This window comes from Streptomyces sp. NPDC002676, from assembly GCF_053592455.1.
This window is the reverse complement of record NZ_JBSFVT010000013.1, coordinates 1-114534: the sequence shown is the minus strand read 5'-3', so window position 1 is coordinate 114534 and position 114534 is coordinate 1. Positions and strand designations below refer to the sequence as shown.

Annotated in this window: 96 protein-coding genes, 1 tRNA gene and 1 rRNA gene (1 of these 98 only partly in view); 36 read left to right on the top strand and 62 right to left on the bottom strand. The window is 71.3% G+C overall.

Features of this window, described 5'->3' with window-relative positions; translation table 11 throughout:
* Together ACWD3E_RS29690 and ACWD3E_RS29685 are read right to left on the bottom strand one after the other, a co-directional pair.
* Positions 1 to 830, bottom strand: partial view of a CobW family GTP-binding protein gene (locus tag ACWD3E_RS29690; protein ID WP_451390651.1) — the 5' portion only. Its footprint begins 238 nt before the window's first position; the window shows 830 of its 1068 coding nt (coding positions 1–830); the start codon lies at positions 828 to 830; its stop codon lies off the left edge, out of view.
* Between the two features lie 64 nt (positions 831 to 894).
* Positions 895 to 2061: a citrate synthase gene (locus ACWD3E_RS29685; RefSeq protein WP_451390650.1), complete on the bottom strand. Its 1167-nt coding sequence runs from the start codon at positions 2059 to 2061 to the stop codon at positions 895 to 897.
* 121 nt (positions 2062 to 2182) lie between these two features.
* Between ACWD3E_RS29685 and ACWD3E_RS29680 the strand changes: the two genes are divergently transcribed.
* From ACWD3E_RS29680 to ACWD3E_RS29665, 4 genes are all read left to right on the top strand, one after another.
* Entirely contained in the window at positions 2183 to 3439 is a 1257-nt protein-coding gene (locus tag ACWD3E_RS29680) for a citrate synthase (protein WP_451390649.1), read from the top strand.
* Positions 3440 to 3535: 96 nt separating this feature from the next.
* On the top strand, positions 3536 to 4483 hold the full coding sequence (locus ACWD3E_RS29675; protein WP_451390648.1) for a sucrase ferredoxin: 948 nt from the start codon (positions 3536 to 3538) through the stop codon (positions 4481 to 4483).
* Positions 4484 to 4576: 93 nt separating this feature from the next.
* Positions 4577 to 6262: an ATP-binding protein gene (locus ACWD3E_RS29670; protein WP_451390647.1), complete on the top strand. Its 1686-nt coding sequence runs from the start codon at positions 4577 to 4579 to the stop codon at positions 6260 to 6262.
* Positions 6259 to 6939, top strand: coding sequence for a response regulator (locus ACWD3E_RS29665; RefSeq protein WP_451390646.1), 681 nt, complete (start codon positions 6259 to 6261; stop codon positions 6937 to 6939). The genes ACWD3E_RS29670 and ACWD3E_RS29665 overlap by 4 nt, the downstream gene beginning before the upstream one ends.
* Positions 6940 to 6957: 18 nt before the next feature.
* On the opposite strand, the gene ACWD3E_RS29660 is transcribed toward ACWD3E_RS29665, so the two are convergent.
* The 3 genes from ACWD3E_RS29660 to ACWD3E_RS29650 form a co-directional block, all read right to left on the bottom strand.
* Entirely contained in the window at positions 6958 to 8019 is a 1062-nt protein-coding gene (locus tag ACWD3E_RS29660; RefSeq protein WP_451390645.1) for an ABC transporter substrate-binding protein, read from the bottom strand.
* A gap of 76 nt (positions 8020 to 8095) precedes the next feature.
* Positions 8096 to 8974: an ABC transporter permease gene (locus ACWD3E_RS29655; RefSeq protein WP_451390644.1), complete on the bottom strand. Its 879-nt coding sequence runs from the start codon at positions 8972 to 8974 to the stop codon at positions 8096 to 8098.
* On the bottom strand, positions 8964 to 9779 hold the full coding sequence (locus tag ACWD3E_RS29650; protein ID WP_451390643.1) for an ABC transporter ATP-binding protein: 816 nt from the start codon (positions 9777 to 9779) through the stop codon (positions 8964 to 8966). Before ACWD3E_RS29650 ends, ACWD3E_RS29655 begins: the two co-directional genes overlap by 11 nt.
* Positions 9780 to 9938: 159 nt before the next feature.
* Between ACWD3E_RS29650 and ACWD3E_RS29645 the strand changes: the two genes are divergently transcribed.
* Positions 9939 to 10631, top strand: coding sequence for a response regulator (locus tag ACWD3E_RS29645; protein WP_451390642.1), 693 nt, complete (start codon positions 9939 to 9941; stop codon positions 10629 to 10631).
* Between the two features lie 41 nt (positions 10632 to 10672).
* Here ACWD3E_RS29645 and ACWD3E_RS29640 read toward each other — a convergent pair whose 3' ends face one another.
* The 6 genes from ACWD3E_RS29640 to ACWD3E_RS29615 all read right to left on the bottom strand — a co-directional run bounded on the left by ACWD3E_RS29640 (position 10673) and on the right by ACWD3E_RS29615 (position 17556).
* Complete coding sequence (locus ACWD3E_RS29640) at positions 10673 to 12265, bottom strand: solute symporter family protein (RefSeq protein WP_451390641.1); 1593 nt, start codon at positions 12263 to 12265, stop codon at positions 10673 to 10675.
* Positions 12262 to 12810: a DUF485 domain-containing protein gene (locus ACWD3E_RS29635; protein WP_451390640.1), complete on the bottom strand. Its 549-nt coding sequence runs from the start codon at positions 12808 to 12810 to the stop codon at positions 12262 to 12264. The genes ACWD3E_RS29640 and ACWD3E_RS29635 overlap by 4 nt, the downstream gene beginning before the upstream one ends.
* Before the next feature lie 69 nt (positions 12811 to 12879).
* Complete coding sequence (locus ACWD3E_RS29630; RefSeq protein WP_451390639.1) at positions 12880 to 13563, bottom strand: response regulator transcription factor; 684 nt, start codon at positions 13561 to 13563, stop codon at positions 12880 to 12882.
* The gene (locus ACWD3E_RS29625) at positions 13560 to 14711 is read right to left on the bottom strand and encodes a sensor histidine kinase (RefSeq protein ID WP_451390638.1); all 1152 of its coding nucleotides are present in this window, start codon (positions 14709 to 14711) and stop codon (positions 13560 to 13562) included. The genes ACWD3E_RS29630 and ACWD3E_RS29625 overlap by 4 nt, the downstream gene beginning before the upstream one ends.
* On the bottom strand, positions 14708 to 15229 hold the full coding sequence (locus ACWD3E_RS29620; protein WP_451390637.1) for a DUF1453 domain-containing protein: 522 nt from the start codon (positions 15227 to 15229) through the stop codon (positions 14708 to 14710). The genes ACWD3E_RS29625 and ACWD3E_RS29620 overlap by 4 nt, the downstream gene beginning before the upstream one ends.
* A 203-nt stretch (positions 15230 to 15432) precedes the next feature.
* Positions 15433 to 17556, bottom strand: coding sequence for a DNA gyrase/topoisomerase IV subunit B (locus ACWD3E_RS29615; RefSeq protein WP_451390636.1), 2124 nt, complete (start codon positions 17554 to 17556; stop codon positions 15433 to 15435).
* Positions 17557 to 17996: 440 nt separating this feature from the next.
* On the opposite strand from ACWD3E_RS29615, the gene ACWD3E_RS29610 reads away from it, so the two are divergent.
* Positions 17997 to 18227 carry a DUF7455 domain-containing protein gene (locus ACWD3E_RS29610; RefSeq protein WP_451390635.1) on the top strand — a complete coding sequence of 77 codons (231 nt, stop codon included), beginning with the start codon at positions 17997 to 17999 and terminating at the stop codon, positions 18225 to 18227.
* Positions 18228 to 18347: 120 nt separating this feature from the next.
* Here ACWD3E_RS29610 and ACWD3E_RS29605 read toward each other — a convergent pair whose 3' ends face one another.
* The 8 genes from ACWD3E_RS29605 to ACWD3E_RS29570 all read right to left on the bottom strand — a co-directional run bounded on the left by ACWD3E_RS29605 (position 18348) and on the right by ACWD3E_RS29570 (position 29672).
* Entirely contained in the window at positions 18348 to 19208 is an 861-nt protein-coding gene (locus ACWD3E_RS29605; protein WP_451390634.1) for a serine protease, read from the bottom strand.
* A gap of 121 nt (positions 19209 to 19329) precedes the next feature.
* The gene (locus tag ACWD3E_RS29600) at positions 19330 to 20871 is read right to left on the bottom strand and encodes an RNA polymerase sigma factor (protein ID WP_451390633.1); all 1542 of its coding nucleotides are present in this window, start codon (positions 20869 to 20871) and stop codon (positions 19330 to 19332) included.
* A gap of 425 nt (positions 20872 to 21296) precedes the next feature.
* Complete coding sequence (locus ACWD3E_RS29595) at positions 21297 to 22184, bottom strand: FadR/GntR family transcriptional regulator (protein WP_451390632.1); 888 nt, start codon at positions 22182 to 22184, stop codon at positions 21297 to 21299.
* Between the two features lie 162 nt (positions 22185 to 22346).
* Positions 22347 to 24749, bottom strand: a complete 2403-nt coding sequence (locus ACWD3E_RS29590) for an ATP-binding cassette domain-containing protein (RefSeq protein ID WP_451390631.1) — start codon at positions 24747 to 24749, stop codon at positions 22347 to 22349.
* Positions 24750 to 24815: 66 nt separating this feature from the next.
* Positions 24816 to 25574, bottom strand: a complete 759-nt coding sequence (locus tag ACWD3E_RS29585) for an NUDIX hydrolase (RefSeq protein ID WP_451349233.1) — start codon at positions 25572 to 25574, stop codon at positions 24816 to 24818.
* A 154-nt stretch (positions 25575 to 25728) separates the two neighbouring features.
* Positions 25729 to 27132: a DUF4192 domain-containing protein gene (locus tag ACWD3E_RS29580; RefSeq protein ID WP_451390630.1), complete on the bottom strand. Its 1404-nt coding sequence runs from the start codon at positions 27130 to 27132 to the stop codon at positions 25729 to 25731.
* Positions 27129 to 27323, bottom strand: coding sequence for a hypothetical protein (locus tag ACWD3E_RS29575; RefSeq protein WP_451390629.1), 195 nt, complete (start codon positions 27321 to 27323; stop codon positions 27129 to 27131). The genes ACWD3E_RS29580 and ACWD3E_RS29575 overlap by 4 nt, the downstream gene beginning before the upstream one ends.
* 189 nt (positions 27324 to 27512) lie before the next feature.
* Positions 27513 to 29672 carry a RecQ family ATP-dependent DNA helicase gene (locus ACWD3E_RS29570; protein WP_451390628.1) on the bottom strand — a complete coding sequence of 720 codons (2160 nt, stop codon included), beginning with the start codon at positions 29670 to 29672 and terminating at the stop codon, positions 27513 to 27515.
* A 298-nt stretch (positions 29673 to 29970) separates the two neighbouring features.
* Between ACWD3E_RS29570 and ACWD3E_RS29565 the strand changes: the two genes are divergently transcribed.
* The gene (locus ACWD3E_RS29565; RefSeq protein WP_451390627.1) at positions 29971 to 30591 is read left to right on the top strand and encodes a hypothetical protein; all 621 of its coding nucleotides are present in this window, start codon (positions 29971 to 29973) and stop codon (positions 30589 to 30591) included.
* 182 nt (positions 30592 to 30773) lie between these two features.
* Here the strand turns inward: ACWD3E_RS29565 and ACWD3E_RS29560 are convergent, their stop codons facing one another.
* From ACWD3E_RS29560 to ACWD3E_RS29540, 5 genes are all read right to left on the bottom strand, one after another.
* A complete protein-coding gene (locus ACWD3E_RS29560) occupies positions 30774 to 31397 on the bottom strand; it encodes a hypothetical protein (protein WP_451390626.1) in 624 nt (207 codons plus the stop codon).
* Between the two features lie 68 nt (positions 31398 to 31465).
* Positions 31466 to 32167, bottom strand: a complete 702-nt coding sequence (locus tag ACWD3E_RS29555) for a ribonuclease HII (protein ID WP_451390625.1) — start codon at positions 32165 to 32167, stop codon at positions 31466 to 31468.
* Between the two features lie 129 nt (positions 32168 to 32296).
* Entirely contained in the window at positions 32297 to 33202 is a 906-nt protein-coding gene (locus ACWD3E_RS29550) for an ADP-ribosylglycohydrolase family protein (RefSeq protein WP_451390624.1), read from the bottom strand.
* Between the two features lie 24 nt (positions 33203 to 33226).
* Positions 33227 to 33874: a histidine phosphatase family protein gene (locus ACWD3E_RS29545; RefSeq protein ID WP_451390623.1), complete on the bottom strand. Its 648-nt coding sequence runs from the start codon at positions 33872 to 33874 to the stop codon at positions 33227 to 33229.
* A gap of 80 nt (positions 33875 to 33954) precedes the next feature.
* The gene (locus ACWD3E_RS29540) at positions 33955 to 34560 is read right to left on the bottom strand and encodes a YdbC family protein (protein WP_451390622.1); all 606 of its coding nucleotides are present in this window, start codon (positions 34558 to 34560) and stop codon (positions 33955 to 33957) included.
* 106 nt (positions 34561 to 34666) lie between these two features.
* Between ACWD3E_RS29540 and ACWD3E_RS29535 the strand changes: the two genes are divergently transcribed.
* On the top strand, positions 34667 to 35251 hold the full coding sequence (locus ACWD3E_RS29535) for a TerD family protein (RefSeq protein ID WP_451390730.1): 585 nt from the start codon (positions 34667 to 34669) through the stop codon (positions 35249 to 35251).
* Positions 35252 to 35319: 68 nt separating this feature from the next.
* Here ACWD3E_RS29535 and ACWD3E_RS29530 read toward each other — a convergent pair whose 3' ends face one another.
* Complete coding sequence (locus tag ACWD3E_RS29530; protein WP_451390621.1) at positions 35320 to 38220, bottom strand: vitamin B12-dependent ribonucleotide reductase; 2901 nt, start codon at positions 38218 to 38220, stop codon at positions 35320 to 35322.
* A 164-nt stretch (positions 38221 to 38384) separates the two neighbouring features.
* The gene (gene nrdR, locus ACWD3E_RS29525; protein WP_451390620.1) at positions 38385 to 38936 is read right to left on the bottom strand and encodes a transcriptional regulator NrdR; all 552 of its coding nucleotides are present in this window, start codon (positions 38934 to 38936) and stop codon (positions 38385 to 38387) included.
* 552 nt (positions 38937 to 39488) lie between these two features.
* Here nrdR and lexA point away from each other — a divergent pair.
* On the top strand, positions 39489 to 40268 hold the full coding sequence (gene lexA / locus ACWD3E_RS29520) for a transcriptional repressor LexA (protein WP_451349244.1): 780 nt from the start codon (positions 39489 to 39491) through the stop codon (positions 40266 to 40268).
* 91 nt (positions 40269 to 40359) lie between these two features.
* Here lexA and ACWD3E_RS29515 read toward each other — a convergent pair whose 3' ends face one another.
* The 4 genes from ACWD3E_RS29515 to ACWD3E_RS29500 all read right to left on the bottom strand — a co-directional run bounded on the left by ACWD3E_RS29515 (position 40360) and on the right by ACWD3E_RS29500 (position 46885).
* Positions 40360 to 42336, bottom strand: coding sequence for an ATP-dependent DNA helicase (locus ACWD3E_RS29515; protein ID WP_451390619.1), 1977 nt, complete (start codon positions 42334 to 42336; stop codon positions 40360 to 40362).
* Positions 42337 to 42529: 193 nt separating this feature from the next.
* On the bottom strand, positions 42530 to 43240 hold the full coding sequence (locus ACWD3E_RS29510; protein WP_451390618.1) for a GNAT family N-acetyltransferase: 711 nt from the start codon (positions 43238 to 43240) through the stop codon (positions 42530 to 42532).
* A gap of 63 nt (positions 43241 to 43303) precedes the next feature.
* Positions 43304 to 45250 carry an IucA/IucC family protein gene (locus ACWD3E_RS29505; RefSeq protein ID WP_451390617.1) on the bottom strand — a complete coding sequence of 649 codons (1947 nt, stop codon included), beginning with the start codon at positions 45248 to 45250 and terminating at the stop codon, positions 43304 to 43306.
* A 147-nt stretch (positions 45251 to 45397) separates the two neighbouring features.
* Entirely contained in the window at positions 45398 to 46885 is a 1488-nt protein-coding gene (locus ACWD3E_RS29500; protein ID WP_451390616.1) for a diaminobutyrate--2-oxoglutarate transaminase family protein, read from the bottom strand.
* A 182-nt stretch (positions 46886 to 47067) separates the two neighbouring features.
* Between ACWD3E_RS29500 and ACWD3E_RS29495 the strand changes: the two genes are divergently transcribed.
* Both ACWD3E_RS29495 and ACWD3E_RS29490 read left to right on the top strand, forming a co-directional pair.
* The gene (locus ACWD3E_RS29495) at positions 47068 to 47226 is read left to right on the top strand and encodes a hypothetical protein (protein WP_451390615.1); all 159 of its coding nucleotides are present in this window, start codon (positions 47068 to 47070) and stop codon (positions 47224 to 47226) included.
* Between the two features lie 177 nt (positions 47227 to 47403).
* Positions 47404 to 48630, top strand: a complete 1227-nt coding sequence (locus tag ACWD3E_RS29490; protein ID WP_451390614.1) for a trypsin-like serine peptidase — start codon at positions 47404 to 47406, stop codon at positions 48628 to 48630.
* Between the two features lie 71 nt (positions 48631 to 48701).
* On the opposite strand, the gene hflX is transcribed toward ACWD3E_RS29490, so the two are convergent.
* The 6 genes from hflX to miaA form a co-directional block, all read right to left on the bottom strand.
* Positions 48702 to 50195 (bottom strand): GTPase HflX, encoded by a 1494-nt coding sequence (hflX, locus tag ACWD3E_RS29485; protein ID WP_451390613.1) that lies wholly within the window; start codon positions 50193 to 50195, stop codon positions 48702 to 48704.
* Between the two features lie 159 nt (positions 50196 to 50354).
* Positions 50355 to 51836, bottom strand: a complete 1482-nt coding sequence (locus tag ACWD3E_RS29480; RefSeq protein WP_451390612.1) for a M1 family metallopeptidase — start codon at positions 51834 to 51836, stop codon at positions 50355 to 50357.
* Between the two features lie 124 nt (positions 51837 to 51960).
* Complete coding sequence (locus tag ACWD3E_RS29475) at positions 51961 to 54186, bottom strand: RelA/SpoT family protein (RefSeq protein ID WP_451390611.1); 2226 nt, start codon at positions 54184 to 54186, stop codon at positions 51961 to 51963.
* Between the two features lie 260 nt (positions 54187 to 54446).
* Positions 54447 to 55316 carry a diaminopimelate epimerase gene (gene dapF, locus ACWD3E_RS29470; protein ID WP_451390610.1) on the bottom strand — a complete coding sequence of 290 codons (870 nt, stop codon included), beginning with the start codon at positions 55314 to 55316 and terminating at the stop codon, positions 54447 to 54449.
* A 78-nt stretch (positions 55317 to 55394) separates the two neighbouring features.
* A complete protein-coding gene (locus tag ACWD3E_RS29465; RefSeq protein ID WP_451390729.1) occupies positions 55395 to 55967 on the bottom strand; it encodes a hypothetical protein in 573 nt (190 codons plus the stop codon).
* Between the two features lie 108 nt (positions 55968 to 56075).
* Entirely contained in the window at positions 56076 to 57014 is a 939-nt protein-coding gene (gene miaA, locus ACWD3E_RS29460; protein ID WP_451390609.1) for a tRNA (adenosine(37)-N6)-dimethylallyltransferase MiaA, read from the bottom strand.
* A gap of 183 nt (positions 57015 to 57197) precedes the next feature.
* On the opposite strand from miaA, the gene ACWD3E_RS29455 reads away from it, so the two are divergent.
* On the top strand, positions 57198 to 57509 hold the full coding sequence (locus ACWD3E_RS29455) for a hypothetical protein (RefSeq protein ID WP_451390608.1): 312 nt from the start codon (positions 57198 to 57200) through the stop codon (positions 57507 to 57509).
* A gap of 24 nt (positions 57510 to 57533) precedes the next feature.
* The gene (locus ACWD3E_RS29450) at positions 57534 to 57815 is read left to right on the top strand and encodes an antitoxin (protein WP_451390607.1); all 282 of its coding nucleotides are present in this window, start codon (positions 57534 to 57536) and stop codon (positions 57813 to 57815) included.
* 138 nt (positions 57816 to 57953) lie between these two features.
* Here the strand turns inward: ACWD3E_RS29450 and ACWD3E_RS29445 are convergent, their stop codons facing one another.
* Positions 57954 to 58667, bottom strand: a complete 714-nt coding sequence (locus tag ACWD3E_RS29445) for a class III extradiol dioxygenase subunit B-like domain-containing protein (protein WP_451390606.1) — start codon at positions 58665 to 58667, stop codon at positions 57954 to 57956.
* Positions 58668 to 58771: 104 nt separating this feature from the next.
* Entirely contained in the window at positions 58772 to 60298 is a 1527-nt protein-coding gene (gene miaB, locus ACWD3E_RS29440) for a tRNA (N6-isopentenyl adenosine(37)-C2)-methylthiotransferase MiaB (protein WP_451390605.1), read from the bottom strand.
* A gap of 208 nt (positions 60299 to 60506) precedes the next feature.
* Here miaB and ACWD3E_RS29435 point away from each other — a divergent pair, with 208 nt between their 5' ends.
* Positions 60507 to 60935, top strand: coding sequence for an SRPBCC family protein (locus tag ACWD3E_RS29435; RefSeq protein ID WP_451390604.1), 429 nt, complete (start codon positions 60507 to 60509; stop codon positions 60933 to 60935).
* A gap of 5 nt (positions 60936 to 60940) precedes the next feature.
* Here the strand turns inward: ACWD3E_RS29435 and ACWD3E_RS29430 are convergent, their stop codons facing one another.
* Positions 60941 to 61219, bottom strand: coding sequence for a hypothetical protein (locus ACWD3E_RS29430; protein WP_451390603.1), 279 nt, complete (start codon positions 61217 to 61219; stop codon positions 60941 to 60943).
* Positions 61220 to 61273: 54 nt separating this feature from the next.
* On the opposite strand from ACWD3E_RS29430, the gene ACWD3E_RS29425 reads away from it, so the two are divergent.
* Positions 61274 to 61936, top strand: coding sequence for a protein-L-isoaspartate O-methyltransferase family protein (locus ACWD3E_RS29425; protein WP_451390602.1), 663 nt, complete (start codon positions 61274 to 61276; stop codon positions 61934 to 61936).
* 11 nt (positions 61937 to 61947) lie between these two features.
* On the opposite strand, the gene ACWD3E_RS29420 is transcribed toward ACWD3E_RS29425, so the two are convergent.
* Together ACWD3E_RS29420 and ACWD3E_RS29415 are read right to left on the bottom strand one after the other, a co-directional pair.
* Positions 61948 to 62694, bottom strand: coding sequence for a PP2C family protein-serine/threonine phosphatase (locus ACWD3E_RS29420; protein WP_451390601.1), 747 nt, complete (start codon positions 62692 to 62694; stop codon positions 61948 to 61950).
* A gap of 115 nt (positions 62695 to 62809) precedes the next feature.
* On the bottom strand, positions 62810 to 63277 hold the full coding sequence (locus ACWD3E_RS29415) for a hypothetical protein (protein WP_451390600.1): 468 nt from the start codon (positions 63275 to 63277) through the stop codon (positions 62810 to 62812).
* A 232-nt stretch (positions 63278 to 63509) separates the two neighbouring features.
* Here ACWD3E_RS29415 and ACWD3E_RS29410 point away from each other — a divergent pair, with 232 nt between their 5' ends.
* The 6 genes from ACWD3E_RS29410 to ACWD3E_RS29385 all read left to right on the top strand — a co-directional run bounded on the left by ACWD3E_RS29410 (position 63510) and on the right by ACWD3E_RS29385 (position 69560).
* Positions 63510 to 65549, top strand: a complete 2040-nt coding sequence (locus ACWD3E_RS29410; protein ID WP_451390599.1) for a protein kinase domain-containing protein — start codon at positions 63510 to 63512, stop codon at positions 65547 to 65549.
* A gap of 108 nt (positions 65550 to 65657) precedes the next feature.
* Positions 65658 to 66314 (top strand): dienelactone hydrolase family protein, encoded by a 657-nt coding sequence (locus ACWD3E_RS29405; RefSeq protein WP_451390598.1) that lies wholly within the window; start codon positions 65658 to 65660, stop codon positions 66312 to 66314.
* Between the two features lie 67 nt (positions 66315 to 66381).
* Positions 66382 to 68130, top strand: coding sequence for a DNA polymerase/3'-5' exonuclease PolX (gene polX, locus ACWD3E_RS29400; protein ID WP_451390597.1), 1749 nt, complete (start codon positions 66382 to 66384; stop codon positions 68128 to 68130).
* A gap of 45 nt (positions 68131 to 68175) precedes the next feature.
* The gene (locus ACWD3E_RS29395; RefSeq protein WP_451390596.1) at positions 68176 to 68628 is read left to right on the top strand and encodes a YbhB/YbcL family Raf kinase inhibitor-like protein; all 453 of its coding nucleotides are present in this window, start codon (positions 68176 to 68178) and stop codon (positions 68626 to 68628) included.
* A gap of 76 nt (positions 68629 to 68704) precedes the next feature.
* On the top strand, positions 68705 to 69064 hold the full coding sequence (locus ACWD3E_RS29390) for a DUF6204 family protein (RefSeq protein WP_451390595.1): 360 nt from the start codon (positions 68705 to 68707) through the stop codon (positions 69062 to 69064).
* A 61-nt stretch (positions 69065 to 69125) separates the two neighbouring features.
* The gene (locus ACWD3E_RS29385; protein ID WP_451390594.1) at positions 69126 to 69560 is read left to right on the top strand and encodes a MarR family winged helix-turn-helix transcriptional regulator; all 435 of its coding nucleotides are present in this window, start codon (positions 69126 to 69128) and stop codon (positions 69558 to 69560) included.
* A gap of 285 nt (positions 69561 to 69845) precedes the next feature.
* On the opposite strand, the gene ACWD3E_RS29380 is transcribed toward ACWD3E_RS29385, so the two are convergent.
* A complete protein-coding gene (locus ACWD3E_RS29380) occupies positions 69846 to 70277 on the bottom strand; it encodes a pyrophosphohydrolase domain-containing protein (RefSeq protein ID WP_451390593.1) in 432 nt (143 codons plus the stop codon).
* 154 nt (positions 70278 to 70431) lie between these two features.
* Here ACWD3E_RS29380 and ACWD3E_RS29375 point away from each other — a divergent pair, with 154 nt between their 5' ends.
* Entirely contained in the window at positions 70432 to 71430 is a 999-nt protein-coding gene (locus ACWD3E_RS29375) for a TAXI family TRAP transporter solute-binding subunit (protein ID WP_451390592.1), read from the top strand.
* Here the strand turns inward: ACWD3E_RS29375 and ACWD3E_RS29370 are convergent.
* Positions 71409 to 72848, bottom strand: a complete 1440-nt coding sequence (locus ACWD3E_RS29370; protein ID WP_451390591.1) for an ATP-binding protein — start codon at positions 72846 to 72848, stop codon at positions 71409 to 71411. The two genes, ACWD3E_RS29375 and ACWD3E_RS29370, sit on opposite strands and share 22 nt — an antisense overlap.
* A 9-nt stretch (positions 72849 to 72857) precedes the next feature.
* Positions 72858 to 73544: a response regulator transcription factor gene (locus ACWD3E_RS29365; protein WP_451390590.1), complete on the bottom strand. Its 687-nt coding sequence runs from the start codon at positions 73542 to 73544 to the stop codon at positions 72858 to 72860.
* A gap of 294 nt (positions 73545 to 73838) precedes the next feature.
* On the opposite strand from ACWD3E_RS29365, the gene ACWD3E_RS29360 reads away from it, so the two are divergent.
* The 8 genes from ACWD3E_RS29360 to ACWD3E_RS29325 all read left to right on the top strand — a co-directional run bounded on the left by ACWD3E_RS29360 (position 73839) and on the right by ACWD3E_RS29325 (position 80250).
* The gene (locus tag ACWD3E_RS29360; protein WP_451390589.1) at positions 73839 to 74615 is read left to right on the top strand and encodes an amino acid ABC transporter ATP-binding protein; all 777 of its coding nucleotides are present in this window, start codon (positions 73839 to 73841) and stop codon (positions 74613 to 74615) included.
* A gap of 84 nt (positions 74616 to 74699) precedes the next feature.
* A complete protein-coding gene (locus tag ACWD3E_RS29355) occupies positions 74700 to 75533 on the top strand; it encodes a glutamate ABC transporter substrate-binding protein (protein WP_451390588.1) in 834 nt (277 codons plus the stop codon).
* A 125-nt stretch (positions 75534 to 75658) separates the two neighbouring features.
* Positions 75659 to 76324, top strand: a complete 666-nt coding sequence (locus tag ACWD3E_RS29350) for an amino acid ABC transporter permease (protein ID WP_451390587.1) — start codon at positions 75659 to 75661, stop codon at positions 76322 to 76324.
* A complete protein-coding gene (locus ACWD3E_RS29345) occupies positions 76321 to 77268 on the top strand; it encodes an amino acid ABC transporter permease (RefSeq protein ID WP_451390586.1) in 948 nt (315 codons plus the stop codon). The genes ACWD3E_RS29350 and ACWD3E_RS29345 overlap by 4 nt, the downstream gene beginning before the upstream one ends.
* 176 nt (positions 77269 to 77444) lie before the next feature.
* Positions 77445 to 79061 (top strand): FAD-dependent monooxygenase, encoded by a 1617-nt coding sequence (locus ACWD3E_RS29340; RefSeq protein ID WP_451390585.1) that lies wholly within the window; start codon positions 77445 to 77447, stop codon positions 79059 to 79061.
* Positions 79062 to 79138: 77 nt separating this feature from the next.
* Positions 79139 to 79225 carry a putative leader peptide gene (locus ACWD3E_RS29335; RefSeq protein WP_313960178.1) on the top strand — a complete coding sequence of 29 codons (87 nt, stop codon included), beginning with the start codon at positions 79139 to 79141 and terminating at the stop codon, positions 79223 to 79225.
* Between the two features lie 69 nt (positions 79226 to 79294).
* Positions 79295 to 79843 carry a cysteine dioxygenase gene (locus tag ACWD3E_RS29330; RefSeq protein ID WP_451390584.1) on the top strand — a complete coding sequence of 183 codons (549 nt, stop codon included), beginning with the start codon at positions 79295 to 79297 and terminating at the stop codon, positions 79841 to 79843.
* Positions 79840 to 80250, top strand: coding sequence for a rhodanese-like domain-containing protein (locus tag ACWD3E_RS29325; protein ID WP_451390583.1), 411 nt, complete (start codon positions 79840 to 79842; stop codon positions 80248 to 80250). Before ACWD3E_RS29330 ends, ACWD3E_RS29325 begins: the two co-directional genes overlap by 4 nt.
* 31 nt (positions 80251 to 80281) lie before the next feature.
* On the opposite strand, the gene ACWD3E_RS29320 is transcribed toward ACWD3E_RS29325, so the two are convergent.
* The 3 genes from ACWD3E_RS29320 to recA form a co-directional block, all read right to left on the bottom strand.
* Complete coding sequence (locus ACWD3E_RS29320; protein WP_451390582.1) at positions 80282 to 82810, bottom strand: FtsX-like permease family protein; 2529 nt, start codon at positions 82808 to 82810, stop codon at positions 80282 to 80284.
* Between the two features lie 189 nt (positions 82811 to 82999).
* Positions 83000 to 83911, bottom strand: a complete 912-nt coding sequence (recX, locus tag ACWD3E_RS29315; protein WP_451390581.1) for a recombination regulator RecX — start codon at positions 83909 to 83911, stop codon at positions 83000 to 83002.
* A gap of 3 nt (positions 83912 to 83914) precedes the next feature.
* On the bottom strand, positions 83915 to 85039 hold the full coding sequence (recA, locus tag ACWD3E_RS29310; RefSeq protein ID WP_451390580.1) for a recombinase RecA: 1125 nt from the start codon (positions 85037 to 85039) through the stop codon (positions 83915 to 83917).
* A 326-nt stretch (positions 85040 to 85365) separates the two neighbouring features.
* Between recA and ACWD3E_RS29305 the strand changes: the two genes are divergently transcribed.
* Positions 85366 to 86109 carry a hypothetical protein gene (locus ACWD3E_RS29305; protein ID WP_451390579.1) on the top strand — a complete coding sequence of 248 codons (744 nt, stop codon included), beginning with the start codon at positions 85366 to 85368 and terminating at the stop codon, positions 86107 to 86109.
* A gap of 27 nt (positions 86110 to 86136) precedes the next feature.
* On the opposite strand, the gene ACWD3E_RS29300 is transcribed toward ACWD3E_RS29305, so the two are convergent.
* Together ACWD3E_RS29300 and ACWD3E_RS29295 are read right to left on the bottom strand one after the other, a co-directional pair.
* Positions 86137 to 87273: an AI-2E family transporter gene (locus ACWD3E_RS29300; RefSeq protein WP_451390728.1), complete on the bottom strand. Its 1137-nt coding sequence runs from the start codon at positions 87271 to 87273 to the stop codon at positions 86137 to 86139.
* A gap of 107 nt (positions 87274 to 87380) precedes the next feature.
* Positions 87381 to 87575 (bottom strand): DUF3046 domain-containing protein, encoded by a 195-nt coding sequence (locus tag ACWD3E_RS29295; RefSeq protein ID WP_451390578.1) that lies wholly within the window; start codon positions 87573 to 87575, stop codon positions 87381 to 87383.
* Between the two features lie 80 nt (positions 87576 to 87655).
* On the opposite strand from ACWD3E_RS29295, the gene ACWD3E_RS29290 reads away from it, so the two are divergent.
* The 4 genes from ACWD3E_RS29290 (at position 87656) to ACWD3E_RS29275 (ending at position 95421) form a co-directional block, all read left to right on the top strand.
* Entirely contained in the window at positions 87656 to 88636 is a 981-nt protein-coding gene (locus ACWD3E_RS29290) for a hypothetical protein (protein ID WP_451390577.1), read from the top strand.
* An 81-nt stretch (positions 88637 to 88717) separates the two neighbouring features.
* On the top strand, positions 88718 to 93691 hold the full coding sequence (locus tag ACWD3E_RS29285) for an ATP-dependent helicase (protein WP_451390576.1): 4974 nt from the start codon (positions 88718 to 88720) through the stop codon (positions 93689 to 93691).
* Positions 93692 to 93763: 72 nt separating this feature from the next.
* Positions 93764 to 94609: an Fpg/Nei family DNA glycosylase gene (locus ACWD3E_RS29280; protein ID WP_451390575.1), complete on the top strand. Its 846-nt coding sequence runs from the start codon at positions 93764 to 93766 to the stop codon at positions 94607 to 94609.
* A gap of 47 nt (positions 94610 to 94656) precedes the next feature.
* On the top strand, positions 94657 to 95421 hold the full coding sequence (locus tag ACWD3E_RS29275; protein WP_451390574.1) for an SDR family NAD(P)-dependent oxidoreductase: 765 nt from the start codon (positions 94657 to 94659) through the stop codon (positions 95419 to 95421).
* Here the strand turns inward: ACWD3E_RS29275 and ACWD3E_RS29270 are convergent.
* From ACWD3E_RS29270 to ACWD3E_RS29225, 10 genes are all read right to left on the bottom strand, one after another.
* Positions 95369 to 95647, bottom strand: a complete 279-nt coding sequence (locus tag ACWD3E_RS29270; protein ID WP_451390573.1) for a hypothetical protein — start codon at positions 95645 to 95647, stop codon at positions 95369 to 95371. The two genes, ACWD3E_RS29275 and ACWD3E_RS29270, sit on opposite strands and share 53 nt — an antisense overlap.
* A 103-nt stretch (positions 95648 to 95750) precedes the next feature.
* Positions 95751 to 96221, bottom strand: coding sequence for a Dps family protein (locus ACWD3E_RS29265; RefSeq protein ID WP_451349288.1), 471 nt, complete (start codon positions 96219 to 96221; stop codon positions 95751 to 95753).
* A 203-nt stretch (positions 96222 to 96424) separates the two neighbouring features.
* On the bottom strand, positions 96425 to 96799 hold the full coding sequence (locus ACWD3E_RS29260) for a helix-turn-helix domain-containing protein (RefSeq protein WP_451349289.1): 375 nt from the start codon (positions 96797 to 96799) through the stop codon (positions 96425 to 96427).
* A 109-nt stretch (positions 96800 to 96908) separates the two neighbouring features.
* Positions 96909 to 97454, bottom strand: coding sequence for a CinA family protein (locus tag ACWD3E_RS29255; RefSeq protein ID WP_451390572.1), 546 nt, complete (start codon positions 97452 to 97454; stop codon positions 96909 to 96911).
* On the bottom strand, positions 97451 to 98224 hold the full coding sequence (gene pgsA / locus ACWD3E_RS29250; protein ID WP_451390571.1) for a CDP-diacylglycerol--glycerol-3-phosphate 3-phosphatidyltransferase: 774 nt from the start codon (positions 98222 to 98224) through the stop codon (positions 97451 to 97453). Before pgsA ends, ACWD3E_RS29255 begins: the two co-directional genes overlap by 4 nt.
* On the bottom strand, positions 98221 to 99699 hold the full coding sequence (rimO, locus tag ACWD3E_RS29245; protein ID WP_451390570.1) for a 30S ribosomal protein S12 methylthiotransferase RimO: 1479 nt from the start codon (positions 99697 to 99699) through the stop codon (positions 98221 to 98223). Before rimO ends, pgsA begins: the two co-directional genes overlap by 4 nt.
* Before the next feature lie 130 nt (positions 99700 to 99829).
* Positions 99830 to 100669 carry a helix-turn-helix domain-containing protein gene (locus ACWD3E_RS29240; RefSeq protein WP_451390569.1) on the bottom strand — a complete coding sequence of 280 codons (840 nt, stop codon included), beginning with the start codon at positions 100667 to 100669 and terminating at the stop codon, positions 99830 to 99832.
* A 292-nt stretch (positions 100670 to 100961) separates the two neighbouring features.
* Positions 100962 to 103751: a DNA translocase FtsK gene (locus tag ACWD3E_RS29235; protein ID WP_451390568.1), complete on the bottom strand. Its 2790-nt coding sequence runs from the start codon at positions 103749 to 103751 to the stop codon at positions 100962 to 100964.
* Between the two features lie 123 nt (positions 103752 to 103874).
* Complete coding sequence (locus ACWD3E_RS29230) at positions 103875 to 104555, bottom strand: response regulator (protein ID WP_451349295.1); 681 nt, start codon at positions 104553 to 104555, stop codon at positions 103875 to 103877.
* Positions 104556 to 104828: 273 nt separating this feature from the next.
* Positions 104829 to 110285, bottom strand: coding sequence for a HAMP domain-containing protein (locus ACWD3E_RS29225; protein WP_451390567.1), 5457 nt, complete (start codon positions 110283 to 110285; stop codon positions 104829 to 104831).
* 407 nt (positions 110286 to 110692) lie between these two features.
* Here ACWD3E_RS29225 and ACWD3E_RS29220 point away from each other — a divergent pair, with 407 nt between their 5' ends.
* Complete coding sequence (locus ACWD3E_RS29220) at positions 110693 to 113449, top strand: SpoIIE family protein phosphatase (RefSeq protein ID WP_451390566.1); 2757 nt, start codon at positions 110693 to 110695, stop codon at positions 113447 to 113449.
* Between the two features lie 62 nt (positions 113450 to 113511).
* On the opposite strand, the gene ACWD3E_RS29215 is transcribed toward ACWD3E_RS29220, so the two are convergent.
* From ACWD3E_RS29215 to rrf, 3 genes are all read right to left on the bottom strand, one after another.
* A tRNA-Thr gene (locus ACWD3E_RS29215) sits at positions 113512 to 113587 on the bottom strand.
* Positions 113588 to 113671: 84 nt separating this feature from the next.
* On the bottom strand, positions 113672 to 114334 hold the full coding sequence (locus tag ACWD3E_RS29210; protein WP_451390727.1) for a DegT/DnrJ/EryC1/StrS family aminotransferase: 663 nt from the start codon (positions 114332 to 114334) through the stop codon (positions 113672 to 113674).
* A gap of 114 nt (positions 114335 to 114448) precedes the next feature.
* Positions 114449 to 114534: ribosomal RNA gene (rrf, locus tag ACWD3E_RS29205) — 5S ribosomal RNA — on the bottom strand; the annotation flags it as partial.

Genomic DNA, 114534 nt, shown 5'->3' with positions numbered 1-114534 from the left:
TACCGGTTGCGGGTGTCGTGCGGCCCGAAGTCGACGTATCCCTTGATCCGGTACAGCCCCTCGGGCCGGCTGTCCAAAAACCGCATGAGCGTGCGGGGGTCCATGGGCACGTCGGAGGTGAAGGGCAGGCTGTCGTAGCCGGTGTGCAGGTGACCGGCGTGGCTGTCGTCCGCGGTGTGTTCGTGGAGGTCGTCGAAGGACAGCTGCCCGATCCGCTCCTCGCTCGGCCTGCAGTCGAAGAGGAACTCCGGATCGATGCGGCCGTAGGTCGCGGGGACGACGGCGGCGTGGTCGGTGAGCGAGCGGACGAGCCCGAGGACGCGGTCGGGGTCGTCCGCCCGGTCGAGCTTGTTGACGACGACGAGGTCGGCGAGGGCGAGATGCCGGTCGATCTCGGGGTGCCTGGCGCGGGTGTCGTCGAGCTCGGCCGCGTCGACGACCTCCACGAGGCCGCCGTAGACGATCCCCGGATGCTCGCTGGCCAGCACCATCCGGACCAATTCCTGGGGCTCGGCGAGCCCGCTGGCCTCGATGACGATGACGTCGATGCCGGCGACGGGCGCGGCGAGCCGCTCCAGGTAGACGTCGAGTTCGCCTGCGTCGACGGCGCAGCACAGGCAGCCGTTGCCGAGGGAGACGGTCGAGTCGCCGAGGGCGCCCGCGACTGCCATGGCGTCGATCTCGATGGCCCCGAAGTCGTTGACGATCGCCCCGATGCGGCTGCCTCCGCTGCGGTGCAGGAGGTGGTTGAGGAGCGTCGTCTTCCCGGAGCCGAGGAACCCGGCGATGACGACGACCGGGATCTGCTGTGGGGTGCGGCTGTTGCCCAACGGGCGCCCTCTCTTACGTGGACCTACGGCCGGACCAGGATAAGAGCGGCGCCCTGGGGCCGGCTCACGGCTGAGCCGGCACCGCCACCGGCGGCTTGGGTCCGACATAGCGGGCCACCGGGCGGATGATCTTCGAGTCCGCCGCCTGTTCCAGGATGTTGGCGCTCCAGCCGACCACCCGTGCCGCCGCGAAGGTCGGGGTGAACATCTCACGGGGCAGCCCGCACAGTTCCATGACCACGCCGGCGTAGAACTCGACGTTCGTGTGCAGTTCGCGGCCGGGCTTCAGCTCGGCGAGGATCGCCTCGACCCGGCGCTCGACCTCGACCGCGAAGCCGACGCGCGGCCCGCCGAAGCCGAGGGCGATCTCGCGCAGCATCCGCGAACGGGGGTCTTCCGTGCGGTAGATGGCGTGTCCGAAGCCCATGATGCGGTCACCGGCGAGCACCCGCTGCCGTATCCAGGGGTCGATCCGGTCGGGTGTGCCGATCGCGTCCAGTGTGTCCAGCGCCCGGCTCGGCGCCCCTCCGTGCAGCGGCCCGGAGAGCGCGCCGACGGCACCGGTCAGGCAGGCCGCGACGTCGGCGCCGGTGGATGCGATGACGCGTGCGGTGAAGGTTGACGCATTGAATCCGTGATCAATGGTTGAGATCAGGTATTGCTCGACCGCACGGGCCTGCCGCGGGTCGGGGTCCTCGCCGGTGAGCATGTAGAGGTAGTTGGCCGCGTACGAGAGGTCCGCGCGCGGCTCGACGGGTTCGAGCCCCTGTCCGAGCCGGTACAGCGCGGTGAGCAGCGTGGGGACGGCCGCGCAGGCGGCGACGGTGTCGGCGCGGCGCCGGTCGGCGTCGATGTCGTAGACCGGGCGGAATCCCTCTGCGGCGCCGAGCAGGGAGAGGGCGGTGCGCAGCCCGGCCAGCGGTCCGGAGGTGCGGCTGGCGGCGGCGATCGCGGGCAGGGCCGCGCGGACGTCCGCGGGCAGCCGGCGCAGCGCCGCGGTCTCGGCGGTGAACGCGGCGCCGCGTTCCGCGTCGGGGAGCGCGCCGTGCACCAGGAGGTGCCAGACGTCCTCGAAGCCTCGGCTCCGCGCGAGTTCGACGGCGGAGTACTGGCGGTAGTGGTAGAAGCCTTCGCGCCCCCGGACGTCACCGATCTCGGTGTCGGTGACGACGACGCCCGCGAGGCCGCGCGGGACGTCGACGAGGGGGTTCGCGGTCCTGTTGATGGACATGTTGTTCCTCCCTGGACTTGATCCGACTCTCCATGCTTGACTCATGCCGTGTCAATATTGATCCGATCAATGTCAATACACACACTTATCCAGATGTGCAGAGACCGCTACGGTGACCCCCATGCGCGATCACGAACCCGCTTCCGGCCGTCCCGGGCGAAGGCTGACCACCAAGGAGACCGCTGAACTTCTCGGCGTGAAGCCCGAGACGGTGTACGCCTACGTCAGCCGTGGCCTGCTCGGCAGCAGGCGCGAACCCGGCGGCCGGGCCAGCACCTTCGACGTGAAGGAGGTGGAGGCCCTCGCGCGGCGCAACCGGCGTGAGGCCGCGGGGACTTCGGGCTCCGGCGGCGAGCTGTCCGTACGGACCCGCATCACACTGATCGAGAAGGACGGCTACTACTACCGCGGCGTCGACGCCACCGAGCTGGCCGCGCGGCACCCCTACGAAGAGGTCGCGGAGTGGCTGTGGACGGGCCGGCCGGCCCCCGGCGCGGCCTTCACGGCGCCCGCGGCCACCGTCAAGGCCGCCCGCCGCGCGGTCAACGCGCTGCCCGAGCACACCACGCCCACGGACCGGCTGCGGGTGGCGGCGATCGCCGCGGCGGCCGAGGACCCGCTGCGCTTCGACCTGTCCGAAGAGGCCGTGCTGGGCACGGCACGCACCCTGATCCCGACGCTCGTGGCCGCGCTGCCGCCCGTCCGCCACGACCACAAGGACGAGGGCCCGCTCGCCCACCGTCTGTGGGGCCGGCTGACCGGCCGCGCCGCCGACCCTGCCTCCCTGCGCGTCCTGGACAGCGCGCTCGCGCTGCTCGCCGACCACGACCTGGCCGTCTCCACGCTCGCGGTACGGGTCGCCGCCTCGGCCCGCGCGCACGCGTACGCGGCCGTCTCGGCCGGACTCGGCGTCCTGGAGGGCCCGCTGCACGGCGCGGCCAGCGGCCTGGCCCACCGGATGCTGCTGGACGTGCTCGACCAGGGCACCGCGGTCCCGGTGATCGCGGACGAGCTGCGCGCGGGCCGCCGGATTCCCGGGCTCGGTCACCGGCTCTACCCGGGCGAGGACCCGCGCGCGCGAGTGCTGTTCGGCCTCCTGGAGGAGGTCCCGCACGCGGAGTCCGCCCTGCTCGCGGCCCGCGACATCGTCGCCACGACCGCCCGCCACACCCCGCTGCACGCCAACGTCGACCTGGCCCTGGCCGTGTTCACGGTCTCCTCCGGCATGCCCGCCACGGCCGGCGAGACGATCTTCGCCGTGGCGCGCACGGCGGGCTGGATCGCGCACGCCCTGGAGGAGTACGGCGAGCGCCCCCTGCGCATGCGCCCCAGCGGCCACTACGTCGGCCCGCGCCCCCCGCAGCCGCTCCCCGAGTAGGAAGCCGCCGTTTCCGGACCGGGACATATGCTCCCGGACCAGGACACAGCCCCGGCCGGAAGTCGCCCTGGGGAAAGTCAGGTTAGGCTCGCCTCTGTGAGTAGGTGCGCGACGGTCTCCCGGGGCTTCGACGAGCCCGTTTCCGGTACGGCGGCCACGGCGACGACGTGGCTGCTGTTGGAACAGCCCGGACCCTGGGGTGCCAAGGCGCTCACTTCGAGCCACCTGGACCCGGCGCTGGGCCGCGCGCTGGAGGCCGCCGCGGAGGGCACCGGCGTGCGCATCGCGCTCATCCGGCGCCCCGGACGCCACGCCGACCCGGGCACGCCCCAGGTCCGGCACGTGTACGCGGCCCACACGGTCCCCGGGAACGTCTGGCTGCACGCCGCCACCACCCGGGATCCGGAGCGGCTGCTGGACCTCGACTTCGCCGCCCTCGGGGCGGGCGACCACCGTTCCTTCGGTGCGGCCCTCGACGGACGGCCGCACCGGGGCGACCCGCTGGCGCTGGTGTGCACCAACGGCAAGCGCGACCGCTGTTGCGCCCTCCTGGGCCGCCCGCTGGCCGCCGAGCTGTGCGCGTCCGGCGTGCGCGGCGTCTGGGAGGTCACCCATCTGGGTGGTCATCGGTTCGCGCCGACGGTACTCGTCCTGCCGTACGGCTACGCCTACGGCCGCGCGGAGGCCCACACCATCAAGGAAGCCCTGCACGGTGTCCAGGAGGGGCGCGTGGTCGTCGAGGGCTGCCGTGGGTGCTCCGCCTGGGACCGGCCCGGCCAGGCGGCCGAGCTGGCCGTCCGCTCGGCCGCGGGCGAGTACCGGGCGGGCGTACTGAGCGTCGTCCGCACCGAGGGCGACGCCTCGCACCGCCAGGTCACCGTCGCCCACACCGACGGCCGCCGGTGGCGGGTCACCGTGGCGCAGGTCATGTCGCTGCCGCCACGCCCGGAGAGCTGCGGCGCGACGGTGCTCGGCGCGCCGGCGCGCATGGACGTGGTGGCCGTACGCGAACTGCCGACGAGGACGACGGCACTGGCGAGCTGACACCAGGCGCGGCCGGGTTTCCCAAGAACTGGTCAAGAGATCCACGCCACACAGCCCTGGGGCATGTCCGCCCGCCCACGTACCGTCGTCGGTATGAGCCCCACTCCCCCCGCGCGCCGGCTGCGCCTCGGTCTGCCCCGGCGGGTGTTCTCCCAGGTGCTGCTCATGCAGGTGGCGATCGCCGCGGGAGTCGCGGTGCTCGCGACCGGGCTGTTCCTGGCGCCGCTGAGCAGGCAGCTGGACCAGGAGGCGATGCGCCGCGCGCTGGCCATCGCGCAGACCACGGCCCAGGACCCGCAGATCGCCGAGGGTGTCCTGACCACCCCGCCGACGAAGGACGGCCCGGTGCAGCGGGAGGCCGAGCGAATCCGGCACGCCACCCACGCGGAGTACATCGTGGTGCTGGACCGGCGAAAGATCCGCTGGTCGCACCCCACCCCGAGCCAGATCGGCCACCAGGTCTCCACCGACCCCCGCGACGCCCTGGCCGGCAAGGAGGTCATGGAGATCGACAACGGCACCCTCGGCCGCTCGGCACGCGGCAAGGTGCCGCTGTATGACACCCACCACCGCATCATCGGGGCGGTCTCCGTCGGCATCGCCTACGACAGCGTGCGCGCCCGGCTGATCAGCGCCATCCCGGGGCTGTTCGCGTACGCCGGAGCCGCTCTCGCGGTGGGCGCGCTGGCGGCCTGGCTGATCTCCCGCAGGGTGCAGCGGCAGACCCGGGACCTGGCCTTCTCCGACATCTCGGCGCTGCTCGCGGAGCGCGAGGCGATGCTGCACGGCATCCGGGAGGGCGTGGTCGCGTTCGACCGCGCGGGCCGGATCCGCCTGCTCAACGACGAGGCCCGGCGGCTGCTGGGCATCGGCGACGAGGCCGTGGGGCTGACCCCGGACGAGGGGCTGGGCCCGGGGCGTACGACGGACGTGCTGGCCGGGCGGGTCACCGGCACCGATCTGCTGACCGTGCGCGGGCAGCGGGTCCTGGTCGCCAACCGCATGCCCACGGACGACGGCGGCGCCGTGGCCACCCTGCGCGACCGCACCGAGCTGGAGCAGCTGGGCCGCGAACTCGACTCCACGCGCGGCCTGATCGACGCCCTGCGCGCCCAGGACCACGAGCACGCCAACCGCATGCACACCCTGCTCGGCCTGCTGGAGCTGGAGATGTACGACGACGCCGTCGAGTTCGTCGGCGAGGTGGTCGGCGACCACCGGGTCACCGCCGAGCAGGTCACCGAGAAGATCCAGGACCCGCTGCTGGCCGCCCTGCTGGTCGGCAAGGCGACCGTGGCGGCCGAGCGGGGCGTGGCGCTGTGGGTGTCGGAGCGCACCCGGCTGCCGGACCGGCTGATCGACCCGCGGGGGCTGGTCACGGTCGTCGGCAACCTCGTGGACAACGCGCTCGACGCGGTCGCCGGAACTCCGCACGCGCGCGTGGAGGTCGAATTGCGTACGGAGGGCCGCACGGTCGTCCTCAGGGTGCGCGACACCGGACCCGGGATCCCCGAGGACCAGCGGGAGCTGGTCTTCACGGAGGGGTGGTCCACCAAGAAGCCGCCCGCGCACGGCAAGCGGGGCCTCGGGCTCTCGCTGGTGCGCCGGCTCGCCGAACGGCAGGGCGGGAGCGCGTCCGTGGGCGCCGCGGACGGCGGGGGCGCGGAGTTCACCGTCGTCCTGCCCGAGGCACTGACCGACGCACTGACCGAGCCCGGACTGCAACCGGCGCCGGCCGGTGCAGCCCCTGCGGCTGTCGGCGAGCAGGAGGCGCGATGATCGAGGTCCTGGTCGTGGACGACGACACCCGGGTCGCCCGGGTCAACGCCGCCTACGTCGAGAAGGTGCCCGGCTTCCACGTGGCGGGCGAGGCGCACAACGCGGCCGAGGCACTGCGGCAGTTGGAGACGCTGCCGCGTCTCGACCTGGTTCTCATGGACCACTACCTGCCCGACGACACCGGTCTCGCCGTCGTCCGGGAGATGCGCCGACGCGGCCACCAGACCGACGTGATCATGGTGACGGCGGCACGGGACGTCTCGACCGTCCAGGCCGCCATGCGGCACGGCGCCCTGCAGTACCTGATGAAACCGTTCGCCTTCGCCGGGCTGCGCGCCAAGCTGGAGGCGTACGCGCAGCTGCGCCGCACCCTGGACGGCGGCGGTGAGGCCGAACAGGCCGAGGTGGACCGCATCTTCGGCGCCCTGTCCGCGCCGTCGGAGCCGGGGCTGCCCAAGGGGCACTCCCCCACGACGGCCGGGCTGGTGCGCCAGGCGCTGATGACCGCGGAAGGGCCGCTGTCCGCCCAGGAGATCGCCGAGCGGACCGGGGTGAGCCGGCAGACCGCCCAGCGCTATCTGAAGCTCCTGGAGCGCACCGGACGGGCCCGGCTGACCCTGAAATACGGCGACGCGGGCCGCCCGGAACACCGTTACGTGTGGGCGACCCGCGTCTGAGCGCGCTTCAGCGAGCGGTCACTTGGCGGCCTTGTCGACGAACTCGGTCGTGTACGTCTTGCTCAGGTCCACCTTGGCGTTCTTGATGTTGGGGTTGAACGCCTTGAGGACCTTCTCGACGGTCTCGGGGCCGCCCGCGGGCATCACGCCGTCCTTGGTGAACATCGGCAGCGTGCTCTTGATCGCCTCGGCGTAGAGCGCCTTGTCGCCCTGGGAGTAGTCGGCGGGCATCTTGGCCGCGATCTCGTCCGCGCTGTGGGTGGACATCCACGTGAGCGTCTTGACGAATGCATTGACCAGCTTCTGGACGGTCTCCTTGTGCCCGTTCACCCAGTCCGTCTGCATGTACAGACTGGACGACGGGTACGGCCCGCCCAGCGCCGCCTGCGAACCCTCGGGGGTGCGCATGTCGAGGAGGACCTTGCCCGCCTTCTTGCTCAGGATCGTGGCGACGGTCGGGTCGGTCGTCATGCCGGCGTCGATCGCGCCCTTCTGGAGCGCCGAGATGAAGGTCGGTCCGGCTCCGACGGCGACCGGCGTGAACTCGCTGACATTCACACCGTTCTTGACGGCGAGGTACTTGGTCAGGAAGTCGGTCGAGGCGCCCAGGCCCGTCACGCCCAGCTTCTTGCCCTTGAAGTCCTTGGGCGAGGTGATGTCGCCCGCCGCCTTGGTGGAGACGACCTCGACCTCTCCGGGAGCGTGCGAGAACTGCACGACGGACTCGACGGCCTTGCCCTTCGTCTGCAGGTCCAGCGTGTGGTCGTAGAAGCCGACGGCCCCCTGGACCTGCCCGGAGACGAGCGCGGTCTCGGCCTGGACGCCGGCCGGCTCGCTCAGCAGTTCCACGTCGAGGCCCTCGGCGTCGAAGTAGCCGAGCCGCTGGGTGAGCATCGCGGGCAGGTAGATGACCTTGTCCAGGCCGCCGACCATGATCTTGACCTTCGTCCCCTTGCCGTCGCCCTTGCTGCCGGAGCCGGCCGAGGCGGTGCTCGCCGCGTCATTGGCACAGGCGGTGAGGGAGGAGAGAGCGAGCAGGCCGGCGGCGGCCAGGGTGGTGTATCTGGCGGACTTGCGCATGGCGGTTCACGTCCTTGTGAGAGGGCGGTGCGGGGAAAGGGGAGTGCAACGGGGGTGGATCAGGGGCAGCTGTGACTCAGCTGCCGGAACCCGACTGCTTCCAGCGGAAGATGCGGCGCTCGGCGAAGGTGAGCAGCCCTTCGGCGACGAGTGCCACGACGGCGAGGATGACCATCGCGGCGTACACACCGGCCGCGTTGAAGGTGCCCTGCGACTGCGCGACGAGCAGGCCGATGCCCTTGGTCGCGCCGATGTACTCGCCGACGATGGCGCCGATGAGGGCGAAGCCGAAGCTGACGTGGAGGCTGGTGAAGATCCACGAGGTGGCCGACGGGATGACGACCTGGAGCGTCACCCTGCGGTCGCTCGCGCCGAGGATCCGGGCGTTGGAGACCAGGTTGCGGTCGACTTCGCGGGCGCCCTGGAAGGCGTTGAAGAACACCGGGAAGAACACCAGCACGACGGCCGACGCGACCTTGGAGGCGGGGCCGAGTCCGAACCAGATCACGAAGATCGGGGCAAGGACGATCCTGGGTATCGAGTTGAGCACCTTGATGTATGGACCAAGGACATCGGCGAGGAAGGCGATCCGCCCCAGAGCGATACCGAACACGACACCGGCCACCACACCGAGCACCCAGCCGAGCAGCGCCTCGTGGAGCGTGGCCCAGATCTGGTCGCCGAGCGAGCCGAGCGCGGTGCCGTGCATCACCCAGGTCCAGATCTGGTCCCAGATCTTCGAGGGCATGGAGAAGTTGAACGGATCGATGGCCTTGGCCCGGGAGAGCACTTCCCACAGGCCGAGGAAGGTGACCAGGAGCAGGACGCGGGCGGCCGAGACGACGATCTTGCGCTTACGGGCGGCACGCGCGCGTGAGTACGCGCGGTCCGTCTTGTTGCCGGGCTCGGTCATGGTCAGAGCGACCTGGGCCTCGGGCATGACCTCAGGCGACATGCGCGGCACCCCTCTCACGGGTGATGCGGACCTCTTCACCGAGGGACTCCCAGATCTCGCGGTAGATCTCGATGAACCGCGGCTCCAGGCGCACCGACTCGACCTTGCGCGGGCGGGGCAGGTCGATGTCGAAGACCTGCTTGACGGTCGCGGGCCCCGCGGTCATCACGACGACCTTGTCGGCCAGCGCGATGGACTCCTCCAGATCGTGGGTGACGAAGACGACGGAGGCGCCCGTCCCCTCCCACAGCTCCAGCAGCTCGTCCGACATCAGCGCCCGGGTCTGCACGTCGAGCGCCGAGAACGGCTCGTCCATCAGCAGGATCTCGGGGTCGTTGACGAAGGTGGCGGCGAGGGCGACGCGCTTGCGCTGGCCGCCGGAGAGCTGGTGCGGGTAGCGGTCCTCGAAGGCGGCGAGGCCGACCCGGGCCAGCCACTCGCGGGCCTTCTGCTTGGCCTCCGCCTTGGGCACGCCACGGAACCGCGGCCCGGCCATGACGTTGGACAGGACCGTCCGCCAGGGGAAGGTGGCGTCCTGCTGGAAGACGAAGCCGACCTTGTCGCCGACGCCGTCGACCGGCTCGCCGGCCACCAGCACCTCGCCCTCGGTGGGCTCCTCCAGGCCGCTGACCAGGGTCAGCGTGGTGGACTTCCCGCAGCCGGTCGGCCCTACGACGGCCACGAACTCGCCGCGCTGGACGGTGAGGTTCAGGCCACGCACGGCGGTGTGCAGAGCCCCGGACGGGGTCCTGAAGGTTTTGCTGGCGCCCCGTAGCTCGATGGCGGGGCTGGTGTCTGCGCTCATGGCCCGGGACGGTAGATGTGGCCCCCGCCACAGCAGCAGTCTTGTGAGCACTAGCCGTTCTTTTGCTCGCAAGCATCTGTTGTGCTCATTTTGCTCGCGCTACAACTGCGGAGCACGTAACACGGGCTTAACGCTCGTCGGCCTTGAAGGAGAGGCCCGATGATTGACGTCCTGGTGGTCGACGACGACTTCCGCGTCGCTGAGATAAACGCCAAGTACGTGGGAAAGGTTCCCGGCTTCCGGGTGACCGCCCGCGCGCACAGCGCTGGCCAGGCCCTGGCCGCCGTCGAACGCGGTGGCATCGACCTGGTGCTGCTCGACCACTACCTGCCGGACCAGACCGGTCTCGAACTCGTCCACCGCATGCGGGAGCACGGCCACGGCACCGACGTCATCATGATCACGGCCGCGGGCGATGTGGCCACGGTGCAGTGGGCGATGCGCCTGGGCGCCCTGCACTACCTGGTCAAACCCTTCACCTTCGCCGCCCTGCGCAGCCGGCTGGACTCCTACGCGGCCCTGTGCCGCACGGTCGACCGGGTGGCCGGGCGCGGCCTGACCGGCCAGGAGCAGGTCGACCGGATCTTCGGCGCGCTGCGCACGGCACCGGCGCCGTCCGCGCCGGGTCCGCCCAGCGGCCACTCGGAGCCCACGACGGACCTGATCTGCGGCGTCCTGCACCGCGCCGGCCAGCCGCTGTCCGCCCACGAGGTGGCCGTCCGGACGGGCCTGAGTCGCTCCACGGCCCAGCGCTACCTGCGCCACCTGGAACAGGCGGGCCGCCTCCGCCTCTCCCTGAAGTACGGCGACACCGGACGCCCGGAGCACCGGTACGCCTGGGTGGTGCCCTAGGCGGTGCCTGCGCGGCGCTACGGCCGTGCGGGTGCCGTCGGCTACACGGCTCCCGCCCCGGTGAGTGACCGCACCTCGGTTTCCGCGTACTTGGCCTCGTCGGCGACCTCGTCCGAGGTGACCGTGCCCAGCCAGCCGGCGAGGAAGCCGAGCGGGATGGAGACGATGCCGGGGTTCTGCAAGGGGAAGTACTGGAAGTCGACGTCCGGGAACAGCGAGCCGGGGCTGCCGGACACCACCGGGGAGAGCAGCACCAGTCCCAGCGCCGGGATCAGCCCGCCGTACACGGCCCACACCGCGCCGCGCGTGGTGAAGCCGCGCCAGAAGAGCGAGTACAGCAGGACGGGCAGGTTCGCGGACGCGGCGACGGCGAAGGCGAGCCCGACCAGGAAGGCCACGTTGAGATCGCGGGCCAGCAGGCCGAGCGCGATCGCGACGACGCCGATGCCGGCCGCCGCGATGCGGGCCACCGCCACCTCGCTTCGCGCCTTGGCGTGGCGGCGCCGCAGCGAGGCGTACAGGTCGTGGGCCACGGAGGCGGAGGAGGCGAGCGTGATCCCGGCGACGACCGCGAGGATGGTCGCGAAGGCCACGGCGGCGACGACGGCGAACAGAACCGTTCCACCGGTGGATCCGGCGCCGCCTCCCAGGTCGAGGGCGAGCAGTGGGACAGCGGTGTTCCCGGCCGCGTTCGAGCCGCGTACGGCCTCCGGTCCCACGAGCGCCGCCGCACCGAACCCGAGGACGATCGTCATCAGGTAGAAGCCGCCGATCAGCCCGATGGACCACACGGCCGAGCGCCGGGCCGCCTTCGCGGTCGGCACGGTGTAGAAGCGCGACAGGATGTGCGGCAGTCCCGCCGTGCCCAGCACGAGCGCGAACCCCAGGCTGATGAAGTCGAAGCGTGCGGTCCAGCTCCCGCCGTACTTCAGGCCGGGCGCCAGGAACGCGTCCCCGTGCCCGCTGCGCCCCGCGGCCGTGACCAGCAGCCGGTCGACGTCCCCGTGGAACCGGACGAGGACGAGCACGGTCAGCACGATGGTCCCGCTGAGCAGCAGCACCGCCTTCACGATCTGGATCCACGTCGTGGCCCGCATCCCTCCCAACGTCACATAGATCACCATGAGTGCGCCGACCCCGACGACCGCCCAGGCCTGGGCCGCCCCGGTCGTCCGCCCGAGCAGCAGCGCCACCAGGCTGCCCGCGCCCACCATTTGGGCCACCAGATACAGAACGGACACGGTGACCGAGGAAGTTCCCGCCGCGATCCGCACCGGCCGCTCGCTCATCCGTGCCGCCACCACGTCGGCGAGGGTGAACCTCCCGCAGTTGCGGACCAGTTCGGCCACCAGGAACAGCACGACCAGCCAGGCCACGAGGAAGCCCACGACATACAGCATCCCGTCGTAGCCGTACAGCGCGATGAGCCCCGTGACACCGAGGAAGGAGGCGGCCGACATGTAGTCACCCGCGATGGCAAAACCATTCTCCATCGGGGAGAACAGCCGTCCGCCGACGTAGAACTCCTCCGCCGAACCGTGCCGCCTGCGGCTGACCCAGGTCGTGATCCCCAGGGTGACGGCCACGAACCCGCTGAACAGCACCAGGGCGAGCGTCTGATGGTGGCCGGTCACGAGGCGCCTCCCTGGACTCCGCGGGTCAGTTCCTGGGTGTCCCAGCGCAGCTCCAGGGCAGCCCGGTCCCGGCGCAGCCGCGCGTGCCGGGCGTAGGCCCACGTGAGCAGGAAGGTGGTGAGGAACTGCCCGAGCCCCGCCAGCATCCCCACGTTCACCGCCCCTGCCACGGGCCTGGCCATGAGTCCGGGCGCGGCCGTCGCGGTGACCACGTAGGCCACATACCAGACGAGGAAGACGGCGGCGCCCGGCACCACGAACCTCCGGTAGCGGCTGCGCACTTCCTGGAAGGCCGCGCTGCGCTGCACCTCGACGTACACGTCGCGGGCGCGTACGGCCGCTCCGTCCCGCTCCCCGCGCGCGGGCGGCACGAGCGGGGCCGGCGCACCGGTGCCGTCCAGCTCGCCCCAGTCGGAGGCCAGCGCGTCGTACCAGGGGTCCTCGTACCTCACCTCGTGAGGAGTCGCGATGTGGTCTTCCTGGCGCTCGGCCGAACTCTCGGGACCGTCCCCGGCTCCGCGGGCACGGCCGTTGCTTGGCTGCATGCCCAAGGATGGACAGACTGGGAAGATCCCCGACTCTTCTTCCCACAGCTCTTCACCCCATCAGGTGATTCACCCCGCGGGTGGCCGCACCAGCCCCTTTCCGTAGGCGTAACGCACTGCCTGCGCCCGGTCCTTGAGACCCGTCTTGGCGAACAGGTTGTTGATGTGTGTCTTCACGGTCGCGGTGGAAACGTGCAGCTTGCGGGCGATCTCCTGGTTGCTGAGACCCTCGGCGATCAGCACCAGGACCTCGGTCTCCCGCGCGGTCAGCCCGTCGGGCGACTCGGTGGCGGGCGGCCGGGACTCGGGCTCCGACAGCCGTTCCAGCAGCCTGCGCTGGACACTCGGGGACAGTCCGGCCTCTCCCGACAGGACGCTCTCCACGGCGCGCACGATCTCGTCCCCGCTGGCGTCCTTCGTGAGGTATCCGCGGGCTCCCGCGTGCAGCGCCGGGAACAGGGACTCGTCGTCCGCGAAGGTGGTGAGCACCACGACCTGGGTTCCGGGGTACTGCGCCCGGATCCGCCGGGTGGCCTCCACACCGTCACAGCGGGGCATGCGCAGGTCCATCAGGACCACGTCCGGGGCGAGTTCCCCGACCAGCCGCACCGCCTCCTCGCCGTCTCCCGCGGCTCCCACGACCTCGACGCCGGGCAGCAGTCCGAGCAGCATGACGATGCCTTCCCGGACCACGGTCTGGTCGTCGGCGACCACCACGCGTGCGGCCTTCTTCTCCCCCTCCGGCTCCGTCATACGGGCACCTTCAACGTCACCACGAACCCTTCCTCGTCCGGTCCCGCGTCCAGCGAGCCGCCCAGCAGTTCGGCCCGCTCCCGCATCCCCAGCAGACCGTACCCGCCGCCGGACCCGGCGAGTTCACCCGTCTGACCTCCAAAGTCCCGCACGTTCAGGGTCACTTCGTGCTCGGTGTAGTCGAGCCGCAGCCGGACCTTGGCGCCGTGGGCGTGCTTGCGCACGTTCGTCAGCGCCTCCTGTGCGACCCGGCGCACGGTCTGGGAGGCCTCGGCCGGCAGGGGTCTGCGCTCACCCGTGACGGTGACCTCGGCGCCGTCGGATCCGCTGACGAGTTCGGTCAGGAAGTCCTCCAGCGGCGTCAGTTCGCCGCGCAGCGCGGACAGTGCCTGCCTGGTCTCGGCGAGACCGTCGCGGGCCATGCCCCGGGCGGCCACGACCCGCTCCAGGATCTGCTCCCGGTCGGCGCCGCGCTCGATGAGCAGCCGGGCCGCCTCCAGGTGCACGAGCTGCGCCGAGAGGCTGTGGGCCAGCACGTCGTGGATCTCGCGGGCGATCCGCGCGCGTTCGGCCAGGGCCGCCGACTCCGCCTCGGCCACCCGCGCGGCCCGCTCCTGGGCTAGCAGCCGCTGCGCGTTGCCCCGGGCCTCCGCGTCCAGCCGCAGGACGTACCCGGCGAGGGCCATGCCCGCCACGGTGGCGGCAGTGGTCAGCCAGACGTCGTCGTTGGAGGCGGAGTACGAGGCCAGCGCCACCGACGTCACCGGCAGGGCAGCCGCGAGCGGCAGCCGCTCCAGGGCGGAGATTCCGCAGCCGCACCAGATCACCAGGGCCGGTCCCTTGAACCCCGTCGCCTGCGCCGCGACCGCGATGGCCAGGAGGACGGACATGAGTATCAGGGAGGGCACCAACCGGTGTTCATAAGTGGTGCGGAAGAAGGCCCAGGAGACGAGGGCGGCCAGCAGGACGCCCGCCGCGGCGGCGATCGCGCCCCAGGTGTCGACGTGGTTCTGGGTGAAGGCGCCCCAGAGCAGCAGCCCGAGCACGAGGAGCCGGACCGCCCAGGCGAGCATGCGCCGGGGCCGGGCCGTTCCCGCGCGGCCGAGTGCCTCTCTCGACGGCCAGCGGGTCCAGTGGTTCTCCGTCACACGTGCTCCTTCCGCGCCGACCGCGCGCCGTCACCGTACGCCGCTGCCGAACCGCTCGCGGAGCCGGACGACCGGACCCGCCAGGCCAGGATCGCCGCGCGGACCAGCAGGGTGCCGGCGAATCCGAGCGTCAGGGCGGAGGTGCCCTGGTGCACACCGGACGCGGTGCCGAGGACGAAGACACCGATGCGCAGGGCTATGCCGACGGCCCAGACGGTGAGGCTGGCCTTGGTGCTCTTGGTCCAGACGACGCCGTCCGCATCCGTCCAGATGCGGGTGGTCCAGGCCCAGCCCGCGCCGGTCGCCAGGCTGACCAGCAGCTCCGCGGCGAGCATCACGGCCGAGGCGGCACGGTGGTGGGCGTCGAGTATGCCGGGCTGGCGCAAGGCGACGACCGCGAGAATCCCGGGCAGCAGCCACCAGCGCCGGCCGCTGGTGATCGCGCGGGCGCGGAACTGACGGACGACCACCACGGCGACGACGGCCACCGTCGTCAACACGCTGACCAGCCCGTACATCAGAGCCTCCGTGAGCGGAAGGGAACGCCGGAAGCGAGTGCTCCCGACACCTTCGAAGCTACGGAAACGTGCAGGTCAGGGGATCGGATCCAGGGTGGATCACGGGTGGAACCATACGGCCCGTCGGCCTCCACCCACGGGTGGAGAGCCTGCCGGCGCGCACGCCGGCAAGCCCTCCCGTCGGTCGAAGCCCGGCACAGCGGCTACGCGTCGATCCGCGAGCGGTCCAGTGTCGCCGCCGAGCTGGAGATGAACTCCTTGCGGGGTGCCACGTCGTTGCCCATGAGCAGATCGAAGACCTGTTCCGCGGCCTCCAGGTCGGAGAGGTTGATGCGGCGCAGGGTGCGGTGGCGCGGGTCCATCGTGGTCTCGGCCAGCTGGTCGGCGTCCATCTCGCCCAGACCCTTGTAGCGCTGGATCGAGTCCTTGTACCGGATGCCCTTGCTCTGGAACTCCATGAGCTTGTCGCGCAGTTCGCGGTCCGAGTACGTGTAGACGTACTTGTCCTGGCCCTTCTTCGGCTGGACGATCTCGATGCGGTGCAGCGGCGGCACCGCGGCGAAGACCCGGCCGGCCTCGACCATGGGCCGCATGTAGCGCTGGAACAGCGTCAGGAGCAGGCAGCGGATGTGGGAGCCGTCCACATCGGCGTCGGTCATCATGATGATCTTGCCGTAGCGGGCCTGGTCGATGTCGAAGGTGCGACCCGAGCCCGCTCCTATGACCTGGATGATCGCGCCGCACTCGGCGTTCTTGAGCATGTCGGTCACGGACGACCGCTGCACGTTGAGGATCTTGCCCCGGATCGGCAGCAGGGCCTGGAACTCGGAGTTCCGGGCCAGCTTGGCCGTACCGAGCGCGGAGTCGCCCTCGACGATGAACAGCTCGCTGCGGTCGACGTCGTCGCTGCGGCAGTCGGCGAGCTTGGCCGGCAGGGACGAGGACTCCAGCGCGGTCTTCCGCCGCTGGGCGTCCTTGTGCTGGCGGGCCGCGACACGCGTGCGGGCGGCGGCGACCACCTTCTCCATGATGACCCGGGCCTGGGCGGCGGCGTCCCGCTTCGTGGAGGTCAGGAACGCCTTCAGCTCCTTGGTGACCACGGTGTTCACGATGCGGCGGGCCGCCGAGGTGCCGAGGACCTCCTTGGTCTGGCCCTCGAACTGCGGCTCGGCCAGGCGCACGGTGACGACGGCGGTCAGGCCCTCCAGGGCATCGTCCTTGACGATGTTGTCCTCGGCCACGCGCAGCAGCTTCTTGGCGCGCAGCACGTCGTTGAACACCCCCGTCACGGACTGCTCGAAGCCGGAGACGTGGGTGCCGCCCTTGGGGGTGGCGATGATGTTGACGAAGGACCGGACGGTCGTGTCGTAGCCCGTGCCCCAGCGCAGCGCGATGTCCACGCCCAGCTCGCGGGTGACCTCCGTCGGGGTCATCTGCCCGTGCTCGTCCAGGACCGGGACGGTCTCCTTGAAGGTGCCCTTGCCCGCGAAGCGGAGGACGTCGCAGACCGGCTTGTCGTTCGCCAGGTACTCGCAGAACTCGCTGATGCCGCCGTCGAAGCGGAAGGACTCCTCACCCTTGCTGCCGCCCTCGCCGAGGCCGAACTCGTCGCGGACGACGATGGTCAGGCCCGGCACCAGGAACGCGGTCTGGCGGGCCCGCTGGTGCAGCGTCTCCAGGGTGAGCTTGGCGTCCTTCAGGAAGATCTGCCGGTCGGCCCAGTACCGCACGCGCGTGCCGGTGCGGGTCTTGGGGATCTTCTTGGTCTTGCGCATCCCGCTCTTGGCCTCGAACTTCGCGTCGGCGCCGTCCGTCGCGAAGGCGCCCGGCACGCCGCGCCGGAAGCTGATCGCGTGCGTGTGTCCGCCGCGGTCCACCTCGACGTCGAGGCGTGCGGAGAGGGCGTTGACCACGGAGGCGCCGACGCCGTGCAGGCCGCCGGAGGCGGCGTACGAGCCGCCGCCGAACTTGCCGCCGGCGTGGAGCTTGGTCATGACGACCTCGACGCCGGACAGACCGGTCTTGGGCTCCACGTCCACGGGGATGCCACGGCCGTTGTCCCGCACTTCCACGGAGCCGTCGTCGTGGAGGATCACGTCGATGTGGTCGCAGTAGCCGCCGAGGGCCTCGTCCACGGCGTTGTCGATGATCTCCCACAGGCAGTGCATGAGGCCGCGGCTGTCGGTCGAGCCGATGTACATGCCCGGGCGCTTGCGCACGGCCTCAAGGCCCTCAAGGACGAGCAGGTGCCGCGCGGTGTAGTTGGAACCGTCCCGGTCTGCTCCTGCCAGCAGCGCTGTGGACGGCACGGACGTATCGGCGGTCACGCGGTTCGCTCCTCGCTGAATTTCAGGTGGCCCCCTTCTGGGCAAGGGGGCGGCTTCGGTCGCCGCTCAGAGGGTACCGAGGCCTGGTAGAGCCGTTGTAACGCCACCCTCGTCGGGAAACTCAGACTAGTCCAGACTCGCATGCACGTTCGATCCCTCGATGGAGTGAAGTACACATCACGTTCCATTCGAGGCATGAACCATTTAGGCTCCGGGCACGTCCTCATGCACAACCGGCAACCCGGCCGGGAGGACCGAGACTGAAGACAGCGCGAAACCGTAAGCACACAAGAGACGCACTACGGCACATTCGCCGCCAACCGGCAGCAGACAGCCGCCTCGGAAGAAATTTTTCGAGGAAAGCCACGAGCGGGAACATTTTCTGGCTGGTTGGATGTTGACCCTGGTACGACAGCTCGTCGAGCTAGAGAAGAGGCGACGTGACTACTGTTCTGACCCCCGCGAGCCCGCTGACGGCCGCCGACCGCTGCGACCGCTGCGGCGCCCAGGCATACCTGCGCGTCGTCCTGATGAGCGGCGGAGAACTGCTCTTCTGTGCCCACCACGGGCGCAAGTTCGAGCCGGAACTCAAGAAGATCGCCGCTGAGATACAGGACGAGACGGAGCGGCTGACCTCCGTTCCGAACTCCGTTCCCGAAGAAGAGCGCTGAATCTCGCACACCCGACGAGCCAGCCCCGGCACAGGCCGGTGCACGGGCGGTCACTCCGTTCCAGGAGCGACCGCCCGTGCTCGTGTGCCCTCTGCTTAGCCCCGTGTACCCCTGGGCCCGTCAGGAGCGCCCGAGGGGCCGCTGCGGCCCGCTCGCGGCCGGTTCCAGGGCACGTACGACCTCGGAGACCCGCGTGTAGACACCAGGGCTCCCTGGCCGCCCGCAGCCGCTCCCCCAGGACACCAGTCCGATCAGCTGTCCTCCGGCCACCAGAGGGCCGCCACTGTCGCCCTGACAGGCGTCGGGGCCCCCGAGGGGCTCACCGGCGCAGAGCATGGTGTCGGCGCGGTACGCGCCCTCCGGGCCGCCCGGGTAGGCACGGGCGCAGAGCTCGTCGCCCAGCACGTTCACGCGTGCCGCATGGAGCCGGCGCGTGTAGGTACCCCCGCCGGTCGTGTCACCCCACCCGGAGACCAGAGCCTCCGTCCCGGGCGCGTACGCCGCGTCCCCCGGCGCGGCCATGGTCACGACGGCGCTCTGCGGCAGCGGCTTGGCGAGCGTGAGGACGGCGAAGTCACCGGAGTTGGCCGTGGCGTCGTAGCGCGGGTTGACCCGGGCGTCCTGGACGGCGATCTCCTCGCCGTCGGCCGACAGCAGGTCCGTGCGGCCCGCGATGACCTTGAGGTCCCGCAGGCCGCTCGGCGGCGCTCCCAGGACGTCCTCGGCCAGACAGTGGGCCGCGGTGAGCACCGTGGTCCGCGCGATGGCCACGCCGCCGCAGAACTGTCCCGCCCGCGTACCCCCGAACCGGTCACGGCTGGCCAGCGCCACCGTCCACGGGGCCTGGGTGATGTCTATCGGAAACCCCCCGACCACCACGCTGTCGGCGGCCACCGGAGCGGCGCCCGTCAGGGGTATGGCGGTCACCGCGGCCACCAGGGCCAGCGGCCGGATCAGCGTGCGGACTGCGGAACCACGCATACAGGACCTCACTCTCGGGCGGTGCTGGAACACCCAGAGTCATCCACGGCGCCGCCGCGCGCAGCACGAAGGCCCGGCCCCCGTGAGGGGAACCGGGCCTTCGGTGGCGTGGAGCCGCGACCTAGTCGAGGTAGTCGCGCAGCACCTGCGAACGCGACGGGTGGCGCAGCTTCGACATGGTCTTGGACTCGATCTGGCGGATGCGCTCACGCGTCACGCCGTACACCTTGCCGATCTCGTCCAGGGTCTTCGGCTGACCGTCGGTGAGGCCGAAGCGCATGGAGACGACGCCGGCCTCGCGCTCGGACAGGGTGTCCAGAACCGAGTGCAGCTGCTCCTGCAGAAGCGTGAAGCTGACGGCGTCGGCGGGGACGACGGCCTCGGAGTCCTCGATGAGGTCACCGAACTCGCTGTCGCCGTCCTCACCCAGCGGGGTGTGCAGCGAGATGGGCTCGCGACCGTACTTCTGGACCTCGATGACCTTCTCCGGGGTCATGTCGAGCTCCTTGGCCAGCTCCTCCGGGGTGGGCTCGCGGCCCAGGTCCTGGAGCATCTGGCGCTGCACACGCGCGAGCTTGTTGATGACCTCGACCATGTGCACCGGGATACGGATGGTGCGGGCCTGGTCGGCCATGGCGCGGGTGATCGCCTGACGGATCCACCAGGTGGCGTACGTGGAGAACTTGTAGCCCTTGGTGTAGTCGAACTTCTCGACCGCGCGGATCAGACCGAGGTTGCCCTCCTGGATGAGGTCCAGGAAGAGCATGCCGCGGCCGGTGTAGCGCTTGGCCAGCGAGACCACCAGACGGAGGTTGGCCTCCAGGAGGTGGTTCTTGGCGCGGCGGCCGTCCTCGGCGATGATCTCCAGCTCACGCTTCAGCTTCGGCGCGAGCTTGTCGGCGTTGGCCAGCTTGTCCTCGGCGAACAGACCCGCCTCGATGCGCTTGGCCAGCTCGACCTCCTGCTCGGCGTTGAGCAGGGGGACCTTGCCGATCTGCTTCAGGTAGTCCTTGACCGGGTCGGCGGTGGCACCCGCGGCGGCGACCTGCTGGGCGGGCGCGTCGTCCTCGTCCTCGTCGGACAGGACGAAGCCGGCGCTCTCGGCGCCCTCCGGCTCGTCGGCGACCTTGGTGTCCTCGAGGACTTCTTCCTCGAGCAGTTCGACGTCGTCCTTCTTGGCCGTGGTCTTCTTGGCGGCCGTCTTCTTCGCGACGGTCTTCTTCGCGACCGCCTTCTTGGCGGTCGTCTTCTTGGCCGCGGCCTTCCTGGCCGGTGCGGCTTCCTCGGCGGAATCGGCGGGGACGGAGGCGGCGGGCGCGGCCGGGGCGGACGTGGCGGCGGTGGCCTTACGGGTGGTCACCGTCTTCGCCGCGACCGTCTTGGTGGCGGTGCGCTTCGCCGGGCTCTTCGCTGCGACGCTCTTTCGGGTGCGCTTGGGCTCTGCGGCACTGACCATCAGCGTCACACCCTCTTCCTCAAGAATCTGGTTGAGGCTGCGCAGTACGTTCTTCCACTGAGTGGCCGGAATCTGGTCAGCTTCGAAGGCCCGACGCACATCGTCGCCGGCGATCTGCCCCTCAGCCTTTCCCCGCTCAATGAGCGCCATGACAGAGACGGACTCGGCGATCTCCGGCGGGAGCGTACGGGATGTGCTGGCCGACACGAACAACCTCTCGGAACGTTGGAAAACGGCTTCCGGCACCGTCCACTATGGACAGGAGCCGACCACCGGCCTGGGGATTGGGCCGACGGCGCGGGCGGGGGCCGGGAAGATTCACAGCGCCGTACATGGCGTCCGTATTCCCTCCGCGGCTGTCACCTCTTAGGTCATCGCGCTGTTTCCCCGAGCGTTACGCCCAATCTGCGTGGCCCGGGTCACACCCCGTAAGCAGCCAAAAACGGTCAGATATGGACAGAAGGCGGCATTGAAGTGTCAACCCGGGCCGCCACGGCGACCTCGGCGGGCCGTTGCGGCGCCGGGCCCTGCCGGACCTGTGTGATCCGGCAGGGCCCGGCGCCGCCACGGGAAGCCAGGAGGACGCCGCGCGCCGACGACCGCCCCGCCGGCGGTGCGGGCCGGTGCTCGCGTCAATGTTCGCGCGGGGCGGGAACCACGCGCTCCACCTCGGGGTGGACGGTGAGCAGTTGCCGCATGGCCGACTCCGCCGCCGTACCGTCGCCGGTGCCGAGCGCGTCGACGATCCGCGCGTGCTGCGCGAGGGACGCCTCGTTCGGCCGGTCACAGCCCGTGACCGGGCCCCCGGAGACCTGGAGGGCGGCCGACACGATGCCGGAGAGGTGCTCCAGCATGCGGTTGCCGGCGATCTGGATGAGCAGCGTGTGGAACTCGATGTCGGCGCGCGAGCAGGTCAGCGCGTCGCCCTGCGCCATGGCGTGGCTCATGATCTCGACCATGTCACTGAGGCGCTGCTGCACCTCCTCGCGCCCGTGCCCGGCGGCGAGGCGGGCAGCGAGCGGCTCGATCGTCCAGCGCAGCTCGCTCAGCTCACGGCGCTGGTCGTCGCGCTGCGGCCCGAAGGCCCGCCACTCGATGATGTCCGGGTCGAGGAGGTTCCAGTCGCTGACGGGACGCACGCGCGTGCCGACGTTGGGGCGGGCGCTGACGAGGCCCTTGGCCTCCAGGACGCGGAGGGACTCGCGGACGACGGTGCGCGAGACCTCGAAGCGCTGGCCGATCTCCTCGGGCACCAGCGGTCGGTCCGCGCCCAGGTCGCCGGAGACGATCATCTGCCCCAGCTGCTGGACGAGTTGGCCGTGCAGTCCGCGTCCGCGGCTGCCCGCGGCGCGCCGGCCGACGCGGCCCAGTTCGGGGTCCGCCCCTTCCCAGGCGGGCGGTCCGACGCGGTCGGCCACCGGGGCGTCCGCGTAGGGGTAACGGTCGAGTTCGCCCGGGCCGACCAGACCTGAGTCTGTGGAGCGGGCGGCGGTCATCATGGTGTGCGCAAGGGTACTCACGGATCCTTTGTCGGCGCCGCCTTCAACTCCCTTGAGGTCTTTGGTGAAAAGCACACGAAAGGGTGATCGCTCACCCCGTCGCAATTGACGCCTTATCGGAAAGAAATGGGCTTTAACCGGGGAGTTGTGCGCACGGCAGGATCGGAACCGTGCGGACGGTCGTCATCGGAACCTGGTTCGGAGCGCCGTGAGCAGATACGCGCACAGCAATGCCGTGAGCGACAACGCCAGTGCACCGCCCACGGGTTGAGCGAGGACCCGGGCCGCGCCGAGCAGGTAGCGCTCGCCTCCGAAGGGCCACTGCAGCAGGAACACCTCCCTCATCCGCGCCGGGAATCCGGCCGCCGTCCGCGCGGCACGACCCTGCAGCGCCTTGTACAAGAGGGGTACGACGAGGACGGGTACGGCCAGCACGGCGGCGAGCCCTGCCGTGGTGGACCGGAAGACACCGGCCGCGAGGACACCGGCCCAGGCGCAGCCGACCATCAGCCCGAACCAACTCGCGCTCAGCGAAAGCCAGTCCGCGGGAACCAGTGTCAGCTCCCGTCCGTAGACGAGATAGAGCATTTCGGCGTCGCAGCCCACGGTGAGGAAGGCCAGCATCGCGGCAGTGGCACCGGCGACGAGCAGTTTCGCGGTCAGCAGCCCCAGCCGGCGGGGCACGGTGCCGCGGTCCGCCGCCAGGGCGGGGTGGCGGAACTCGTCCCCGAAGGCCAGCGCACCGAGCAGTCCCGCCGCGAGCGCCGCGGGCGGCAGCGGCATCTGTCGCGGCCACGCCGCGAACAGCCGCGCCTGCGGGGTGTGGCCGATCCGGGCCAGGAGTAGGGCGGTGAGCGTGGACACCACCAGCACGGCCCCGCAGGTGAGGAAGCCGACGCCGATGCCGGTGGCGCGCCGGAGTTCGTAGCGCAGAGGGCGGAGGGGGCTTCGGGCGGGGCGGACGGAGATGGGGGGCGGGAGGGCGGACAGCGCGTCGAGGGAACGGACCTCGTCGGGGGGCGCGGAGCGGTCGGGCCGCGGCCGGCGGCTGCCGGGGTCCCGGGCGCCGGGAATGCCCACCGAGGGAGTTCTCGCGGTGTCGGTCTGCGTCTCCGGGGCGAGGGAGACCCTGGTGTGTCCGGCGTCCGGGGTGGCCGCGGCGCCGGCGGACCCGACGCCGTCGGCACGCGCGAGCGCCTCGGCGGGGACGGGGTCGCCACCGTCGTCCGAGGCATCCATGGCAGCCGAGTCGGCAACCTCGGAGGCCACGCCGTCGACTCCCGAGGTCGCGACGGCCGGCGTCTGACGGCCATCCGCCAAAGTGGCGTCAGCGGCGGCCTTGGCCGGATCCGGCCCGCGCTGGTGTCCGACTGCTTCCCCGGGCGATGCCGGTTCATCGTCGGAGACATGGGAACTCTGCGGCGACGCGCAACCGGGCTCGGCAGGCATTTGGCCCGTCTCGGAGGGGCTCGCTGCGGCCCCCGGACCGGGCTCGAGTGACGCGGAGTCAGGCGACGCCGCCGGGGTCTGCGCAGCACCCCGCCGCGCCGACGGCGAACCCGACACCGCTGACGCGTGATCCGACGGCGCGGAGCCCGGCACGGGCTGGGTCTGGCTGGTCTCGGAGGGGTTCGCTGCGGACTGCTCAGGCCCGGCCGGTAGCGGCTCGCCCTCGGGACACCCGTCGTCGCCGGGGTCCGGTTCGGCGTCCGGCCCCATGTCGCCCACCTCGTCGGCCAGTTGATGGATGAGGATGCCGTGGCGGTACGCCGTCTCGCCGACGTCGGCGGTCGTCGTGCCGTACACGGAGAGGCGGTTGCCGTCCTCCCGTACGACTTCGACGGAGCGTTGGGCGGTGCGGGCCTCTTTGGTGAGAAGGGCCGCGAGGCGCGTGGCATGGGGGCTGCGGACGGCCACGCGCGGGCGCAGCCGGGTGCGGGCGAACCGCCGCGCCTCCTGGTCGGCGACGATCCGGCCGTCGTCCAGGGTGACGACGTGGTCGGCGGCGCGCGCGGCCTCCTTGGAATCGGCGGTCGTGAAGAGCACCGTGCCGCCCTGGGCGGCGTGGGCCCGCAGCATGCCGTGCAGCCAAGCCGCCTCGCGGGCGGAGAGGCCATAGGCGGGCTCGTCGAGGACGAGGGTGTGCGGGTCGGGCAGCAGCGCGCAGGCCAGGCCCAGCCGGCGGTCCATGCCGCGGGACAGCGTGCCGAGGCGCTCCTCGCGGAGGCTGACGAGGCCGACCACTTCGAGGACCTCGTCGGCCCGCCGGGCCGGAACTCCCGCCGCCGCGCTCAGCATGCGCAGGTGTCCGCGGACGGAGCGGGCCGGATGACCGGGAACGTCGCCGAGGAGCACGCCGACCTCCCGCGACGGGTGAGCGATCCGGTGCAGGGGCCGTCCCCTGAAGTACGTGATGCCGCGGCCCTGTTGGAGTTCGAGCATCAGTCTGAGCGCCGTCGTCTTGCCCGCGCCCTGGCTTCCGAAGAGCACGGTGACTTGGCCGGCGCGCGCTTCGAAGGAGACGTCGTCCACGGCAGGCGGATGCGCCTTGCGGGGGTTGCTGGTCAGTCCGAAGGCCTGGATCACCTGCAGAAAGATAGCGCGTAATGTCCGGTTTTTTATGTATCACACCCTTTACCACAAAGGTGTGCCTCAGACCTCCGGGCGCAGCATCGGCGGGTTGAGCAGGGTGGCGCCGCCCGCCCGGAAGAGCTGCGCCGGCCGGCCGCCCTGACGGGTGGTCGTACCGCCCGTGGGGACGAGGAATCCAGGTGTCCCTGTGACCTTGCGGTGGAAGTTGCGCGGGTCGAGAGCCACGCCCCACACCGCCTCGTAGACCCGGCGCAGCTCACCCACGGTGAACTCGGGCGGACAGAAGGCGGTGGCCAGCGAGGAGTACTCGATCTTGGACCGGGCCCGTTCGACGCCGTCCGCGAGGATCTGGGCGTGATCGAAGGCGAGGGGGGCCACGGGCTCGCCGTCACGGCCGTAGCCGCCCTGCTGGAGCAGTTCCTCGACCGGTGCCCAGCGAGCGTTGCTCGCGTCGCCACCGGCACGGGGTGCGGGCAGGTCGGGGGCGAGCACGAGGTGCGCGACGCTGACCACGCGCATCCGGGGGTCCCGCTTGGGGTCGCCGTAGGTGGCCAGCTGTTCGAGATGGGCGCCGTTGTCCTGGGCCGGGGTCGCGGGATCGTGGACGCACAGCCCGGTCTCCTCCACCAGTTCCCGTGCCGCCGCCTGGGAGAGGTCCTCGTCCGCCCGCACGAAGCCGCCGGGCAGTGCCCAGCGCCCCTGGAAGGGGGGCTCGCCCCTGCGCACCGCCAGCGCACACAGGGCATGGCGGCGTACGGTCAGCACGACCAGGTCCACGGTGACGGCGAAGGGCGGAAAGGCTGACGGGTCGTAGGGCATGCCGCGATCATAGTCGTCTGCCTGACGATAAACACCTCCTTCCTCGGTCACACCCCCGATTGCAGATCGTCCGCCGCTTCCTCGACCATGGCGAGTCCCCGCTTCGGGGAAGCCGACCGAATCGCGGTCGTCGGAGTGCGTCCGCCTCGGGTACCTACTGGCCGCCCCCGGGCACGGTCTTGCCGGCCGTACCGTCGTCCGCGCCTGCCGCACGCCTGCGCGCGCCGCCCTTCCTCGCAGTGCCGCCTGCCCCCTCACCGCCGGGCCGCGAGTGGCCCGCAGCCGACGGCCGGGGGTGGGAGCCGCCCGACCGTCGCCGTCCGCCCTCGGTGGACCGCACGCGACGACGGCGCCGGGAGCCGTCGTCCGGTCCCGGGGGTTCGACCCGCGCCGGCTCCCCGCGTTCCGCCCGCAGGCAGCGCCGGATCGTCTCGGGATCGAGCCCTTCGTTGCAGGCCTGGTGGAGCAGCCGGGCGAAGAGGTAGTCGGGGTCCGCGCCCAGCGCCATCGCCAGGGCCTCCCGGGCCTCCAGTTCGTCCCCGGTCGACCAGGCGACCCAGCCCGCCAGGGTCAGCGGGGCGGCGGCGTGCTCCCCGTACGGCCCCACGCAGCGGCGGGCCAGGGCCCGCCAGAGCCGCAGGGCCGGACCCGCCTCGTCGCCCTCCATCCACGCCGCCGCGCGGTCACGGGTCGTACGGTCCTGGAGCCCGAGGATCAGCGTGGCCGCCTCGTCGTGTCCGAGCAGGCCGTCGTCGCGCAGGTCCGCCGGGTGCGTACCGCACACCGGGGCTGCCGCGGCGAACCGGTGGATGATCCGCCCGGCGAGGTCGAGGGTCCGCTCCGCGACCTCCGCGCGGGTCGCGTCGTCCAGGATGCGCGGCACCAGGGCCAGGCCCGCCGCGTCGAGGGCGACCTCCTGCTCCAGGGCGGCCCGGGTCTCCCAGGGCAGCAGCCTGGCCCGCAACTCCCGCAGGGTGCCCCGCACTTGGATTCCGGCGTAGGTGGCCGCCGCTGCCAGTACCGAGGTGCCGGGCAAGCCCATCGGTGAGCCGGCCTCGGGGCAGCAGTCCGCGGTCGGGCAGCAGTACGACCAGAAGCGGCCGTCCGAGATGCAGAGCGCCTCGATCACCGGCACGTCGAGTTCGCCGCACTCGGTGCGCAGCAGATGGGCGAGCGGCTGGAGCCGGCGCATGACGTCCGCGCCCGACTCCCCCGGTCCCGGTTCCTGGCAGACGTAGGCGACGATCTGCCCGGGCCGGGCACCTCGGCGCTCGCTGCCGGTGATCAGGCCGCGGACCAGCTGGCTCGCGGCGGCCTTCCAGTCCTCCTCGCCGGCGGGAATCCCGAGCCGGGCCCGGCCGCCGAACCTGCCCCGACCTCCCCGGTCGTGGAGGGCGACCAGCACCATGCTGTCCTCGGGGCGGTAGCCGAGCAGATAGGGCAGGGCGTCGGCCAGCTCGGCCGGGGTGCGCAGGGTGACCGGGGTGGAGTGTCCCGCGATGTCGCCGTTCTCGTCGCCGTTTTCGGAGGGTCCTGTCGATTCGCTGTGATTCGTCATGCACGGACGATCTCGCGGATCACGAGATTCCGCTTGGGCCTGTGGACAACTCGGATCAGGGACACGCCAAGAACGGAGATGCGGGGGCGGTCGCCGCGAAGGTCGATGTCCGTGGTGACCACGGCGAAGACGCCCGTCGATGTCGTCAGGACGGCGGCGGGGGTGCCGTCGTGCTGTGTGAGCGCCTCCACGTGCCGGGCCCGGCTGCCGAGGTGCCGTACCGCCTGCTCGGTGCGGTCGACCGCCTCGGCGACCTCGGGGAAGCTGGTACGTGCCCATCCCGTCGCCTCCCGTTCGCAGTCGCGGGAGGTGCCTTCGACAGGACCGACGCAGCCGGGCTCAGAACTGTGGCATCGGTGCGGCAGAAGTTGCCGGGAGGTTCAGCCCGCGGCGGCGAGCACCAGCGGGAGAACCGGCCCGCTGCCTGCCCGGCGAAGCAGACGGGCAGCGACCGCGAGCGTCCATCCGGAGTCGGTGTAGTCGTCCACGAGCAGGACGGGGCCGGACGTACGCTCCAGCGCACCGGCCAGCTCCTCACCGACGGCGAAGGTCCCGGACAACGCCCGCAGGCGTTGGGCGGAGTTGCTGCGACGCGCCGCGTGCGCACCGTCCGGCCCGGTGTACGTCAGGGTGCCCAGGAAGGGGAGGCGGCCGACGGCCGCGATGCCCCGGGCGAGGGAGCCGACCAGTTCCGGACGGGCCAGGGACGGTACGGCGACGACTCCCGCCGGCCGGGCGGAGGCGTCCGGGACGTTCGGTGCCCAGCCGCCCGGTGAGCGCGCCCAGTCGGCGAGGACGGCGACCGCGGCCTCGAGCACCCCGTCGGGGACCGGCCCGTCGGCCGCGTTCTCGGCCAGCAGCGGGCGCAGGCGGTTTCCCCAGCCGATGTCCGACAGCCGGCCCAGGGCGCGCCCGGTGGCACACTGCTCGCCGGCCGGGATGCGGCCCTTGAGGTCGATGCCGAGCGCGGGCATCCCCGTGGGCCACATGCGGCGCGGCTCGACCTCGACGCCCGGGCGGTCCAGTTCCTTCGCCGCCCCAGTCAGCGCCTCGGCCGACACGGACGAACCGATCCACGGGCCCGCGCAGTTGTCGCACCGGCCGCACGGGACCGCGCCGTCGTCGTCCAGCTGCTGCCGCAGGAACTCCATCCGGCACCGGGACGTGCTCACGTAGTCGCGCATGGCCTCCTGCTCGGCGGCCCGCTGCCGCGCCACCCAGGCGTACCGCTCGGTGTCGTACCGCCAGGGCTGCCCAGTGCTCTCCCAGCCGCCCTTGACCCGCCGCACGGCGCCGTCCACGTCGAGCACCTTGAGCATGGTCTCCAGCCGGGTGCGCCGTAGATCCACCGCCGCCTCCAGGGCCGGCACGGACAGCGGGCGTCCCGCCCCGGCGAGGGCCGAGAGGGTCTGGCGCACCTGTTCCTCGGGCGGGAAGGCCGAGTCGGCGAAGTAGCGCCAGATGGCCTCGTCCTCCTTGCCCGGCAGCAGCAGGACGTCGGCGTGCTCCACCCCGCGGCCCGCGCGGCCCACCTGCTGGTAGTAGGCGATCGGCGAGGACGGCGAGCCGAGATGGACCACGAAGCCCAGGTCCGGCTTGTCGAAGCCCATGCCGAGCGCAGACGTCGCGACCAGCGCCTTGACCCGGTTGGCCAGCAGATCCTCCTCGGCCTGCAGCCGGTCGGCGTTCTCCGTGCGGCCCGTGTAGGAGGCCACCGGGAAGCCGCGCTGGCGCAGGAAGGCGGTGGCCTCCTCGGCCGCGGCCACCGTCAGCGTGTAGACGATCCCGGACCCCGGCAGCTCGTCCAGGTGCTCGGCCAGCCAGGCCAGCCGGTGCGCGGCGTCCGGCAGCTGGACCACCCCCAGCCGCAGGCTCTCCCGCTCCAGCGTGCCGCGCAGCACCAGGGCCTCGCCGGCACCGGTCCCCAGTTGTTCGGCCACGTCCGCGGTCACCCGCGCGTTGGCGGTCGCCGTGGTGGCCAGCACCGGAACGCCGGGGGCCAGTTCGGCGAGCATCGAGCGCAGCCGGCGGTAGTCGGGGCGGAAGTCGTGGCCCCAGTCGGAGATGCAGTGTGCCTCGTCGACCACGAGCAGACCGGTCGTGGCCGCGAGCCTGGGCAGCATGTTCTCGCGGAAGCCGACGGAATTGAGACGCTCCGGGCTGACAAGGAGGACGTCGGTCTCGCCGCGGTCGACCTCGTCGTGGATCTCGTCCCACTCCTCCGGGTTGGCCGAGTTGATGGTCCGCGCCCGGATGCCGGCCCGGGCAGCCGACTCGACCTGGTTGCGCATCAACGCCAGCAGCGGCGAGACGATGACCGTCGGGCCCGCGCCGCGCCGCCGCAGCAGAGCGGTGGCGACGAAGTACACCGCCGACTTGCCCCAGCCCGTGCGCTGCACCACCAGCGCGCGCCGCCGCTCCTCCACCAGTGCGGCCACCGCCCGCCACTGGTCCTCCCGCAGCCGCGCGGAGCCCTCCGGAACGCCGACCAGCTCGGCGAGGACGGCATCGGCTTCGGCGCGCAGTTCCGGGGTGTCCATGCCCCCATGCAACCCGATTCCGAGGGCCGACGGCCAGTTCACTCAGCGTGACGGTCGAGCCCGCGTCACCGAAGGCTCAGGGGTCAACCGCCGGCCCTCAGGGTAGGGATATAAGCCACGCACCCTCAGATAACTGCCCGTGGCCCCAATTGCTCGTTGCCGCATTCCAGTTCGACAGGAAGAATTGAGGTCCGCTCCCCGCACGGCTCGTCCGCGGTCCAGCCGGGCTCTGCTGCGGTGCGCGGCCCCCCGAATCCGACCCCGCCCGCGATGTGGGCGCGTAGCCGAAGGGAGAACCGTGACCTTCGGATTCGCCTCGTCCTCGGCGGCCTCGTTGTCGACGTCCGCGTCCGCTGCTTCCGCCAGCCGCCTGCTCGAGCCCGCGGAGTGGGCCGCCGCCGGAATCCCGCTGCTGCGCAACCCCCGTGAGGTCGTCAGCGGGCTGCACGCCCGCCATCACCCCGGGCCGTCCACCGTGACCGTGGCCGTCCTCGATCCGGAGGAACGGCTGTGCGCGAGTGCCTCGTTCACCCGCCGTTCCACCCCGGCCGACGGCTGGATGTTCCGCAACGCGCTGCTGGCCCAGCTGCGCCGGGTCATCCCGCACGACCTGCGCCGCCGCACTCCGGTGCGTACCGCCGTACTGCTGTACTGCCGGGAGGGCGACGGGCGTTGGACGGAGGAGGACGGCGCCTGGATGTGGGGGCTGCGCGACGCCTGCACGCTGCACGGACTGCGCTGCGGGGCGTACATCACGCTGACCCATGAGGGGTGGCAGGTGCTCGGCGAGGGGCGTGGCGGACGCCGGCCGAACGCCCACTCGGAGCCCGAGCCCTTCGCCATGGCGGAGGCCCCGCCGCTGCCGCCGCGCACCGGTGGCCCGGTCTCGGAGGTCCTGCGCCGCGCGGCGGCTCGCTGAAAAGCGCACTCCGCGGGCCGACGGCAGGTCCGCCCGGGAGCCAGCCGGAAGGCCGCCCCGCGCGGGGAACGGCCACCGTCAGTCAACCGGGCATGCCACGCCCTGACATGCCAAAAGCCGCACCGAACCGATGCCGTCGGCGCGGCTCTTTCACCCCGGTGCCCCGGAGTGCCGGACGCGGCTCAGACGCCGGCGCCCAGCACCGAGTTGATCTGCTGCGGGTCGCCGCAGACGATCAGCAGGGCACCGGCCCGCTCGTGGGCCAGCGGAAGGACACCGGCGGCAGCGGAGGCGGGACCGCCGTTGACGGCCACGACGACCACGGGCCGGGTCGCGGCGCGGGAGGCGATGGTGGCGTCCGTGTAGAAGACGTCGTCGCCGGCGTCGTGCTGCGACCAGTAGGCGGCCTCGCCGAAGGACAGCTCGTGTTCGGCCCACGGATGCTGGGCACCCGTGGTGATCACGAGGACGTCGCCGGGGGCGCGGCCCGACTCCAGCAGGAGGTCCACGGCCTCCTCGGCGGCGTCGAGGGCGCCCTCGGCCGAGGCCGGGATCAGCTGGATCTGCGGGGTCGCCGCAGCGGTGGCCGCAGCGGACGGACCTGGAGTGACCGGAGCGGCGTCACGTGGGGTGCGCTGCACCGGCGGCGTGGGCCGCAGGGGGCCCGGACGACCGGGGCGGGACGGAGCCGCGGGACGGGGGCCGGGTACGGGGCGGGGGGTCGGCGCGGTACGGCCGCTGGCCGGCGTGGCGCGGGGACCCTGGGCACTCTCGTGAATCTGAGGCTCCTCGGGAATGAGAGGCATGAGCTGATTTTTATCAAACGTTGGAGCGGTCCGGATCACCGGGTGGCACATCAGTGCGAGCGGAATCGTCAGAAATCGAAGCCGAGCTGGCCCTCGATTTCCGGAACGCCTCCGTCCGCCCAGCTGCGGACCTTCTTGAGGTGCCGCCACTGGGGCAGCGCATCAAGATACGCCCACGACAGTCGGTGGTACGGGGTGGGGCCCCGCTCCTCCAGTGCGGCCTTGTGCACGGGCGACGGATACCCGGCGTTGTCCGCAAATCCGAAGTCTGCATGGTCGACACCCAGTTCGGCCATCATTTTGTCGCGCTGGACCTTGGCGATCACCGACGCCGCCGCGACGGCGATGCAGGACCGGTCGCCCTTGATCACCGTGCGCACCTTCCAGGGGGCACCGAGGTAGTCGTGCTTCCCGTCGAGAATGACGGCGTCGGGGCGGACCGGCAGAGTGTCCAGAGCACGGACCGCGGCGAGCCGCAGGGCGGCCGTCATCCCCAGGTCGTCGATCTCCTCCGGGGAGGCGTGCCCCAGCGCGAAGGCCGTCACCCACGCCCGCAGGACCTCGGCCAGTTCCGTACGGCGCTTGACGGTCAGCAGCTTGGAGTCGGTCAGCCCCTCGGGCGCGCGGCGCAGTCCGGTGACCGCGGCACAGACGGTGACGGGTCCGGCCCAGGCGCCGCGCCCCACCTCGTCGACACCGGCAATGACCTTCGCTCCGGTCGTGGCGCGCAGGGAGCGCTCGACGGTATGGGTAGGCGGTTCGTACGGCATGGCGCCCTTAGCGTACGCCGCCGGGATCCTCGTCCGACACCCCGGTTGCCGCCGATCGATCCCCGCCTCGGGATCCCGATCGGGGCCTGTGCAAGATCACATTTGTGAACCCTTGCACGCAGGTCCCTGTCAGACGCCGGCGGGCACCCAGTCGGGCAGTCTCTCGGTCCGTTCCGCCCACTCGGCGGGGGGCACCCCGGCCTTGCCGGCGGCGAGGACGCCGCCGACGATCGCGCACGTCGTGTCCACGTCGCCGCCCACCTGGGCGGTCGTCCAGAACGCCGTCTCGTAGTCACCGAGGGCGCGCGCGGCGGACCACAGGGCGAAGGGGACGGTGTCATGGGCGGTCGTACGGCGGCCACAGCCCAGGACGGCCGCCACGGTGCCCGCGTCGCCGTAGTCGAGCATGTCCCGGGCGCGGCGCAGCCCCTGGCCCACGGCGCTCTTCGGCACGAGGGCGACGACGCCGTCGAGGAGGGCCTCCGGGCTGGGCGGGCCGTCCGGCGAGCCGACCAGGGCCGCGGCGGCAGCGACGGCCATGGCTCCGACCACGGCCTCGCGGTGCTGGTGCGTGGTGTAGGCGGAGATCTCCGCCTGGTGGGTCGCCTGTTCCGGATCGTCCGCGTACCAGGCACCCAGGGGCGCGATGCGCATCGCCGCACCGTTGCCCCAGGAGCCCTGCCCGTTGAAGAGCCCGGCGGCCAGCTCGCGCCAGTCGCCGCCCTCCCGGACCAGGCGCAGCAGCCGGTTGACGGCAGGGCCGTAGCCCCGGTCGAAGTCGTGGTGCTCGGCGAAGGAGCGGGCGAGTGCGTCCTGGTCGATGCGGTGGTGGGCGGCGAGGACGGCCACGACGGAGCAGGCCATCTCGGTGTCGTCAGTCCACTGCCAGGGGCCGTCGGGCAGCCCGCGCCGCTTCAGCAGCGGATAGTTCACCGGAACGAAGAACTGCGAACCCAGCGCGTCCCCCACCGCTAGTCCGCGCAGGCTGGCCAAGGCGCGGTTCAGGCGCCCGAGAGAAGAGGAATCAGCGGTCATCGCCCTCCCACTCTATCCGGTGACCTAGTACGCCAGCGGTTCCCGCCAGCGATCGAAAGGCTTGTCCAGTGCGTACTTCCCGTCCTCTCCGAGAACGAGCATCCGCAGCTCCGCGTTCCCGGGGTTCGACAGGGACTCGAATTCCGCGACCGACCAGTGGAACCAGCGCATGCAGAACAGCCGCATCGCGAGCCCGTGCGTCACCAGGAGCACGTTCGGTGGATGGTCGGGAGCCTCGAAGCTGCGGTACAGGCTCTCCAGGAAGCCGCCGACCCGGTCGTACACGTCGGCCCCGGACTCCCCCTGCGGGAAGCGGAAGAAGAAGTGCCCGTAGGCGTCCCGGTAGGCCTTCTGCAGGCGGACGTCGTCGCGCTCCTGCCAGTTCCCCCAGTCCTGCTCGCGCAGCCTCGGCTCCTCCCGCACCCGTATGAGGTCGGGGTCGAGCTGGAAGGCGCGCAGGGTCTCGTGCGTGCGACGGTACGGGGAGACGTACACGCTCACGCTCTCGCGGCCGAAGAGTTCCCGGAGCTCCTTGCCGGCCTCCTCCGCCTGCTGCCAGCCGCGCTCGGTCAGGGCGAGCGCGTGGTCGGGTTCGCGTTCGTACACGGAGTCGTCGATGTTCCCGGTCGACTCGCCGTGCCGGACAAGGACGATGCGCCGTGGTCGTGCCATGCCGCAACCCTAGGTCGAGCGGGCGGCGGGAGAGCACCCGAAAGGGCTGTATACGGCACAGGTCACACGTGGCGCGCGCCTCAGACCGTCCAGGACGGCTCCAGCTCCACGATGTCACCCGAGAGGGCGGCCACGTCCGCCTCGGTCTGGGCTCGCAGGGCCAGGCGTTCCACGCGCTCGGTACGGTACTTGCCGTGTTCAGCGGCCGACCGCCACATGGACAGGACCAGGAACTCCTGCTCGGACGCCTCGGCGAACATGCCGCGGATCATGCCGGGCGAGCCGGCCATCGCGGGGTTCCAGACCTTCTCCTGCATGAGCGTGAAGTGCTCGACGCGCTCCTCGTGGATCCGGCACAGGGCCACGCGGATCAGGTCGGTGTCGGTGAAGCGGGGCTCGAAGCCGGTCTTCACGTCGAAGCGGTACTCGAACAGCTTGACCTGCGGGTCCTTGAACGTGCCGGACTGGGCCGCCGCGAGCCGGTCGTGGGAGCGGGCCATGAAGGAGTCGTAGAAGGCGCGGCTCTCCCAGAAGGCGAAGATGTGCGCCACTCCTGGCCGCTGACGGCTCCAGCCGCCGCCCTGTCCCCGAAACCCCGGCTCCCCCAGAAGCCCCGCCCATTTCCGCTGCCCCCGCTCGAAACCGCGGCGGTCCACCACGGTGCAGCGAATCCACTTGACCAGCACCGCGCCATCGTAAGGCCACCGGGCGTGGCGCCGGTCACGCTCCGGCGGAGATCGCCCGCGCATGCGCCCCCGCGCACATGGCACGATGGGCAAGGAGCCCTGACTTCTGGGGAGTTGGGGAGCAGGCAATCTCAAAGGGGGAAGGGGAAGCGCGGTGAGCGACTTCAGCAAGGGGTTCGGCAAGATCGAGGTCGGGCTCCAGTGGGATCCCAGTCCGGCCGGCGAGCCACCCACCGATCTCGACATCGTCGCGGCGACGTTCACGGTGGACGACCCCTACGGCACGCCCGCCTACGTGGTGCACTTCGACAGTCGTTCGCCGGACGGCACGATCTTCCTGAACCGCGACAGCACGGACGGCAAGGGCTTCGGCTGGGACGAGGTCATGATGCTCGAACTCGACCGTCTGGACAGCCGGTACGCGCGCGTGGTGGTGGGAGTCGTCATCCAGCAGCGTCCCGACCACAAGACGTTCGCCGAGGTACTGAATCCGGCCATGCGCGTCCGCAAGGACCGCTACACCGTGCTCGCCGAGGACGACTTCGCATCGGTCCCCGAGGCGACGGCGGCGACGATCGCCACGTTCGCGCGGGACGGGTCCGGAGCATGGAACTTCCAGGCCGGGGTCCACGGCTTCGACGCGGACCCGGTGGCCTTCACCCGGGTCATGGGCCGGGCCCACCAGGCCTGACCCGGACGAGCCATGAGTAAGGGGCGCCGGCTCTTGCCGGCGCCCCTTACTTCATGAACGGCGTGTCATCAGCTGCAGCCGCTGGTCGAGCCGCAGCCCTCGCAGATGTAGCAGGAACCGGCCCGCTGCATCTTCGTGCCGCAGGAGAAGCACAGCGGGGCGTCGGCCTGGATGCCCAGCTGCATCTCCACCAGCTCCGCGCTGGTGTGCGCCTGCTTCGGGGCGGGCTTGGCCGTCTCGGCCTCGGCCTTCGGCGCGGCGACCGCCCTCAGCTCCTGGGCGCGCGGCGCCGACTGGGCCAGGCCCTCGACGTCGACCTCGTCGTCCTCGATGGACTGCTCGTACGAGCCGGTCTCCAGGTGGCGCTGGCGCTCCTCGGCGGAGTGGATGCCGAGCGCCGAGCGGGTCTCGAAGGGCAGGAAGTCCAGCGCCAGACGGCGGAAGATGTAGTCGACGATCGACTGCGCCATCCGCACGTCCGGGTCGTCCGTCATACCGGCCGGCTCGAAGCGCATGTTGGTGAACTTCGAGACGTACGTCTCCAGGGGCACGCCGTACTGGAGGCCGACGGAGACCGCGATGGAGAAGGCGTCCATCATGCCCGCGAGGGTCGATCCCTGCTTGGACATCTTCAGGAAGACCTCGCCGAGACCGTCGTCCGGGTAGGAGTTGGCGGTCATGTAGCCCTCGGCACCGCCGACCGTGAAGGACGTGGTGATCCCCGGGCGGCCCTTGGGCAGGCGCTTGCGGACCGGGCGGTACTCGATGACCTTCTCGACCGCCTCGCGGATGGTCGCCTCGGTCTTCTCCGTGACCTCGGCCTTCTCCTTCTCCTTGGACTTGGCGGAGAGCGGCTGGCCGACCTTGCAGTTGTCGCGGTAGATCGCGAGCGCCTTGACGCCCAGCTTCCACGCCTCGTAGTAGATCTCCTCGACCTCCTCGACGGTCGCCGTCTCCGGCATGTTGACCGTCTTGGAGATGGCGCCGGAGATCCACGGCTGGATCGCCGCCATCATGCGGACGTGGCCCATCGGGGAGATGGCGCGCTCGCCCATGGCGCAGTCGAACACCTCGTAGTGCTCGTGCTTGAGGCCGGGGGCGTCGATCACGTTGCCGTGCTCGGCGATGTGGGCGACGATCGCCTCGATCTGCTCCTCCTGGTAGCCCAGGCGGCGCAGGGCCTGCGGGACGGTGCCATTGACGATCTGCATCGAGCCGCCGCCGACGAGCTTCTTGAACTTCACCAGCGCGAGGTCGGGCTCGACACCGGTGGTGTCGCAGGACATCGCCAGACCGATGGTGCCGGTCGGGGCGAGGACGGACGCCTGGGAGTTACGGAAACCGTTCTGCTCGCCGACGCGCAGCACGTCCTGCCAGGCCTCCGTGGCGGCGGCCCACACCGGGGTGTCCAGGTCGTCCATGCGGACGGCCGTGCCGTTGGCGTCGGCGTGCTGCTTCATGACGCGCTTGTGGGCGTCGGCGTTGCGGGCGTAACCGTCGTACGGGCCGACGACCGCGGCCAGTTCGGCGGAGCGGCGGTAGGCCGTACCCGTCATCAGGGAGGTGATGGCGCCGGCCAGGGCACGGCCGCCGTCGGAGTCGTAGGCGTGGCCGGTGGCCATCAGCAGGGCGCCGAGGTTGGCGTAGCCGATGCCCAGCTGGCGGAACGCGCGCGTGTTCTCGCCGATCTTCTGGGTCGGGAAGTCCGCGAAGCAGATCGAGATGTCCATCGCGGTGATGACCAGCTCGACGACCTTGGCGAAGCGCTCGACGTCGAAGGACTGCTTGCCCTTGCCGTCGTCCTTGAGGAACTTCATCAGGTTCAGCGAGGCCAGGTTGCAGGACGTGTTGTCCAGGTGCATGTACTCGCTGCACGGGTTCGACGCGGTGATCCGGCCGGACTCGGGGCAGGTGTGCCAGGTGTTGATGGTGTCGTCGTACTGGATGCCGGGGTCGGCGCAGGCCCAGGCGGCCTCGGCGATCTTGCGGAAGAGCGCCTTGGCGTCGACCTCCTCGATGACCTCACCGGTCATGCGGGCGCGCAGGCCGAACTGGCCGCCGTTCTCGACCGCCTTCATGAACTCGTCGTTCACGCGGACGGAGTTGTTGGCGTTCTGGTACTGGACGGAGGTGATGTCGTCGCCGCCCAGGTCCATGTCGAAGCCCGCGTCGCGCAGGACGCGGATCTTCTCCTCTTCCTTGACCTTGGTCTCGATGAAGTCCTCGATGTCGGGGTGGTCGACGTCGAGAACGACCATCTTGGCCGCGCGGCGGGTGGCACCACCGGACTTGATGGTGCCGGCGGAGGCGTCGGCGCCGCGCATGAAGGAGACCGGGCCGGAGGCGTTGCCGCCGGAGGAGAGCAGCTCCTTGGAGGAGCGGATGCGGGAGAGGTTCAGGCCGGCGCCGGAGCCGCCCTTGAAGATCATGCCCTCTTCCTTGTACCAGTCGAGGATCGACTCCATGGAGTCGTCGACGGACAGGATGAAGCAGGCGGAGACCTGCTGGGGCTGCGGGGTGCCGACGTTGAACCAGACGGGGCTGTTGAAGCTGAAGATCTGGTGCAGGAGGGCGTACGCCAGCTCGTGCTCGAAGATCTCGGCGTCGGCGGGCGAGGCGAAGTACTTGTAGTCCTCGCCGGCCTTCCGGTACGTCTTCACGATGCGGTCGATCAGCTGCTTGAGGCTGACCTCGCGCTGCGGGGTGCCGACGGCACCGCGGAAGTACTTGCTGGTGACGATGTTGACCGCGTTCACCGACCAGAAGTCGGGGAACTCGACGCCACGCTGCTCGAAATTGACCGAGCCGTCGCGCCAGTTGGTCATGACGACGTCACGATGCGCCCACTCGACCTCGTCGTACGGGTGTACGCCGGGGGTGGTGTGGACGCGCTCGATACGCAGCCCCTTGCTGCCCTTGGCACCCTTGGCTCGGGAACCTCGTGCCGGACCGCTCGCCGTCTCTGTCATGCCGCCTCCCTCTACGGGCGAAAACGCCCTGAAGTGCCCCGTTTGTTCCCGTGGCACGGTGTTCTGTCTTGTGTTGCGGGCACCCTCAGCCACGCCCGCAACAGGTCTTTTTGCGCCGCCTGCCGGCCGGAACCCGGGCCTCCGACCCCGTTCCGGCCCGCCGGTCAGTCGGCGGCGTGAGCGGGCACGGGGACCTGAGTGGTCCCTCCGGGCCCGCGTTCGTCTTCCCGGCTCCCCGCTCCCGCGTCTTCCTCGTCCGCGGCGGGGCGCCGCGTCGTCTCCCTCAGCTCCGCGATCGCGGCCTCGAAGTCCTCGAGCGTGTCGAACGCCCGGTAGACGGAGGCGAATCGCAGAAAGGCGACGAGGTCCAGTTCCTGCAAGGGGCCGAGTATGGCCAGCCCCACGTCATGGGTGGTCAGCTCGGCGCTTCCGGTGGCCCGCACCGCCTCCTCGACCCGCTGGCCGAGCTGGGCGAGCGCGTCCTCGGTGACAGGCCGTCCCTGGCATGCCTTGCGCACGCCGTTGATGACCTTGGTACGACTGAACGGCTCGGTGACTCCGGACCGCTTCACCACCATGAGCGAGCACGTCTCCACGGTCGTGAAACGACGGGAGCAGTCAGGGCACTGGCGGCGCCTGCGGATCGATGTGCCGTCGTCGGTCGTACGGCTGTCGACGACGCGGCTGTCGGGGTGCCTGCAGAAGGGGCAGTGCATGATCTCCAACCCTCCTCACAGCAGACTCAACAGCCTCGCTGGGCCTCACAGGCCCCTCGAAGCAGCCCCAAGCATAGGCGATCGCGGAGGGCCCGGAGACCGGGGGGCACCGTGAAAACACAACTTCTGGGCTGCCGTAGCCATCCAACCACTAGATGTAGGGATTGGCTCATACACCGAGCCGAGCTCGCGTGTCGCTGTACGGAAGGGGCGGCCGGACACGCGTGTGCACAGCGGTGCCGCCAGGGCGGTTGCGGAGATACGGTGGGCGCCACACGGAGGACGCGTGCGACTCCGGAACAGAAGGAAGCCCGGAGCCCGGTCGGCCCGGCTCCGGATGGCAGACTGGGGAAGCCACCCACGAGGTGGGCAGCCCCGGCGGTGAAGAGTACAACAATGGGCACTTTTGTCCGCCAGGTGCCGCGTCAGCCATACACCCAGACACATGATCGCGTCACGTGAAACGCACTTTTTCACTCGAACGTGTGTTTGGCGCAACCTTTCGAAAGCAACTACCGTTGTCCAGCAGGGAGACCATCGAGAGGGGCCGCCGTGACCACCACCGCAGACAGTGCCACCATCACTGCCCAGGACCGCTCCCAGGGCCGAGTCGAGCCGGTACATGCGATGAACGAAGCCATGAATCCCGAGGGACACAAGCGCTCCCTGCCGGGCCGACCTCCAGGCATCCGGGCGGACAGCTCCGGACTCACCGACCGGCAACGCAGGGTGATCGAGGTCATCAGGGACTCGGTGCAGCGGCGCGGCTATCCGCCGTCCATGCGCGAGATCGGCCAGGCGGTCGGCCTCTCCAGCACCTCCTCGGTCGCGCACCAGCTGATGGCCCTGGAGCGCAAGGGCTTCCTGCGCCGCGACCCGCACCGCCCCCGCGCGTACGAGGTGCGCGGCTCCGACCAGGCCGTGAGCGTGCAGCCCACGGACACCGCCGGCAAGCCCGCCGCGTCGTACGTCCCGCTGGTCGGCCGCATCGCCGCCGGTGGCCCGATCCTCGCGGAGGAGTCCGTCGAGGACGTCTTCCCTCTCCCCCGCCAGCTCGTCGGTGACGGCGAACTGTTCGTCCTCAAGGTCGTCGGCGACTCCATGATCGAGGCCGCGATCTGCGACGGCGACTGGGTCACCGTCCGCCGCCAGCCCGTTGCCGAGAACGGCGACATCGTGGCGGCCATGCTCGACGGCGAAGCCACGGTCAAGCGCTTCAAGCGCGAGGACGGCCACGTCTGGCTCCTCCCGCACAACGCGGCCTACGAGCCGATCCCGGGCGACGACGCGACCATTCTGGGCAAGGTCGTCGCCGTGCTGCGCCGCGTGTGACGGCCGCGGCGGGCGAGCCGGACGGCTCACCCCCCTGAGCGGGCCCCGGAACCCCTGCGCCGGTTCCGGGGTCTTGTGCGTTCCGGGAGTGCTACCCGGCCTCCGCCTGCTTCGCCGCCGCGTCGATCGCCGCGAGCGACCGGCGCACCTGGTTGCGGTCCGTCGTGAACCAGAAGTCGGGCAGCGACGCCTTGAGATACCCGCCGTACCGCGCGGTGGCCAGCCGCTGATCCAGTACGGCGACCACGCCACGGTCCCCTGACGCCCGCACCAGACGACCGGCGCCCTGGGCCATGAGCAGGGCCGCGTGGGTCGCCGCCACCGCCATGAAGCCGTTGCCGCCCGCGTCCTCCACCGCCTTCTGGCGGGCGCTCATCAGCGGGTCGTCGGGGCGCGGGAACGGGATCTTGTCCATGACGACCAGCTGGCAGCTCGCACCCGGGACGTCGACGCCCTGCCACAGCGACAGCGTGCCGAAGAGGCACGTCCTGGGATCGGCCGAGAAGTTCTTGATCAGTTCGCCGAGCGTCTCCTCGCCCTGGAGCAGGATCGGGAACTCGGGGATCCGGGAGCGCAGTTCCTCGGCGGCGAGCTGGGCGGCCCGCATGGACGAGAACAGGCCGAGCGTCCGGCCGCCGGCCGCCTGGATCAGCTCGGTCAGCTCGGTCAGCATGTCGGCGCGGTCGCCGTCCCGCGCGGGGCGCGCCAGATGCTTGGCGACGTACAGGATGCCCTGCTTGCGGTAGTCGAAGGGCGAGCCGACGTCGACGCCCTTCCACTGCGGCAGGTCCTCGCCCTCCACGCCCTCGGGGCCGAGCCCCAAAGACGCGCCGACGCCGTTGAAGTCGCCGCCCAGCTTGAGGGTCGCGGAGGCGAGGACGACGGACCGGTCCGCGAAGAGCTTCTCCCTGAGGAGCCCGGACACCGACATGGGGGCGATGCGCAGCGAGGCGCCGAACCGGTCGTGGCGCTCGTACCAGACGACGTCCCACTCCGAGCCGTTCAGGACCCGCTCCGCCACGTCGTGCACCGTCTCCACCGAGGCCAGCGCCTGCTTGCGGACCGCGTCCTCGTCCTGCACGGACTTGTCGCGGGTCGTGCCGAGCGCGGAGATCACCGTGCGGGCGGCATCCCGCAGCGCCATCAGGGCGTAGCCGAGGTCCTCCGGGATCTCCTCCAGGCGGCCCGGCAGGGCCAGCTCCATCAGCCGTTCGAAGCCCTCGGCGGCGGTCTGGAGCTGGTCGGCGGCCTTCTCGTTCACGAGCTTCGCGGCGCGGCGCACCGCGCGGTTGACCTGGCCCGGAGTGAGTTCACCGGTGGCGACGCCGGTGACCCTGGAGACGAGTTCGTGCGCCTCGTCCACGATCAGCACCTCGTGCTGCGGCAGCACCGGGGCGCCCTCGATGGCGTCGATTGCCAGCAGCGCATGGTTCGTGACGACGACCTCGGCGAGCTTGGCCCGCTCGCGGGCCATCTCCGCGAAGCACTCGGCGCCGTACGCACACTTCGACGCGCCCAGGCACTCCCTCGACGACACCGACACCTGCGCCCAGGCCCGGTCCGAGACACCCGGGGTCAGGTCGTCACGGTCGCCGGTCTCGGTCTCGTCCGACCAGTCGCGCAGGCGCAGCAGATCCTGGCCCAGCTTGCTCGTGGGCGCGGCGGCCTCGAACTGGTCGAAGAGTCCGTCCTCCTCGTCCTGCGGCATGCCCTCGTGCAGGCGGTGCAGGCACAGATAGTTCGACCTGCCCTTGAGCATCGCGAACTCCGGGCGGCGGCGCAGCAGCGGGTGCAGGGCGTCGACCGTGCGCGGCAGGTCGCGCTCCACGAGCTGGCGCTGCAGGGCGAGCGTGGCCGTCGCGACGACCACCCGCTCTCCGTGCGCGAGCGCGGGCACGAGATAGCCCAGTGACTTTCCGGTGCCGGTGCCGGCCTGGACCAGCAGGTGGGATCCGTCGTCGATCGCTTCGGCAACCGATTCGGCCATGGTCACCTGGCCGGGGCGCTCCGTGCCGCCGACGGCTGCGACGGCGGCATGCAGGAGTTCGGGGAGGGAGGGCTTCGTCATAGCCCGACCACCCTACGGCCCGGCACTGACAAACGGGCGATCAAGGCGATCAGGGCGGGGGCAGGGGGTGGGGTCACGGCCGGTACTCCTGGGGTGGGACCGGGTGGAGAAACCCGATCGGATTCGTTCGCGGCGAGCGGGAACACCGCCGACCCGTCGTTCGTACTCACTGTGAACGGAAAATCACTCGACGCTACGACACGTGGCTCGGGACTCGGTCCCAGATCATGAGGGCGGCCCGCTTGCCGGGCAGGTCGACCTCGGCCGCGAACCGAAAACCGGCGCTGAGGAACGCGGCCACGGAGGGGGTGTTGCGAAGATCGGGCTCCGCGACGACGCTCGCACAGGCGGGGCGCCGGTCAAGGACGAGACCGACGACGGCTCTGAGCAGGGTGGAACCCAGCCCCCGTCCCCGGTCCGCGGCACCACCGATGAGGAGGTGGATCCCGGTGTCGTGCGGACGGGCCGGATAGTGGCGGGCCAAAGGGTCCAGGTCCGCCCTGTAGATCTCCCAGTAGCTCATCGGGGCGCCGTCGAGGACGCCCAGGCACGGCACGCTGCGACCGTCTCCGTCTCGCTGAGCCCGCAGATGGCTCGCCGTCCGGTCCTGGGGTCCGGCCAGCTCCCAGTACGCGGCGACGGCGGGGTCGTTCATCCACCGGTGGACGAGCGGCAGGTCGCGCTCGACGGACACGGGCACCAGCTCGAAGGGGCCGACGGGCGTGGCGATTGGCCCCCACGTGTCGAGCCGGTCGAGCAGCTCGGCTCTCTCCCCGGCGAACAGTGCCGCCAACTCGGCGGGCAGGCGCAGGTCCAGCGTGTCCTCGCTGTCGCCGGCCGTGCGGGGACCGGTGCAGCTCGGGCGGGCGGGGACGGCGTCGACGCTCGCGTCGATGGGAGGCACGGTTCGCTCCTCTCGGGGATGTGCTTCCGGGTTGCGTGTCAGGGGTGCACTTCAGGAATTCGCTCAGGAATGAAGGGGGTTGGCGATGGTGACGTAGACGGACTGTGTGTCGACGGGGCCGACGAGTTCGTCGAGGCCGTGCAGCCGGGTCAGCAGGTTGGCCTTGCAGCGCAGGTCGGGTGAGTCGAGCAGACGGCCGGGCAGCGAGGTGCGCAGGGGATCGGGTCCCGAGACGACGTCGGCGAGGAAGCGGCGGAACGCGGCGAGGAGCAGTCGCTCGTCGGCGAGGCGCTGGGAGCCGAAGGCGCCGATCAGGCCGAGGACGTTGTTGATGGCGAGGTAGTAGGCGAAGCGTTCGTCGGTGACCTCGTCGGAGACGAAGGTGTCGCTGCGCTCTCCGATTCCGGGCAGCCGGGCGTCGAGCTCGGGCCGCCGGGACTCCCGGAAGTAGTAACCCTGGTTGTCGCGGTAGCGGCCGGCGACGGGCCAGCCGTCACCGTCCAGGAGGACCAGCGTGTTCTGCTGGTGCGCCTCCAGAGCGACACCGGCCTCGCCGTCCAGCCACAGCACGGGGCGGACCACCTGCTGAAGGTAGCGCAGGAACCACTCGGCGGAGACGGCCCCGACGGGGCGGCCGGTGCGTGCGGCGAGGCGTTCGACGAGCTGGGCGAGACGGGACTTGGCCGGCCAGGCTTCCTCGGGCGCCCGTGGGCCCGGGATGGGGCGGGGCGACACGAGTCCGGCGACGCAGTTCACGTCGTCGGCCGGGGCGAACGGGTTGTGCCGGATGACGACGTCGAGTCCGGGCACGGGCCGGCCGGCCGGGTCGTCGACGGCGAGCCAGGCCGGGTCGCGGACGATGTCGAAGCCGGGGTGTACGGCCTGCCACTGCTTGAACAGGCCCGCGCGCAGCAGCCGGTGGACCTCGACTCCGCGGTGGAGTTCCTTGGGCAGGTTCTCCCGGCGGGAGTTGGTGATGCGCAGCCCCAGCGACAGCTTGAGCATCGCGGGGGTGCCGGATCGGTGGACGGTGCGTACGGAGGAGGTGGGGTGCCAGGAGGTGCCGAAAGGTCCGAGGTCACGCAGGAGTCCGGAGTCGAGCAGGGCGGCGACGGCTTCCCGGTGCCGGACCTCGCGCGCCTGCCAGGGGTGCAGGGGCAGGGCGGCGTAGCCGTCGGGCAGCGGCAGTTCGACTCCGGCGAGCTGCCGAGCCAGGTCGGCCGCGGGGACCGGTCGTCCGCGCTCGGTCCAGGCCGAGTCGGTCGCGAGCAGGGAGGGGGCGACAGCCATCCAGTGCAGGGGGAAGGAGCCGCGCAACTCTGGCGAGTGCAGTCGGGCTTCGGCCTCGGTCAGGCCCTCGCGGCTCTTCGGGGTCGGGTGCAGCGGGTGGCCGAGCAGGAGAGCCTGCTCGGCGCTGAGGAAGAGATCGGGGCCGTCGGCGGGGTGTTCACGCCGGTCGCGGAGAAAGGAAGCGGTGCGCCGGAGGGAGTCGGCCACCCGGGCCACGAGGTCGCCGCCGTCGCCCGCGGAGGTCGGCTGCGGGGCGCCGGCGGTGCCGGCCGGGTTCCCGGCCGTCTCCCTGGCGAGCAGGGCCGCGAGGGTGACGGCGTCGACGGGAGGGGCGGCTTCGGGAGCGTCGGCGAAGCGCACCGGCCCGAAGCGGTGCCAGCCGGTCGGGGACCAGTAGCGGACCGGCGCGATCAGACACGTGCCGCTGGCGGGCAGCGGGATGCGGAGGGCACCGGAGGCGGGCGCAGGGAGGTTCCTCTCGCGCACCCAGCAGCGGAGGAGGTTCTCCACGGCGGCGGCCTGGGCCGCGGTGTGGGCGTCGGGGTGCTCCAACAGGTCGGTCGGGTCGGCGCCGAGGTCTGCCGGGTACGCGGCATCTGGATGGCGCCGCTTCTGCTGCGGCACCGACTCGGCGAGCGGCACGGGAAAGGCGGAGCCCGCGGGGTCTCCCTGTTCGTCGGGCGAGCCGGCAGGGCCGTCGGGTGTGGGGGTGGCGGTCAAGACGGCTCCTCGGGTGGTGGTGCGGGCGGATGGTTGTGGACGCGGGCCGGTGTCGGTCGAGGGGCAAGGAGGTGTGGTGGAGAGGGGAAGCGGCTCCGTCGTGGCGTGCGCGTCGGTCTCGGTGGCGCGGCGGCCTGTGCGCGACTGCTAGCCGGTGCCTTCGGCAGGGCCGTCGTGTCGGCGGCGCTGCGGGCCGTGGCCCTGTTGGGGGCCGTGGTCCTCGCGGCCGCGGGCCACCGCCGCGATGGCGTCGGTCAGGCGGTCCAGTACCGCCGCCGCCTGCTTGTCGCTGATCGTCAGCGGAGGCAGCAGCCGGACGACACCGGCGTGACGGCCACCGAGCTCCACGATCAGGCCGCGCTCCAGGCACTCCCGCTGCACGGCGGCGGCGAGTTCGGGCGCGGCAGGGCGCGGGATACGGGCGGGCACCGGCCCGGTCGGAGAAGAGGCGGGGTCACCGGCAGGGAGGCTCTCGCTAGGATCCTGGACCCCCTCCGGCTCCACGAGTTCGACCCCGATCATCAGCCCGCGCCCCCGAACCTCCCCCACGCAGGCGAAATCGGCGGTGAATTCACGGAGTTGGGCGAGCATGCGGGTGCCGAGGTCGGCGGCTCGCGCGGCGAGGCCGTGCTCACGGACATAGGCGAGGGTGGCAGTGCCGGCGGCCATGGCGAGCTGATTGCCGCGGAAGGTGCCCGCGTGGGCGCCGGGCTGCCAGACGTCGAGGTCGTCGCGGTAGACGACCACGGCGAGCGGAAGGCTGCCGCCGATGGCCTTGGACAGGACCATGACGTCGGGGGTGATGCCGCTGTGGTCGACGGCCCAGAAGGCGCCGGTCCGACCGACGCCGGTCTGGACCTCGTCGACGATCAGCGGGATCGACCGGTCGGCCGTGAGCCGCCGCAGGCGGCGCAGCCAGTCGTCCGGCGCGGGAATCACTCCGCCCTCGCCCTGGACGGGTTCGAGGATCATCCCGGCGGGCCGGGGCACGCCGGACTTGGGGTCGTCCAGGAGGGACTCGGCCCAGCGGGCGGCGAGTTCGGCGCCGGCCGGGCCGCCCAGGCCGAAGGGGCAACGATAGTCCTGCGGGTACGGCAGCCGGGTGACCTGTACGTCGCCGGCGCCGCCGGAGGCGGCCAGCGCACCGGCGGTCATGCCGTGGTAGGCGCCGGTGAAGGCAAGGAGGCCGGTGCGCCCGGTGGCGGTGCGGACGAGCTTGAGCGCGGCCTCGACGGCGTCGGTGCCGGCCGGTCCGCAGAACTGGACGCGGGCGCGCTCGGCGAGCCCGGGCGGCAGCGTGCGGAACAGCTCGGTGATGAACGCGTCCTTGACCGGGGTGGCCAGGTCGAGGACGGAGAGCGGGGCGCCGGAGTCGAGGACCTTGCGGATGGCCTCCAGCACGACCGGGTGGTTGTGGCCGAGGGCGAGCGTGCCGGCGCCCGAGAGGCAGTCCAGGTAGCGGCGGCCGTCGGCGCCCTCGATGGTCAGCCCTCTCGCGCGCACGGGCACGATGGGCAGGGCCCGGGCGTAGGTGCGCGCGGCCGATTCGCGCGCCGACTGGCGCCTCAGGATCCCCTCGTGCACACCACGCGCTCGTCGGTTCGCGCCTTCAGCCACCGATTCGGTCACGGCCACCGCTCGTTGTCCTCCCCGCATTCCAGAGGCGAGTTGATCCGCGGGGACCGGGACATGGGCAGCAGGCCCCCCTCCGCTACCAACAGCTGACCGCTCTCCGGGTTACGGGTCTTTTCAAGATCCTTTGAAGTTTTGCCGGATCGGGTGATCTTCCCGTGGTGATCGCGTGAAGGACGGAGAAGTTGCGTACCCTCCAGGCCCGACCCGCGTCGGCCTTCCGCCCCTTCGAGGAGCAGGGTTACGACGACACCGCCGTCGAGCAGATCGCGGAGGGCGCAGAGGTCTTCCCGAGTACGGGCGTGAACGTCGTTGTCCTGCAACGCGGTCCGCCGGGGCTGTAGCCGAACCGTTGCCGTTCCATCGGAAGTCCCCCACAGCGACCGCATAGTGTGTGATGCCGTTCCCGAAACGGGAGTGAGACCGGCGTGAACTCTCCATGAGTTCGCCTCCGGTGGCACATCCGCAGCGCCAAGTTGCCTTAGCGCCAAGTTTCCTTCACAGCAGGGGGAGTCAACAGCATGCGATCCATACGGCCGTCGTTCACCGTTCGCCGAGGGAGGGGCGCCTCGCGCAGGACCTCCCCCGCGCTGGCGGCGGTCGCCCTCGCCTCGGCGCTGGCGCTGACCGCCACCGCCTGCAACGGCGACGACAGCGCCGACGGCAAGCCGTCGAACGCCGCGACGGCGGGCGGCTCCAGCGACGGCAAGCTCAAGATCCCGGACGACCTCCGGCAGCGGCTCAAGGAGCACGGGATCGACATCGACAAGTGGAAGCACGGCGCCTGGCAGAACTGGAACAAGCAAGACTGGCTGCGCGAGGCCAACGACTTCATCAACCCGATCATCAAGGGTCTGTGGGACCCGGACCGCATGCGGCACGCCAACGACCCGGACAAGGGCGTCGACGACAACGACATCTCCGGTGACCAGGGCGTGACGGACCCGACTCCGCAGCCGGTGCAGGCGAAGACGGTCGCGCCTCCGTACCACACCAACGCGGCCACGTCGGGCAAGGTCTTCTTCGACGCCCCCGAGGGCACGATGGTCTGCTCGGCGACGGTCGTCGAGGACCCGGCGCACCCGGGCAAGTCCAACCTCATCTGGACGGCGGGCCACTGCGTGCACGCCGGCAAGAAGGGCGGCTGGTACCGCAACCTCGCCTTCGTGCCGTCGTACAACAACGCGGCGAAGTCGGCCGACGAGCTGCAGCACGCCACCCGGTCCGAGATCGCCCCGTACGGGGTCTGGTGGGCCGACGGGGCTCAGACGTCCCAGCAGTGGATCGACCAGGGCGGGGAGACCGGCGGGAACGGGGCGTCGTACGACTACGCCGTGATTCACGTGACGCCGGAGCAGGGCTATGCCGGCAAGTCGCTGGAGGAGACCGTCGGCGGCGCGCTGCCGGTCAACTTCGACGCACCGGCCGTGCCGAAGGTGCAGAGCATCACGGCGACCGGGTACCCGGCGGCGCCGCCGTACGACGGCCAGCTGATGTACCAGTGCAAGGACAAGCCGGGCCGGCTGTCGATCAACAAGTCCGACCCGACGATGTACCGCATCGGCTGCACGATGACCGGCGGTTCCTCCGGCGGCGGCTGGGTGGAGACGGGCTCGGACGGCAAGCCGGCCCTGGTGTCCAACACCTCCATCGGCCCGGTGACTTCGGGCTGGCTGGCCGGTCCCCGGTTCGGTCCGGTGGCCAAGGGCGTGTACCAGTCGGTGAGCAAGAAGTTCGCCGGGCGGTGACACCGCCGGCACGGGCATGACGAAGGCCCGCCCCTCGTGAAAGGGGCGGGCCTTCGGGCTGTTCTACGAGGTCAGGCGAGCTGCGCCGGAACGTACGGCGCCAGGTCCGCCGCCAGCTCCTCGTGCACCCGGACCTTGAGCAGGGTGCCCTCCGCGGTGTGCTCCTCGGAGATCACCTCGCCCTCGGTGTGGGCGCGGGCGACGAGCTTGCCGTGCGTGTACGGCACGAGCGCCTCGATCTCGACCGACGGCCGGGGCAGGTCGTTGTCGATGAGCGCGAGCAGCTCGTCGATGCCCAGGCCGGTGCGGGCCGAGACCGCGATGGAACGCTTCTCGACGCGCAGCAGCCGCTGGAGGACGAGCGGGTCGGCCGCGTCCGCCTTGTTGATCACGACGATCTCGGGCACGTCGGTGGCGCCGACGTCCCGGATCACCTCGCGCACGGCGGCCAGCTGCTCCTCCGGCACCGGGTGCGAGCCGTCCACGACGTGCAGGATCAGGTCGGAGTCGCCGACCTCCTCCATGGTGGAGCGGAACGCCTCGACCAGGTGGTGCGGCAGGTGCCGGACGAACCCGACGGTGTCGGCCAGCGTGTACAGCCGGCCGCTCGGGGTCTCCGCGCGCCGGACGGTCGGGTCCAGGGTCGCGAACAGGGCGTTCTCGACCAGGACGCCCGCGCCCGTGAGGCGGTTGAGCAGGGAGGACTTGCCGGCGTTGGTATAGCCCGCGATGGCCACGGACGGCACCTTGTTGCGCTTGCGCTCCTGGCGCTTGATCTCGCGGCCGGTCTTCATCTCCGCGATCTCCCGGCGCATCTTCGCCATCTTCTCGCGGATCCGGCGCCGGTCCGTCTCGATCTTGGTCTCACCGGGACCACGGGTGGCGAGGCCGCCGCCCTTGCCGCCGCCCATCTGGCGGGACAGCGACTGACCCCAGCCGCGCAGCCGCGGCAGCATGTACTGCATCTGCGCGAGGGCGACCTGCGCCTTGCCCTCTCGGGACTTGGCGTGCTGGGCGAAGATGTCGAGGATCAGGGCCGTACGGTCGATGACCTTGACCTTGACGACGTCCTCCAGCTGGATCAGCTGGCCTGGGCTCAGCTCACCGTCGCAGATGACGGTGTCCGCGCCCGTCTCGACCACGATGTCGCGCAGCTCCTGGGCCTTGCCGGAGCCGATGAAGGTGGCGGCGTCGGGCTTGTCGCGGCGCTGGGTGACGCCGTCGAGCACGAGCGCGCCCGCGGTCTCCGCGAGGGCCGCCAGCTCCGCGAGGGAGTTGTCGGCGTCCTGCACGGTGCCGGAGGTCCACACCCCTACGAGCACGACCCGCTCCAGGCGGAGCTGTCGGTACTCGACCTCGGTGACGTCCTCCAGCTCGGTGGAGAGGCCGGCGACGCGGCGCAGGGCCGCGCGCTCGGAACGGTCGAACTGGTCGCCGTCCCGCTCGCCGTCGATCTCGTAGCTCCAGGCGACGTCCTCTTCCATCAGGGCATCGGCCCGAAGACCCTCGGGGTAGGCGTGCGCGAGGCGCTTGGTGTCCTGGGAAGGGGAAGAAGAGGAGGTCATTGGATCCTTACGTCGATGAATGAGCCGTTACGGCGACGATACGGCGGTCATGAGGAACAACGCACGAGTACCCCGGGAGATTCCCGTGTCCCGTGCCGCGCCGACCTGAAAATGGTCGCACGGCACGGCCCGTCTCGTCATCGCCTTATTCCGGGTCCGTCACTTGGCGTGTCCGGGCGATTCCATCGTCGTCCAGTCCGGGTGCCCGGGCATCGGCGGGGTCTTCTCGCCGTACAGCCAGTCCTTCAGGAAGCCGGTCAGGTCGCGGCCGGCGACGGCCGAGGCGAGGCGGACGAAGTCGGCGGTGCCGGCCGTGGAGTCCCGGTGTCCCTGGACCCAGATCCGCTCCAGGCGCTCGAACCTCTCCTGGCCGATCTCCTGGCGCAGGGCGTACAGCACGAGCGCGGCGCCGTCGTAGACGTTGGGGCGGAAGATGCCGATCTTCTGGCCGGGTGCGGGCGGCTTGGGCAGCGCGGGCGGGCCGCCGGTCTCGCGCCAGTGGTCGGAGGCGCCGTAGGCGGCCTTCATGCGGTCCTCCATGGGCCGGTGCGCCTTCTGCTCCGCGTACAGCTCCTCGTACCAGGTGGCGTGCCCCTCGTTCAGCCACACGTCGGACCAGCTGCGCGGGCTGACGCTGTCGCCGAACCACTGGTGGGACAGCTCGTGCACCATGATCGACTCGATGTACCACTTGGGGTAGGCGGGCTCGGTGAACAGGTCCTTCTCGAAGAGCGAGAGGGTCTGTGTCTCCAGTTCGAACCCGGTGGCGGCCTGGGCCATGAGCAGGCCGTAGGTCTCGAACGGGTAAGGACCGACCTTGCTCTCCAGCCACGCGATCTGGTCGGGCGTCTTCGCGAGCCAGGGTTCGAGAGCCTTGCGGTCGCCGCTGGGCACGACATCACGGACGCGCAGTCCGTGCGGTCCGTCGCGGTGCAGGACGGCGGAGCGGCCGATGGACACCTGGGCGAGTTCGGTGGCCATGGGGTGCTGGGTGCGGTACGTCCAGGTGGTGGTGGGGCCGACTCGTTCCGCACTCGTGGGCAGACCGTTCGCGACGACCGTGTAGTCGTTCGGGGCGGTGATCCGGAAGGTGAACCTCGCCTTGTCGGACGGGTGGTCGTTGCACGGGAAGACCAGGTGGGCGGCGTCGGCCTGGTTGGCCATGGCGAGCCCGTCGGAGGTGCGCACCCAGCCGCCGTCCTGGCCCTTGCCGGTGGCGGGGTCGCTGGTGTGCCGCACGGTGATCCGGGTCCAGCTGCCGAGCGGCAGGGAGTGGGCCGGCGTCACGACGAGATCCTCACCGGCAGTGGCGAAGTCCGCGGGGTGCCCGTCGACCTCGACGGACTCGACGGTGCCGCGCCCGAAGTCGAGGTTGACGCGGTCCAGCTGGGTGGTGGTCCGGGCGTCGATGGTGGTGACGGCCTGGAGCGGCTTGTCGTTGGTGCCGGGATAGGTGAGGGACAGGTCGTACGACGCCACGTCGTATCCCGGGTTGCCCAGGTTCGGGTACAGCCGATCGCCGACGCCCAGGGGCTCGGCCGGAGCACCGGCGGCGAGGAGGCAGACGGAGACGGCGGAGGCGAGCAGGGCCGCCTTCCGGTGCCGGAGGAGCCTGGGCCGGGGGCGGGAGTTGAGCAGCATGCACCACCGCTACCAGCGCGCACGCGCCCCGCGGCGGCGACGCGCTTCCGGCCCACCCGAACGGGTTGGCCCGGGGAGCCTTCTGGCCATGGCGGACCTGCTGCGCAGGCCCTCGGGGGGAGCCTCAGGGGGCAGGCGCCTGGTGCTGAGCGCGGCTCACGTCGTACACGCCGGGGACGTCGCGCATGGCGCGCATGAGCGCCGGGAGGTGGGCCGCGTCGGGGAGTTGGAGGGTGTAGGTGTGGCGGACCCGCTGCTGGCTGGGCGGTTCGACGGTGGCGGAGACGATGTCGACGCCTGCCGATGAGATCGCCTCGGTGAGGTCGGCGAGCAGATGCGGGCGGCCGAACGATTCAGCGACCAGCGTGACCCGGCACTCGGTGGTGTCTCCCCAGCGCACGCCGATCTCTGCGCGCCCCCGCTCCGTCATGTGCGCCACCGCCGCGCACTCCACGCGGTGCACGGTCACCGCTCCCCCGCGTACGGCGAAGCCGGTGATCTCGTCGGGCGGTACCGGCGTACAGCACCGGGCGAGCCGCACGGTGGCCCCGGGCCGGTCCACGAGGACGTCGGCGCCCCGGGGCCGGGCGCTCTCCGCGGGCCGGGCGGCGGTGCTCCGAGCGGCTGCGGCGCGGGGACCGCTCGCCACCTCCGCACCGCCCGAGGTCTCCTCGCTCCCCTCCTCCGCGCCGGCGGCGGGGTGTGTGGCCAGCCAGCGCTGGATGGCGATGCGGGCGGCCGGGGTGTGGGCGTGCTCCAGCCACTCGCGGGAAGGCTCGGAGGCCGGGTCCTGTCCCATGATCAGCTGGACGGTGTCGCCGTCCCGCAGGACGGTGCTGAGGGTGGCCAGGCGCCCGTTGACGCTGGCGCCGATGCAGGCGTGTGCGTCCTCGCCGTACTGCGCGTAGGCGGCGTCGACGCAGGTGGCGCCCTCGGGCAGGCCCAGGGTGCCGCCGTCGGGACGGAAGACGGTGATCTCGCGGTCCTGGGCGAGGTCCGCGCGCAGGGTGGACCAGAAGGTGTCGGGGTCGGGGGCAGCCCGCTGCCATTCCAGCAGCCGGGAGAGCCAGCCGGGGCGGGTCGGGTCGGCGCGCTCGCCGTCGGCGGGGTCGTCGGAGCCGGGAGCGTACGGATTGCCGAGCGCGACGACGCCGGCCTCGGCGGCCTTGTGCATCTGGTGGGTGCGGATGAGGACTTCGGCCACCTGTCCGTCGGCGCGGGCGACGGCGGTGTGCAGGGACTGGTAGAGGTTGAACTTCGGTACGGCGATGAAGTCCTTGAACTCCGAGACGACCGGCGTCATACAGGTGTGCAGCTCGCCGAGCACGCCGTAACAGTCGGCGTCCTCGTTGACGAGCACCAGCAGCCGGCCGAAGTCGGCGCCGCGCAGCTTTCCGCGTTTGCGGGCCACACGGTGGACGGACACGAAGTGCCGGGGCCGGATGAGGACTTCGGCCTGGATGTCGGCCTCGCGCAGCACACCGCGAACCTCGTCGGCGATCCCGGCGAGGGGGTCGTCGGGGCGGCCGGCGTTCTCGGCGATGAGGGCCCTGGTGTGCTCGTACTCCTCGGGGTGGAGGATCGCGAAGACTAGGTCCTCCAGCTCGGTCTTCAGGGCCTGCACGCCGAGGCGTTCGGCGAGCGGGATGAGGACGTCGCGGGTGACCTTGGCGATCCGGGCCTGTTTCTCGGGGCGCATCACGCCCAGGGTGCGCATGTTGTGCAGACGGTCGGCGAGTTTGATCGACATCACGCGCACGTCGCTGCCGGTGGCGACGAGCATCTTGCGGAAGGTCTCCGGTTCGGCGGCGGCTCCGTAGTCGACCTTCTCCAGCTTCGTGACGCCGTCGACCAGATAACGAACCTCCTCACCGAACTGTTCCCCCACCTGATCGAGCGTCACGTCGGTGTCCTCGACGGTGTCGTGGAGCAGCGAGGCCGTCAAGGTGGTGGTCTCGGCGCCGAGTTCGGCGAGGATGAGAGTCACCGCGAGCGGATGGGTGATGTACGGCTCGCCGCTCTTGCGCATCTGGCCGCGGTGCGAGGACTCCGCGAGGACGTAGGCGCGGCGCAGGGGTTCGAGGTCCGCGTCGGGGTGGTGGGCGCGGTGCGCTTCCACGACGTGGCTGATCGCGTCCGGCAGCTTGCCACGGGCGGCGGGGCCCAGCAGCGCGGCCCGGCCCAGCCGGCGCAGGTCGATCCGCGGCCGGGACTTCCTGCGGACCGCCGTCGGCGCCGCGGATGCCGTCGGCGCCGTGGACGCCGTGGACGCCGTCGGTACCGTGGCAGCTGTTGCCGTCGTGGCCGCTACCGGGCCAGGGCTCGCAGGGTTCGTGGCCTCCGCACTCATGGGCACCTCCGGCTCGTGGTCCGGCGGACGGGGCCCCCAGGGCATACGCGTCTCAGGGATGGCGACGTTCCCCCGTCCGTGCCGGTGCTTGATGCTATCGAGCCCACCACGTGCGGTTGACCGCCTCTCGCCGAGCGTGAAACGGATCACCCATTCGAGCGACGCTGACGAGGTTTAGGGTTTGCGTCACATGGCCTGAACTCGGCCGCGGTTTCGAACGATCCAGGCTGCCGGGAGCCGCCGGGTGAACGAAGGCCCAGTCAACGAAGCGCGTTTTCCAGCCAGTCGGCGTCGAGCTCGCCCTCGGCGACGATGACGGCGGGTCCGGTCATCTCGATCTCGCCGTCGGGCCGTTCGGTGATGACGAGGCGTCCACCGGGCACGTCCACGGTGTACGTGGCCGGAGTGCCGGTGACGGCCGGGTCGGCACCGTCGCGGCGGGCGGTGGCCACGGCGACGGCGCACGCGCCCGTGCCGCAGGAGCGGGTCTCGCCGGAGCCGCGCTCGTGCACGCGCATGGCGACGTGGCGGGGGCCGCGGTCCACGACGAACTCGACGTTGACACCCTCGGGGTAGGCCGTCGCCGGGCTTACGGGCGGCGGGCCGTACAGGTTGCCGGCGTGGGCGAGGTCGTCCACGAAGGCGACGGCGTGCGGGTTGCCCATGTTCACGTTGCGCGCGGGCCAGCTGCGCTCGCCGACGCTCACCGTGACGTCCCCTTCGGGGAGGCGGGCGCTGCCCATGCCGACCGTGATGTCACCGTCCTTGGCGATGTGGACGGTCTTCACGCCCCCGCGCGTGGCGATCGCGAGATCTCCTTCGCCCACATGTCCGGCGTGCTGGAGGTAGCGCGCGAACACACGAACGCCGTTGCCGCACATCTCGGCGACCGAACCGTCGCCGTTGCGGTAGTCCATGAACCACTCCGCCTCGGCGGCCAGCTCCCGGGCCTCCGGGTGCGCGGCGGACCGCACCACGTGCAGCACGCCGTCGCCACCGATACCGGCCCGGCGGTCGCACAGGGCGGCGACGGCGGCCGGGGTCAGGTCGAGGGCGTTCTCGAGGTCGGGGACGATCACGAAGTCGTTCTCGGTGCCGTGACCCTTGAGGAAGGCGATCCGCGTGCTCATTCCTCGATCGTACGGGGTCGCCATGGCGTTCCCCGCGCCCGGCCTTGCGGTGCTCGCCTCGCACCCGGCCCCGCACCGCTAGCGCAGGCGGGCCACCCGCCACACGGCGAGGACGACCGCGACGGCCACCAGCAGCACGTAGCCGAGGACGACCCGCCAGTCGACCCGGCGGCCGGAGCCGCGCGGGGGCAGTCCCGGCCAGGTGTAGCCCACCCGGCGGGCGGCCATCATGCCCCAGCCCGCGGCGCACGAACAGATCAGCAGGCCCAGCATGGCGATGACCGCGCCGCTGTCGCCGAAGTCGAAGGCGAGCGGGAAGGCGAACATCAGGGAGCCGCCGGCGGCCAGTCCCACGATCGGCGCCAGCTGCCAGATGCGCAGCCGCCGCTGCGGACGCAGCTCGACCTCGACCTCCGGTCCGCCCGCGTACATCTCCTCGGGCTCGGGCCCGTCGTCGGTCACACCGTCCGGCGTCTCGTCCGGCCCGTCTTCGGCCAGCCGGTCCTCCAGGCGGTCCTCGACCCGGCTGCCCAGTTCGTCACTGTCCGTGGCGCACGCGCTGTCAGTGGCGACGGGACCGTCGGTGGTCACAGGACCGTCGGTGGTGACAGGCTCGGTGCTCTGTGCGGTGTCGCGAGGGCCGGCCTCCATCGCCACGCGCCCTCCCAACTAGGACTCCACTTGGTCGATCGACGCTCGATGATGGCACGGCGCCGAAGGCCTCGATGACCGGCAGCGCATCCCGATGCCATCACGTGATCAGGCTGTGACCGGTCGTTCGACCAACGCCAGAGCCAGCTGCGGAAGTTCCGCGCGGTCCGCCTCCGCCCCACTCAACCAGTGCACCCGGGGATCGCGCCTGAACCATGAATCCTGGCGGCGCGCGAAGCGCTTGGTGGCGCGTACGGTCTCGTCCCGCGCTTCCGCTTCGGTGCAATCCCCGGCGAACGCCGCGAGCACCTGCTGGTAGCCCAGCGCGCGCGAGGCCGTGCGCCCCTCGCGCAGGCCCTGCGCCTCCAGTGCGCGCACCTCGTCGACGAGCCCGGCCTCCCACATCCGGTCGACGCGCCGCGCGATGCGCTCGTCCAGCTCCGGACGAGCCACGTCGACGCCGATCTGGACGGTGTCGTAGACGGAGTCGTGGCCGGGCAGATTGGCGGTGAAGGGCTGGCCGGTGATCTCGATCACCTCCAGGGCCCGGACGATACGGCGGCCGTTGCTGGGCAGGATCGCGCGGGCCGCCTCGGGGTCGGCGGCGGCCAGCCGGGCGTGCAGGGCGCCGGGGCCGCGGAGCACCAGCTCGTCCTCCAGGCGGGCCCTGACCTCGGGGTCGGTGCCCGGGAACTCCAGGTTGTCGACCGCGCCGCGGACGTACAGGCCGGAGCCGCCGACCAGGATCGGCCAGCGGCCCTCGGCGAGCAGCGCGTCGATCCGCGCGCGGGCCAGCTTCTGGTACTCGGCGACCGAGGCGGCGACCGTCACGTCCCAGATGTCCAGCAGGTGGTGCGGGACGCCGCCGCGCTCCTCGGGCGTCAACTTGGCGGTGCCGATGTCCATCCCGCGATAGAGCTGCATGGAGTCGGCATTGACGATCTCGCCGCCGAGCCGCTGGGCCAGGAAGACGCCGAGATCGGACTTTCCGGCCGCGGTGGGTCCGACGACGGCGATGACGCGGGGGGCAAGGAATGCACTGCTCACCGCACCAGTCTCGCAAACCTCCGGACGGGGCCTCGAACGAGTTACGTGACGGCACACCACCCGGGTCGTTGCCCGAGGCGAGGTGCGGCCTGCCGGGCCGCCCAAGGCGGTGACCCGGGCGGCGCAACCCAACGCACCGGGTGACGCGGGATTTCGCCCGCACGAGTACCGTATGGAGTGGATATGGGCGTTTTTGCACGACTCCTCGGCAGGCCGAAGGCGGCTCAGGCGACGACTCAGGAGACGACTCACGAGGCATCGGCCACCGAGGCGCAGGCCGACCCGGAACCGGGAACGGCCGAGGCGGCGGAAGCGGAGGCGAAATCGGAGCCGGAGTCGGCGGAGGCGAGGGGCTCGGCCCAGGCCGCGCGCGAAGGCGCGGCGGCGGAGCCGGAAGCCGCCGCCGGCGACGCGGGCGAGGGTGCCGGGATTCCCAGGCAGCAGTCCGCCGAGGAGGCCGCCGACCGCGAGACCGGCGAGAGCGCCCGCACGTAACTGTCCCGCGAGGGAAGGTGGACCATGGGTCTGTTGGAGAATGTGAAGGCCAAGCTCGCCCCTGCCAAGGACAAGGTGTCGGACCTCGCACGGCAGCATGGGGACAAGGTCCAGCACGGCATCGACAAGGCCGCGCATGCCGTCGACGAGCGGACCAAGCACAGGTACAGCGACAAGATCCAGGCGGGCACGGGCAAGGCCAAGGAGGCCATGGACCGTCTGGCGCACAAGGAGGGCGAGGGCCCCGAGGGCGGCGGCCCGGCGACTTCGACGCACCCGGAAGGTCCGCCGCCTCCGGCTTCCTGATCATCCTGGGCTGCTGAAGAAAGACACCGGCGCCATCGGCGACACCGGCGACTTTGTTGACCGGCGGACGGCCGCGGAGCGGTTGGGCTCCCGGCCGTCCGTCCGATTTCGTCGGGCCTAGGGGCTACGGCCGAGCGGCTACGACCACGTGGCGACGAGATAGCCCACGCCGTACGGGGCGTCGTCGTACAGGAGGGCACCACCGAGGCCGGCGCCTTCGGCCGCGCCCGCGAGGATCTGCCAGGGGGCCCGGCCGGCGGCCTTCAGTTCGTACGCCAGCTCGGCGTCCAGCGCCTGGACGGCCGCCACGTCCGCCGCGCCCAGGGCACGCGCCACCTCCGCGTCGAAGGGGGCGGCCCGCTCGTCCAGGTAGCCCGGCGCCTTGAGCGTGCGGCGCGCGCTGGCATCGCCCATCACCAGCAGCGCCACCCGGTCCGCCTGGGCGGCGATGTCCCGCCCTGCTTCGGCACACCGCTCGGGGGCCAGCGTTTCCCCGACGCCGAGTCCCTCGACCGGGGCGTCCGCCCAGCCGGTCCGCTGCAGCAGCCAGGCGGCGACGGCCAGCGAGGTCGGCAGCTCGCGCTCGGGGACGGTGTCCGTGGCGGGTCCCAGCGTGACGTCCAGGTCGACGCCGAAGCCCCGGAAGTGTCCCTGGGCGCCCTGCGGGTACGGTCCGCGCCGGCTCTGCTCGGCGGTCCCGACGACCACGAGCTTGTCGGGGCGGGCGGCGGCGAGCACGCCGAGGGTGTCCACGCACGCCGCGCGTGCGGCGTGCATCTCGGGTGCGGCACCCGCGGCGACCTCGGGAACGAGCAGCGGCGGGCAGGGGCAGACGGCGGCGGCGACAAGCATGATCGGCAGGGTAACGCCGGACGACGACCTGGCGTCACCCCACGCCGAGTGCTACGCGACTCCGAGCGCCCGGCAGGCCGGGCGGACGGCGCCGCAGACAGCGGCTAGTCGCAGCCGCAGGCGCTCGCGGCGGCCGGCAGCGGCTCCGGGACGCCGATCTTCGGCAGCCCGAGCATGACCCCCGCCGGCTTGGCCGCCTCGGCGGCCTGACGCTTCTCCCAGGCGTCCCCCGCGCGCGTGCGGCGCACGTCGAGGACGGCGCCCTCGGCAAGGAGGTGGTGCGGGGCGGCGTACGTCACCTCGACGGTGACCACGTCACCGGGGCGGACCTCCTGCTCCGGCTTGGTGAAGTGGACGAGCCGGTTGTCGGGGGCGCGCCCGGACAGCCGGTGCGTGGCGCCGTCCTTGCGGCCCTCGCCCTCGGCGACCATCAGCTCCAGCGTGCGGCCGACCTGCTTCTTGTTCTCCTCCCAGGAGATCTCCTCCTGGAGGGCGACGAGCCGCTCGTAGCGCGCCTGGACGACCTCCTTGGGGATCTGGTTCTCCATGGTGGCGGCGGGCGTGCCGGGCCGCTTGGAGTACTGGAAGGTGAACGCCTGCGTGAACCGCGCCTCGCGCACCGCGTGCAGCGTCTGCTCGAAGTCCTCCTCGGTCTCGCCCGGGAAGCCCACGATGATGTCGGTGGTGATCGCGGCGTGCGGGATGGCGGCGCGCACCTTCTCGATGATCCCGAGGTAACGCTCCTGCCGGTAGGAGCGACGCATCGCCTTCAGGACGGTGTCCGAGCCGGACTGGAGCGGCATGTGCAGCTGCGGCATGACGTTCGGCGTCTCGGCCATGGCGGCGATGACGTCGTCGGTGAAGTCGCGCGGGTGCGGGGAGGTGAACCTGACCCGCTCCAGGCCCTCGATGTTCCCGCAGGCGCGCAGCAGCTTGCTGAAGGCCTCGCGGTCGCCGATGTCGGAGCCGTAGGCGTTGACGTTCTGCCCGAGCAGCGTGATCTCGCTGACGCCTTCGGCGACGAGCGCCTCCACCTCGGCGAGGATGTCCCCGGGGCGGCGGTCCTTCTCCTTGCCGCGCAGCGCGGGGACGATGCAGAAGGTGCAGGTGTTGTTGCAGCCGACGGAGATCGACACCCAGGCCGCGTACGCGCTCTCGCGCCGCGTCGGCAGCGTGGAGGGGAACGCCTCCAGCGACTCGGCGATCTCGACCTGAGCCTCCTCCTGCACCCGCGCGCGCTCGAGCAGGACCGGCAGCTTGCCGATGTTGTGCGTACCGAAGACGACGTCCACCCAGGGCGCCTTCTTCACGATGGTGTCGCGGTCCTTCTGCGCGAGACAGCCGCCGACCGCGATCTGCATCCCGGGCCGCGAGGCCTTCTTCGGCGCGAGCCGGCCGAGGTTGCCGTACAGCCGGTTGTCGGCGTTCTCCCGCACGGCGCAGGTGTTGAAGACGACGACGTCCGCGTCCCCGTCCGACCCCTCGGGCGCCCGCACGTACCCGGCCTCTTCCAGCAGCCCGGCCAATCGCTCGGAATCGTGAACGTTCATCTGGCACCCGTAGGTGCGGATCTCGTAACTCTTGGATCCCTGAACGTCCACGGTGGAGCTCCGGTCGAGGCTGCTAGTCATGGCTCAAGGGTAGACCGTCCGGGGGACGCTCCCGCCGCACCGACAGGTCAGCCCGCCTTGCCCCGACACCGCAACCGCCGGGCACGCCAGGCGGATGGGACAGGCGCTGCCGCCCCACATGGTTGTTCGTCACCTTTCGCAAGGGTCACAGGGCGCACACTGTAAACAGAAGGCCATGCGGCATCAGCTGGACGTGGAGGTGAGGTTCATGAGCACCCTCGAAGTACACGTCGACGTCGGCGTTCCGGTCGATACGGCCTGGGAGACCCTTCACCGGGTGGAGAACTATCCGCGCTTCGTGGACGGCGTGCGGGGCGCGCATGCGGAGACAGGGGGCCGGGCACATCTGGAGGTCGAGGCACGCGGCGGAGCCCGGGAGGTCGAGGCCGAGGTCTCCGACCGCCGCGGCGAGCGCGTGATGGAGTGGCTCACCACGAGCGCCCCCGAGCTGACGGGCTCCTTCTCGGTACAGCCGATCGACCGGGATCACACCCGGATCCAGGCACGGCTGGAGTACGACCCCGACACCGTCCGGGAGACCTTCGGCGGGCCCAAGGGGTTCGCCCAGACGAACGCGATCGAACGGCTCGTCCGCAGCGATCTGGAGCACTTCAAGGAGTACGTGGAACGAGGCTGACCGGGTCAGGTTTCGATCACGGCATCGCAGTCCGGGCACACCACGGATGCGTGTTCCGCGGGGTACCAGGGCGCTCCAGGCTGTTCGGAGGGCTTCCAGCGGGCCGTCTCCATGGCGAAGGTGTCCTTGCCGCAGAGGGTCCGTGGTCCGGCGGCGGTGCGGGACCCCGGGGCCGCGGGTGCCGCGTGCACCTTGCGGACGCGCCGTTCCGGTCCGCCCTGCGTCCCCGGGGAGGTGCGCTTCGCCACCGGCTTGTCGAGTTCGTAGACGACGATCTCGCTCATGTCTCCACCGTAGGCGGTCGCGAGGCGCTCCCGGCGTGGTGAGGTGACCCGTTCGTGAACTCCGTGGCCAGGGAGCCCGAGGATCTCCTGCGAGCCCTCGCAGCCGCCGGGATCCGGGACGAGCGGCTGCTCGAAGCCGTGCGCGCGACTCCCCGGGCCGCCTTTGTCCCGGCCGGTCAGGAGGCTGCCGCCTACCGGGACGTACCCGTGGCGATCGGGCAGGGACAGGTCACCACGCAGCCCTCGCTGTCCGTCCTGATGATCGAGAGCCTCGGTCTGGGCGGGGGCGAGCACGTCCTGGAGATCGGTACGGGGCTCGGCTTCCAGACCGCCCTGCTCGCCCGGCTGGCCGCCGATGTGGTCAGCATCGAGCTGCGGCCGGGCATCGCCCGCCAGGCGCGGGTGAACCTCGCGCGTCAGGGCGTACGGAACGTGGAGCTGCGGGTCGGCGACGGCAGCGGCGGCGTTCCGGACCGCGCTCCGTACGACGCGGTCCTCGTGTCGGCCGCCTTCCCGGAGGTGCCCGCGCCGCTGGTCGCGCAGGTACGGCCACAGGGCCGCCTCGTGCAGCCGATCGGGCCGGGCGGGCGCGAGCAGGTGGTGCTCTTCGAGCGCACCGCGGCGGGGCTGGAGCGCTTGCGGGTGGTGACGGGAGCCTGTTTCGTGCGGCTCCAGGGGCGGTACGGCTTCCCGCCGGACGACGTGGATGACCTTTGACCGGAGGCCTCTTACGCGTCCGCGACGCTTACGACGGCCAGCGTGATGTTGTCCGGGCCGCCCGCGGCGATGGCGGCCTTCCACAGTTCGAAGGCCGCCCGGCGGTCGTCCTGCTCCCGCATCACGTCGTCGAGCACATCCGTCGGCAGCGGATCGGTCAGACCGTCGGTGCAGATGAGGTAGCGGTCGCCGGGAGCCAGGGACTCGACCGCCACATGGGGCTGGACGGCCCGGTACGCGCGGCTGCCGCCCAGGCACTGGGTGACGAGGGACGTGGTGCGGCGCCCGGGTTCGAGCGGGGGGCTGTCGTCGACGCTCATCTGGCGCAGCCCGTCACGGGGAGCAGCGAAGACCCGGCTGTCGCCCACGTTGAACACCAGCAGCGAGTCGAGCCGTACGACCACGCCGGCGACGGTCGTCCCCATGCCGGCAAGCCCGCTTTCCTCGCCTCCGACGGCCGCGTACACGGCGTGGTTGCACGCGTTCAAGGCGCCCCGTACGGCGTCCCCGCTGCCCAGGGCAGGACCGAGCGCCGCCATCCGCCGTACGACCAGGGCGCTGGCCACGTCGCCCCCGGGATGCCCGCCGAGCCCGTCGGCGACGGCGACGACGAGGGGCGTCCCGAGCGGGAAGACCAGGGTCTGCGGGCTCTCGGTCACCGTGGCGCACAGCGTCCACGGCCCGACCACGAGGCTGTCCTCGTTCCGTTCACGGAGCAGCCCGGGATGACTCAGCGCGCTCACCGCCACGTACCGCATGGAACGCCACCGCCTGTGTGAGAGCCCTTCAGCTCCTGCCGGCCCCGGGTTCAAGGGTAGGCAGGCGGCCCGCGGAGGGCCTCGTGAGCTCCCCGGTGCGGTACGGCTTCACCTGTCACTGCCGCCATTTGCCCGGCCCGGACGCGACCCGCTCGCTGTCCGCGCTGTCCGCCTTGTGCTGCGCCCCCGGGGCGGCACCGGCCGTCGGTCTCCCTCCCAGCCAGGCGAGGAAGGCGAGGACGAACAGTCCCTCGGCGATCAGGGAAAGGGGGCCGTAGGGCGGCTCCCAGCCGGGTTCGTAGTAGCCGTCCGGAAGGCCGACGGTGCGCGACAGCAGAAAACCGATGATCATGCCGAGGCTGACGAGGACCCCGATCGTCCATGCGAGCGCGGGACGTCTCAGGGTCACCAGTGCCACCGCCACGGCGAGCATGACGGCGCTGCCCAGGGCGAACAGGACGCCGATGTAGAGCTTCTCCTTGAGGTGATCAGGGACGAGGAGTCCGTGCACCACCACGTTGGCGAGGGCACAGCACGCTCCCAGTCCTCTCAGGGCGACTTCGCTGGTGGAGACGGAGTTCATGGTGACTCCAGTCATTCATGTGGCTCGTGCGCGCAGGAGGCGTGTGGAACCAGTGAGCTGCCGAAGCTGCCGGCCGCCGGAGGTGTTGCCTTATGTGAAGTCATACGGAAACGGTGCCCGACGGGATTGCCCTTGCTCGAAGAGAAGATGGGTACCGCTCTGCCGGACGGGGCGTGCGGGACCCGTGATGCAATAAGCGCGACGGAGCAGATCTCGGGGTGGAGTACGGGTGTTGAGCAACGGTGGGCCCGATGCGGGGAGTTTCCAGCCACTGGAGGACGGCGATCCGAAGGTCGTCGGTGCTTACGTGCTGGTGGCGCGGCTCGGGTCCGGCGGCATGGGGCGGGTCTATCTCTCGCACACGCCCGGCGGCCGGGCCGTCGCGGTCAAGGTGATCCGGCCGGAACTGGCCGAGAACACCGAGTTCCGGAAGCGGTTCCGGGCCGAGGTGGCCGCGGCCCGCCGGGTGCACGGGCTGTACACGGCGCCGGTCGTGGACAGTGACACCGAGGGGTCCGTGCCGTGGTGTGCGACTGCTTATGTTCCGGGGCCGTCCCTCGCCGAAGCCGTGGCCGATCACGGGGCGCTGCCCGTCGACACCGTGCTGCGGCTGATCGCCGGTGTCGCCGAGGCCCTGCAGGCCGTGCACCACGCGGGCATCGTGCACCGGGACCTCAAGCCGTCGAACGTACTGCTCGCCGCCGACGGCCCGCGCGTCATCGACTTCGGTGTCGCGCGGGCCGCTGACGCCACGGCGGTGACACAGAGCGGCATGGCCGTCGGCACGGTCGCCTACATGGCGCCGGAGCAGGTGCTCGGCGGGGAGGCAGCTCCCTCGGCCGACGTGTTCGCGCTGGGGCAGACCGCCGTCTTCGCGGCGACGGGCCGTGCCGCCTTCGGGGACGGGGATCCGCACGCGGTGCTCTACCGAGTGGTGCACTCGGAGCCCGACCTCGGCCATGTGCCGGAGCAGGTACGGGAGTTGGTGGCGCGCTGTCTGCGCAAGACCGCCGCCGAACGGCCTTCCGTCGAGGAGGTCATCCGCTCCGTCCAGACGATCCAGGCACAGCGCGGTGCCGAGGCGCTGGTCACCTCCGGCGCGTGGCTGCCGGGCGAGCTGGCCGCGGGGATAGCGGCCCGGACCCAGGGCGCCGATCAGGCGCGAGCCCGCGCGGCCCTGGGCACGGATGCCTCCGGCGGCCCGGTCGGTCACGGCAACGGCGGCACGGGCGGTGCGGGCAGTACGGCCGGTTACGGCGATGGCGCAGGCGGTTACGCGGCTGCCGGTTCCGGCGAGTATGGCGGGTACGGCGGTCACGCGCCTGCCGGTTCAGGCGGCCACGCCCCTGCCGATCCGGGCGCCTTCGGGCCCCCTGTCCCCTACTCCCCTGCCTCGCCCTACTCCCCCGCCCCGGCGCCCCACACCCCGCAGTCCCATGCCGCGCTCCCCGGCCCCTTCGTCATCGGGCAGGGGGCCGCACCAGGCCCATACGCGCCGCCCGGCCGGCCTCAGCAGCAGGAGTCGGCCGCCGCGCAGACCTCCCCCATGACCACCGGCGGCAAGCGCGGCGCCAGGGTCTGGATGCTGTCGGGGGCCGCCGTCGTGCTCGTCGCCTGCGGGGCCGTCGCCGCGCTGCTGCTCGCTCCGGGGAACGACGACAAGGGCGGCGACCGGGCGCAGGACGTGGCCGCATCGCGGTCGGCCACGGCCGCCACGGCATCGCCGTCGGCGTCGCCGTCCGGCTCGCCGTCGGCTCGGACCTCGAAGAGCCCGAAATCGGCCAAATCCTCCGTACCGCCGAGCGCTTCCGGGCCCGCGACACCCACGCGGGCCGCGACGTCGGCTCCCCCGACCACCGCGTCCAGCAAGCCCGCGGCTCCGAAGGCACCGGCCCCGGTGACGTACGCCGGGATCCGGATGACCAAGAGCCATGACCTGTACCTGGCGGACACCCCGGTGCGTTCCAAGGCGGACACCGGGACCTCCGACGAGGATCTGACCTACGCCGTCTACTCCGCGGGCGCGGTCCTCGCCCCCGGCACCACCTCCGGCAGCTCCCTCGCCGTACTGCCGACGGGCCGACAGGGAAGCCTGGACGTGTGCAAGTCGACGACCGGCTACAGGAGTTACGTCTGGGTGAGGGACCTCGCCGTCGGCCAGCAGATGTGCGTCATCAGCGGGACGGGGCACGTGGGGCTGGTGACGTACCGGGGCTCGTCCGGGACGACGTACGCCACCTTGGACGTGAAGGTGTGGCGCGGCGCGGCCTAGCCGAGGCCGGCGGCCACCGAGGCGGGGCACGCGGGGGTACAGGTCTGCCCAGGACTGGGTACGCGGGTGACGAGTACTCCGAGGGCTCTTTCGAAGAAGTTGATCGCGATGACGTCCGAGACCGTTCTCGTGCCCGCCGACGGCGCCGACCTCCCCGGTGATCTCGTGCTGCCGGAGCGGGCGCGGGCCGTGGTGCTGTTCGCGCACGGCAGCGGAAGCTCCCGGCACAGCCCGCGCAACCGGGCGGTCGCCGCCGAGCTGCGCCGGGCCGGGCTGGGCACCCTGCTGATCGACCTGCTCACCGAGGCGGAGGAGCGCCGGGACGTGCTGACCGCCGAGCACCGCTTCGACATTCCGCTGCTGGGGCGCCGGCTCGTGGCCGCTCTGGACTGGCTCGGCGCCCGGCCCGGCACCCGTGACCTGCCCGTCGTGCTCTTCGGCGCCAGCACCGGCGCCGCCGCTGCCCTGGTCGCCGCCGCCGCGCACCCGGACCGCGTCCTGACCGTCGTCTCCCGCGGCGGACGGCCCGATCTGGCGGGCGACGCGCTCCCCGCCGTACGCGCACCGGTCCTGCTGATCGTCGGCGGCCGGGACGAACACGTGCTCCAGCTCAACGAGGAGGCCGCCCGGCGGATGCGGGCCCCGAGCACCCTGCGGGTGATCCCGGGAGCCACGCATCTGTTCGAGGAACCCGGCGCGCTGGAGCGGGTCGCCGAGACGGCCCGGGAGTGGTGTGAGGAGCATCTGCGCCCGGTGACGGCGTGACAGCGGCCCACACCGGCCCCCACCCAGCCCCGCTGCCGACCCCGCCCCCGCTGCCTACCCTGAGAGTGTGGCTCGTTCCAACGAGGAGGTCGCCGCACTCTTCGCCGAGTACGCGGACCTGATCTCGATCACCGGAGGGGACGCGTTCCGGGCGCGCGTCTACGAGAAGGCCGCGCGGGCGGTGGGCGGCTATCACGCCGACGTGTCCACGCTCGATGCCAAGGGTCTCCAGGAGATCCCCAATGTCGGCAAATCGATCGCCGAGAAGATCGTCGAGTACTTCCGCACCGGCGGCGTGTCCGCGGTCGAGGAACTGCGGGCCAGGATCCCCGCGGGCGTCCGGCGGCTGACGGCCATCCCCACCCTCGGCCCGAAGAAGGCCTGCCTCCTGTACGAGGAGCTGGGCATCTCCTCGGTCGAGGAGCTGGCCGAGGCCATCCACGAGGAGCGGCTGCGCGACCTGAAGGGCTTCGGCCCCAAGACGGAGGAGAACATCCTCCACGGCATCGAACTCCTGCGGTCCTCCGGCGACCGCGTCCTGATCGACGTCGCCATGGACCTCGCCGTCGACATCGTCGCCGAGCTGTCCGGAGTCCCCGGCTGCCGGAAGTGCACGTACGCCGGCTCGCTGCGCCGGGGCCGCGAGACCATCGGTGACGTCGACGTCCTCGTGGCCGCCGCGAAGTCGGCCCCGTTCATGCGGGCGTTCACCGAGCTGCCGTGCGTCGCGGAGGTCGTCGCGCACGGCGAGAAGAAGACCTCGGTCCGCACCGACAAGGGCCTCGCCGTCGATCTGCGGGTCGTGCCGCCGGACTCCTGGGGCGCGGCGCTGCAGTACTTCACCGGCTCCAAGGCGCACAACATCCGCACCCGGGAACTGGCCGTGCACCAGAAGCTCAAGCTGTCCGAGTACGGGCTCTTCGACACCGAGACCGGCGAGAAGATCGTCTCCGCGACGGAGGAGGAGGTCTACGCCCGGCTCGGCCTGCCCTGGATCCCGCCGGCGCTGCGTGAGGACCGCGGGGAGATCGAAGCGGGGCTGAACGACGAGCTGCCCGTCCTGGTCGAGGAGAGCGACATCCGGGGTGACCTGCACACCCACACCGACCTCACCGACGGCCTCGCCCCGCTGGAGGAGATGGTCGCCGCGGCGGCCGAGCGCGGCTACGCCTACTACGCGGTGACCGACCACGGCCCGAACCTGTACATGCAGCGGATGACCGACGAACGGATGCTGGCCCAGCGCGAGGAGGTGCACGCGCTCGACGGCGCCTACGGCAAGCGCGGCCGGCGCAGCCAGGGCGGCGGCATGCGGCTGCTGCACGGCGCGGAGCTGAACATCGACCCCGACGGGGAGGTCGACTGGCCGGAGGAGTTCCTGGCCGGCTTCGACCTGTGCGTCGCCTCGGTGCACTCGCACTTCAACCAGGGGCGCGAGGCGCTGACCCGGCGGCTCGTGCGGGCCTGCGAGAACCCGTACGTCAACATCATCGGCCATCCCACCGCCCGGCTCATCGGCAAGCGGCCGGGCATCGACGCCGACCTCGACGAGGTCTTCGCCGCGTGCGCGCGCACCGGCACCGCCCTGGAGATCAACGCCGCTCCGGAACGGCTCGACCTGGGCGACGAGTTCATCCTGCGGGCCCGGCGGCACGGCGTGAAGTTCGCGATCGACAGCGACGCGCACGCCACCCCCCATCTGGCGAACATGCGCTACGGCGTGGGTACGGCCCAGCGCGGCTGGCTCACCAAGGACGACGTGATCAACACCTGGCCGCAGGCACGGCTGCGCCGGTTCCTGCACAAGCGCCGGTGAGCCGGCCTCACGTATGCCCGGGCGCACGAGGGGTACTCCGTGACCATGGCCGGCATCGAACTCACAAGCGCAGCATTCCGTGACCAGAACATGATCCCGCGCCGCCACGCCAGGGACGCGGGCAACGTCTCTCCGCCGCTGACCTGGTCCGGGGTACCGGACGACACGGCGGAACTGGTCCTGTTGTGCGAGGACCCCGACGCCCCGTCGGGAACCTTCGTGCACTGGCTGGTCACCGGCATCGACCCGCACACCGATCACCTGGACGCGGGCAAGGCGCCCTCGGGCAGCCAGCCCCATCGCAACAGCTTCGGCGAGCGGGGCTATGGCGGCCCGCAGCCACCCGTCGGCGACAACGCGCACCACTACGTCTTCCACCTGTACGCCCTCCCCTCACCCGTCTCCCTCCCGGACCGGGCCACCGCCGCCGAGGCGCACGCCGTGCTCGACGGGCAGCAATTGGCCAGCGGCACGATCGTCGGGCTCTACGAGCGCTGACCGGGCGCCGGCCCACGGCTGACCGGGGCGGAAAACTCGATGGAAGCCCGCGGCCGGGTGCGCCTAGGGTCGCGGGATGAGTCCACGTACCTTCCGCATCACCGTCCGCGGCGCCTTCGACGGGCTGAGCGACGCCCAGCGGGCCGAGCTGCTGGCCGACGCCGCCGAGCACGACGTGCTCCGCGCCGCGTACACGCCCGAGGGGCACCTCACCTACGACATCGCCGCCCGCCCCGCCTTCGTATTCCGTTTCTCGGACACCGGGGAGGAAGAGGAGGACATCCTCGAGGCGACCGAGCGGGCCGAGGAGGCTGCGACGGCGTGGCTGACCGAGCGCGGCTACGGCTTCAAGAACCTCCGGTCCACCGCGGAGGACCTCTCCCAGGCGCCCCTGGGGAAGCGCCAGCGGCGTGCCGCGCGTTCTGGTGGAGCATAAACTTGAGTAGTCAAGGAGCTTGCAATGGAGTAGCGATCACGGAAGGGGCGAGGAGGGGGCTATGAGTGAGGCTCTTGACGCGGCCATGCGGCTCGTCCGCGCCCAGGCGGCGCTCGTCCGACGCTTCGATGCGCGGCTGAGCGGCCTGCACGGGGTGAGTCTGGCCGACTTCACGATGCTGCTGCGCCTGGGGCAGGCACCCGGCGGGCGGATGCGCCGGGTGGACCTGGCCGAGGCGCTGGGGCTGACGGCGTCGGGGGTCACCCGCGGACTCGCCCCGCTGGAGCGGATCGGGCTGGTGACGCGCGAGTCGGACACCCGGGACGCGCGCGTGGCCTACGCCTCGCTGACCGGGACCGGCCGGCGGCTCCTGACGGAGATGCTGGCCACGGCCGAGGAGACCGCCGCCGAGCTCTTCGCCGCCCCGCACTGGGCCGAGGAGGACGTCAGCCAACTCGCCGGCCTGCTGACCCGGCTGGGCGGCACCGGCCTCTAGAGCCGCGGCTCGCCCTTGCGCCCGCGTGTGGAAGCCGGCGAGCGGGAACCTTCTCAGGCCCTGCCGTCGAATTACCGCCTGCCGCGCGACGCCTGGCACGCGCTCCCCCAGAGGGGGTCCCACCAGCCGCGTTGTCGTCAGTCGCCGACACTCCCCCCACGCTCGGCTTCGCTCGCGCGGGGGGGGGACCCCCGTCGTCGACTCCCTCCTCCGCCTTGCAGCTGCACGCACCAGACGCCGCGCGGCCTGCCATCCAGGCGAACGACGGGAATTTGACGACAGGGCCTAGCCCCGCGGTCCGGAAGCGTCCGGCTGCGCCGCCGCCGGTATCCAGCCCTGGTGGCGCAGCACGGCCGACACGTCCGGCGCCCGGTAGTGCTCGCCCTTGAGGACCTTGCCGTCGGCGCGCCGGGCGACCTGCCCGTCCGGACCGAGCTTGCTCATGTTGGCGCGGTGGATCTCGGCGATCACCTGGTCGAGGTCGATCCCGTGCACCAGGGCCGTGCCGTACGCCACGTAGACCACGTCCGCCAGTTCGTGCGCGAGCCGGTCCAACGGTCCCTCGACCGCGACCTCGGCCACCTCCGCGGCCTCCTCGGCGAGCAGCTCCCCGCGGTGCGCGGCCAGTTCGGGGGACACCTCGGTCGGCGTGCTGCGGGCGTCGAGGCCGAAGGCGAGGTGGAATTCGTGGACGAGGTCGGCGGGAGAGTGGCTCATACGGCGACTCTAGCGGCCGGCACCGACAGCGCCCGGAGTTGTCCACAGGGCCCGGACCGCAGGGTCTCGAAGTAACCCCAGAGTGGTCCCGAAGCGGCCCCGAAGCGGCCCCGGCCCTGGTCAGGCCCGCGCACGGCCTGGCAGGATCGCCCGCATGTCCAAAGCGTTCCCCCGTATCAGCAGGCGCCAGGCGCTCCAGGGCGCGACCGTCGGCGTCGTGGCCCTCGGGCTGCTGCTGTGGTGGCTGCTGCCGCTGGGCGAGAAGCCGCCGAGCGGGACGATCGTCTTCAGCACCGGCACGCCCCGCGGCGTCTACCAGGAGTACGGGGAGCGGCTGCGCACCGAGCTGGGCAAGGACATGCCCGGTCTGCGGGTGAAGCTGCTCAACAGCGCGGGTTCGCAGGAGAACGTGGAACGGGTGGCGACCGGGAAGGCCGACTTCACGGTCGCGGCGGCCGACGCCGTGGAGACGTACGAGCTGCGGCACGGCAGAGGTGCCGGCCGGCTGCGCGGTGTGGCCCGGCTCTACGACGACTACGTGCAGCTCGTCGTACCGCGCGACTCGGACGTGCAGAGCGTCGCCGACCTGCGGCACAAGCGGGTGGCTGTGGGGCTGCCCGACTCCGGGGTGCGGCTGATCGCCAACCGGGTGCTGAAGTCCGCGGGCATCGATCCGCACAAGGACATCACCCCACTGGCGGAGGGCATCGACACCGGGCCGACCAAGCTGCGGCAGCGGAAGATCGACGCCTTCTTCTGGTCGGGCGGCCTGCCCACAAAGGGACTGGTCGAGCTGGCGCGGACGTCCGCCGTCAGGTTCGTACCGATCGACGGGGACCTCGTCACCAGGCTGCACGCCGAAGGGGAGGCCGCGCGCTACTACCGGGCCACCAACATGCCCGAGTCGGCCTATCCGTCCGTGCAGCAGGGCACTGCCGTGCCGACGATCGCCGTGGCCAACCTGCTGATGACCCGCAAGGACATGGATCCGCGGCTGACCGAATGGCTGACGCGCACGGTGATCAAGAGCCGTGACGGGATCGGCGCGCACGTCCACTCCGCCCAGCTGGTCGACCTGCGCACCGCGATCTACACCGACCCCCTGGTCCTGCACGAGGGCGCCCGGCGCTACTACCGCTCGATGAAGCCCTGAGCGCTGCTGCCCTGGCCCGTCTCCGCGTACCGGGGCACCGTGACGGTCACCCGGAGCCCGCGGGGCTCGTGGTGGGCGTAGCCGATCGAGCCGCCGCCCGCGGCGAGCAGGGTGTGGGTGATGGACAGGCCCAGGCCCGAGCCCTTGACGTTCTGGTGGCGTCCGCTGCGCCAGAAACGGTCGCCCACGCGCGCGAGTTCCTCGTCGGTGAGGCCGGGGCCGGTGTCGGTGACCACGACCGTGGAAATGTCGCCGTCGGAGGAGACGACGACCTCGACGGTGCCACCCTCCGGGGTGAACTTCACGGCGTTGTCGATGACGGCGTCCAGCGCGCTGGACAGCGTGATCGGGTCGGCCCAGGCGGTGGTGGGCGGGCAGTCGCCGGTGAGCCGGACTCCCTTGGCCTCGGCGGCCGCTGACCAGGCGGCCACCCGCTCGTCGGCGAGAGCCCCGATGTCGGTCAGGCCGAGGTCCGCCTCGGCGTGCTCGGCGAGCGCCAGGTCGAGCAGGTCGTCCAGGACCTGCGCGAGGCGCTTGCCCTCGGTGCGGACCGAGGCGATCTCCTCGTTGCCCTCGGGGAGTTCGAGGGCGAGCAGTTCGATGCGCAGCAGCAGCGCCGAGAGCGGGTTGCGCAGCTGGTGCGAGGCGTCGGCGACGAAGGCGCGCTGCTGCTCCAGCACGTCCTCGACGTTGTCCGCCATCTCGTTGAACGACCGGGCCAGGCGTCTGAGTTCCGGCGGCCCGCTGCCGACCGCGACCCGGGACTTCAGGCGTCCGGTGGCGATGTCGTGGGTGGTGGCGTCCAGGATCCGTACGGGCTTGAGCACCCAGCCGGTCAGCCGCAGCGCGGCGCCGACGGCGAGCAGCATGGCGGCGATCTCGCCGGCACCGATCAGCAGCCAGCCGCGCAGGGTCCGCGAACGCATCTGCCCGGTGGGCGAGTCGGTGACCACGACGGCCACGACGTCCCCGTCCCGGATCACCGGCGAGGCCACGATCAGCCGGCTGCGCTGCCAGGGCCACACCTGCCGGGGGTCGTGGCTGCGCCGGCTCAGCAGCGACTCGTCGAAGGCCTCCCGCACCTCCCCGGTCGGCGGTACGAACCAGTCGACGGGTGCGTTGGCCATCGCCGAGCCGTTGCGGTAGAAGACGCCCGCGCGGATGCCGTAGACGCCGTAGTAGCTGTCCAGTTCGCGGCGGAGCATCTCCTGGCGCTCGTCCGGGGAGGTACGGCGGGAGCCGCTGGGTCCGTCGGTGACGAACTGGGCGAGCGCGGCGAACCGCGCGGTGTCGTCGATCCGGTCGACGACGACCTTCTGCTGCTGGGCGGCGGCCACGCTGACGGCGAGCGGGACGCCGAGGGCGAGGAGTACGGCCGCCATCAGGATGATGAGCAGCGGCAGGAGCCGTGTGCGCACCCGTCCCCGCTAGGCGGCCGGGGCGACGAGCCGGTAGCCGACGCCGCGTACGGTCTCGATCAGCGCGGGCATGCGCAGCTTCGCGCGCAAGGAGGCGACATGCACCTCCAGGGTGCGTCCGGTGCCCTCCCAACTGGTGCGCCACACCTCGCTGATGATCTGCTCGCGGCGGAAGACCACTCCCGGGCGCTGGGCGAGCAGCGCGAGCAGATCGAACTCCTTACGGGTCAGTTGGATGACCGAACCCTCTACGGTGACCTGCCGGGTCGGCAGCTCGATGTGCACGGGGCCGAGGCGCAGGGCGCTCTCGCCGGGCGCCCCGGAGTCCTCGTGGGCGGTGCGCCGGCTGACCGCGTGGATCCGGGCGAGCAGTTCCCCGGTGTCGTACGGCTTCACCACGTAGTCGTCGGCACCCAGGTTGAGCCCGTGGATGCGGGAGCGGACGTCGGAGCGGGCGGTGACCATGATCACCGGGGTGCTGGTGCGCTTGCGGATCTTGCCGCAGACCTCGTAGCCGTCCTGGTCGGGCAGGCCGAGGTCGAGCAGGACCACACCGAAGCCGGGCCCCTCGGGGACAAGCGCCCGCAAGGCCTCCTCGCCGCTGCGCGCGTGCGTCACCTCGAATCCGTGCCGCGCGAGCACCGCGGACAGGGCGGCGGCGACGTGGTTGTCATCCTCGACGAGCAGCAGCCTCATCGCGTCTCCCTCCGGTTCAGTGGTCGTACGGTCTCGGTTTCCGCTCGCCTTGTAGATCGCGTGCACGCGCGCGTGCACCATGGCAGTGACGCCGATGGACAAGGACGGCGTCAAGAGGCTTCCGGTTGCCCGTGACTTCCGTTATCCGGCCGATACGCACACAGGTCACACTGCTACGTCACGTGTCCGATTGCTATCGGATCGTGATGCTCAGATCTCCCTCAGATGTGATGACGCAGGTCATCGGGGGTCACTACTGTCCACCGAAACCGAGGAGGACGGAGCCCGAGAGCGATGACCGAAGTATCGGTGGCCAAGGTGGATATGGCCGCGACCGACGAACTGGTCGTCCTGAAGAGCGTCAACAAGCACTACGGCGCGTTGCACGTACTCCAGGACATCGACCTGACGATCGCCAGCGGCGAGGTCGTCGTGGTCATCGGGCCCTCCGGGTCCGGAAAGTCGACCCTGTGCCGCACCATCAACCGCCTGGAGACCATCGACTCGGGCACCATCACGATCGACGGCAAGCCCCTGCCCCAGGAAGGCAAGGAGCTGGCGCGGCTGCGCGCCGACGTCGGGATGGTCTTCCAGTCCTTCAATCTCTTCGCGCACAAGACCGTGCTCGACAACGTGATGCTGGGCCAGGTCAAGGTCCGCAAGGCGGACAAGAAGCAGGCCGAGGCGAAGGCCCGCGCCCTGCTCGACCGCGTCGGCGTGGGCAGCCAGGCCGACAAGTACCCCGCGCAGCTGTCCGGCGGCCAGCAGCAGCGCGTCGCCATCGCCCGGGCGCTGGCGATGGGCCCGAAGGTCATGCTCTTCGACGAGCCGACCTCCGCCCTCGACCCCGAGATGATCAACGAGGTCCTCGAGGTCATGCAGCAGCTCGCCCGTGAGGGCATGACGATGATCGTCGTCACCCACGAGATGGGTTTCGCACGATCGGCTGCAAACCGTGTGGTCTTCATGGCGGACGGCCGCATCGTCGAACAGGCTGCGCCCGACCAGTTCTTCAGCAACCCGCGCAGCGACCGGGCCAAGGACTTCCTGTCCAAGATCCTGCACCACTGACGGCGCAGGCACCCGCGCCCGCACACAACTTGGGTCAGCCGTCCGTCACGGACCGCCGTTCTCACCACTCGAAGGATGTTCCCCATGAAGCTCCGCAAGGTCACCGCCGCCTCGGCCGTCGTACTCGCCCTCACGGTGGGCGCCACCGCGTGTGGCGGCGGCAAGTCCGACAACGACTCGGACGGCGGCAAGAAGATCAAGATCGGTATCAAGTTCGACCAGCCGGGTCTCGGCCTGAAGACGCCCGACGGTTCCTTCTCGGGCTTCGACGTGGACGTAGCCACCTATGTCGCGGGCAAGCTCGGCTACAAGCCGGACCAGATCCAGTTCGTGGAGACCAAGAGCGCGGACCGCGAGAACGCGCTGCAGCGCGGTGACGTGAAGTTCATCGCGGCCACGTACTCGATCACCCCGGAGCGCCAGCAGAAGGTCGACTTCGGCGGCCCCTACCTGCTGGCCCACCAGGACCTGCTGGTCAAGAAGGACTCGAAGATCAGCAAGGCCACGGACCTCAACGGCAAGAAGCTGTGTTCCGTGACCGGCTCCACCTCGGCGCAGAACATCCACGACACGATCGCCCCGAAGGCCAACCTGCGCAAGTACAGCACCTACTCGGAGTGCATCGCCGGCCTGCAGAGCGGCGCGGTGGACGCGGTGACCACCGACGACTCGATCCTCGCGGGCTTCGCCGCGCAGGACAAGTACAAGGGTCAGTTCAAGCTCGCCGGCCTGAAGCTGAGCAACGAGAACTACGGCGTCGGCGTCAAGAAGGGCGACACCGCCACCGTCAACAAGATCAACAAGGCGCTGGAGCAGATGGTGAGCGACGGCTCCTGGCAGAAGGCCGTCGAGAAGAACTTCGGTCCCGCCAACTACAAGAACGAGAAGGCTCCGAAGATCGGCCAGATCGTCAAGTAACGCGGAACTCCGCCGGCGCTCACTCCGGCGGGTGACGCAGGGTTCCCCAAGGCGCGCCGCCACCGCTTTCCCGGCGGCGCGCCCGGCCCTTCTCGTACGCCACACACCCGGAAGCGCGGGAGATCGTGTTCGACTTTCTTCAAGGTTATGACGTCCTAGGGGCGTTCTGGATGACGGTGAAACTCACCGCCCTCTCCGCCGTCGGCTCCCTGGTCTGGGGCACCCTGCTGGCCGCGATGCGGGTCAGCCCGGTCCCGCTCATGCGCGGGTTCGGCACCGTCTACGTGAACATCGTCCGCAACATCCCACTGACGATCATCATCTTGTTCAGCTCGCTCGGTCTCGCCGACGTCTTCGGCGTGACGATGGGCACCTCCGACTTCAACGTCCAGGGCTTCCGCCTGGCCGTTCTCGGCCTCATCGCCTACACGGCCGCCTTCGTCTGCGAGGCGATCCGCGCCGGCATCAACACCGTGCCGCTCGGGCAGGCCGAGGCCGCCCGCGCGATCGGGCTGAACTTCAGTCAGACGCTGCGCCTGATCGTGCTGCCCCAGGCGTTCCGCGCGGTCATCGGCCCGCTGGCCAACGTCCTGATCGCCCTGACCAAGAACACCACGGTCGCAGCCGCCATCGGCGTCGCCGAGGCCGCGGCCCTGATGAAGTCGATGATCGAGAACGAGGCCCAGACGCTGGCCATCGGCGCGGTCTTCGCCTTCGGTTTCGTGGTCCTGACCCTGCCCACCGGCCTGCTCCTGGGCTGGCTCGCCAAGCGACTGGCGGTGAAGCGATGACTTCCGTCCTCTACGACACCCCGGGCCCGCGCGCCAAACGGCGCAACGTCCTCATCTCCGTTGTCTTCTTCGCCGCTCTCGGCGCGCTGGCCTGGTGGCTCTGGCGCACCCTGGACGACAAGCAGCAGCTGCGGTGGGCCCTGTGGCAGCCGTTCACCACGTCCGAGGCCTGGACGACCTACCTGCTCCCGGGACTCATCAACACCCTCAAGGCCGCGGCGCTGTCCATGGTCATCGCCCTGCCGCTCGGCGCCGTCTTCGGCATCGCGCGCCTGTCCGACCACCGCTGGGTGCGGATCGTGGCCGGTGTGGTCGTCGAGTTCTTCCGGGCGATCCCGGTGCTGCTGCTGATGCTGTTCGCCAACGAGTACTACAGCCGCTACACCCAGGTCACCAGCGACGACCGGCCGCTCTACGCGGTGGTCACCGGCCTGGTGCTCTACAACGCCTCGGTGCTCGCCGAGGTCGTCCGGGCCGGCATCCTGGCCCTGCCCAGGGGCCAGACCGAGGCGGCGTACGCGATCGGCCTGCGCAAGGGCCAGACGATGACCAGCATCCTGCTCCCGCAGGCGGTCACCGCCATGCTGCCGGCGATCGTCAGCCAGCTGGTGGTCATCGTGAAGGACACCGCCCTGGGCGGTGTGATGATCGGCTTCACCGAGCTGCTCAACCAGCGCGGCACGCTGGCGGCCAACTACGCCAACGTCCTGGCCAGCTTCGTCGTCGTGGCGGCCGTCTACATCGTGCTGAACTTCATCCTGACGTCCTTCGCGAGCTGGCTGGAGGGCCGACTGCGGCGCAGCAAGCGCAGCACGGGTGCCGTGCTCGGCGCCGAGGACATGGAGGAGCTCAACCCCGCGGCGGTGGGCGGCACCTTCGGGACCGGTGGCGAGGGCGGCGGTGTCATGGGCGTCAGTGGCGTCATCGGCGGCCCCAAGAAATGACGATCCATCAAGTCGCATGAATCGCCCAGGGGCAGTGGCATGATCGCCACTGCCCCTGGTCACTTGACGCAAACTCCGCCAATGGGTTGCATACGTTCTGTGATCGTGCACCCCGCTCCACCTTCCTGTTCACCCAGGCCCGTCAGGGCACCGCTGCGGGCAGGGGGCGCCGCGCCGTGGACCCGGTGATCATCGTCGGAGCGGGGCCCGTCGGGCTCACGCTCGCCCTGGCGCTGGCCCGCCAGGAGGTGCCGTCCGTCGTCCTCGACGAGGGCCCCGGCAAGGACGAACCACGCCCGGCGCGCACCGTCGTGCTGCGCGAGGACACGGCGGCTCTGCTGACGCGGCTGACGGGGGTGGACCTCGGCGAGCAGGGCGTCCGTTGGGCCGGATGGCGGTCGCTTCGGCGCAGGCAGGTGATGAGCGAGATCACCTTCGAGGAGGCCGAGCCTGCCCCGCTGCACATCGCCCAACACGTCGTCACGGGCGCCCTGCGTACGGCCATCGCGGGTGAGCCGCTGGTCAAGGTCGCCGTGGAGAGCCGTCTCGACTCGATCGAGCAGGAGCGTTCCGGCGTCACCGCGCGCACGCGCGGTTCCAAGGGAACCTGGTGGCGCGGCAGTTATCTGGTCGGCTGCGACGGCCCCCGCTCGACCGTGCGCAAGCTCCAGGACATCCGCTTCCCGGGCCGTACGGCGGTGGAGCGACACGCCGTCGCCACGCTGCGCGTGGAACTTCCGTGGGAGGGCCAGGCGTTGCTCCATCGGATGCCGCCGTGGCGGTCGTCCGGGCCCTCGGCCGGGGAGGTGACCGCCCGCCCCCTCCCCGACGGCGTGTGGCGCCTGGACTGGCTGCTGCCGCCGGGCAAGGACCTGGTCACGCCCGACAGCCTGGTGGCCCGGATCCGCGAGACCCTCGCGGGCTGGACGGACAGCGCGTCTCCGGCGTACGACCTGCTCGACACCGGAGTCCACACGGTGCATCACCGGCTGGCCCGCCGGTGGCGCGTGGGCCGGGTCTTCCTCGCCGGGGACGCGGCCCATCTGCTCGGCGCGCTCGGCACCCAGGGGCTCGACGAGGGCCTCAGGGACGCCGACAACCTCGCCTGGAAGCTGGCCCCGGCCTGGCACCACGGCCCGCACGAGGCGCTGCTGGACAGCTATCAGGCCGAGCGGCGCGCCGTCGTCGCCGCCCGGCTGCGCGCCGCCGACCAGGCGCTGCCGGTGCTGCGCGGTGGCGGCGGGCTGCGCCACTACGTCCCGGGCGCGGCCCGGGGCCATGACACGCTCCTCGTGGACGGCCACCTGGGGCGCGGCCCGCTGGGCGCGCCGGGGACGTACGCCGACTCGCCGCTCGCACCCCGGCATCTGGAGGGGGAGATCCCGGTCGACACCCCGCCGGGCTCGTCCGTCACCGATGTGCGGGTCACGGCGGAGGACGGCTCCTTCGTCCGGCTGCGCGACCGGCTCGGCCGCGGTGCGCTGCTGGTCGTGCTGATCGCGCCGGGCACGGGCGTGTGGGACCGCAAGCACTGGGTGTCCGCCGGGGTGATGCCCCGGCTCGCGGCGGCGGTGACCGCGCTGCCGCACCCCGCCGAGCTGCTGGTCGCCGAGGAGTACCCGGGTGCGCCGGCGCACAGCGTGCTGCTCGTACGCCCCGACGGTCACCTGGTCACGGCGCTCAGCGGGGTCCGGCCGGCCGACCTGTACGCGGCGGCCGAGGCCACGCTGGGCGGCACGGCGAACGAGGAGACGGCGGCGGAGGCCGCGGAGGCGGGCTCCAGCGCCCGTTGACCGTGCCTCCGGCCACCCTCCGTCCACAGGGTGACCGTGAGTTGACCGCTGTGTACCGGCGTGCTGTACTCCGGACCATGACCGACACCTGCGTGCGCCTGTGGCGACGGGTCCACATGGACCTCGTCCGCTACGCGGGCTGCGTGTGTCGTCCGTCCTGCTGAATTCGCATCCCTTCCTTCTCCGGGCGCCGTCGCGCGCTCGTTCGGCGAACCCTCTTCAGGACGGTGCACGTGTCTGTCTCCCCCGCTGTGTCCCCTTCTCCTCCTACGTCCCGTGCCTCCCGCTCGGCGCCCACGCAGGCGGACCTCCTCGCCTTCGTCCGGCGTACGGCCGCCGACACCGAGCTGATCGCCTCGCTGCCGCTCGACCCGGAGGGCCGCACCTGGGTGCGGCTGAACGGGCCCGGCGGCAGCGAGGCCTGGCTGATCGGCTGGCCGCCCGGCACCGGCACCGGCTGGCACGACCACGCCGACTCGGTCGGCGCGTTCCTCACGGCTACGGGCGAACTCAAGGAGAACTCGCTCGCCGCCCGGCTGCCCACCGACGGCTGGAAGACCCTGGAACTCACCGAGGACGTGGACCGCGAACGCCGGCTGCCCGCCGGGCAGGGCCGCTCCTTCGGCCGTCACCATGTGCACGAGGTGCTCAACGAGTCCCCCGACCGGCACGCGGTCTCCGTCCACGCCTACTACCCACCCCTGCCGCGGATCCGCCGCTACAGCCGTACGGGCCAGGTACTGCGCCTGGAGCACGTCGAGCACGCGGAGGACTGGCAGTGAGCGGCACGGCGGGCGAACGGCCGCTCGGGATCGACGCGTTGCTGGAGCGAGTGCGCCAGGGCTACCAGCGCATCGAAGCACGGGAGGCGCACGAGGCGGCGCGCACCGGTGCGGCCCTGCTGGTCGACATCCGGTACGCGGCCCTGCGCGAGCGGGACGGGCTGATCCCGGGCGCCCTCGTCATCGAGCGGAACGAACTGGAGTGGCGCCTGGACCCGCAGGGCAGCCACCGCGTCCCCGAGGCCACCGGTCACGACCTGCACATCGTGGTGATCTGCGACGAGGGGTACGCCTCCAGCCTGGCCGCCGCCTCCCTCCACCAACTCGGCTTGCACCGGGCGACGGATCTGGTGGGCGGCTTCCAGGCCTGGCAGGCGGCGGGGCTGCCGGTGGAGCCGGTGTCCTGAACGGACCTGCGTGGCGGGTGGGTGACGGGGACTACTCCTTCGCGGTGGCCACCGTCACCGCCCGCACGCGCAGCGCCGCACGTCCCGGTACGGCGCTGGCCACGAGCGCGAGGAGGGCGGCGACCGCGACGACGGTGACGTACAGCAGCGGCGTGACCGTGGGGGCCGCCCGGCCGGTCATGCCGAGGCTGAAGGCGCTGAGCACGGCGAGGGCGATGCCGCTGCCCAGCGCGGTGGCGAGGAACAGGACGGACAGCGCCTCGGTGCGCAGCATGCGCAGCACCTGACGGCGCGTCGCACCGGCGAGGCGGAGCAGGGCGAACTCCCGGACACGTTCGGCGACCGACATGGCGAGCGTGTTGACGACGGCGATGGCTGTGAAGGCCAGGACGAGCCCCATGGCCAGGTAGTTGACCTCGGCGTTCGTCTGCTCCCTCTCGGCCTGGAGGGAATCCGCGGCAGCCGGCGAAAGAATCCGCAGCGCCGGGAACTCACGGAGTGTAGTCGCGAGTTGTGTCTGTGTACGGGTCGTGCTGACGAGGACGGAGGAGGCGAGCGGGTTGTCGACGTGGTGGGCTACGAGATCGTGGGCGAACGTGAGGTCGCCGAAGCCGAGACCCCGGGCATAGACGGCGGCGACGGTGAGCGTGGCGGGCGTGCCGTCGCCGAGCGTGAGTTTCAGGGTGCTCCCGGGCTTCAAGTGGTGCTGGCCCGCGGCCAGTTCACTGACGGCGACGGTTTCGGGGGCGAGCCGGTCGAGGGAGCCGGCGGTGACCTTCGGGTCCCAGGTGCGGGTCAGGCCCGTGGGCGTGACGCCCTGGGCGGGGTACTTGTCGAGGCCGATCCGGACGGTCGTGCGGACCACTTCGGTGACGGTGTCGTGCCGGGCGCGGAGTTGCTGTGCCGCCTCGCCGGGGACGCCCGGTCCCTGGGCGGCGACGACCCAGTCGGCGGTGACGCCCGCGCGGACCTGGCTCCGGGCGGCGTCGCCGAGGGTGGACTGGACGAACAGGACAGTGCAGGTCATGCCGACGAGCAGGGTGAGGGGGGTGACGACGGAGGCCATCCGGGCGGCGTTGCCGCGCAGGTTGGCGGTGGCGAGCCGGCCGCCGTGACCGGTGAGCCGGAGCGGGCCGGCGAGCAGCAGCGCGGCGGCCTTGACCAGCAGAGGGCCGAGCAGGGCGACGGAGGTGGACAGGACGACGACGGCGAGGAAGGTCACGGGCGTCGAGGCGGGCTCGGTGCGCAGGGAGGTGAGGACGACGACGAGGACGATTCCGCCGGCCAGGAGCAGCAGACCGGCGGCGAGCCGCCCCCAGGCGGGGCGGGTGCGCTCGGTCCTGGCCTCGGCCAGGGCCTCGGTCGGCCGGATCCGGGAGATTCTGCGCGAGGCGATCCGGGCCGCCGCCCAGGCCCCGAGCAGGGTCGCCGCGAGAGCCACGAGGGCCGGGAGGACGCCGGCGGTGCGCTGGAGCGTGTCGGGTACGGCGCCCAGGGCGACGAACCTGGAGTACAGCCAGCCACCCAGCGGCAGTCCGAGCAGCGCGCCGACCGTGCCCGCCGCCGCGCCGACGATCAGTGCCTCGCGGCCGAGCAGCTTGCGGATCTGTCCGGAGGTAGCGGCTAGGGCGCGAAGCAGGGCGAGTTCGCGGTGGCGCTGCTGCACGGTGAGCGCGAACGTGCCGACGACCACGAGCACCGCCACCAGTAGCGAGGTGCCGCCCATCGCGGCGCCCATGCTGATCAGCCGGACGCGGGCCGTGGCCGCGTCCAGGAACTCGACGGGCCCGCGGGCCGCGCCGGTGCTGACCTGTGCCGTGGTGCCGTGCAGTGCCCGCTCCACGGCCTGCCGCAGCCGCTCGGGGTCCGTCCCCTTGGCGGGGAGCACACCGAACGCGGTGACCTGCCCGGGGTGCGCGGCCAGCCGGCGGGCCTCGGCGGCGGAGAAGAAGAGGGACGTCTGGTGGCGTACGACGGTGGCCGGGGTGGCGATACCGGTGATCCGGTAGCCACGCGGGGCCTGCGTGGACTGCACGGTGAGCCGGTCACCGGGCCGGAGGCGGGCACGAGCGGCGAGGTCGCTGTCGACGACGAGGTCACCGGCGGCTTTGGGCGCGCTGCCCGCGATCAGCCGGTACGGGGTCAGCGCGGCCGAGTCCCAGGCGTGCCCGTAGGCGGTACGGCCATCGGTGCCGGTCGGCGTCAACGGCTGGGCGAGGAAGGTGAGTTCGGGGACGACCCGGGCGACGCCGGGAGTGCGGGCGAGGGGCGCCCCCAGATCCGCGGAGAGCCAGGCGCGTTCGGCGATGGGCTTCGCCTTGTGCTTGACCTTGGTCTTGCCGTGCTTGTGCTTGACGGTGGTGCGGCGGACGTACTGGTCGGCCGAGACCACGACGGGGGTCGCGGCGTAGCGCTCGGTGCGGATGGTGCCGCGCAGGCCGGTGTCGAGGAGGGTGCCGCAGGCGGTGATCAGAGCGGCGGCGCACATCAGGGCGAGAAAGGCGCCGAGAAAGCCCGCCTTGCGGGCTCTGACGGTCTTCAGGGCATAACGCAGCACCATCGGGGCGGGCTCGCTTCCGTCGTACGACTCGGTCGTACGCCCCGGCTGCCCGTACCGGGACCGGCCTCGCCGTGCGGGGCCGTGTTCCGGAGCGTGGCTCCACACTCGCCGATGCGGGGGCAGGGCAGCACTGCGGTGCCCCGGCGTCTTCAGCGGGGGTTTACCCCACCCAGGTGCCGGGCCGGACCGTCAGAAGTCCCCGGTCCCGTCCCCGAGGAAGTCGGTGTCCTCGCCCTCCTCCTCCAGCGCCTGTCGGACGACGCGGAGGGCCATGCCCTCGGGGTAGCCCTTGCGGGCCAGCATTCCGGCGAGGCGGCGGATGCGCTTGTCGCGGTCGAGGCCACGGGTGGCACGCAGCTTGCGGGCCACGAGGTCACGGGCGGTCGCCTCCTCCTGCTCGGAGTCGAGCTGTCCGACGGCCTCGTCGATCAGCGCGGAGTCGACGCCCTTGGTGCGCAGTTCCCGGGCGAGGGCGCGCCGGGCGAGTCCTCGCCCGTGGTGCCGGGACTCCACCCAGGCGTCCGCAAAGGCGCTGTCGTTGATCAGTCCGACCTCCTCGAACCTCGACAGCACCTCCTCGGCCACGTCCTCGGGGATGTCCCGCTTGCGCAGGGCGTCCCCGAGCTGCTTGCGGGTACGTGGGGTCCCGGTGAGCAGGCGCAGACAGATCGCCCGCGCCCGCTCAGCCGGGTCCCCCGAAGACTCCCCCTGCTCGGCCCTCGACGAGGAAGGGGTGCCTTCGTCCTCACCGCGCGACTCCCCGAAGCCGCGCCGCCGGCGGCCCCGCCCCCGGCCCCCCGGCCCGGCGGCGACCCGTGAACCGCGGCCGGACGAGCCGCCCCCGTGGGGCTCGTCGCGCTCGCCGCCGCCCGGGTGGCTGCCGCGGTCCTCGTACCGGCCCAGGCCGCCGGACCCGTCCTGTCCGCCGTACCCGTCCTGTCCGCCGGACCCGTCCTGTCCGCCGTACCCCTCGTCCGCGTGCTCCGGCCCGTATCCCTCGTCACCGGCCGGGGCGAAGCCCGTGTCGCCCCCGGTGCCCCTCCCCCGTGGGGCACCGGGGGTGGCGTACTCGTACTCGGCCCAGTCGGTTCGTCGTGTCACGGGTCAGCTCTTGGCTGTGGCGGCCTTGGGCTTGGTGGCCTTGGCGGCGGCCGGAGCGGGCGCCGTCTTGGCGTCGTCGCCGGCGGTGGTGACCGCCGCGTCCGCGCCCGGCTCGGCGGCGGGCTCCTCCGGGCGGACACCCACGCCCAGCTTCTCCTTGATCTTCTTCTCGATCTCGTTGGCCAGGTCGGGGTTGTCCTTGAGGAAGTTGCGCGCGTTCTCCTTGCCCTGGCCGAGCTGGTCGCCCTCGTACGTGTACCAAGCGCCGGCCTTGCGGACGAAGCCGTGCTCCACACCCATGTCGATCAGGCCGCCCTCGCGGCTGATGCCCTGGCCGTAGAGGATGTCGAACTCGGCCTGCTTGAAGGGCGGGGCGACCTTGTTCTTGACGACCTTGCAGCGGGTGCGGTTGCCGACCGCCTCTGTGCCGTCCTTCAGGGTCTCGATGCGGCGGATGTCGATGCGCACCGAGGCGTAGAACTTCAGCGCCCGGCCACCGGTCGTGGTCTCCGGGGAGCCGAACATCACGCCGATCTTCTCGCGGAGCTGGTTGATGAAGATGGCGGTGGTCTTGGACTGGTTGAGCGCGCTGGTGATCTTCCGCAGCGCCTGGCTCATCAGGCGGGCCTGCAGACCGACGTGGCTGTCACCCATCTCGCCCTCGATCTCCGCGCGCGGGACGAGCGCGGCGACGGAGTCGATGACGATGAGGTCGAGGGCACCGGAGCGGACCAGCATGTCCACGATCTCCAGGGCCTGCTCGCCGTTGTCCGGCTGGGAGAGGATCAGGTTGTCGATGTCGACGCCGAGCTTGCGCGCGTACTCGGGGTCGAGGGCGTGCTCCGCGTCCACGAAGGCGACCTGGCCGCCGGCCTTCTGGGCGTTGGCCACGGCGTGCAGGGTCAGCGTGGTCTTACCGGAGGACTCCGGTCCGTAGATCTCCACGACACGGCCGCGCGGCAGACCACCGACGCCGAGGGCGACGTCGAGTGCGGTCGACCCGGTCGGGATGACCTCGATGGGCTCCTTCGACCGCTCGCCCATGCGCATGACCGCGCCCTTGCCGAACTGCCGTTCAATCTGTGCGAGCGCGGCGTCGAGCGCCTTCTCGCGGTCGGTTCCTGCCATGGGTTCCACCCGGTTTGCTTGAGTCGATCGCTTCACGTCAAAGACGCTAACGCCTGCCACTGACAATGCGCCCTGACGGAGGCCCGGCCTGTGGATAACTGGGGCACTTATCGCACCAAACCGGTGTGAAATCCCCGCCGAAGGCCTCGCCTGAGCCTTCATAAGAATGGATGTTCGATTTTGGTGTCAAGTGCACCACACGGTGCGCACCGGGGCTTCGCACCCGCATCGACGGGCCGTGGCGCACCCACTACTCCCGGCGGGGTACCACCGGTGTCTCCGGCCGGACGACGACCGCGCGAGCCGGTCCCGGGAGCCTTGGTGCCATGAAGAATCCGCGCGCCGCCGACCGGCTCTGCCATGCCGTCGGGCTGTTCCTCGTCCTGAGCGGACTCGTGCACCTGGTGGTGTTCGCGGTCGACGGCGGCCCCTGGGACGGTCCCGTCTCCTGGCGCAAGCCCGTGACGTTCGGGCTCTCCTTCGGGGCGACCCTGATCGCGGTCACCCGGGTCACGTCGTATCTGCGCGTCGGGGCGCGGCTGCGCACCGTCCTGCTCGCCGTCTTCGCCGCCGACTGCGTGGTGGAGGTCGGCGGCATCACCCTGCAGGCGTGGCGCCGGGTGCCCTCGCACCTGAACATGGAGACCCCCTTCGACACGGCGGTGTCCATGACGCTCGCGGTGGGCGGCGGGGTCCTCGTGGCGCTGCTCACCGTCTTCGCCGTCGCCTCCTTCCGGCAGCGGCCGGCCGGCCCCGCGGGCATGGCGCTCGCGGTGCGCTCCGGCTTCGCGATCCTGCTCGTGGCGCTGGCCTCGGGCGCGGCGATGATCGCGCGCGGAGTCGTGCTCACCCGGACCGGCCACCAGGAGGCCGCCTACCACTCGACGGCCCCGCTCAAGCCGCTGCACGGGGTGAGCCTGCACGCCGTCCTGGTCCTGCCGCTGCTGGCCTGGCTGCTGTCCCGCACCGCGTGGAGCGAGCGGACACGGTCGCGGATCGTGGCCGCGGCGGTGGGCTGTTACGCGGCGGCCGTCGCCTGGGCCGGGTTGTGGGCGGTCCTGACGTACTGAAGGGCGGCCGACGTACTGAAGCGGGCCCTAGGAGGACTCTTCCATGCCGGGCTGCCGGTCCAGCCGCTGTCGCAGGCGGGTGACCACCCCGGGGCCGCCCGGCCCCCGGGCGCGGTGGCCGTGCACCCGCGGGTCGTCCGTGACGGCGTACCGCTTCACGTACGCCCCCAGGAAGGCCTGGAGCGTGGCCACGGCCGGGATGGCGATCAGCGCGCCGACGGCGCCGAGCAGCGCGGTCCCCGCGATGACCGAGCCGAAGGCGACGGCGGGGTGGATGTCGACGGTCTTCGAGGTCAGCTTGGGCTGCAGCATGTAGTTCTCGAACTGCTGGTAGACCACGACGAAGACCAGTACCCAGACCGCGTACCAGGGGGCGACGGTGAACGCGATCAGCATCGGCAGCGCGCCCGCCAGGTACGTGCCGATGGTCGGGATGAACTGCGAGACCAGACCCACCCACACACCGAGCACGGGCGCGTACGGCACACCCAGGGCCAGGAGCAGGATGTAGTGCGCGATCCCGGAGACGAGTGCCATCAGCCCGCGCGAGTACATGTAGCCGCCCGTCTTGTCGACGGCGATCTCCCAGGCGCGCAGCACCTCGGCCTGACGCGCGGGCGGCAGCACGGAGCACAGGGCGCGGCGCAGCCGGGGGCCGTCGGCGGCGAAGTAGAACGAGAACAGCACGACCGTCAGCAGCCTGAACAGCCCCCCGAGTACCTGCGTGGACACGTCGAGCACGCCGGCGGCGCTGTTCTGCGCGTACTTGCGCAGCCAGTCGGAGTGGAGCAGGCCCTCCTGGATGTCCACCCTTCTCAGGTCCGTGTGGAACGTCTGGTTGACCCAGTTGATGAGCGAGTCCAGATAGGCCGGGAAGCCCTCGATCATCTTGATGATCTGGCCGGCCAGCATCGAGCCGAGCAGGGTCACGAACCCGGCGGTGGCGACCGTCAGACCGAGGAAGACCAGGAAAGTGGCGAGCCCCCGGCGCATGCCGCGCGCGGCCATCCGGCTCACCGCGGGCTCGATCGCGAGGGCCAGGAAGAACGCGATCAATATGTTGATCAGCAGACCGGTCAGCTGGTGGAAGGCCCAGCTGCCCAGCTGGAACGCGGCAATGAGCGCGAGTGCGAGCGCCATGGCGCGCGGCAGCCAGCGCGGCATACGGCTGTCCAGGGCGGCCTCGGCCGAGGGCGCGGCGGGCGTCGTCGTAGCGGTCGGTGCCGAGTGCGGGGCGAACGGCTCGTTGTCGTCGTCAGCGACTGTCACGGTCAGCGCTTCTCCCCCGGCACGTTCATGACCGTGCAGACCACGCGCCACACGTCCTTGGCCGCCCAGCCGGCGTCCAGGGCCTCGTTGACCGTGTGCCCGTCCAGCTCCGTCATGACATGGTCGCGCGCGAAGGTGTCGGCGTACCCCGGACCGAAGTGTTCCGCCATCCGCTGCCAGAAAACCGTCAACCGCATGACCCCAGTATCCCGCCCCTGAGAGTGGGCCCCGCCGGGGACCGCATGCCGAGACCGCTTTCCGTCCTACGGTCTGACCCATGGCCGAAACAGGAGTTTCCCCGCTCCCCTCCCCGTCCCCGGCGCGCTCCCCGCTCTTCCGCGCCGAACAGTTCATCTGGCTCACCGCGCGCGTACTGGAGCAGCGCCGCTTCGCGTACCACTTCCTGAACGGCGCGCCGGACGCGGTGGAGGCCGCGCTGGACGCCTACCGCAACGAGGACGGCGGGTACGGCCACGCGCTGGAGCCCGATCTGCGCGGCCCCGTGAGCCAGCCCCTGCACACCGGTCACGCGCTGCGCGTGCTGGACTCCATCGGACGCTGCGCCGGGCAGCGCGTGGAGCGCGTGTGCCGCTATCTGACCTCCGTCTCCACTCCGGACGGCGCCCTGCCCGCGGTCCATCCCAGCCAGCGCGGATATCCGGCGGCACCCTTCGTCCCGGTCGTGGACGACCCTCCCCCAGCCTCGAACACGCTCGGCCGGGGGGACCCCCACGGCTCACTGCTCGCCACCGGGCCGGTGGTGGGGCTGCTGCACCGCAACGAGGTATGGCACGCGTGGCTGTTCCGGGCCACGGACTTCTGCTGGCAGGCCGTGGAGTCCCTGGAGAAGTCCCACCCCTACGAGGTGGAGGCCGCCGTGGCCTTCCTGGACTCCGCTCCCGACCGCCCGCGCGCGGAGGCCGCCGCCGACCGGCTCGGCAGGCTGGTGCGTGAGCAGCGACTCGCGGCCCTGGACCCGGAGCGTCTCGACGCCTGCCCGGTCGCGCCCGGCTACGCCCCGGGCGAGCACCACTTCCCGCACGACTTCGCCAAGAGCCCGCGCTCGCTCGCTCGCGCGTGGTTCACGGACGACGAGATGGCACGCTCCCTGGACTTCCTCGCCGCCGAACAGCGGGAGGACGGCGGCTGGCCCGTCCGCTGGCGCCGGTGGGCACCGGCGCCCGCCCTGGAGGCCGGCCCTATCGTGACGATCGAGGCGCTGCGCACCCTCCGGGAGTACGGCCGCTTCATGGGCTGAGCCAGGCCGGCACGGCACGCTGCGTGCGGCCCGTTTCCCCAGGTCAGAATGATTGTCAGTGGCCGGGTGCAGGATGGACGCATGGTCAGCTCCGCCCACCGGGCCCTCGACGGCTTCTCACCCGCGACCCGCGGCTGGTTCACGGGGGCGTTCTCCGCGCCCACCGCGGCCCAGGCGGGCGCGTGGCGGGCCATCCGGGAGGGCTCGGACGTGCTGGTGGTGGCCCCGACCGGCTCGGGCAAGACGCTGGCCGCGTTCCTCGCCGCCCTGGACCAGCTGGCCTCGACCCCGCCCCCGGCCGACCCGAAGAAGCGCTGCCGGGTGCTTTACGTGTCCCCGCTGAAGGCTCTCGCGGTCGACGTCGAGCGCAACCTGCGCAGCCCGCTGACCGGCATCCGTCAGGAGTCCGTGCGCCTGGGCCTGCCCGAGCCCGAGGTCAAGGTCGGCATCCGCTCCGGCGACACCCCGGCAGCCGAGCGCCGCGCCCTGTCCACGCGCCCGCCGGACATCCTGATCACGACCCCCGAGTCGCTCTTCCTGATGCTCACGTCGGCCACGCGCGACGCGCTGACGGGCGTGGAGACGGTGATCCTGGACGAGGTGCACGCGGTCGCGGGCACCAAGCGCGGGGCCCACCTCGCGCTCTCCCTGGAGCGTCTGGACGAGCTGCTGCCCAAGCCGGCCCGGCGCATCGGCCTGTCGGCGACCGTGCGCCCGGTGGACGAGGTCGCCCGCTATCTGTCCCCGCGCCGCAAGGTGGAGATCGTCCAGCCGCAGTCCGGCAAGGAGTTCGACCTGTCCGTCGTCGTCCCGGTCGAGGACATGGGCGAGCTGGGCGGCTCTCCGGCGGCCGACGGCAACGAGGGGGCGGAGAAGCCGTCGATCTGGCCGCACGTGGAGGAGCGGATCGCCGACCTCGTGCAGGCCCACCGCTCCACGATCGTGTTCGCCAACTCCCGGCGCCTCGCGGAGCGGCTGTGCAACCGGCTCAACGAGATCGCGTACGAACGCGCGACCGGCGAGCCCCTGGAGGAGCACCACGCCCCCGCCCAGCTGATGGGCGGCTCGGGCGCGGCCCAGGGCGCGCCCCCGGTGATCGCCCGCGCGCACCACGGCTCGGTCTCCAAGGAGCAGCGCGCCCTGGTGGAGGAGGACCTGAAGGCAGGGCGGCTGCCCGCCGTGGTCGCCACGTCCAGCCTCGAACTGGGCATCGACATGGGTGCCCTCGACCTCGTCGTCCAGGTCGAGTCACCGCCCTCGGTCGCCTCCGGACTCCAGCGCGTCGGCCGCGCGGGACACCAGGTGGGCGCCGTCTCCACCGGCGTGGTCTTCCCCAAGTACCGGGGCGACCTGGTCCAGGCGGCCGTGGTCACCGAGCGGATGCGCTCGGGCTCCATCGAGTCCCTGAGGGTGCCGGCGAACCCGCTGGACGTGCTCGCGCAGCAGCTCGTCGCCATGACGGCACTGGACACCTGGCAGTTCGACGACCTGCTCGCCACGGTCCGGCGCGCGGCCCCCTTCGCCGCGCTCCCCGAGTCCGCGTTCACGGCGGTGCTGGACATGCTCGCGGGCCGCTACCCGTCCGACGCGTTCGCGGAGCTGCGCCCGCGCGTGGTGTGGGACCGGGTGGCCGGCACCGTCACCGGCCGGCCCGGCGCCCAGCGCCTCGCCGTCACCTCCGGCGGCACGATCCCCGACCGCGGCCTCTTCGGGGTCTTCCTCGCCGGTTCCGACCCCAAGAAGGGCGGCGGCCGGGTCGGCGAGCTGGACGAGGAGATGGTGTACGAGTCCCGCGTGGGGGACGTCTTCACACTCGGCACCAGCTCCTGGCGCATCGAGGACATCACGCGCGACCGCGTCCTGGTCTCCCCCGCGCCCGGCGTGCCGGGCCGGCTGCCGTTCTGGAAGGGCGACCAGCTGGGCCGCCCGCTCGAATTGGGCCGCGCGGTGGGCGCGTTCCTGCGCGAGGTCGGCGCGCTGCCCAAGGACGACGCCCGGCTGCGCCTGCTCGCGGCGGGCCTCGACGCATGGGCGGCGGACAACGTCCTGTCGTACCTGGACGAGCAGCGCGAGGCCTGCGGCCATGTCCCGGACGACCGCACGATCGTGGTCGAGCGCTTCCGCGACGAGCTGGGCGACTGGCGGGTCGTCGTCCACTCCCCCTTCGGCGCCCAGGTCCACGCCCCCTGGGCCCTCGCCCTCGGCGCCCGCCTCGCCGAGCGCTACGGCATGGACGCGCAGGTCATGCACGCCGACGACGGCATCGTGCTGCGCCTGCCCGATGCCGACCTGATGGGCCTGGACCTGCTCGACCAGGAGCCCATGAAGGCCGGCACCCCCCTCGACACGGCGTTCGACAGCGAGCAGGCGCCGGTGGGCGCGGCCGACGTCTCCTTCGACAAGGGCGAGGTCGACCAGGTCGTCACCGACCAGGTCGGCAGCTCGGCGCTGTTCGCCTCCCGGTTCCGCGAGTGCGCCGCCCGCGCGCTGCTGCTGCCGCGGCGCAACCCCGGCAAGCGCACCCCGCTCTGGCAGCAGCGCCAGCGGGCCGCCCAGCTGCTCCAGGTGGCGAGCGAGTTCGGCTCGTTCCCGATCGTCCTGGAAGCGGTCCGCGAGTGCCTCCAGGACGTCTTCGACGTGCCCGGTCTCGTGGAGCTGATGGGCGACATCGAGTCCCGCAAGGTGCGCCTGGTCGAGGTCACCACGCCGGAGCCGTCGCCGTTCGCCCGCTCCCTTCTCTTCGGCTACGTCGCCCAGTTCCTGTACGAGGGCGACTCCCCGCTCGCCGAACGCCGCGCCGCCGCGCTCTCCCTGGACTCCCGGCTGCTGGCCGAGCTGCTGGGCCAGGCGGAGCTGCGGGAGCTGCTGGACGCGGACGTCCTGGCCGAGCTGGAGCGCGAGCTGCAGTGGCTGACGGAGGACCGCCGGGTCAAGGACGTAGAGGGCGTCGCCGACCTCCTGCGGGTGCTCGGCCCCCTGACCGACGCCGAGCTGGCCGAGCGGGGCGCCGAGCCGCAGTGGGCGCGGGAGCTGGCCGCCGCCCGCCGGGCCATCCGGGTCCGTGTCGCCGGCGCCGACCACTGGGCGGCCGTCGAGGACGCAGGGCGGCTGCGCGACGCGCTCGGCACGGCGCTGCCGGTCGGCGTCCCCGAGGCCTTCACCGAACCGGTGAAGGACCCCCTCGGAGACCTCCTCGCGCGCTACGCCCGCACCCACGGCCCCTTCACGTCGGCCACGGCGGCGGCCCGCTTCGGCCTCGGCGTGGCGGTCACCGAGGGCGCCCTGCAGCGGCTCGCCGCGGGCGGCCGTGTCGTCCAGGGCGAGTTCCACCCCGCGGGCATCGGCCAGGAGTGGTGCGATGCGGCCGTACTGCGCCGCCTGCGCCGCCGCTCCCTGGCGGCCCTGCGGCACGAGCTGGAGCCCGTACCCCCGCCCGCTCTCGCCCAGTTCCTGCCTCAGTGGCAGCACATCGGCAAGGGCCACGGTCTGCGCGGCATCGACGGACTGGTGCGCGCGATCGAGCAGTTGCAGGGGGCGTCCGTGCCCGCCTCGGCGCTGGAGAAGCTGGTCCTGCCCTCGCGCGTGGCGAACTACACGCCGTCGATGCTCGACGAACTGACCTCCGCGGGCGAGGTGGTGTGGGCCGGCGCGGGCGCGCTGCCCGGCAAGGACGGCTGGGTCTCGCTGTATCTGGCGGACGCCGCCCCGCTGTTGCTGCCGCCCCCGCACCCGCTGGAGCCGACCGCGCTCCACCAGTCCGTCCTGGACACCCTCTCCGGAGGCTACGGCCTGTTCTTCCGTCAGATCGCCGACCAGGTACGCGCCACCACGCACCCCGATGCGACCGACCCCCAACTGGCCGACGCGCTCTGGGACCTTGCCTGGTCGGGTCGGCTCACCAACGACACCCTCGCGCCGATGCGCTCGCTGCTGGGTTCGGGCCGTACGGCGGGCTCGACCGCCCATCGCGCCAAGCGCTCCGTCCCGCGCGGGCGGTACGGCTCCCTGACGGCCGCCGCGCGCACCGCCTCCCGCACCGGCCCGCCGACCGTGGCCGGCCGCTGGTCCCTGCTGCCGGCGGCCGAGCCGGACCCCACCGTGCGCGCGCACGCGCTGGCCCGCACCCTGCTCGACCGGCACGGCGTGGTAACCCGGGGCGCGGTGGCGGCGGAGGGCGTCGAGGGCGGCTTCTCGGCGGTGTACCGGGTGCTGTCCGCCTTCGAGGACAGCGGCCAGGCCCGGCGGGGTTACGTGGTCGAGGGGCTGGGCGCGGCCCAGTTCGCGATGGACGGCGCCGTGGACCGCCTCCGCGCGGTCTCCAACGCCCGCGACCGCGGCGAGGGCCTGCCGGCCCCGGGCTTCCCCGGCGACGGCGGCCCGGGCAACGGCTTCGCACCGGCCGTCGGCGGCCTCCACGACCGGACGGCACCCGGCGTCTTCGACGGCGCCGGAGGTTTCGCCCACCCCGGCCTCGACGGCGACTTCACCTGGCCACCGGAGGAGCAGCCCATGTCCCCGGGCGACTACGTCTCTCCCCGCGACCTCGCCGATCCCTTCGCCTCCCCCGGCTACGGCGGCCCCAGAGGCAGCCGCTCCGACTCCGCCTACGGCTCGGGCACGCACCGGGGCTTCGGTGACCGTCGCACCCACGGCGCGGCGCCCGACCCGCGCGCCGTCGTCCTCGCGGCAGCCGACCCCGCGAACGCCTACGGCGCGGCCCTGCCGTGGCCCGAGCCGCCGACCGGGGCCGGGCACAAGCCGGGCCGCAAGGCGGGCTCGCTCATCGTCCTGGTGGAAGGCGAACTGACGCTGTACATGGAGCGCGGCGGCAAGACGCTGCTGGCCTGGCCGTCCGCGCCGGACACCGTCCCCGACGACGACCTCCGCCTCCGTACGGCCGCGGAGGCCCTGGCAGCCGCCGCCCGCGCGGGCTCCCTCGGCACGGTCACCGTGGAGCGGATCAACGGAGCCCAGGCGCTGACCTCCCCCATAGGCGCACTCCTGGAAGGCGCGGGCTTCGTCGCGAACCCGCGCGGCCTGCGGCTCAGAGCGTGACCGACCGGCGTGGCCCCGGGCCGGTACACGGTGGCACCGCCCGCCGTCACCCCACCGTGGCACCCTTGACGCATGCCCGAAGGTGACACGGTCTGGCAGGCCGCGCGGCGGCTGCACGAGGCCCTCGCGGGCAAGGCGCTGACCCGCAGCGACTTCCGGGTGCCCAAGTACGCGACGGTCGACCTCACCGGCCGTACCGTCCTGAACACCATCCCGCGCGGCAAGCACCTGCTCACCCGCTTCGAGGGCGGCCTCACCCTGCACACGCACCTTCGGATGGAGGGGGCGTGGAAGGTGTACGGGATGGGCGAGCGCTGGCGCGGCGGACCCGCGCACCAGATCCGCGTGGTGCTCGGCACCGCCGACCGCACGGCCGTCGGTTACCGCCTCCCGGTCCTGGAACTGCTGCGCACGACGGAGGAGGAGCGCGTCGTCGGCCACCTCGGCCCCGACCTGCTCGGCCCGGACTGGGACCCCGAGCGGGCCCTGGCCAACCTCCTCGCGGACCCCGCCCGCCCGCTCGGCGAGGCCCTGCTCGACCAGCGCAATCTGGCCGGCATCGGCAATGTCTACAAGAGCGAGCTGTGCTTCCTGCTCGGCGTGACGCCCTGGCTGCCCGTCGGCGCGCTGCCCGCGGACCGCGCCGCGAAACTGCCCGCCCTCGCCCAGAAGCTGCTGGAGACCAATCGCGACCGCCCGGTCCGGCAGACGACGGGCCTGCGCGGCAAGGACCTGTTCGTCTACGGCCGCGCGCCCCGCCCGTGCCTGCGTTGCCGTACCCCCGTCCGGGTCGCCGACCAGGGAGACGGCTCGCAGGACCGCCCCACCTACTGGTGCCCGGCGTGCCAGGCGGGCCCCACTCCCGCGCCGGGAGCACCGCAGAGATGGCGGGAGCGCCATCCCCGCCGCACCAGTTGACGGTCCACTAATTGACGGGCCGTCAGAAACCCTCGTACGGTCCCTGCATGGCCCTCACGGCGTACGACCTCACCGGGCGCACCGCGTTCGTCACCGGAGCCGCCGGCGGCATCGGCCGGACCTCCGCCGTCCTGCTCGCCGAGGCGGGCGCGACGGTGCACTGCGCCGACCGGGACGCGGACGGCCTGCACGGCACGGCCGAGCTGATCAAGAACCGCGGCGGCACGGCACACCTCCACGTCCTCGACGTCACCGACCGGGCGCGGCTCGCCGAGGCCGTACGGTCCTGCGGGCGCCTGGACGTGCTGGCGGCCATCGCCGGGATCATGCACAGCAGCCCCGTCCTGGAGACGCGGGACGAGGATCTCGACCGGGTGCTGAACGTCAACTTCAAGGGTGTGCTGTACGCGTGCCAGGAGGCGGCCCGGCTGATGCTCGCCCACGGCACCCGGGGCAGCATCGTCACGATGGCCTCCGGCGCGGTCGACACCGGCGGTGCCGGGCTGCTCTGCTACGGCGCGGCGAAGGCCGCCGTGGTGCAGCTGACGAAGACGCTGGCCACCGAGGTCGGCCGGCATGGCATCCGGGTCAACGCGATCGCGCCGGGCTGGGTCCGCACCCCCATGACCGACCGCCACGACCGCGAGGCGCAGGCGCACACCGAAGCCGTGATGGCCCGGATGTCGCCGCTGGGCCGGGTCGGCGAGCCCGACGACGTGGCGCACGCGGTGCTTTATCTGGCGTCGGACGCGTCGGCGTTCACGACGGGCCAGATACTTCGCCCGAACGGGGGTGTGGCGATGCCCTGGTGACGTCCCCCGCCCGCCAGGCGGCCGTCCACCGCCCCGTCGGCACGGCCCCCGCCGCCCGCTCCTTGGACGCGCAGTGCACGGGCAGCAGGCTCAGCCCCCACCCGCCGGCCGCAACGGCCCCCTCGACGACTCCGGCGCCCTCCCCCAGAGCGATCCTCAGCACGGCCCACCACCACACCGCGCCCAGCGTCAGCGCGGCGCCCCAGCGCGTCATCCGCCCCACCATGCCGCCACCTCCAGCCGGACGCTAGAACGCTGCCCCATCCACGCGGAAGGCGCACCAAGGGCTCACCGATGCAACACCGGGCAACCGGCCCCGGGCCGAACCGCTACGCATGTTCCGCCTGGAACATCCAGTGATGCTTCTCCAGGTCCGCCGTGACACCGATGAAGATGTCCTGGGAGACGGGGTCCGCCTCGCCGGTCGCCGCAACCCGCTCCCGCATCCGGACGATCACCGCGCCGAGCGCGTCCACCATCGTCCCGACCGCATCCGTGTCCTTGATCCAGCCGGCCGGGGTGTTCCCGATGCCGCTGCCCGAGGCCACGGTGGCCGCGCGCCCGTCCGGTGGGACACCCAGCGCCGACGCCCGCTCGGCCACCGTGTCGGAGTGGGCGCGCGCGGAGTCGACGACCTCGTCGAGCTGGAGGTGGATGGAGCGGAAGCGGGGCCCGACGACGTTCCAGTGGATCTGTTTGGCGACCAGCCCCAGGTCCACCAGGTCCACGAGTGCGCCCTGCAGCGCCTCGGACACGGTCTTCAGGTCCGCATCGGCCAGCCGGCTCTTCACGACGTACATCCGCTTCCTCCGTGCTTCGGTGCCGTCACGTCAACCCCTTCACCATGACCGCCCCACGGAATACCGGCAAATGGACGCAAAAAGCTTGAACGGCGCAGGCGTCGGCAGCGACGCAAAAGCCCTGGCCGGGCTCCCCAGGTCTTCCTGGAGAAGCCCGGCCAGGGCTTCACACGTATCGGGTGGTCAGGCCGCGCAGGCGAACCTCACGCGGCGACGACGTCCACCGCTTCGGCGGGCGCCTTGATGGTCACTCGTTCCGGTGGCACGCCCTTCACCGACACAGAGCCCAGCATCGGGCGGACCGGCGTGGGCACGCGCTCGGTGGCCGCAGCGGACTGCGCCAGCTCGGCGAGCGCCAGCTCGTCGCTCACTTCTCGCATGAGTTCCGACATCCGTACGTCCAGCGCGTCGCAGATGGCGGCGAGCAGTTCGGAGGAAGCCTCCTTCTGCCCCCGCTCCACCTCGGAGAGATAGCCGAGTGAGACTCGGGCGGACGAGGAGACTTCGCGCAGAGTACGGCCCTGGCGTTGGCGCTGCCGACGCAGCACGTCACCCAGCAGGCGACGGAGCAGAATCATCGGTGGCTCCCTCCTCGGACCGCGTAGCCGCATCCTTCTCGCCCCACCGTACCGCCTCGCGCCGCGGCCGTGCGGGGAGCGATGTCGTGTTCACTCAGGGCTGCAAACATCAAAACCCCCCGTTCTGTTCCGTATCCTGTGCCCGCTCATTTCCGGTCTGTTCGCCCGCAAGCTCCTTCAGAAGCAGTGCGAGTACGCTCCGTACACTCTCCATACGGATTTCCGCGCGGCGGCCGTTCAACCGCAGGGCCTCGACTTTTCCGCCACCGGCAGAACCAGTGCCGTCGGTGAGGGGGCCGTCGACGGCCACGAACACCGTCCCGACGGGCTGGCCGTCCTGCGGATCGGGACCGGCCACACCGGTCGTCGCGATGCCCCAGTCGGCCCCCAGCGCCTTGCGCACGCCGGCCGCCATCTGGGCCGCGACCTGCGGATCCACCGCTCCACGCTCGGCCAGCAGGGTGGCGTCGACACCCAGCAGCTCGTGCTTGAGCCTGGTGGCGTAGGCGGTGACCGAACCCTGGAGGACCTTCGACGCTCCGGGGACCGCCGTGATCTCGGCCGCGACCAGGCCACCGGTGAGCGACTCCGCGACGGCGAGGGTCTCGCCCCTCACGGTCAGTAGTCGCACAAGTTCGGTGGCCGTAGAACTCACGCTTCCTCATCCCCCAACGCTGCCGCGCGCTCGGCGATTCCCCGCCGGCGCAGGACAATGGCCTGTCTTACGTAGTCGAGGCCGGTCACGACGGTCAGGACGACGGCCGCGGCCATCACCCAGAACCTCAGCGTGGCCAGCCACCCCGTCAGTGGCAGGACGTACATCCCGACGGCGATGCCCTGGGTGAGCGTCTTGAGCTTGCCGCCCCGGCTGGCCGGGATCACGCCGTAGCGGATGACCAGGAAACGCAGCAGGGTGATCCCGAGTTCCCGGCCGAGGATCACACCCGTCACCCACCACGGCAGATCGCCCAGGTAGGACAGACAGATGAGCGCCGCCCCCATGATCGCCTTGTCGGCGATGGGGTCGGCGATCTTCCCGAAGTCGGTGACCAGGTTGTAGGTGCGCGCCAGGTGCCCGTCGAACAGGTCCGTGATCATGGCGATGGCGAAGGCCGCCCAGGCCAGGGCACGCCAGGCCGGGTCGTAGCCGCCGTTCGCCAGCATCAGTGCCACGAAGCCCGGCACGAGGACCAGCCGGAGCATGGTCAGCAGGTTGGCGACGTTCCACACGCTGGCCTGGTTGACGGCCGCCGCGGCCAGCTTCGCGCCGCGTGGCGGCCGACCGCCGGCCTGGTCGGGAGCCGGACCGGCTGGACCGGAAGCGGAACCGGAGACCTGGGGAGCGCCGTCGGCAGCCGCGGCGGAACCCCGGGCGCGCTGCCCGCCGGAGGAGCCGCCCGCGGCGGATGCCGGGACTCCGGTCATCTGCCCGCCTCCTCACTACACGCGAACGAGCCGGTGAGCGGCTCGGCCACCAGGTCGACACCTTCCGTACCGACCACCTTCGCCTCGACCATACGTCCGACGCTCAGGCCTTCGCCGCTCGTGAGCAGTACCTGGCCGTCGGTCTCCGGGGCCTGGTGCGCGGCGCGGCCGTACACGCCGTCCTCGTCCTCCTCGTCCACGGACTCCACGAGGACCCGCACGGTCTCCCCGACGCGCTCCTCGGCGCGCTGCGAGACCAGTTCCTCGGCGAGCCGGGAGATGTGGGCGAGGCGCTCGGCGACGACTTCCTCGTCGAGCTTGTTGTCGTACGTCGCCGCCTCGGTGCCCTCCTCGTCCGAGTACCCGAAGACGCCGATGGCGTCCAGGCGGGCGCCGGTCAGGAAGCGCTCCAGTTCGGCGAGGTCGGACTCGCTCTCGCCGGGGAAGCCGACGATGAAGTTCGAGCGCACGCCGGCCTCGGGGGCCTTGTTCCGGATCGTGTCGAGCAGTTCCAGGAAGCGGTCCGTGTCGCCGAAGCGGCGCATGGCGCGCAGCACGTCGGGCGCGGAGTGCTGGAAGGACAGGTCGAAGTACGGCGCGACCTTCGGGATGGAGGTCAGTACGTCGATGAGGCCGGGGCGCATCTCGGCCGGCTGGAGGTAGCTGACGCGCACGCGCTCGATGCCGTCGACCTCGGCCAGCTCGGGCAGCAGGGACTCCAGCAGCCGGATGTCGCCCAGGTCCTTGCCGTAGGAGGTGTTGTTCTCGGAGACCAGCATGATCTCCTTCACGCCCTGTTCGGCCAGCCACCGCGTCTCGTTCAGGACGTCGCTCGGGCGGCGTGAGATGAAGGAGCCGCGGAAGGAGGGGATGGCGCAGAACGAGCAGCGGCGGTCGCAGCCGGAGGCGAGCTTCACCGAGGCGACCGGGGCGCCGTCCAGGCGGCGGCGCAGGGGCGCGCGGGGGCCGGAGGCGGGTGCCAGGCCCTCGGGGAGGTCGGTGGGGCCGTGGCCGGGCAGCGCGACGGCGGCGGCCGATTCCTGCCGCTCGGCCGGGCTGATCGGCAGCAGCTTGCGGCGGTCGCGCGGGGTGTGCGCGGCGTGGATGCCGCCGGAGAGGATGGTCTGCAGGCGGTCGGAGATGTTCGCGTAGTCGTCGAAACCGAGCACGCCATCGGCCTCGGGCAGCGCCTCGGCGAGCTCCTTGCCGTACCGCTCGGCCATGCAGCCCACCGCCACGACGGCCTGGGTTCTCCCGTGTCCCTTGAGGTCGTTGGCCTCCAGCAGGGCGTCGACGGAGTCCTTCTTGGCGGCCTCCACGAAGCCACAGGTGTTGACCACGGCGACATCGGCGTCCCCGGCGTCCTCGACGAGCTGCCAGCCGTCCGCCTCCAAACGGCCTGCGAGCTCCTCCGAGTCCACCTCGTTACGGGCGCAGCCGAGAGTGACAAGTGCGACGGTACGGCGTTCAGGCATGGGCTCAAGACTACTTTGTCTGTCTGACACCCGATGTCGACGGGGTTGGCGATCTTGGCCAACCCCGTCGGTTCGGCTCGCGGACGCTCCCTTTTGTCCAACCACCCGCGGGTGCTGTGCGGCCTCGGGGCTATCCGACCTCGGGGTCGCCCTTCGTGTAGGTGAGGCGCTCCACCGCGCCCGGCTGGAAGTCGTCCTCGATCTTCTTGCCGTTGACGTAGAGCTGGATGGCGCCGGCGTCACCCAGGATGAGATTGATCTTCGAGCTGTCCTGGAACGTCTTGGACTCGCCCTGCTTCAGCAGCCCGTCGAAGAGCATTCGGCCGTTGTGGTCCTTGGCGGAGATCCAGCTGCGTCCGTTCGCCGCGCTGACCTGAACGGTCACCTTGTCCTGCGGGGCGGCGGCGATGGCGCTGTCGGACGGCTCGGCGGTCGGCGAGGCCGGCTTGTCCTTCTTGGGCGTGGGCGAGGCGGACTTGGTCTTCGTCGGCGTGCTGCCCTCGGCGACCTGCGACTTCGAGTCGCCTCCGTCGCCGCCCTTGACCGCGGTGAACCCCACGAAGCCGATCACGACGACGATCGCGGCCACCATGGCCGCGGTCCAGTTGGGCCCCCGCCGCTCGGGACGGATCCGTTCGGCCTCGAACAGGGGCGCGGCCGGGGTGGGGGCGGGACGCCCGCCGTGCTCGGCGTCGAACCGCGCGATCAGCGGTGCGGGATCCAGGTGCACGGCCCTGGCCAGCGTGCGGATGTGTCCGCGGGCGTACACGTCGCCGCCGCAGGGCGCGAAGTCGTCCGCCTCGATGGCGTGCACGATCCCGATACGGACACGAGTGGCACTGCTGACGTCCTCTACCGTGAGCCCGGCCGCGACACGCGCCTCCTGCAGGGCGCGGCCCACGGAGGGAAGGGCCTCCTGGGACTCGTCTGGGAACGGACGCTCGTCTTCAGGGGAGTTGCCGATGGACACGGGGGCGCCTTTCGAGCGTGTAGCCACCTGTGCTGGAAGCTCAGTCTAGGGGGGGTGTGAAAGGACGGGGCAACCGGGCGCTGAACTTTGTACGCCATCGGAACGGCCGGTCATCCCGGTGGCGGATCGGGCACGGATCCCCGCAAAGGAACCACACTTCCCCTCTCGCTCAACTTGACGTACGGCAAAGGGAAACGGTTGCCCGCCGATCTCTAACGGGTGGATCACGACGATGCCGCCGCCCGGCGTAACCCGCGTCCGCCGGACGGCCCGCAGCGTGTTGCGCCTACCCCTAGGACTCCCCGCGAATCACGGCGAGCACGCCGTCCAGCTCGTCGGGCTTCACGAGAACGTCACGCGCCTTGGAACCCTCGCTGGGCCCGACGATGTTCCGGGACTCCATGAGGTCCATCAGCCGCCCGGCCTTGGCGAAACCGACGCGCAGTTTGCGCTGCAGCATCGACGTCGACCCGAACTGGGTGGAGACGACCAGCTCGGCCGCCTGGCACAGCAGGTCGAGGTCGTCGCCGATGTCCTCGTCGATCTCCTTCTTCTGCTTTGTTCCCACGGTGACGTCGTCGCGGAAGACCGGCGCCATCTGGTCCTTGCAGTGCTGTACGACGGCCGCGACCTCGGCCTCGGTGACGAACGCGCCCTGCATACGGGTCGGCTTGTTCGCGCCCATCGGCAGGAACAGGCCGTCGCCCTTGCCGATCAGCTTCTCGGCGCCGGGCTGGTCGAGGATGACCCGGGAGTCGGCGAGCGAGGAGGTGGCGAAGGCCAGCCGCGAGGGCACGTTGGCCTTGATCAGACCGGTGACGACGTCGACGGAGGGGCGCTGGGTGGCGAGCACCAGGTGGATGCCGGCCGCGCGCGCGAGCTGCGTGATGCGCACGATCGCGTCCTCGACGTCCCGCGGGGCGACCATCATCAGGTCGGCCAGCTCGTCGACGATCACCAGCAGGTACGGGTACGGCTGCAGCTCCCGCTCGCTGCCCTCGGGCGGCTTGACCTTGCCCTCGCGGACCGCGCGGTTGAAGTCGTCGATGTGCCGGTAGCCGTAGGCAGCCAGGTCGTCGTACCTGAGGTCCATCTCGCGGACGACCCACTGCAGCGCCTCGGCGGCCCGCTTGGGGTTGGTGATGATCGGCGTGATCAGGTGCGGGATGCCTTCGTAGGCGGTCAGTTCGACGCGCTTGGGGTCGACCAGGATCATCCGGACGTCCTCCGGAGTCGCCCGCATCATGACCGAGGTGATCAGGCAGTTGATGCAGGACGACTTGCCGGAGCCGGTGGCGCCGGCGACCAGCATGTGCGGCATTTTCGCCAGCGAGTGCATCACGTACCCGCCCTCGACGTCCTTGCCGAAGGCGACCAGCATCGGGTCGTCGTCCTCGGCGGACTCCGCGAGGCGCAGCACGTCCCCGAGGTTGACCATCTCCCGGTCGGTGTTCGGGATCTCGATGCCCACCGCGGACTTGCCGGGGATGGGGCTGATGATCCGCACGTCGGGGCTGGCGACCGCGTAGGCGATGTTCTTGGTCAGCGCGGTGATCCGCTCGACCTTCACGGCGGGGCCGAGTTCGACCTCGTAGCGCGTGACCGTCGGACCGCGCGTGAAGCCGGTGACGGCCGCGTCGACCTTGAACTCGGAGAAGACCTGGGTGAGCGAGGCGACGACCGCGTCGTTGGCCGCGCTGCGCGCCTTGCCGGGGCCGCCGCGCGTGAGCAGGTCCAGGGAGGGCAGCCCGTAGGTGATGTCCCCGGCCAGCTGGAGCTGTTCCGCGCGAGGAGGCAGGTCGCGCGGCTCGTCGGGAGCCTTCTTGGTGAGGTCGGGAACGGACTTGGTCAGGTCCGGCACGGACTTGGTGAGGTCGGGGAGACTCTCGGCCTTGAGCTTGTCCTGCCTGAGCTTCTCCTGCTCGGGGCGGGCGGCCGGGACCGGGGTCGGCGTGGGCACCGGTGTGGTGTCCTCGCGCTCGCCCACGCTGACGCCCTGGGTGAGGTCCGCGACGAGCGGGGACGGCGGCATGCCGTGCAGCACGGCGCCGTCCAGCGCGGCTGCCGCGGCGGCGGCGACGTCCACGGCGTCCATCTGCCGCTTCGGGTCGGGCTGCGGCACCGCGGAGCGCCTGGGGCGGCCACGGCGCCGCGCGAGGGCCTCCTCCTCGACGTCTGCGGTGTCGTACGCCTGGGGGGCGCTCCGGCGCCTGCGGGGGCGCGCGGGCAATGCCTCGCGCCACTGCTCCTCGTAGCGCTCGTCGTCCTCGGCGTACTCCTCGTACTCTTCGTACTCCTCGGCCTCGTGGTCGTGCAGGACACCCAGGCGCACGCCGAGCGCGCGCAGCCGCTGCGGGATGGCGTTGACCGGGGTGGCGGTGACCACGAGCAGCCCGAAGATCGTCAGCAGCACCAGCAGGGGTACGGCCAGCACCTCGGTCATGGTGTACGTCAGCGGGGTCGCCGCTGCCCAGCCGATGAGGCCGCCGGCGTCCCTTATGCCCTGCATGCCGTCGCTGCGGGCGGGCGAGCCGCAGGCGATGTGGACCTGGCCGAGCACGCCGATGACAAGCGCGGACAGGCCGATCACGATCCGGCCGTTGGCCTCCGGCTTCTCCGGGTGCCGGATGAACCGTACGGCGATCACCGCGAGCAGTATCGGCACCAGTAGGTCGAGCCGGCCGAAGGCACCGGTCACCAGGATCTCCACCAGATCGCCGACCGGGCCCCTCAGGTCGGCCCAGGTGCCGGCGGCGACGATCAGCGCGACACCGAACAGCAGCAGCGCGACGCCGTCCTTGCGATGTGCCGGGTCGAGGTTCTTCGCGCCGCGCCCTATGCCGCGGAAGACGGCGCCGACGGCGTGCGCGACGCCGAGCCAGAGGGCACGCACGAGCCGGTAGATGCCCCCGGTGGGACTGGGGGCCGGCTTCGGCGGCGCGGCCTTCTTGGCGGGCGCTTTCTTCGCGGGCGCCTTCTTGGCCGGGGCCTTCTTCGCGACGGCTTTCTTCGCCGGACCCTTCGCGGGAGAGGCCGCCTTCTTCGCGGGCTGCTTCTTGGCTGCGGAGGGACGTGAGGCCATGGGTGTGAGGTTACCGGGGGAGACGACAGCGGACACGTGTGCCCAGGGCTTCACCCGTTCGTGTCGCCCTTGCCGTGGCACGGAACTGACGCACGCTCATGGGCAACTGTCCCGTCGCGTACGTCAGTTCTGGGTCGGCACCGACGCTCTGCCGCCGCCCGTACCCGGCTCCAGGGCGTCGAGCGCACGGCGCAGCCCGGTGAGCTTGCGTTCCAGATGGGCCGCCGTGGCGACCGCCGCCGCGTCCGCGGACTCGTCGTCCAGCTGCTTGGACAGCGCCTCGGCCTGCTCCTCGACGGCCGCGAGCCGCGCGGACAGCTCGGCGAGCAGCCCGGCCGACTCCTTGCCGGCGACCGCGCCCTTGCCACCGCCCTCCAACTGCAACCGCAGCAGCGCCGCCTGCTCCCGCAGCTGACAGTTCTTCATGTACAGCTCGACGAAGACCGAGACCTTCGCGCGCAGCACCCACGGGTCGAACGGCTTGGAGATGTAGTCGACCGCGCCCGCCGCATAGCCCCGGAAGGTGTGGTGCGGCCCATGGTTGATCGCGGTGAGGAAGATGATCGGGATGTCCCGGGTCCGCTCACGCCGCTTGATGTGAGCGGCGGTCTCGAACCCGTCCATGCCCGGCATCTGGACATCCAGCAGAATGACCGCGAAATCGTCCGTGAGCAGTGCTTTGAGCGCTTCCTCCCCGGACGATGCCCGCACCAGTGTCTGATCGAGCGCAGAGAGGATGGCCTCCAGCGCCAGCAGATTCTCCGGCCGGTCATCGACCAGGAGGATCTTGGCCTTCTGCACCATGGCCCGCCCTCCTCGCCCCGGCGCTACACCGGGCGCCGCCCCAGGGGACGACTCCCTGTCGCCGCCCGTCCTTGTGCCGGTCATCGTAGCCGCACCCCGCCTGTCGCCACACCCTGTCACCGCGATGTCACTGTGCACACAGCGGAAACGCGGAGAGAGTCCCGAAGGTTCCCGGAATACCAGATTCCATCACGTCTCCGGGGAGTGCGGGCCGACGGCTCCGCACACACACCCGACGTTCCCGCAACGTTCACGCACGGTCGGAAAGTTCCCTCACTCCGCCCCCATCCACTGCCGCATCACCGTCAGCAGATGATCCGGGTCGACCGGCTTGGTCACGTAGTCGGAGGCGCCCGACTCGATCGCCTTCTCCCGGTCGCCCTTCATCGCCTTCGCAGTGAGCGCGATGATCGGCAGCCCCGCGAACTGCGGCATCCTGCGGATCGCCGTGGTCGTCGCGTACCCGTCCATCTCGGGCATCATGATGTCCATCAGCACGACGGCCACGTCGTCGTGCTGCTCCAGCACCTCGATGCCCTCACGGCCGTTCTCGGCGTACAGCACCGAGAGCCCGTGCTGTTCCAGGACGCTGGTGAGCGCGAAGACGTTGCGGATGTCGTCGTCGACGATCAGCACCTTCTCGCCGCCGAACCGCACCGCGCGGGCCGGCTGCTGCGCGCACTCCTGCTCGGACAGCGCCGACCACGGCTCGGGCCGGGGCTCGACCTGCGGCAGGCCCCGGCGACGGCGCCGGAAGAGCGCCGCGGGACCGTTCTGCGTCTCCCGGTACGACTTCACCTCCGCCGGCATCTCGATCTCCACGACGGACAGCTCCGAGGACAGCTGTGTCTCGGAGGCGAGCAGTTCGCCGGCCTCCAGCGGGGCCACCGACTGCTGGTAGCCCTGCGGCGGCAGTTCGCTCAGGTGCAGCGGCAGATACAGCGTGAACGTCGAGCCGCGGCCCGGCTCGCTCTGCGCGTGGATCTCACCGCCGAGCAGCTGCGCGATCTCCCGGGAGATCGACAGTCCGAGGCCGGTGCCGCCGTACTTGCGGCTGGTCGTGCCGTCCGCCTGCTTGAACGCCTCGAAGATCACCCGCATCTTGCTGGCCGCGATGCCGATGCCCGTGTCGGTCACCGAGAACGCGATCAGCGGCGCGTCCGGGTCGGTGAGCGAACCGGCCTCCAGCAGCTGCTCCCGGATGGACTGCGGCACGCCCACGCCGGCCGGCCGGATCACCAGCTCCACCGACCCGGAGTCGGTGAACTTCACCGCGTTGGACAGCAGGTTGCGCAGCACCTGCAGCAGCCGCTGCTCGTCGGTGTGCAGGGTGGCGGGCAGCTCCGGGGAGACCCGTACGGACAGGTCCAGGCCCTTCTCCGCGGTCAGCGGCCGGAAGGTGGCCTCCACGTAGTCCACGAGCTGGACGAGGGCGATGCGCGTCGGGGAGACGTCCATCTTGCCCGCCTCGACCTTCGACAGGTCCAGGATGTCGTTGATCAGCTGGAGCAGGTCGGAACCGGCGCCGTGGATGGTCTCGGCGAACTCCACCTGCTTCGGTGAGAGGTTGCCCTCGGCGTTGTCGGCGAGCAGTTTGGCCAAAATCAGCAGCGAGTTGAGCGGCGTGCGCAGCTCGTGCGACATGTTGGCGAGGAACTCGCTCTTGTAGCGCATCGACACCGCGAGCTGCTCGGCGCGCTCCTCCAGGACCTGCCGGGCCTCCTCGATCTCGGTGTTCTTCACCTCGATGTCCCGGTTCTGCCGGGCCAGCAGCTCGGCCTTCTCCTCCAGTTCGGCGTTGGAGGCCTGAAGGGCCTTCTGCCGGTTCTCCAACTCGGCGGATCGCTCCTGCAGTTGCTCGGTCAGCCCCTGCGACTGCTTCAGCAGCTGCTCGGTCTTGGTGTTGACCGAGATGGTGTTGACGCTGGTCGCGATCATCTCGGCGATCTGGTTGAGGAAGTCCTTCTGGATCTGCGTGAACGGCGTGAAGGAGGCCAGCTCGATCACGCCGAGCACCTTGCCCTCGAAGAGGACAGGCAGCACGATCACCTGCGCGGGCGGGGCCTCGCCCAGCCCGGACGAGATCTTCAGGTAGCCGCTGGGCGCCTTGTCCACCAGGATCGTGCGCTTCTCCTGGGCAGCCGTGCCGATCAGCGCCTCACCGGGCCGGAACGACGTCGGCATGGAGCCCATCGAGTAGCCGTACGAGCCCAGCATCCGCAGCTCGTAGGCCTCCTTGCCGTCGGCCACGTCCTTGCCGTCGACGAGCGGCAGGGCCAGGAAGAACGCGCCGTGCTGAGCGGAGACCACAGGCGTCAGCTCGCTCATGATCAGAGAGGCGACGTCGTCCAGGTCACGGCGGCCCTGCATCAGCGCGGAGATACGGGCGAGGTTGCCCTTGAGCCAGTCCTGCTCCTTGTTGGCGATCGTGGTGTCGCGCAGGTTGGCGATCATCTTGTTGATGTAGTCCTGGAGTTCCTGGATCTCGCCGGACGCGTCGACGTCGATCTTCAGGTTCAGGTCGCCACGGGTCACCGCGGTCGCCACGCGCGCAATGGCACGCACCTGCCGGGTCAGGTTCCCGGCCATCTCGTTCACCGACTCGGTGAGGTCGCGCCAGGTGCCGTCGACGTCGCGCACGCGTGCCTGGCCGCCGAGCTGTCCCTCCGTACCCACCTCGCGGGCCACACGCGTGACCTCCTCGGCGAAGCTGGACAGCTGATCAACCATCGTGTTGATCGTCGTCTTCAGCTCAAGGATCTCGCCGCGTGCGTCAATGTCGATCTTCTTCGTCAAGTCACCCTTGGCGATGGCCGTGGTGACCATGGCGATGTTGCGCACCTGACCGGTCAGGTTGGACGCCATCTGGTTCACGGACTCGGTGAGGTCCTTCCAGGTGCCGGCCACACCCGGTACGTGCGCCTGGCCGCCCAGGATGCCGTCCGTGCCCACCTCACGGGCCACCTTGGTGACCTGGTCCGCGAACGAACTCAGTGTCTTGACCATCGTGTTGATGGTGTCGGCGAGCTGGGCGACCTCGCCGCGGGCCTCGATCGTCACCTGCCGGGTCAGGTCGCCATTGGCGACCGCCGCCGCGACCTGGGAGATGTTCCGCACCTGCATGGTCAGGTTGTTGGCCATCAGGTTTACGTTGTTGCTGAGGTCCTTCCAGATGCCGGTGACGCCCGGCACGTGCGCCTGGCCGCCCAGGATGCCCTCGGTGCCCACCTCGCGGGCCACACGAGTCACCTGCTCGGCGAAACTGGACAGCTGGTCGACCATCGTGTTGACCGTCGTGACGAGCTCAAGGATCTCGCCCTTCGCGTCAACGGTGATCTTCTTGGACAGGTCGCCCTTGGCGACCGCGGTCGTGACCTCGGCGATGTTGCGCACCTGGATCGTCAGGTTGTTCGCCATGAAGTTCACGGACTGCGTGAGGTCCTTCCAGGTGCCGGAGACACCCTGCACCTCGGCCTGACCGCCGAGGATGCCCTCCGTGCCCACCTCACGGGCCACGCGCGTGACCTCCTGGGCGAACGACGACAGCTGGTCGACCATCGTGTTCAGGGTGTTCTTCAGCTCCAGGATCTCCCCGCGCGCATCCACGGTGATCTTCTGGGAGAGGTCACCGCGCGCCACGGCGGTGGCGACCTGGGCGATGTTGCGCACCTGGGCCGTGAGGTTGCCGGCCATGCCGTTCACGGAGTCGGTCAGGTCCCGCCACACACCGGCCACGCCCGGCACCTGCGCCTGCCCGCCGAGCCGCCCCTCGGTGCCCACATCGCGCGCGACGCGGGTCACCTGGTCCGCGAAGGCGGACAGCTGATCAACCATCGTGTTGATCGTGTTCTTCAGCTCAAGAATCTCGCCGCGCGCGTCAACGTCGATCTTCTGCGACAGGTCGCCGCGCGCCACCGCCGTCGTCACCTGCGCGATCTGCCGCACCTGGGAAGTGAGGTTGCCGGCCATGAAGTTGACGGAGTCCGTCAGCTCCTTCCAGGTGCCCGACACTCCGTCCACCCGGGCCTGACCGCCCAGGCGGCCCTCCGTACCCACGTCCCTGGCCATCCGGGTGACCTGGTCGGCGAAGCTCGACAGCTGGTCCACCATCGTGTTCACGGTGTTCTTCAGCTGGAGCATCTCGCCGGAGACGTCCACGGTGACCTTCTGGGACAGGTCGCCGTTCGCCACCGCCGTCGTCACCTGGGCGATGTTGCGCACCTGCCCGGTGAGGTTGCGGAATGCAGTGTTGACGGAGTCCGTCAAGTCCTTCCACGTACCGGCCGCGCCCGACACCTGCGCCTGGCCGCCCAGCTCACCCTCGACACCGATCTCCCGCGCGACCCGGGTCACCTCGGCACCGAACGCCGACAGCTGGTCCACCATGCCGTTGACGGTGTTCTTCAGCTCCAGCATCTCGCCGGCCACGTCCACGGTGACCTTCTGCGAGAGGTCACCGCTCGCCACGGCGGTCGTCACGGCCGCGATGTCACGCACCTGAGTGGTCAGGTTCCGGAACACCGTGTTGACGGAATCCGTCAGGTCCTTCCACGTACCCGCCGCGCCCGGCACGTTCGCCTGCCCGCCGAGCCGCCCCTCCGCGCCGACCTCGTTCGCCACGCGCGTGACCTCGTCCGCGAAGATCCGCAGCGTCTCGGTCATCTGGTTGATCGTCTCGGCGAGCTGCGCGACCTCACCGCGCGCCGGCACCGTCACCTTCTGCGACAGGTCGCCGTTGGCGACGGCCGTGGTCACCTGGGAGATCCCGCGCACCTGAGCGGTGAGATTGCCGGCCATCGTGTTGACGGAGTCGGTCAGCTCCTTCCACACACCGGCCACCCCGGGCACCTGCGCCTGGCCGCCCAGAATGCCCTCGGTGCCCACCTCACGGGCCACCCGGGTCACCTCGGAGGAGAACGAGGAAAGCTGCTCCACCATCGTGTTGACGGTGTTCTTCAGCTCCAGCATCTCGCCGGCGACATGCACGGTCACCTTGCGTGACAGGTCACCGCGGGCCACGGCCGTCGTCACCAGGGCGATGTCCCGCACCTGCGCCGTCAGCCGGTTCGCCATCGTGTTGACGGACTCGGTCAGGTCCTTCCACGAACCCGACATACCGCGCACCCGGGCCTGACCGCCGAGCTTGCCCTCGGTGCCGACCTCGCTGGCCACGCGCGTGACCTCGTCCGTGAACGTCGAGAGCTGGTCGACGAGATTGTTGACCGTACGGCCGACCTTCAGGAACTCGCCGCGCAGCGGATGCCCGGTGCCGTCCGGGGCCTGCGTCCGCAGGTCCATCCGCGGCGACAGATCACCCTCGGCCACCGCCGTCAGCACCCGGCTGACCTCGGAGACCGGCCATACGAGATCGTCGACCAGCGCGTTGGAGGCGTCGATGGCAGCCGCCCAGGAGCCCTCGCAGGCGCCCGTCTCCAGCCGTTCCGTGAGTTTTCCCTCACGCCCCACCATGCGCCGCACCCGCGACAGCTCACCCGTCAGATGCATGTTGCGGTCGGCGACCTCGTTGAAGACCGCCGCGATCTCCGACATCACGCCGTCGCCGGACACCGTCAGCCGCTTGCGGAAGTTGCCGTCACGCATCGCCACCAGGGCCGCCAGCAGGCGGTTCAGGGCAGCCGCGTCCACAGCGGTGGTGCCCCCGTTCTTGCCCAGGGACGGTCCGCCCTTCGCACGCGTCTTCGTGCCCCGCGTCGCTGCGCCAGACTCCACTGTGTCCCTCCCGCAGGGGTCGACCATTACTGCTCTGCTCGGCCACTCGGCCCGGCACGCCGCTCACTCGGCATACCGGTTACTTCCGCGTACCAGTTACTGCTGCGTATTTCTGCCAGACGAGATCCGGCCACACCAAGAGCTGCTGCCCGCCGTACACGGAACACACGCAAGCCGACCCGACCTTCATCAGAAGCTTGCCCAGTGTTTCACCCCGGCCGAACCAGGCCATAACAGTTCGGCAGCTTCGCACATCGTCCGCACACCCTGGGGGGTAAACACCGCGACCGGCATCCGCTCGGACGGTGAAGGTAAGTAACCTTGCATGCGGCTGTCCAGCCGTACCGGTCCGACCGGCCTGGGCGCTGGCACGAGCACGAGCGGGCATCGGAGGGGCGGCCCAGACCATGACCACCGGACTGATCCCTGGGGGACAGCCCCCGGAGCCACGGCCGACGGGCGAGCGGATGCCGCAGCAGCGGCGCGAGCCGGACGGCCATTCAGCCCTGCACGCCGACAACCGGCCGAGGAGTTCTGTGATCACCGCGCGCGCGGCTGCCAGCTTCGAGCCCGTCGGGCGATCGGTCGCGACCGCCCGGTCCTTCGTCCGGGACACCCTCCAGGGCTGGGGCTTCGCCGACATCGTCGACGACGCCGTCGTCCTCACCAGCGAGCTGGTGACCAACGCGGTCGTCCACGCGGGCACGCACGCGGAGGTGCTGTGCCTGCGCACCGAGGACGGCGTGCGCATCGAGGTCTCCGACCGCTACCCGGAGCGCGAGGTCCCCCTCCAGACCTCCGCCGCCACGATGGGCAACCCCGACCGCGAGGGTGGCCGCGGCCTCCAGCTCTGCGCGGCGCTCGCCGCCCGCTGGGGCGTGGACTACACGCCCACGCACAAGAACGTCTGGTTTCATCTGGCGCTGCCCGAACGCCCCGTGGGCACCCGCGCCGCCGGCCCCTGCCTCCCCGCCGACCTGCTTCCGCTGGCCGACGGACGGGTCCGCGTCGCCGTCCTCCAGGTCGACCGCAAGGGCTCTCTCACCTCCTGGAACGAGGACGCGGAGGAACTCTTCGGCTACGCGACGTCCGAGGTCATCGGCAAGCCCCTGACCGACTTCGCGGCCTGGCCGCACACCCCGGGCACCGGCACCGGCATCGCCGAGGCGCTCCAACTGTCGCGCTGGGAGGGCAGTTACGGGATCCGCGGCGCCGACGGCCGGGTCGCCCCGGTGTACGCCTCCCACCTGAGGGTCCGCGACACCGGCGGCGAACCCTCCACCGTCTGCCTGCTGGTACGGGACCACGAACGCGCTGTCCTGCAGACGCCGTTGCGCGTCCCGGCCACCGACCAGGTCCCCTCCCCGGACGGCCAGAGCACCGACCCCTTCGAGGTGTTCATCGGCTCCCCCGCCCCGGACGACCTCGACGGCCTCCTGCAACGCACGGTGGAGCGCGCCCGCGACATGCTCGACGGCGACTCCGCGTTCCTGCTGCTGGCCACCGACGACGAGACGGAACTGGAGGTCCGCGCCTCCACCGGCCTGCCCTCCGCCCGCCAGCGCTTCGCCCGCGTCCCGGTCGAGGCGGGCCCCGGCCGCTACGGCTCCGCGCGCATGCCCGCCGTCCACGACGATCTGACCGCCGTACCGGGCGCCGTGTCGCTGCTGTCCGGCACCGGCATGCGCTCGGTCGTCACCGTCCCGCTGAAGGTCGAGGGCCGCCTGACCGGCTCCCTCGGCGTCGCGGCCGAGGCACCGGGCCGGTACTCCAACGAGGAGGCGCTGCGCCTCCAGTTCGCCGCCGACCGCATCGCCCTGGCCGTCGAGTCGGCCCGCCTGGGCGAGCTGGAGCGGCTGCGCCGCGGCTCCCTCAGCTTCCTGGTCGAGGCCTCCGACCTGCTGGCCGGCACCCTCGACCGCGACCAGACGCTCGCCCTGATGGCGCAGATGACGGTCCCGACCCTGGCCACCTGGTGTGCGGTCTACACGATCGCCGACCAGGCTTCGGAGCCGTACCTGTCGTACGTCCTGCACGAGGACGAGGAACTCATCGACGGCATCAAGTCGTTGCTCTCCAAGATCCCCGCGCCCGACCCCGTACCGACCCCCGGCGCCCGCGTCTGGACGACCCCCGGCGCGGTGGCGCACCAGGCCGCCCTGCGCACCTCGATGCGCAGTCTCGGCCTGGCCGGGGGCCCCACGCAGCAGGTCGCCGCGGGCATCGGCCCGACCCTCGCCACGGCCTCCGCGGTCGGCGGCGAGACGGTCGTGCTGCCGCTGGTCGCCCGCAACCGCGTGATCGGCATGCTGACCCTCGGCAAGCCCACCGACGAACACTTCCGCCAGGAAATCCTGGAACTGGCCGAGGACCTGTCCCGCCGGGCCGCCCTGGCCCTGGACAACGCCCGCCTGTACTCGGAGCGCACGGCCATCAGCCAGGCCCTCCAGCGCAGCCTGCTCCCGCCCGGCCTGCCGCACATCGACGGCGTCGAGGTCGAGGTCATCTACCGCGCGGCGGGCGAGGGCAACGAGGTCGGCGGCGACTTCTACGACGTCTTCCCCATCGGCAACGGCGCCTACGGCTTCGCCATCGGCGACGTCTGCGGTACGGGACCGAACGCGGCGGCGGTCACGGGCCTCGCCCGGCACGCGCTGCGCCTGCTGGCCCGCGAGGGCCTGAGCGGTCCGGCTGTCCTGGAGCGGCTGAACTCCGCCATCCTCGACGAGGGCGACCGCAGCCGCTTCCTGACGCTGCTCTACGGCGAGCTGCGGACGCAGCAGGACGGCAGCGTCGAGCTGAAGGTGGTCTGCGCCGGCCACCCGCTCCCGCTGCGCCTGCGCCAGGACGGCACGGTGGTGGCGGCGGCCGAACCGCAGCCGCTGCTCGGCGTCATCGAGGACCTGGAGCTGTACGAGCAGACGGTCATGCTCGATCCGGGAGACGTTCTGCTGTGCGTCACCGACGGCGTCACCGAACGCCGGGAGGGTTCGCGCATGTTGGGCGACGACGGCCTCGCCGACGTCCTCACCACGTGCACGGGTCTGACGGCCGGCGCGGTCGCGGCCCGCATCAAGCGCGCGGTGGAACGCTTCGCGTCGGACGCCCCGTCGGACGACATGGCGATTCTGGCGATGCGCGTCCCGGGCCTCCACACGGACTGAGGCCCGGCGCCCGCCCGCCGGGCGCACGAAAAAGGCCCACCCTTTCGGGTGGGCCTTTCTGCTGGAGCCCCCAAACGGAATCGAACCGTTGACCTTCTCCTTACCATGGAGACGCTCTGCCGACTGAGCTATAGGGGCCTGTCGCTTTCGAGGTTTCCCTCGCGGCGACAAGAAAACCATACCCTGAACAGGCCCGATCTCCCAAACTCGTTCGGGCACCGATCAGAAGGCGGGCTGGAGCAGTCCCCCAAGAGCGTTGCAGGCGGACACGATCCGCTGCATCTCCCGCTTCGTCAGCGTGGCGTCCACGGGCAGCGCCAGCGTCTCGTCGGCGGCGACCTCGGTCTCCGGCAGCGCCACGCAACGCCGGAACTCGGGCAGCCGGTGCACGGGCGTCTTCACTGGCACCCGGCACTCAACGCCCTTGGCCCGCAGGGCCCGAGCGAAGGCGTCCCGGTCCGGCCGGCCGTTGCCCGGTACACGCACGACGTACTGCTGATAGGTGTGCCCGTCACCGCCGTCAGGCGTCCGTACGCCCTTGAGCTTGCTGTCGAGGTACGCGGCCCGCTCCCTGCGCTGCGCGACCTCGTCGTACGGCGCCTCGGACTCGCCCTGTTCCAGCACCAGCAGCTCGTGGCGCTGCCCGAGCGCGTGCAACCGGCCGATGTCGGCACGCCGTCCGAAGCGGTGTACGACAACGACGGCCGCCGTGTGGGAGGTTATCGCCGCTTCGACAGCGGACGGGTCCAGGCAGTAGGTGACCGGATCTATGTCGGCGAACACCGGGGACGCGCCCGCCAGGGTCACGGCCTCGGCGACCTCGACGTTCCCGAAGGCCGGTACGACGACCTCGTCACCGATTCCGACGCCGGCAGCCCTGAGCATTGCAGCAGTACCCATGTGCTGGATGCTCGGCGCGCAACGTGAACGACACGTTAAGCAAAACGTAAAAAGGTCGGACCCTGAACCGAAGTTCAGGGTCCGACCTTATTAAAAGGAGTTCGGCGGCGTCCTACTCTCCCACAGGGTCCCCCCTGCAGTACCATCGGCGCTGTGAGGCTTAGCTTCCGGGTTCGGAATGTAAC

Coding starts and splice junctions, on each gene's coding strand:
- ACWD3E_RS29685 (WP_451390650.1), bottom strand. CDS start 2,061: ATGTCCATCAACAGGACCGCGAACCCCCTCGTCGACGTCCCGCGCGGC.
- ACWD3E_RS29680 (WP_451390649.1), top strand. CDS start 2,183: ATGCGCGATCACGAACCCGCTTCCGGCCGTCCCGGGCGAAGGCTGACC.
- ACWD3E_RS29670 (WP_451390647.1), top strand. CDS start 4,577: ATGAGCCCCACTCCCCCCGCGCGCCGGCTGCGCCTCGGTCTGCCCCGG.
- ACWD3E_RS29665 (WP_451390646.1), top strand. CDS start 6,259: ATGATCGAGGTCCTGGTCGTGGACGACGACACCCGGGTCGCCCGGGTC.
- ACWD3E_RS29660 (WP_451390645.1), bottom strand. CDS start 8,019: ATGCGCAAGTCCGCCAGATACACCACCCTGGCCGCCGCCGGCCTGCTC.
- ACWD3E_RS29655 (WP_451390644.1), bottom strand. CDS start 8,974: ATGTCGCCTGAGGTCATGCCCGAGGCCCAGGTCGCTCTGACCATGACC.
- ACWD3E_RS29650 (WP_451390643.1), bottom strand. CDS start 9,779: ATGAGCGCAGACACCAGCCCCGCCATCGAGCTACGGGGCGCCAGCAAA.
- ACWD3E_RS29645 (WP_451390642.1), top strand. CDS start 9,939: ATGATTGACGTCCTGGTGGTCGACGACGACTTCCGCGTCGCTGAGATA.
- ACWD3E_RS29635 (WP_451390640.1), bottom strand. CDS start 12,810: ATGCAGCCAAGCAACGGCCGTGCCCGCGGAGCCGGGGACGGTCCCGAG.
- ACWD3E_RS29630 (WP_451390639.1), bottom strand. CDS start 13,563: ATGACGGAGCCGGAGGGGGAGAAGAAGGCCGCACGCGTGGTGGTCGCC.
- ACWD3E_RS29620 (WP_451390637.1), bottom strand. CDS start 15,229: ATGTACGGGCTGGTCAGCGTGTTGACGACGGTGGCCGTCGTCGCCGTG.
- ACWD3E_RS29605 (WP_451390634.1), bottom strand. CDS start 19,208: ATGCGTGGTTCCGCAGTCCGCACGCTGATCCGGCCGCTGGCCCTGGTG.
- ACWD3E_RS29585 (WP_451349233.1), bottom strand. CDS start 25,574: ATGCCCTACGACCCGTCAGCCTTTCCGCCCTTCGCCGTCACCGTGGAC.
- ACWD3E_RS29580 (WP_451390630.1), bottom strand. CDS start 27,132: ATGACGAATCACAGCGAATCGACAGGACCCTCCGAAAACGGCGACGAG.
- ACWD3E_RS29570 (WP_451390628.1), bottom strand. CDS start 29,672: ATGGACACCCCGGAACTGCGCGCCGAAGCCGATGCCGTCCTCGCCGAG.
- ACWD3E_RS29560 (WP_451390626.1), bottom strand. CDS start 31,397: ATGCCTCTCATTCCCGAGGAGCCTCAGATTCACGAGAGTGCCCAGGGT.
- ACWD3E_RS29555 (WP_451390625.1), bottom strand. CDS start 32,167: ATGCCGTACGAACCGCCTACCCATACCGTCGAGCGCTCCCTGCGCGCC.
- ACWD3E_RS29550 (WP_451390624.1), bottom strand. CDS start 33,202: ATGACCGCTGATTCCTCTTCTCTCGGGCGCCTGAACCGCGCCTTGGCC.
- ACWD3E_RS29545 (WP_451390623.1), bottom strand. CDS start 33,874: ATGGCACGACCACGGCGCATCGTCCTTGTCCGGCACGGCGAGTCGACC.
- ACWD3E_RS29530 (WP_451390621.1), bottom strand. CDS start 38,220: ATGACAGAGACGGCGAGCGGTCCGGCACGAGGTTCCCGAGCCAAGGGT.
- nrdR (WP_451390620.1), bottom strand. CDS start 38,936: ATGCACTGCCCCTTCTGCAGGCACCCCGACAGCCGCGTCGTCGACAGC.
- ACWD3E_RS29515 (WP_451390619.1), bottom strand. CDS start 42,336: ATGACGAAGCCCTCCCTCCCCGAACTCCTGCATGCCGCCGTCGCAGCC.
- ACWD3E_RS29490 (WP_451390614.1), top strand. CDS start 47,404: ATGCGATCCATACGGCCGTCGTTCACCGTTCGCCGAGGGAGGGGCGCC.
- hflX (WP_451390613.1), bottom strand. CDS start 50,195: ATGACCTCCTCTTCTTCCCCTTCCCAGGACACCAAGCGCCTCGCGCAC.
- ACWD3E_RS29480 (WP_451390612.1), bottom strand. CDS start 51,836: ATGCTGCTCAACTCCCGCCCCCGGCCCAGGCTCCTCCGGCACCGGAAG.
- ACWD3E_RS29475 (WP_451390611.1), bottom strand. CDS start 54,186: ATGAGTGCGGAGGCCACGAACCCTGCGAGCCCTGGCCCGGTAGCGGCC.
- dapF (WP_451390610.1), bottom strand. CDS start 55,316: ATGAGCACGCGGATCGCCTTCCTCAAGGGTCACGGCACCGAGAACGAC.
- ACWD3E_RS29465 (WP_451390729.1), bottom strand. CDS start 55,967: ATGGAGGCCGGCCCTCGCGACACCGCACAGAGCACCGAGCCTGTCACC.
- ACWD3E_RS29455 (WP_451390608.1), top strand. CDS start 57,198: ATGGGCGTTTTTGCACGACTCCTCGGCAGGCCGAAGGCGGCTCAGGCG.
- ACWD3E_RS29450 (WP_451390607.1), top strand. CDS start 57,534: ATGGGTCTGTTGGAGAATGTGAAGGCCAAGCTCGCCCCTGCCAAGGAC.
- ACWD3E_RS29445 (WP_451390606.1), bottom strand. CDS start 58,667: ATGCTTGTCGCCGCCGCCGTCTGCCCCTGCCCGCCGCTGCTCGTTCCC.
- miaB (WP_451390605.1), bottom strand. CDS start 60,298: ATGACTAGCAGCCTCGACCGGAGCTCCACCGTGGACGTTCAGGGATCC.
- ACWD3E_RS29435 (WP_451390604.1), top strand. CDS start 60,507: ATGAGCACCCTCGAAGTACACGTCGACGTCGGCGTTCCGGTCGATACG.
- ACWD3E_RS29430 (WP_451390603.1), bottom strand. CDS start 61,219: ATGAGCGAGATCGTCGTCTACGAACTCGACAAGCCGGTGGCGAAGCGC.
- ACWD3E_RS29420 (WP_451390601.1), bottom strand. CDS start 62,694: ATGCGGTACGTGGCGGTGAGCGCGCTGAGTCATCCCGGGCTGCTCCGT.
- ACWD3E_RS29415 (WP_451390600.1), bottom strand. CDS start 63,277: ATGAACTCCGTCTCCACCAGCGAAGTCGCCCTGAGAGGACTGGGAGCG.
- ACWD3E_RS29405 (WP_451390598.1), top strand. CDS start 65,658: ATGACGTCCGAGACCGTTCTCGTGCCCGCCGACGGCGCCGACCTCCCC.
- ACWD3E_RS29395 (WP_451390596.1), top strand. CDS start 68,176: ATGGCCGGCATCGAACTCACAAGCGCAGCATTCCGTGACCAGAACATG.
- ACWD3E_RS29390 (WP_451390595.1), top strand. CDS start 68,705: ATGAGTCCACGTACCTTCCGCATCACCGTCCGCGGCGCCTTCGACGGG.
- ACWD3E_RS29385 (WP_451390594.1), top strand. CDS start 69,126: ATGAGTGAGGCTCTTGACGCGGCCATGCGGCTCGTCCGCGCCCAGGCG.
- ACWD3E_RS29380 (WP_451390593.1), bottom strand. CDS start 70,277: ATGAGCCACTCTCCCGCCGACCTCGTCCACGAATTCCACCTCGCCTTC.
- ACWD3E_RS29375 (WP_451390592.1), top strand. CDS start 70,432: ATGTCCAAAGCGTTCCCCCGTATCAGCAGGCGCCAGGCGCTCCAGGGC.
- ACWD3E_RS29365 (WP_451390590.1), bottom strand. CDS start 73,544: ATGAGGCTGCTGCTCGTCGAGGATGACAACCACGTCGCCGCCGCCCTG.
- ACWD3E_RS29360 (WP_451390589.1), top strand. CDS start 73,839: ATGACCGAAGTATCGGTGGCCAAGGTGGATATGGCCGCGACCGACGAA.
- ACWD3E_RS29355 (WP_451390588.1), top strand. CDS start 74,700: ATGAAGCTCCGCAAGGTCACCGCCGCCTCGGCCGTCGTACTCGCCCTC.
- ACWD3E_RS29345 (WP_451390586.1), top strand. CDS start 76,321: ATGACTTCCGTCCTCTACGACACCCCGGGCCCGCGCGCCAAACGGCGC.
- ACWD3E_RS29335 (WP_313960178.1), top strand. CDS start 79,139: ATGACCGACACCTGCGTGCGCCTGTGGCGACGGGTCCACATGGACCTC.
- ACWD3E_RS29320 (WP_451390582.1), bottom strand. CDS start 82,810: ATGGTGCTGCGTTATGCCCTGAAGACCGTCAGAGCCCGCAAGGCGGGC.
- recA (WP_451390580.1), bottom strand. CDS start 85,039: ATGGCAGGAACCGACCGCGAGAAGGCGCTCGACGCCGCGCTCGCACAG.
- ACWD3E_RS29305 (WP_451390579.1), top strand. CDS start 85,366: ATGAAGAATCCGCGCGCCGCCGACCGGCTCTGCCATGCCGTCGGGCTG.
- ACWD3E_RS29300 (WP_451390728.1), bottom strand. CDS start 87,273: ATGCCGCGCTGGCTGCCGCGCGCCATGGCGCTCGCACTCGCGCTCATT.
- ACWD3E_RS29295 (WP_451390578.1), bottom strand. CDS start 87,575: ATGCGGTTGACGGTTTTCTGGCAGCGGATGGCGGAACACTTCGGTCCG.
- ACWD3E_RS29290 (WP_451390577.1), top strand. CDS start 87,656: ATGGCCGAAACAGGAGTTTCCCCGCTCCCCTCCCCGTCCCCGGCGCGC.
- ACWD3E_RS29285 (WP_451390576.1), top strand. CDS start 88,718: ATGGTCAGCTCCGCCCACCGGGCCCTCGACGGCTTCTCACCCGCGACC.
- ACWD3E_RS29280 (WP_451390575.1), top strand. CDS start 93,764: ATGCCCGAAGGTGACACGGTCTGGCAGGCCGCGCGGCGGCTGCACGAG.
- ACWD3E_RS29275 (WP_451390574.1), top strand. CDS start 94,657: ATGGCCCTCACGGCGTACGACCTCACCGGGCGCACCGCGTTCGTCACC.
- ACWD3E_RS29270 (WP_451390573.1), bottom strand. CDS start 95,647: ATGGTGGGGCGGATGACGCGCTGGGGCGCCGCGCTGACGCTGGGCGCG.
- ACWD3E_RS29265 (WP_451349288.1), bottom strand. CDS start 96,221: ATGTACGTCGTGAAGAGCCGGCTGGCCGATGCGGACCTGAAGACCGTG.
- ACWD3E_RS29260 (WP_451349289.1), bottom strand. CDS start 96,799: ATGATTCTGCTCCGTCGCCTGCTGGGTGACGTGCTGCGTCGGCAGCGC.
- pgsA (WP_451390571.1), bottom strand. CDS start 98,224: ATGACCGGAGTCCCGGCATCCGCCGCGGGCGGCTCCTCCGGCGGGCAG.
- rimO (WP_451390570.1), bottom strand. CDS start 99,699: ATGCCTGAACGCCGTACCGTCGCACTTGTCACTCTCGGCTGCGCCCGT.
- ACWD3E_RS29235 (WP_451390568.1), bottom strand. CDS start 103,751: ATGGCCTCACGTCCCTCCGCAGCCAAGAAGCAGCCCGCGAAGAAGGCG.
- ACWD3E_RS29230 (WP_451349295.1), bottom strand. CDS start 104,555: ATGGTGCAGAAGGCCAAGATCCTCCTGGTCGATGACCGGCCGGAGAAT.
- ACWD3E_RS29220 (WP_451390566.1), top strand. CDS start 110,693: ATGACCACCGGACTGATCCCTGGGGGACAGCCCCCGGAGCCACGGCCG.
- ACWD3E_RS29210 (WP_451390727.1), bottom strand. CDS start 114,334: ATGCTCAGGGCTGCCGGCGTCGGAATCGGTGACGAGGTCGTCGTACCG.